Raw genomic sequence first — 86626 nt, 5'->3', positions numbered from 1 at the left:
GATCGAGAAGCCAGATGACACAAGTTGCATTCCCCAAGCTGCTGTCTTCGCAGATTGCTTTCGATATCGCCCGCACCATCCTCGACGGTTTCGACAAGCACTACCGCCTGTTCCGCCAGACCAGCCAGGTCGCCAAGCGCCATTTTGAAACCGGTTCCTGGGCCGTGGCCCAGCAGGCGGCGCGCGACCGCATCGGTTTCTACGACCAGCGCGTGCAGGAATGCGTGCAAGTGCTCGAAGACGAGTACGACAACGGCGAACTGACCGACGAAGTCTGGCGCGAACTCAAGCTGCATTACATCGGCATGCTCTCCGGCCACAAGCAGCCCGAGCTGGCGGAAACCTTTTTCAACTCGGTCTGCTGCAACATCCTGCACCGCACCTATTTCCATAACGATTTCATCTTCGTGCGCCCAGTGGTGTCCACCGAGTACATCGAAACCGACGAGCTGCTGCCGACCTACCGCGTGTACTACCCGGCCAAGGATGGCTTGCGCTTCGCGCTCAAGCGCATCGTCACGAATTTCCAGCTCAACTGCAAGTTCGCCAACCTCGACCGCGACATCGCGCTGGTCGAAGGCCGCCTCAAGCTGATCTTCGGCAGCGAAGCGCTGGAACCGAACCACCAGATCCAGGTACTGTCGAGCCTGTTTTTCCGCAACAAGGGCGCCTACATCGTCGGCAAGGGCATCAACGGCAACCGCGAATATCCCTTCATCGTGCCGATCCTGCACAACCGCCACGGCGAGCTGATCCTCGACACGGTGCTGTTCGACCACGAACAGATCACCATCCTGTTTTCGTTTACGCGCGCTTACTTCCTGGTGGACATGGAAGTGCCGTCGGCCTACGTGCAGTTCCTGCGCAGCCTGCTGCCGCGCAAACCGAGGAGCGAGATCTACACCATCCTCGGCCTGCAAAAGCAGGGCAAGACGCTGTTCTACCGCGATTACCTGCAGCACCTGAAACACACCGCCGACCGCTTCGAGATCGCACCCGGCATCAAGGGCCTGGTGATGCTGGTGTTCGCGCTGCCCTCGTTCCCGTATGTGTTCAAGGTCATCAAGGACTTCTTCCCGGCGCCCAAGGAAACCACGCGCGCCCAGATCAAGGAAAAATACCTGCTGGTCAAGAACCACGACCGCGTGGGCCGCATGGCCGATACCCTGGAATACTCGAACGTGGCGTTTCCGCTGGAACGCTTCTCGGAGGAGCTGATCGCCGAGCTGATGCATCACGCGCCGTCGCTGGTCGAATACGAAGGCGACCGCATCATCATCCGCCACCTGTACATCGAACGGCGCATGGTGCCGCTGAACATGTTCCTCAACAAAGCGGAAGTGGCCGGCAACGATGAGTTGATCGAACACGGCGTGATCGAATACGGCAATGCCATCAAGGAACTGGTGGCGGCGAATATCTTCCCCGGCGACATGCTGTACAAAAACTTCGGCGTCACCCGCCACGGCCGGGTCGTGTTCTACGATTACGACGAAATCGAATACATCACCGACTGCAATTTCCGCACTATCCCGGAACCGCGCAACGAAGAAGATGAAATGTCGGCCGAGCCGTGGTATTCGATCGGCAAGCACGATGTTTTCCCCGAGCAGTTCGGCGCATTTTTGCTGGGCAACGCGAAAATCCGCCTGTATTTCATGAAGCACCACGCCGATCTGTTGACCAAGGATTTCTGGCAGTCGCGCAAGCAGCGCATCATGGACGGCCATATCGAAGACGTGTTTCCGTATCCGCAGCAGATCCGCTTCTGTAACCAGACGTCCGCCGACAACCCGGCGGTCTATACCCCATCTTATTTGGAGAACTTACACAATGAATGATCCAGTCGTTATCGTCGGCGCCGCCCGCACACCCATGGGCGCGTTTCAGGGCGATTTTTCTTCCAAGTCCGCCAGCGACCTGGGCGCCGTGGCGATCGCCGCGGCCGTCGAGCGTTCCGGCGTCGATGCCAAGCTGGTCGAACACGTCTACTTCGGCAACTGCCTGATGGCGGGCCAGGGCCAGGCTCCGGCGCGCCAGGCGGCCATCAAGGGCGGCTTGCCGCTCTCCGCCGGCGCGGTGACGCTGTCCAAAATGTGCGGCTCGGCCATGCAGGCGGCCATCTTCGCGCATGACTCCCTGCTCGCGGGCAGCGCCGACATCGTCGTCGCCGGCGGCATGGAATCGATGACCAACGCGCCCTACATCATTCCGAAGGCGCGCGGCGGCTACCGCATCGGCCACGGACAGATGCTCGACCACATGATGTACGACGGCCTCGAAGACGCCTACTCGCGCAACGAGAAGACCGGCGAAGGCCGTTCCATGGGCACCTTTGCCGAAGAATGCGTGGCCAAGTTTTCCTTCACCCGCGAAGCGCAGGATGCGTTCGCGATTGCCTCGGTCAAGCGCGCGCAGGAAGCCAACAACGAAGGCTACTTCAAGTGGGAAATCGCGCCTGTCACCGTCACCACCCGCGCCGGCGACAGCGTGATCGACAAGGATGAAGGCCCGGCCAAGGCCAGGCTGGATAAAATCCCGGCCTTGAAGCCCGCCTTTAAAAAGGATGGCACCATTACCGCCGCCTCGTCGTCGTCGATCAACGACGGCGCCGCCGCGCTGGTGCTGATGCGCGAGTCAAAAGCGCGTGAACTGGGCCTGACCCCGATCGCCCGCATCGTCGGCCATGCCACCTTCGCGCAGGAACCGAACCTGTTCACCACGGCCCCCATCGGCGCACTGCAAAAGCTGTTCGCCAAGACCGGCTGGAAGCCGTCGGAAGTGGACTTGTACGAGATCAACGAAGCCTTTGCGGCGGTGCCGATGGCGGCGATGCACGAACTCGACATCCCGCACGACAAGGTCAACATCCACGGCGGCGCCTGTGCACTGGGCCACCCGATCGGCGCATCCGGCGCGCGCATCATCGTCACCCTGCTCGGCGCCCTGAAGAAAACCGGCGGCAAGCGCGGCGTGGCCTCGCTGTGCATCGGCGGCGGCGAAGCGACCGCGATGGCGTTCGAGATGATGTAGCCATTAAGCTCCGTCGGTTCCGCCAATGGCGGGAACGACGGCTATGAAGTTAGCGACAAGTCTGCATATACCCGCATTCCAACAAGAAACTCAATGCCAACAGCACTCATCATCGGCGCCTCGCGCGGCATCGGCCGCGAACTGGTGCGCCAGTACCTGGCCGACGGCTGGCGCGTAATCGCCACCGCCCGCAAAAGCGAAGATTGCGCCGCCCTCGGCGCCATGGGCGTGCATCCGTACCAGCTCGATGTCACCAGCGCCGACTCCATCGCCGCGCTGGGCTGGACCCTGGACGGCGAACTGCTCGACGCCGCGTTCCTGAACGCCGGCGTGTACGGCCCGCGCCACGACGGCTTTCCCACCCAGGACGACTTCGACTCCGTCATGCACACCAACGTGCTGGCCGCCCTGCGCCTGCTGCCGGTGATCGCGCCCATGGTGGCCGAGGCGCGCGGCAAGCTGGCCGTGATCTCCTCGCGCATGGCGTCGATGGGCAAGCGCAGCAGCGCGTCCGGCACCTTGTACCGCGCCAGCAAGGCGGCGTTAAATTCGGTGCTGGTCGACACCGGCATCCGCTTCGGCCCCAAGGGCGCAACCTGCGTGGCCTTCCATCCGGGCTGGGTCCGGACCGACATGGGCGGCCCAAGCGCCGACATCACGCCCGAACAAAGCGCGGCGGGCCTGCGCGCCACCCTGGCCGGCATCGATGCCAGCGCCAACGGCGCCTTCCTCAATTACGACGGCACGCCAATTCCCTGGTAAGCCCAACCTAGCGAAACCTATGATACTGACCGAAGAACACCAGATGATCCGCGACGCCCTGCGCAGCTTTTCGCAGGAGCGCCTTGCCCCCAACGCCGCGCGCTGGGACAAGGAGCACCACTTTCCCAAGGAAGAACTGAAGGAACTGGCCGCGCTGGGCGCGTTCGGCGTGGCGGTGCCCGAAGAACTGGGCGGCGCCGGCCTCGATTACGTCTCGCTGGCGCTGGTGCTCGAAGAAATCGCGGCCGGCGACGGCGGCACCTCGACCATCATCTCGGTCAACAACTGCCCGGTGTGCAGCATCGCCATGATGTATGCGAACGACGCGCAAAAAGAACAGTGGCTGCGGCCCCTCGCGCAAGGCAAGATGCTGGGCGCCTTCGCGCTGACCGAGCCGCATACCGGCAGCGACGCCTCGGCACTGCACACCACCGCCACGCGCGAGGGCGACGAGTACGTTTTGAACGGCACCAAGCAGTTCATCACCAGCGGCAAATACGCCGACGTGGCGATCGTCATGGCGGTCACCGACAAGGCGGCCGGCAAGAAGGGCATCAGCGCGTTCTGGGTGCCGACGGCGACACCAGGCTACATCGTGGCCGGGCTGGAACAGAAGATGGGCCAGCACTCGTCGGACACCGCGCAGATCCTGTTCGAGAACTGCCGCATCCCGGCGGCCAACCTGATTGGCGAAGAAGGCCAGGGCTACAAGATCGCCCTGTCGGGTCTTGAGGGTGGACGCATCGGCATCGCTTCGCAGGCGGTCGGCATGGCGCGCGCCGCGTTCGAGGCGGCGCTGGTGTATGCGCGCGACCGCGAAAGCTTCGGCAAACCCATTTTCGAGCACCAGTCGGTGCAGTTCAAACTGTCCGAGATGGCCACCCAGATCGAGGCCGCGCGCCAGCTGATCCGCCACGCCGCGTCGATGAAGGATGCCGGCCTGCCGTGCCTGAAGGAAGCCGCGATGGCCAAGCTGTTCGCCTCCGAAATGGCTGAACGGGTCTGCTCGGATGCGATCCAGGTGCACGGCGGCTACGGTTACGTGAGCGACTTCCCGGTCGAACGCATCTACCGCGACGTGCGCGTGTGCCAGATCTACGAAGGCACCAGCGACATTCAGAAAATCCTGATCGCGCGGGCGCTGTAAGCATGGCGGGCGAAGCGCTCATCCGGGCGGCGGCCAGCGAGGATCTGGACACTTTCTTCGCCTACCTGAACGACCACCTGCGTGACAACGGCAGCGGCGCCACGGCGCTGTTCATGCCGATGGCGCGCGCCGCCTCGCGCTTTGGGCCCGAGCGCGAACACGCCTTTCGCAGCGCCACCGGGACCGCCCTCGGGCAGCCCGGGTGGCGGCGTTTATGGCTGGCGTTCGACGCTCAGGGCGGCATCGCCGGCCACATCGACCTGCGTGCGCGTCCTGAAGGGGCTTGCGCGCACCGCGCGCTGCTCGGCATGGGCGTGCACCGCGACGCCCGCAAACAGGGCCTGGGGGCCCGTCTGATCGACGTGGCGGCCACCTGGGCCGCCGGCGACGCGGGGCTCGACTGGATCGACCTGGAGGTTTTGTCGGTCAACCTGCCGGCGCGCGGGCTGTATGCGCGCTGCGGTTTCGTGCAGACCGGCGAAATCGCCGACATGTTCCGCATCGACGGCGAGACACTGGCCTACACTTTTATGTCGCGCAAGGTAGGCAAGCTCTGATACGCTGGGTGGTTCGAACCCATTGCCTGCAACGAAAGAGCCCCATGCCGATTTCACCCCGCGCGTCCACCCGCGTCCTGATGCTTCCCTTGCTCCTGTCCCTGCTGCTGCCCTTGGCGGTGCGCAGCGAGGAAGCCTGCAAACTGGCCCTGCCCGACGCGGCCGCTGGCGACGACATGCGTTGGCAGGGACCGTGCAAGGACGGTTATGCGCATGGCGTGGGCGTGATCGAAAAACGCACCACCGACGTCAACACCTGGCGCTACGAAGGCATGGTCGAAGCCGGCCGGCCGCATGGCAAAGGGTACCTGATGTACTACCCGGGCCATGAATACGGGGGCGAATTCCGCGATGGCCTGCGCGACGGCACCGGCACCTCGGTCAACCAGGTCGGCGACCGTTACGACGGCCAGTGGAAGGCCGGCAAGCGCGAAGGCAAGGGCGCTATCGTCTACACCCTGGGCGGGCGCTACGACGGCGAATGGAAGAACGACCGGCCGAACGGCAATGGCGTGGCGCTGTACTCGAGCGGGCGCCGGGTCGGCGCGGTGGCGGTCAGCCAGCCGGCTGACGGCGAACAGGGCAAGGTGAGCGCAGCGGCCAAGGCGCCGCCGGAGCCGTCCAGGGAACATGATCTCAAGGCGGAAGGGCCGCGCCTGGGCACGCACATCCCGCGCAAGGTCGTCACCGGGGGCCAGGTGCCGTTCAAGGCCTCGTACGAACAACTGAGCGAGCAGGAACGGGCCGTCGTGCGCGGCTGGTATCCCTTGCTCGACCCGGCGGACGAACCGCCGTACCCGCTGCTCGGCAACGGCAACGTGCTGGGCGCGATCCAGAAGATCAATGCGCGCGACCCGGCCTTCGGCCTCTTGAGCATGGTGGTCATGATCGACAGCGAGGGCAAGGCCCAATCGGTCAATGTGTACGTGACGCCGGACCCTAAGCTGTCGGAAATGGCCGGTTTTATCGCCATGAACGAGAAATACAAACCGGCACGCTGCTCGGGCAAGCCTTGCGCGATGGCATTCCCGTACACCATGGTCTTTAGCCGCAGCTGGTTCTGACCTGTCGACGCGATGCCTGTTCCGCCAATTCGCCTCAACCCCGCTTTCATCGCCGATCCCGATGCGCTCTTTGCCGCGCTGATGAGCACAGTCACCTGGGACGAGCGTATGAAAGCGCGCAAGACGGCCAGCTTCGGCGCCAGCTACAACTATTCGCAGATCGCTTACGCGGAGTCGCCCATGCCGGCGCTGCTCGACGCGCTATGCGCGCGTCTTGAAGGCGAACTCGGTTTCCGGCCGAACAATTGCCTGCTGAACTATTACCCCGACGGCAAATCATCAATGGGTTTTCATTCTGATGAAACCGACGGCCTGAACGACGGCACCGGCGTCGCCATCGTCTCACTCGGCAGCGTGCGCGCGATCGCCTATCGCAGCAAACGGGACGCCGCGGTCCGGGTCGACTACCCCCTGCCAAATGGCTCGCTGCTGTACATGTCGGGGCAGGTGCAGCAAGACTGGGTGCACGCGATTCCAAAAGACCCGCACGCCGGCGAACGCATCAGCCTGACATTTCGCTCGATGCGCCAGTAAGCACTCAGCGCGGCGCGCCCGGCTTGGGCAAGACGCCGATGCGGAGCGGGCCGCCGTTCTTGCCTTCCTCTCCGTCCTGCGGTGCGATGAACATATCGTGCGGGTACACGAACACCCAGTCCGCATAGCGGCCCTTGTTGCGAAAGCCGCTGTCGTGCTCGTCGAAGTTATCGACCTTCATGGGCGCGCGCTGCGACAGCGAATGCACGCCCACGATGCGCCCCTCGACCTTGATCAAGCCCCACTCGGCCTTGCCGGTGATCGGGTCGGCGTACAGGCGCCGCAGGTGGCGCCTGGCGTTCGGGAAGCGCGGGTCCTTGATCAGTTCCTGCAGGGTCAATGGATACATCTGCGGCCCGCCCGCGGCGCTGTCGTGATAGCGCGCGATGGCGGCGCGAAATTCGTGGCCGATGAACAGCAGCTCGCGCTCCCTGTCGCGCCGCACCGAAGTCGAATACAGTTCGCTGGCGATGCTGCTGCCGACCCCCATGAAGGCCACCAGCAGCAGGGTCCAGATGTACGCGAACCCGCCATCGGGTCCGCTCCGAGGTCCGCGCTTACAGTTGCTCATACGGTACGCCCGCGCGCGTCTTGCCGCGCGCGCCGCTGCGGATATCGGCCACGCCCGGCTTGTCCGGATCGAGCGACGCCACCGGCTGCCACGTCACGCTCGATTCGGTGATCGGGTCGACCGGCACCGAACGAAAATACTTGTGTGTCACCAGGTCGCTCAGCGAAGCCGGATACACGCCCTTGTCGCCGTAAAATTTGTCGATCCCGAGGCGCAGCACGTTCAGGTTTTCCTGGAGCGCCACTTCCTTCGACTTGTCGACCGAACCGAAATAGCGCGGCACGGCAATCGTCAGCAAGGTCGCGATGATGGCCATCACCACCAGCAGTTCGACCAGGGTAAATCCAGTGTGTTCTCTTCTCATGTTCATCACCCTCACCACAGCTTGTGCGGCACGCCGTTCAATCCCGTCGCCGCCGAACGCGAGCTGACGTCGAACACGTCCTCGCCCTCCCTCGGGTTATCCGGTGGCGACGAATACGAACGCTTGGCCCAGGTATCGGCGGCGCGTCCCTCGTCCTGGACGGCAAACGGATCGCGCGGCAGGCGCCGCAGAAAATAGATGTTCTTCTTGGCGGGACTAAGCTGGTCGGGCACGCCCTCGACCAGCTCCTCCAGCTTTTTCGGATAGCCCGAATCGCCCACCGCGATCTTGATGCGGCCAAGGTCGGCGGCCTTCTTGTACGCTTCGAGCCCCTCGCGAATTTCGATCAGCGCGCTGCGCAGGCTGCGCTCCTTTTCACGCTGCACCGCCACCTGCGCCATCGGCACCGCCACCACCGCCAGCGTCCCCATGATCGCCAGCGTGATCATCAGCTCGATGAAGGTGAAGCCGCGCGCCTTCACTGGATCACCTTGCGCGGCGCATCGGTGCCCGGCGGCTTGCCGGTTCCGGCCGGGCTGTCGGCGGCCGGCGGCTGCGGCGCCGCTTCATCGCCGCCGGTCATGGGCGAGGGCACCGCTTCCGGCTGCGATGGCTGCGCTGGCTGCGCTTGCGGCGGCGCCTCGGGCGCCTGGACTGCCGGCTGGGCACCGGCGGCCGCCGATCCGCCGCCAGGACCCGGCCCGCGCCCGCCCACATTCGATTCGGTGCCCGAGTCGAACTGCGCGGTCATCAGGTCGGGCCGGCGCAGGCCGCGCAAGATCCGCGGCGTGATCGACAACACGATCTCGCTGCGCGAGGTATCGTCTTTCTGGCTGCCGAACAGGCGCTTGAGCACCGGCAGGTCGCCGAAGCCCGGCAGCTTGTCGGCGCTGCGCCGGTCCTCGTCGCTGATCAGGCCCGCCAGCACCTGCGTCTCGCCATCCTTCAGGCGCAGCACCGTGCCCGCCGTGCGCGCGCCGATCTGGTAAGCCTGGGTACCCAGTTTGCTGATGATTTCCTTGACCACCGTGCTCACTTCCAGATTGATCTTGATCGCCACTTCATCGTCGAGATTCACATTCGGTTCGACGTCGAGCTTCAGGCCCACGTCGAGGTAGTTCACGCTTTCCGAACTGACGCCATTGTTGGTGGTGACGGTGATCACCGGCACCCGGTCGCCGATGTGAATCTTGGCCTTTTCCTTGTTGCGCACGCGGATGCGCGGGTTGGCCAGGATATTGCCGTCGGTGTCGACCTGGTTGGCATTGATGGTGGCGCTGCCGATGGCGACGTTGATACGCCCGCGGTTAATCCCGCCCAGACTGGCGACGGTCAGCGGTGAAAGGGAGTCGCCCCCGCTGGCCAGGCTCAAGGTGGCCTTGTCGGGCCAGCGGATGCCCAGTTCCATCAGGCGCGTGCGTTTCACTTCCAGCACCTCGACTTCGAGCATCACTTCCGGGTCGGCCATGTCCTGCATGGCGATGATGCGTTCGGCCATGCGGATCATGTCGGGCGTGTCGCGCATCATGATGATGCCGAGGCGGTCGTCGGTGACGATGTCCTTGGCCTTGAGCAGGGTCTTGATCGAAAAAGAGACTGTCTTCGCGTCGGCGTTGGTCAGATAAAAGCTGCGCACCACCAGCTGCTGGTAATCCTTCACCTTCTGCACCGTGTTCGGGTAGATCGTGATGGCGCGCTCGCCGGTCACGGTCTGTTCGAGCTGGTTGGCCGATAGCAGCATGCGGATCGCTTCTTCCAGGCTGGTATTGCGTACCGAGATGGTGGTGCGCAGGGCCGGGTCGACGTCGCGGTCGAACACGAAGTTCAGCCCCGAGACCTTGCCCAGGAAGTCGAATACCGAGCGCACCGGGGCGTCGCGAAACTCCAGCGTCACCGGTTTGCGGTAGGCGGCGGCCAGCTTGCCGCTGCCCGCGCCCTTCTTCGCCTGTTCGTCGGCGATGCGGCTTTTCAGCGCCAGCGCGTCGCGCTGGTTGGGGCGCTCCTGCAGCACCACGCGCAGCGCGTCGAGGGCCTGCGCCAGGTCGGCCTCGCCGGCGCGCCGCCACGATGCCTCGGCGCCGGCCACCATCTCCTTGTGGCGCTGTTCCAGCGCGATGGCCTGCATGCCCTGCTGCGCGACCGTATTGGCGGGATCGATCGCCAGAACCTGGGCCGACAGCTTCTCGGCCTCGGCGAAATTGCCCTGCTGGCGCAGCTGCTCGGCGCGCCCGTTGAAGGCGTTGACGATGCTGGCCTTGCGGTTCAACAGGCCAATCCGGTATTCGGCGTTGCCGGGTTCCTGGCGCACGGCTTCTTCCAGCTTGGCCAGGCCCTGTTCGATATGCCCCTGTTCGAGCAGGGCCTTGCCTTCCTTGAAGGTCTGCGGGCCGGCGCAGGCGCTCAGCGCCACGGCCAGTGCAAGCATGCGCAAGGGCGTTCCCGCCAGTTTCTTCGCTAATGTGTGATTCAATTCATCTCCCCTACTGCGAGTGTTTGTTTCTTCCGGAGCGGCAGATACGTGAACGTCAGCGTGTCGTCGCCGGCGCTGTCGAAGGTGTAGCTCTCGTCGATCTTGTCGCCCACATAGGCCACCACGTTGCGTTCCTCGACCTGCAGGAAGTACGCCTGCCTGCCGTCGCCGAGGAAGCGCCCGAGCAGGCGGATCGGCAGCTCCGGCGCGCCGCCCGCGTTGCCGGGCGCGCTGGCCTGCACCGGCTTGGTGACGGCGCTGTCGGCCGGCTTGACCGGCGCGGCCTCGGTGACCTGCGCCTGCCAGCTCTGGCGCGCAAAGGCGTTGCCCAGCTCCTCGTCCTGCGTGCGCGGGCGGATTTCGAGCAGCGGCGCTTCCGCTTCCGCTTCCACCAGCGGGGCCTGCACCACCACGGCCGGCGCCGGCGCGATGGTGCGGGCCTGGGCCGGCGGGATCATGTCGGTATCGTCATCGGGCGCGAAATAGCAGGCCAGCAGCGTTGCGCCCAGCGCCACCGCCATCGTCATCTTTTTCATCGGCGTCCTCCTTTTGCCACAGCCGTCCTGACCAGCAGGTTGAAATGCACGCGCGCTTCGACCTCGCCGGTGTCGATCTGCTCGCGCTTGAATGTCACGGAATCGAGCGTCAGGGCCGGCATGTCGCGCAAGGCGCCGACGATGAACGCCTGCACCTTTGCGTAGTCGGCCTTGATCGGCAAGGTGATCTGGTAGCGCATGAACGCGGCGCCATCTTCGGCCTGCGCCTTGTAGTCGGCCTTGGCCAGCACCACGCCGTTCTTGGCGGCCACGTCGACCAGCTGCTTGAGCAGGTCGGGAATCGTGTCGTGCGCCGGCAGGTAGGCGTAGAAGGCCGCCACGCGGCGCGCGCCGTCCGGCAGCGCCACCCGCTGCTGCGCCGGTTTGGCCGTGCGCGCAGCGCTGATCTGCTGCGCCAGGTCGTGCTGGCGCGCCTGCAGGCGCTGCGACTGCCATGCGCACAGGGCGGCCAGCGCCAGCGCGCAGGCGCCGGCGGCGGCGCCCCAGCCCAGGCGCGCGCCAATGCGCCGCGCTTCCCAGCTGATCCGCGCGGCCAGCATCGACGGCGCCCGCGCCTGCTGTCCGCTGCTGGCGATCTTTAATCCTGCCATTGGGCCTCCAGTTGAAAACGGTACGGCCGGTTCGGCGCCGCGCCATTCAATTCATGCTTGACCAGGTACACGGAGGTGAACAGGGCCTGCTCGTTGAGGTAGGCGACGTAGTTCATCATGTCGCCCGCGGTTTCGGCTTCGGCCGCGATTTTCAGGCCGCCGGCGGCGCTGCCGCCGCCACCCTGCTGCGCGCCCGCCTCCGGCTTGCTGTTGAGGTCCATACCGAGCAGCGCCACGTGAATGTCGGCCGGGGCCTGCACGGTTTTGACCAGGCGCGTGACCGGCAGGTTGAGCTGGCGCACGGCGTCGCCGATGATGGCCAGCTGGCGGTCCTGGGCGCGCTGGTCGGCTTCCGACAGGCGCGCGCGCGGCGCTTCGCGCGGCTGCACCAGCGCCAGCTGCGCTTCGAGCGCGCCGGCGTGGCGCGCCTGCACCACCCAGTCGATGCCGGCCACGGCCAGCGCCAGCAGGCCGCCCGCCAGCAGCGCCAGGCGCCAACCCTTGGGCGTTTGCGCGCCCTGCACGAAATTGAGTTGGGTCAGCGCCATCTCAGCACCTCATCATCGCCACGGCGGCGTAGCCGGGCGCCGGCGCCTGCGGCAGCTTGACCGTCTCGAAGTAGTCGGGCAAGGCGTGCAGCGCCGGGCGTTCGTCGAGGCTGACCAGCGCCACCTGCGCGATTTCGCCCAGCTCGGGCGCGCGCAGGGTCCAGCGCTGCCAGGCTTGCGGCAGTTCGCTCTCCCACGGACCGCGCAGGGCTTGCGCCTGCACCGCGTGAATACGGCCGTTGGCGGCGGCGGCCAGCACCAGCCGGCCCGGCTCGACCAGCGCGAACGCCTGCGGGTGGCTCGAGGCGATGGCGCGCCAGGTGATCGACAGTACCGATTCGATCGCCACGCACGGATGGCCGCACTCGCGCGCCACGTCCTGCAAGCCTTGCAGGAAGTCGCGCTCGATGGCGCAGGCCAGGCGCGGCTGCCCGTACGGCGCGTCGTCGCACACGATGGACCAGGCGCGCGCGGCGTCGCCGTAGATGCCGACGAACTGCGCCTGCTGGAAGCGCTGCGCCGAATCCTGGTGCAGCAGCGCGTCGCTCCACGGGATCATGGCCAGCTGGCACCAGCGCGTGGTCAGCGCCACCGAGACCGGCACGCCCTTGAGGGTCACGCCGGCGGTGCGCAGGTAGGCGCCGAAGGCGGCCAGGGCGCCATCCCATTTGCCGTCGGCCTGGTCGAGGGGAATCCGTACTTCGCTGTGGGCGACGATGCGCTTGCCGCTGCGGACCACGGCGGTGAGCAGGTCGGGTGCCAGGGACACGCACACGGTGCGGCTGGAGAAGATTTCAGTAAGTGACACGGTTAAGCTCCATCAATGTGGTTTCTCCCTGGCGCACCAGGTCCAGCGCGGCTTCGCGCACCAGGCGCAAGCCGGCGCGCGACGCTTCTTCCTTCATGCGGCTGACCGGGGCGCGCGTGGTGATCATTTCGCGCATGGCGTCGTTGAGCATCAGTACTTCGGCCACCGCCTTGCGGCCCTTGTAGCCGGTGCCGCGGCAGTGGCCGCAGCCGGCGCCCGCCTTGAAGCGCCAGCCGGCTACCAGTGCGGACGTCAGCCCGCTGTCGCGCAGTTCGCCGGCATCGGGCGCCACTTCCACCGCGCAGTGTTCGCAATTGAGGCGCAGCAGGCGCTGCGCCACGATGCCGTTCAGGGCCGCGGCGAAGCTGTAGGCGTCCACGCCCATGTGCAGGAAGCGCCCGACCACGTCGAACACGTTATTCGCGTGCAGGGTGGTAAACACCAGGTGGCCGGTGAGCGCGGCCTGCACCGCGATCTGCGCGGTTTCGTCGTCGCGAATTTCGCCGATCATGATCTTGTCGGGGTCGTGCCGCAAAATCGAGCGCAGGCCGCGCGCGAAGGTCAATCCCTTCTTTTCGTTGACCGGAATTTGCAGCACGCGCGGCAGCCGGTATTCGACCGGGTCTTCGATGGTGACGATCTTGTCGCGTCCCGTGTTGATCTCGGTGATGGCCGCGTACAGGGTGGTGGTCTTGCCCGAGCCGGTCGGCCCGGTCACCAGCAGCATGCCGTGCGGCTTGGCCGCCAGGCGCCGGATCAGCACAATGGCATCGGCGTTCAGGCCCAGGCTTTCCAGGCGCAGCGACTGGGCCGCCTCGGTCAGGGCGCGCCGGTCCAGCAGGCGCAGCACCGCATCTTCGCCGAAAATATTCGGCATGATCGAGACCCGGAAATCGATCTCGGCGCCCTTCACGCGCACCTTGAAGCGGCCATCCTGCGGAATGCGGCGCTCGGCGATGTCCAGGTCCGCCATGACCTTGATGCGCGAGATGATCTGTTCGGCCATCTGCAAGCCCTGCACCTGGCCGGCCTGCACCAGCACGCCGTCGACCCGGTACTTGATAATCAGCTTGTCGCCGTCGCATTCGAGGTGGATGTCGCTGGCCTGGAACTTGAGCGCGTCGTAGATGGTGGAGTTGACCAGCTTGACCACCGGGCTGCTGTCTTCGCTGATGCGCACCAGCGAGATGTCTTCGATGCTCTGGTCCAGGCTCTCGACCTGGTCGGCGTCGCCGGCCATGCCGGCCATGGCTTGCTGCACGTTCTCCTGCTGCGCCAGGTAGGCGGTCAGCTCATCCGGATGGGTCAGCGCCACGGCAAAGCCGCCGTGCAGGGCGGCGTCGGCCCACTGCAGGGTGTCGTCGGCAAACGGGTCGCCCAGCACCAGCACCGGGACGCCGGCGGGACCTTCCATCAGCACGCACTCGCGCTGGGCGCAGTCGGTGTAGGGCATCAGGCCGAAGGCGGGGGTGCCGGCCTGCAGCGCGACGATGGTCCACAGCGGATAGGAAAACAGCGCGGCCAGCTGCGCGATGAACACCTCCGGCTCGGCGCCGGTCATCTCTTCGAGCACGGCCAGCATCGGCCGGCCCTGGGCCAGCGCGGCCAGGCGCGCCTGCTGCACCAGCGCGGCGGTGAGCGGCGCGCCCAGCACCGGCTTGTGGGGAAAATCAGGGGCGTTCATGACAGGCTCCCGGCAAGTTCGAAGATGGGCATGTACATCAGCACCACCACGCCGCCGATGACCACGCCGATAAAGGTCATCAGCAGCGGTTCGAGCAGGCGCGAAGCCCAGTCGACCCAGCGCGCGAATTCTTCATCGTGAAAACGGGCCGAGCGCTCCAGCATGTCGCCCAGGCGCCCGGTGTTTTCGCCCACTTTCAGCAGCGACTGCGCCACAGGCGTGGCCAGCTGGTTCTGTTCCAGCGCGCTGGAAAACGGCAAGCCTTCCTGCACCGCGCGGCGCGCCGCGTCGAGCTGCTGCTGCTGGCCGGGGAGCAGCATGGCCGACACCATCGCCAGCCCTTTCGACAAGGGAATACCGGCATGCAGCAGCAGGCTCAGCGCCCGGTAAAAGCGCGCCAGCCTGAATTCGGCCGCGCGCGCGGACAGTACCGGCAGGCGCAGCAGCGCGAGGATCAGGCGCTGGCGGACGGCCGGGTGGCTGAGCGAAAACACCAGGCCGCCCACCAGTGCGGCCAGCGCCCCGAGAAACAGGAAGGGATGGGCCGACATGACCTGGCCGAAGCCGAGCATCATCTTCGAGGCCCAGGGAATATCGCGTCCCGAGGTTTCGTACACCACGCTGAACTTGGGCACCACATAGCCGAGCAGGAACAGGGTGACCAGGCTGCCGACCACCAGCAGCATGACCGGATAGATGGCGGCCGACACCAGCTTCTTGCGGATCGCCTCGAATTGCAGCTGGTAGGCGACAAAACGGCCGAGGGCTTCGGGCAAGTTGCCGGAGCGCTCGGCCGCGTGGACGGTGGCGACGTAAATTTCGGGGAAGATGGCGGGAAAGTCGCCCAGGGTATCCGACAGGCTCTTGCCCTGTTGTAGGGTTTGCAAGATGGCGCCGATGGTGGCACGCGTGCCGGGCTGGGTTTCCTTGTTGTGCAAGGTGGCGATGGCTTCGGTGAGGTTGAGCCCCGCTTCCAGCAGCGCCAGGAGTTCCTGGCTGAACTGCATCAGGGGAAATGCGTGCTTGCGGCGCGGTTCGGCCGGCGCCTGCGGGCGCTCGATCGCGAGAACGCGCCAGCCCTTGCGCGCGGCAATGCGGATGGCATCGGCTTCGCTGGGGGCATCGATGGCGATGTGCTGGCGGCTGCCTGCGGCGGCAGCGGCCTGGACCTGGAGTTGAAACTGCATGGTTGACCCTTTGTACTGATTGACTCCTTGCTTCGCATTCGGCCTGGTTATCCAGGTGACATCAGGGCTCCTTAAAAGAAAAATAGCCCCGGCCGAAGCCGGAGCTGAAAAAAGAGGACGGACAGCCAGCCATCCTCTTGTGGGGTCACCCGGTTTATTGGGTAAGCAGGCTTACCTTGTCGACCACAAACGAGGTTTGCAGCGACGAGTCTTCACGCATGGCGAAGGACAGGGTCACGGTCTGGCCCTTGTACGGCAGCAGGTTGAAGGTACGCATCTGGTAACCGGCGGCCTTGTTCAGGTTGGTGTAGGTTGCCAGGGTACCGAGCACGGTGCCGCCCGCATTCTTGACCGTGACAACCAGCTTGTCGTAGACCACGTTTTCGTTTTCCGCCGTATCGATGTGCAGCGCGAAGCTCAGCGTAGCCGCGGTGGCCGCGGCCGGAATCGCGACCGACTGGGTGATCGTTTCGGTCCTGGTCACGCCATTGCCGCCCAGCCAAGCGAAGCGTGTGCCTTCATAGGCGGTCTGGCCGCTGTAGGAGCCGATGACGCCGGTGGTGCCGGCCCAGCCGTTGGTGCCCGACTCGAAGCCGCCGTTGACGATGCGCTCGGTGGTGCCGCCGCCGCCGCCGCTCACCGTCAGCGTCGCATTCGCGCTGGTGGCGGTGGTCGGGCTGGTGGCCGAATCGGTCACGCGCACGCTGAACACGGCGCCGCTGTCGGCGGTTTGCGCGGTCAGGCTGTAGGTGGCCGAGGTGGCGCCGGCAATGGCCGTGCCGTTACGCAGCCACTGGTACTTGTACGGCGCGGTGCCGCCGGTGGCGGTGACCGAGAACGTCGCGGTCGCGCCGGCTGCCACGGTGACGCTCGACGGTTGCGAGCTGATCGTGACGCCGCCGCCCGGCGTGGTGGTTTCATCGATGTCGGCGCCGACGTTGATGGCCGCGTAGGCGCGGGTCACGGCAATGGCTTCCTTGCTGCCCACGCCATACAGTTCCTGGGCCGCGGCGAGCACCTTGTTACGCGCATCGGCGTAGTTGGTCGAGGCGGTGAACTTGGTGGTGGCGGCCTTGAACCAGATGCGGAAAGCCTTGTCGGTGCCGATACCGGTCATCGCGGCCGGGCTCTTGACCAGGTACTGGCTGTAGTAGTTGGACGAGGAGGTGGCGTTCGAACCTTGCGACAGGAAGTAGAACATGCGGTTGTTCGGGCCGCTGTTGTAGTGGACGTCGAGGTTCTTGATCGTGCTGCTCCAGGCGTTCGGGCTCTTGCCGTCCAGGCTAGGCTTGTACATCCAGCGCAGCGGGTTGCCCGATTTGGCGATTTCCTTGCCCATCATCCAGTCGTTGCCGGTATTCGGAATGACCGAGCCGGTGCCGCCCGCGCGCGCATAGGCTTCCACCACTTCGCCGGTGATGTCCGAGCTCGACTCGTTCAGGCCGCCCGATTCGCCGCTGTAGGTCAGGTCGGAGGTGGCGTTGGTCACGCCGTGGCCCATTTCGTGACCGATCACGTCGATCGAACCGAGGCTGGTGAACATGCTGCCGCCGTCGCCGATGAACATGCACTTGCAGGCATCGCTGTAATAGGCGTTGTCATAGTTGCTGTTGACGTGGGCGGCGATGTAGGTCGAGGTGTTGTTGCCGTCCAGCGATTGCCAGCCGAGCACGTTTTTCAGCGTGTCGTAGGTGTTCATCAAACCCCACATGGCGTTCACGGCCGCGGTCTGGCCGTTGGCGTTGGTGGTGCTGCCGCCGTTGTACTGCAGGCCGTCGCCCCAGTCGTTGGTGGAGTTGGTGTAGACCGCGCCGGCGCTGGTGCCCTTGTTGGCGTTGGTGATCGCCATCATGCCGTGGGTGCCGCCGGTGCCGCGCGACGGATCTTTCAGCGAGTAGGTGCTGCCCGACAGGCTGGTGTTGAGCGGCACGGTGCCGTTGTACTGGCTCTTGCCGGTGCCGGCCACGGTCTGCAGCGCTTTCCATTGCTTGATCACGCGGCCGTCGGCGGCGCTGACGATGGTGTCGTAGTACACCGGATGGATTCCTTCCATCATGCGCGTCTTGACCAGGTAGGCCAGCTCGTAGTCGCTCACTTCCTCGACCAGGTCGAGGGCGTTGAGCTGGGCTTCGGACTTGTTCAGGGCGCCGGGAGCGCGCTTGGTCACGACGCTCGGATAGATGATCAGTTCGGCGCTTGGCGGCACATGGTGCACACCGTTCGGCGACACTTTTTTGACCACCATGTCGATCGCGGCGGCGCTCTGAATTTGCGGCACCACATTCAAGCCGGCGCTGCGCGCGCGCAGCGCGGCATTGCCGCCGCTACCCTGGCCCAGGCCCGAACGGCGGTCGGAAATCGACTCGCTGACGATCTCGCCGGCATCGTTGGTCACTACCACCGACTCGGACTGGAATACACGCACGCCCTTGTAGGTGTGGGCGGCGCGGCTGATGCGCGTGCCGATCACGCCAGGGTGCTGCACGGTAATGGAGAAACCGTGGTCGGCATCGAGGCCATGGGTGGCGCGGGTGGCGGCCAGCTTGGCGACCAGCGCCTGGCCCTGTTGCGGCGAATGCAGGGCGGTCGGCCCGGCCATGATCGGTGCGCTGGCGAGCGCCTGACCAACCATCATCAAGGGTAAAGCAGCAATCGACGCAGCGAGCAATGTTTTGCGGAAGTTCATTATTTCTCCATTGATAGTTCAGTGATTGAATGGGATAACTGCTGGCCACGTGTGCTGTGGCGGCCACCCGAGCGCGCCGATGAGTTGGTCCGGTGAACGCGAGAGAATGCACACTATTCCTGTTTCTTAATCCAAGTCAAAAAAATGGGTGATTTGGTCGTATGCACACCAAATGTTCAGTTTTAGACATTCTTTTCCAGAAACGTGACGGTCCTCAATGCAATTGCCTGAAGAATGTTTTGTTGACCTAAATCAATGTGAGGCATTATTCCCACATGCGCGCGAATTAGACGGCGTACTCTAAGACGTGCGGAAATGTAACAATTCGCACTGTCAACAGCTTCAATTCGATTGCGTTTTAACGGGGATGCGGTCTACACTCGTTCTCAGTTGCCGGGAAAAACTCTCAGGGGACATGGATTAAAGCGCACGGGGCACACTCCGGATAAAGCGCAATCAGTTAACGGGAAAATCATGACGTCACACTTCACCTTCGCATGGGCATGTTTGTCTCCTCCCCCGGCGCTGTTGCCCAAGCCCGATCCCCAGGGACCTCAGTCGACCTGACGATTCACCGACGGCACACCCGCAGCAGGAACTGGCAACAGGCTTAGTGCCCCAGTAGGAAAGTCCAAGAGAACCCATTCACGGTAACAAAGCGACAAACATGCACCGCAGACAGGGCTTGGTCCCGAGTACGTCGCGCGGCTGGATGGGCGGCGGCTACCCAAGTGAGGACCGGAGAGAGATGCTTTCGATCGCGACCAAAGTAGAGCAAATAGTGTCGGAATCGGCGTTCCTGACGGAAGGGATATCGCTCGGGCTGATCAATCTGTCGGAGCTGGCGCGCCAGCTGCGGCCCCAGCTCGAATCGGATCTGTGGAAGCCGGTGGGGCAGGCGGCGGTGGTGATGGCGCTGCGCCGGCTGTCCGAGCGGCTGCCGCAGGCGACGGCCTCGCCGCCGATCGTGCTCTCGCCGCGCACCAGCGAGCTGACCACGCGCACCGACCTGACCCTGGTGACTTACCGGCTGTCGGACAACAGCAACGAATGCCAGCGCGAACTGCTGGCCCTGGCCGAGCGCCATCCGGGCAGTTTCGTCTCGGTCACGCGCGGGGTGCACGAGATGCTGGTGGTGTGCAGCCGGCCGCTGATCCACATGGTGGAATCAGCCTTCGCCAGCGAGCGCCATATTGCCCGGGTGGAAAACCTGACCGCGCTGACCCTGCGCCTCAATCCCGACGCCCTGAAAACGCCCGGCATCTATCACGGCGTGCTGAAAAAATTGGCCTGGAACAAAATCAACATCGTCACCATGATGTGCACCTTTTCGGAGCTGACCGTGCTGCTGGAGCAGCCGCAGACCGGGCCGGCGTTTTCGGTGCTGTCGCAGATCGTGTCGCACTGAGCGGCTGAGCGGCCGCTCGGCTGCTCAGGAGACCGCGCTCTCGAGCAGGGTCACCGTCTGGCGCGCCGTGTCGAGCCGGGCCATCACGCCGACCGGCACGGTGAACTGGTGGCGGATATGCCCGAACGAGTACCCGCTCACGGCCGGCACCACCAAGGGTTTCAGGTGCTGGTCCAGCGTGTCGTCGAGCGTGAGCGACGGTTCTTCATCTTCCGGTACGCAATGGTCGCAAATGCCGATCATGACCGCGGCCGCATTGCCCAGGCCAACGGCCAGGTCGAGCTGGGTCAGCCAGCGGTCGATCCGGTAGGGCGCTTCATTCACCTCTTCCAGGAACAGAATCGCTTTGCGGAAGTCGGCCGCGTAGGGCGTGCCCACCAGCGCGCTGACCAGGCTCAGGTTGCCGCCGATGAGCGGGCCGGTGGCTTGCCCGCTGGTCACGGTGCGCAAGGCGAAATGCGGCTCCAGCAGGGCGCGCCGGCTGTTTTCCAGCGCCATCGGGATGGTGTAGCTTTCCTGCGGGTGCATCAGCACGGCCAGCATATGCTCGGTGGAATAATCCGATACGCCCGACGAGGCCACCGGCCCGTGGAAGGTCACCAGCCGCGCCTGCTTCAGGATGGCCAGCTGCAGCGCGCTGATGTCGGAGTAACCCAGCAAGATTGTGGGATTGGCGCGGATCAGCGCGTAATCGAGGTGCGCCAGCAAGGAGATGCAGCCCGAGCCGCCGCGGATGCACCAGATCGCCCTCACGTCGCGGTCGGCGAACATGCTGTGCAGGTCGTTGACGCGCTGCTGCACCGCGCCGGCATAGCCGCCATGCACGGCGCGCAGGTTGGCCCCCAGCCGTGCGCGAAAGCCGAGCGCTTCGATGCGCGCCACGGCATAGGCGATGCTCTCGTCGTTGGTGCGTCCGCCCGGGGCAATCAGGCCGACCACGTCGCCCGCGCGCAGGCGGGGCGGTTTGATCAGGCTTCGCGGCATGGGACGTGGCGCATGGTGGGCTCCGGCTGGCAGCATGACGGCCGCCGCCAGCGTGGCAAAGGCACGCCGGCTGATCTTGTCGCTACTGGACATGGCTGCTTTCGGGAAAAGCGGCACGGCATCGCCGGCCGCCCGCCTGGTGAATCAAAGGAACTTGTAATTGGCCATCAGGGTCAGCGAACGCCCGCGCGGATCGGCCACCCGCGGTTCCCATGAACTGCCGGCCCCGGTGTTGCCGTCGTAGGTGATCGCAAATGGCGGATCCTTGTCGAACAGGTTCTTGATCCCGGCCGTGAAGCTCAGGTTTTTCACGCCAGTGTAGCTCAGGCTGGCATGAAAGATGGCATACGCGTCGACCTTGGCGTTGTAATTGGACGGCACGATGCGCCCGCTGGCCACGCCCGGCAGCACTTGGTCGGTGTAGCCGCTGCGATACACGTTCTGGAACATGGCGCTCCAGTCGCCCCTGGCAAACGTCACGTAGGCGGTGTGCTTCCACTTCAGGCCCAGGTCGCCGGTGAAGCTGAACACGCCGACTTCATCCTTGCTGTACGGCGCGGTTTCCAGCGGCTTGCTCTTTTTCTTGAGCAAGTAGGAACCATCCACACCGGCCGCCCAGTTGCCCGCCCACAGCTTGCCATTGGTGCGGGCGCCGATTTCGATGCCGCGCGTAATTGCCGCGCCCGTGTTGAGCCAGCGCCGGTCGATCACGGCCAGGTTGCCGTCGGCATCGCGCCCGAACTGGTTTTTAAACAGTTCGTAGTTGGCCAGCATGACCGGCAGATCGACTTCCTTGATGGTGTCGAAGCGCCGCACTTCCCAGATATCCATATTTGCCGAGAAACGCGGGGTGGGCTCGAACACCACCCCGAGCGTCCCCTGTTTCGACGTTTCCGGTCCCAGGTCGGACTTGCCGCCGGTGTAGACAACCGGCGTGATCGATTCGCAGCCGGGCTTGGTGGTGTCGACCTTGCCGCTGGCGCACTTGCCCGGATCGGCCAGGTCCTTGCCGGCGTAAGTCGATTCGGTGATGCCGTTGAACAACTGGTTGAACGCGGGCGCGCGGAAACCTTCGTTGTAGGAACCGCGGAACAGCAATTGCGTGCTTGGCTGGTAGCGGAACGAGACCTTGGGATTGAGCGTGTTGCCGAAGCCCGAATAATGATCCTGGCGCGCCGCCACCGTCACGTCCAGCTCCTTGGTCAGCGGCACCAGCACTTCGGCGTAGAAGGCGCGGATGTCGCGGCTCACTTGCGGCAGCACATTGACGTCGTCGAAGGGCGCGTTGAGGATGGCGCGCCGCTCGGCCAGGTTGCGCAGGTCGCCATTGAATTTGTACTCTTCCTTGCGGATATCGGTACCCAGCGCGGCCATGATGGGGCCGCCCGGCAGGGTATACACCTCGCCCGACAGCGAGGCATCGAAGGCTGTCAGGGTGGTCTTGCCGCCGTACAGCACGACGCCGGCGGCCGAGGTGGCGCGGATCAGGTCCAGCGCCTGCTGCGACTGCTTCTCGCCGGCTTTCAGGAAGGGGTTGATCAGGCCACTGCCGAGCGCGGCCGCCAGCGGGGCGGTGTAGTTGTAGCCATTGCCGAGGGTCGATTCCGATTCGCTGGTGGCGCGCGTCAGGCCGAGCTTGTAGTCATACTTGCCGACCTGGCCGTCGGCGCCCAGTTGCAGGCGGCCGGCACGGCTTTCGGTGGCGATTTCGCGGTCGCCGCAATCCATGCAGCGCCAGCGGTAGGCGATCGGCAAGCCGCGGTTGGCCTCGATCGAAGGAAATTCGGCCACCAGGGCATTGAACACCTCGTTGTAGGCCGCGCCGGTGCTCGGATAGAACGAGCTGGCCGGGAAGGTGGCCGCGCCCGGCGAGACCTGGTTGGGCGAGAAACGCTTGGCGACCTCGGTCTTGGCGCCCACCAGCTCGGCGAAAAATTCATGTCCGCCGCGGCGCATGGTGGCGCGCGTGACGAAGTTGCTGTTTTTCACGGGCTGCTGCAGCACGGCCGCGCGTCCGGTATCCCACGCGCAACCCAGGCCGCCGGACGGCGTGTCCCACAGCTTTTCGTCGTAGGCGCCCATGCCATCGACCGAGTTGCAGCCGGCGCCGCCCGGCAAGTCCAGCAGGCTGACGCCGGAATAGGCTTGCGTGGTGCCGCGCCGCACCGGTCCGGTATTGCTGGCGCGGCTGAAAATGGTGTTGCCGAGGCTGGTCGCGAACACATTGGCGAACGGCGTGCCGCGCGTGTCGACCGAGACGCCGCGCTCGGGCTGGAAGGTGTTGACAAAGTCGCGCTGGTCGCCGCGCAAGGCCTTGTTTTCACCCGTTGACACGGCGAACAGCAGGTTGAAGCCCTGTTCCTGCAAGTCGCCGACGCCGCCCGTGAGCTGGTAGCGGGCGATATTGCCGCCGCCCGCTTCGGTGACATCGGTAAACGCCTGCGCTTCCAGCCCCTTGTAGTTTTTCTTGAGGATAAAGTTGATCACGCCGCCGATGGCGTCGGTGCCGTAGATGGCCGAGGCGCCGTCTTTCAGCACTTCAACCCGCTCGACCGCCGCGAAGGGAATCGAATTGAGGTCGACCGCCGAGCCTTTCATGCCGTGGGTGGCCACGCGCCGCCCGTTGAGCAGCACCAGCGTGCTGTCGGCGCCCTGGCCGCGCAGGTTGGCCGAAGAGGCGCCGTTGTTGCCGCGCTGCGAGCCGGAGGTGACGTCGGCATTGCTGGCCAGGTTGTCCGACCCGTTGCCGTTGATGTTCAGGGTGGCGATCAGTTGCTCGGCGTTGACGATGCCCTGGGCTTCGATCTGCTTGCGCGAAATCACTTCGACCGGCAGCGCGCCTTCCTTGGCGATGCGCTTGATGCTGCTGCCGGTGATTTCCACGCGCGCCATCGGCTGCTCCGCCGTCTGCGCCGCAGCCGAACCGGCCACGCACATCAGGGCAATCAGTTGCGCTAGCTTCTTTAACTCCACGGTTTCTCCTTGGTTTTTCTTGGCAAGACGTCATCAACCGAACGAGCGTACGCGGTCGCCGCCAGGCCAGCTAATGAAATTTCCTGAGGCAACTATAACTTCAGGGCATGGCTTGTGGCGCTATTCAGCCTGCATCAACGTGCCATTTTACTGGCGCGTTCGCGCTGTTCCGGATCGATATCGAGGTAGCGCCACGTGGTGAATTCGACAGGATGGCGCTTGTAGTTTTTTAACCACGGATGCTGCAGGTCGGCCGACAGCGGGTGGGTCAGCGGCACCCACGGGTTGTAGGCGTGGATCAACTGATTCATTTCGCCATACAGCTTCTGGCGCGCCGGCGAGTCGCCCAACTGGCGTGCCTGTTCGTAGCGCTCGTTATAGGCCGGCAAGTTGAAGCGCGCATAGTTGGCGCGGCCGCGGTTGGCGCCGTACAGCAACTGGTAGAAATTGTCGCCGTCCGGGAAATCGGCGATCCAGTTGCTCTCGAACATTTGCACCTTGCCCAGGCGCGAGGCCTTGATGATTTCGGTCTTCTTGTCGGTCCGGAATACCACGCGCAAGCCGATGGCGTTCAGGTTCTTGCGCCACAGCTCGTCGCGCAGGCGCCCGCCGACGGTCGCCTCGCTGTGCATGGTCAGGGTCAGCGGCTTGCCGTCCGCAGCGCGCCGGAACCCGTCCGGGTCGCGCTGGCGGTAGCCGAAGCGCTCCAGCAGCGCCTGCGCCAGCGCCTTGTTGTACGGCACCGGCGTGCGGTAGGCGGGGTCGTAGCCGAGCACATTCGGCGGCAGCGGCGACTCGGCGCGCAGGGCGAAGCCTTTCTTGAGCAGGCCGATATCTTCCGCGCTGTCGTAACTGAGCGCAATCGCCCGGCGCAGGGCCACCTTGCCGTTGCCGTAGCCGCCCAGCACCGGGTCCTCCATGTTCATCCACATATAATAGGTTTGCAGCACCGGGAAGCGGTTCAGCATGATGCCGCGTGCCGCCAGTTCGGGTTTCAGCTGGCCGTTGCGGATGACCATGCCGGTCAGCGATTCCGGCACCTGCTCCAGGTAATCATACTCGCCGCCCAGGAAACCGAGCATGCGGCCCTGGAATTCCTCGGCGATGCGCACCTCGACCCGGTCCAGCAGCGGCAGGCGCCGGCCGTGCCGGGTGATACCCCAGTCGTGGTTGGCCAGCAACACGATCTTGTCGCTGCGCTTCCACTCGCCCAGGCGGAACGGGCCGCTGCCGACCGGATGGTTGCCGGCCTGGCCCGGCCAGGCTTCGATCACTTCGCGCGCCACCACCCCCGAGGCCGGCGTCGCCAGGTAAAACAGGAAATTCTTGTCCGGCGCCGCCAGGGTGATGCGCAGGGTGTGGCGATCGGGCGCTTGCAGGCCGGCAATGCTTGTCGCATGGCTGAAGCCGCCCTTGAGCGCGGCGTCGCCCTTGAGCTTGCCATCGAACAGGAACAGCCAGGGCGACTTGAGGGCCGGATCGTACAGGCGCTTGAGGCTGTACACATAGTCGGCCGCCGTCACCTCGCGCCGCTGGCCGCCAAAGGCCGGATCGGCGCTAAACAGCATGCCGGGGCGCAGGCGGAAGGTGTACACCAGGCCATCGGCGCTCACTTCGGGCAGCGCGGCGGCCGCATTCGCGCGCAGGGCCACCGGACGGGCGTCGTAATCGTAGCGCAGCAGCGGGTCGAACAGGTTTTCCAGCAGGCTCAGGGTGGCGATGTCGGACGCCACCGCCGGGTCGAGCCCGGTTTCGCTGGTGGTCAGCAAGGTATGCAGGACCTTGCCGGCCGCCTGCGCCGGGCACGGGGCGGCACACAGCAGCGCGGCCGCAGCGGCGGCAAGAAGGCGGAGCATCGTCATGGCAGGTCCTGGCGGGTCTGGTGCATATCGATGCGTATGATAGGCGAGGATCGCGCCTGCACGCTTTTTACATAGGCAAGCTGCATGGTTTCATTATTTCGCGGTAACCTGCGCCTATACTCTCGCTGCAACATCGGCTCCCTAACGCGAAACGAATACGACATGGCATTAAATTACATCTGGTCCGGCTTTTTCCTGGTCGGCTTCCTGGCGGCACTGGCCCAGTGGATTTTCCTCGGCGATAACGATATCTTCAGGAAAATCATCGATGGCACCTTCGAGTCGGCACGGGCCAGCGTGATGGACATCGCCCTGCCCCTGGCCGGCATCATGACCCTGTGGCTGGGCATCATGAACATCGGCGAGAAGGCCGGCGCAGTCGGCTTCATCGCCAGGGTCATCGCGCCGTTTTTCTCGCGCATTTTCCCGGGCGTGCCGAAAGACCACCCGGCCAATGGCCACATGGTGATGAATTTTTCGGCCAACATGCTCGGGCTCGACAACGCCGCCACCCCGTTCGGCCTGAAAGCGATGGAAAGCCTGCAGTCGATCAATCCCACCAAGGACGAGGCCAGCGATGCCCAGATCATGTTCCTGGTATTGCAGACCTCGGGCCTGACCGTCATTCCCCTGTCGATCATGGCGCAGCGCGCGATCCTGGGCGCCAAGGACCCCTCCGATATCTTCATTCCCTGCCTGATCGCAACCTACGTGGCGACCCTGGTCGGCATCATTGCGGTCGCCATGAAACAGCGCATCAATTTGCTCGACAGGGTCGTCATCGGCTGGCTCGGCGGCACCACGGCGGCCATCGTCGCCCTGGTGTGCTATTTCGCGTTCTTTCTGACCAAGGCCGAGATCGAACTGGTGTCCAGGGTGGGGGCCAACCTGATCCTGTTTTCCATCATCGTGACCTTCATCGTCGCAGCCATGCGCAACAAGGTCAATGTCTACGAAGCCTTCATCGAAGGTGCCAAGGGCGGCATCCAGACCTCGATCACCATCATTCCCTACCTGGTCGGCATGCTCGTCGCCATCAGCGTGATCCGCAACTCCGGCGTGCTGGGCCTGATCGTCGGCGGCGTCAACTGGGTGCTGATCCAGTTCGGCCTCGACACCAGCTTCACCGGGGCCCTGCCGACCGCGCTGATGAAGCCGCTCTCGGGCAGCGCCTCGAAGGCGATGATGATCGACGCCATGAAAACCTATGGCGCCGATTCCTTCGTCGGCCGCCTGGCCAGCATCTTCCAGGGCGCGGCGGACACGACCTTCTATATCATCGCCCTGTATTTCGGCTCGGTGGGCATCAGGAAAACCCGCTACGCGATTTCGTACGGCCTGCTGGCCGATGTGGCCGGCATGATCGCCGCAATCTTCGTCGCTTACCTGTTCTTCGGCTGATCATGAGAGCCAAGATGCTGCGACCACTCGCCCTTGCCGTCCTGCTGGCCTTCGCCGGCGCCGCCGGCGCCCAGCTGCCCGCGCCGGTCAGCCAGTTGCTGTTTGATGCCAGCATTCCCGAAGATGCCATGAGCGCGCTGGTGCTGCGCGGCGATGCGACGCTGCTGTCGCACCTGGCCGAGCGTCCGCTCAATCCCGCCTCGACCATGAAACTGGTGACCACGATGGTCGCGCTCGACCAGCTGGGGCCGGCGTTCCGGGGACGCACCGAACTGCGCACCGGCGCCAGCGTCAGCGGCGACGTGCTGCGCGGCGACCTGGTGCTGCGCGGCGGGGCCGATGCCGACTTCAGCGGCGAGGTGCTCGAACGCATGCTGCAATCGGTGCGCAACCAGGGCATCCGCAAGATCGACGGGCGCCTGGTGCTGGACCGCCAGCTGTTCAACCCGGCCCGGCCCGACATCGGCGCGCCGCAGTTCGACGAATCGCCCGAGGCCTACACCAACGTGATTCCCGACGCGCTGATGGTCAACAAGAACATGCTCGAACTCGACCTGCGCTCGGGCTCGGGCACCGTGGCGGCGGTGGCGTATCCGCAGCTCGACGGCGTGACAATCAGCTCGGCCATGACCCTGGTCGACGCCGACTGCGGCAGCTGGGCCAATGGCTGGAAGCAACCCGACGTGCAGCGCGACCGGCTCGGCAAGATCACGGTGCTGCTCAAGGGCAGCTTTCCGAAATACTGCGCCAAAACCTACCGCGTTAACGTGCTCGACCGCCAGGATTACCTCGACCGCCTGTTCCGCGCCACCTGGAAACGCCTGGGCGGCGTGCTGATGGGCGAAACCATCGAAGCGGCCAGTCCGCCGGCCACGCGCCTGCTGGCCGAGCATGCGTCGCGCACCCTGCCCGACATCGTGCGCGACTACAACAAGAGCTCCGACAACACCCTGGCGCGCACCGTGTTCCTGACCCTGGGCAGCCTGGAAGCCGACCCGGTGGCGGGCAGCCGCGCGCTGGTCACCATCCCCGGCGAAACCACGGTGGCGCGCGCCGACCGCAGCGTGCGCGACTGGATGCGCGCGCGCGCCATCGACGATACGGGGATGGTGCTGGAAAATGGATCGGGCCTGTCGCGCATCGAGCGCATCAGTGCGGTACAGATGGCTGGCGTGCTGCAAGCGGGGCTGCGCAGCAACTGGTCGCCGGAATTCATGAGCAGCCTGCCGATCGCAGCGGTCGACGGCACCATGCGCCGGCGCCTGGCCGACAGCCCGGCGGCGCAGCGCGCGCGCCTGAAAACCGGCACCTTGCGCAACGTGGTGGCGGTGGCCGGCTACGTGCGCGATGCCACAGGTCAGCAATGCGTGGTGGTGGCCATGATCAACAGCGAGCTGATCGGCAACGGCAAGGGCCGCGCGGTGCTCGATGCGCTGGTGGATTGGGTGGCCCGCTCTGGCGCCATTAACTAGCCCAAACGAATTATCTGTAATCGCACCGATATTGGCGCAAATCGCACCGATACTCAGGAAATCGCACCGATACTTTGAATACCGCACCGATACTCCCGAATCTGCTCAAATTCGGTAGAATTGGCTCACACTACCGAGCCAATTGATGCGCTATAACGGCCGCCTGACCCGCGCAGTTCTGCTACAAGTCTTGACCGACATGGCCAAGGCTGGAAATGAGTTCGTCTCATCGTCTCAGTTGGTTGACGCTACCGGATCAAGCAAGGATGCGGTCAAGCGAATGTTGTCCAGATTGACATCAGCCGGGCAGGTCGAGGTCACGGGCAAAGCCCGTGCTACGCGATATCGCCTGCTAACAACAGTCGCTTCTGTTTCCCCTGAACAGCTGGAAACACCGTTACTTGCCACAGCAAGTCCAACCGAGATTGGCCCACGCTGGCGCGCGGAAAGCCTTCAGCTCCGGCAACAACTGACACTTCCTCTGGCTGCACGTACACCCGTCACGTATCGTCGGGAATTCGTTGACGACTACAAGCCCAACGAAACGTTCTTGCTGCCACCGGAACTCGCAGACGAACTGGTGGCGCTCGGCCGTCTTCCAGGACAACTTCCGGCGGGCACCTACGCTCGCAAGGTGCTGGAGCAATTACTCATCGACCTTTCATGGTCATCCTCTCGCCTCGAAGGCAATCGCTATACCCTTCTGGATACGGAAGAGCTGTTCAAAAGCGGCGCTGCCGCTACCGACAGCGATGCTGTCATGCTGCTCAATCACAAAGCGGCCATTGAGTTCATTGTGGATGCTGTTCCCATGCAAGGGCTCAACACCAGTCTGGTTCGCAATGTCCACGCGGTACTCATGCATGACCTGCTGGTTGATGTTGCGTCACTCGGCACGATTCGCACCAAAGTAGTCAACCTCAGCGGCAGCACCTATATTCCATCCCAAGTCCCGGCGGTGTTGGAAGAGATGTTCGAGCGCATTATCGTCAAGGCGCAGCGCATCAAGAATCCTTTGGAGGCAGCCTTTTTCCTCTGGGTAAACTTGGCGTATCTTCAGCCTTTTGAGGACGGCAACAAGCGGGTGAGCCGGCTCGCCGCCAATATTCCACTGATGCTGTACAACCAGGCACCACTGTCGTTTCTCGATGTTGACCGTGACGATTATGCGCTGGCGATGATGGGTGTCTACGAAGCTTGCGATGTCTCGATGGCGGTCGACCTCTTCGATTGGACATATCGACGCTCTCAAGCCAAATACAAGGCTGTGTCGGGATCCCTGGATTCACCAGACCCGTTCCGCGTCAAGTACCGCGAAGCACTCAGCGAAGCGGTGGGATCGGTGGTCCGACGCCGTCAATCAATGGCCGATGCAATAAATTCCCTGGAATTGCCTGCCGAGGACGCGGCAAGGTTCCAGCAATTGCTAGTCCAGGAACTGAATGTCCTTGCAGATTTTAACTGTGCGCGTTACCGGCTCGGCATGAAAGAAACGCAGGCCTGGATTGACGAGGGGCGCCCTGGCCAGTAGCTAAAGGCAATGCACCGCCTTGATTGCCGATCTGCTGAGAAGCACTTATTAGTGTTCGGTGCCGGCGTAGATCCACATTGGCTCGGTGCGGCCGGCGCGGGTGAAGCCCAGCGATTCGTAGAAGGCGATGGCGTCGCCGTCGGCCGTGAGCATCTGCTGGTGAAAGCCGGCATAGCGCGCGCACAGCGCTTGCATCATCAGGCGCCCGATGCCCTTGCGCTGGTGCGCCGGGTCCACCAAAAAATGCGGGTAGTAGACCACCAGGTGGCCGTCCGAGATCGCATTGCCGATGCCGACCAGCACGCCATTCTCGCGCGCCGTGACCAGGCTGTGCGAATTGCGCAGCGCAGCCATCAACTGTTCCGGTTTGTCGGCGGAGGACCACGCGTTGGCGCGGTACAGGGCAATGACTTCGGCGTCGCCGATCTGGTCGTCCAGGCTGATATTCATGGGCAGGGGGCGGCGTGCGCCGGGCGTTGAAAGTGCTTTATGGTAACAGTCAGCGATCCGGCGCGCTGGCGCCGCCTCACAGCACGCGCTGGAAGGTTTGCCGCACCCAGTCGCGGTCGCCGCAATCGAAGTGCCACCATTCGCTGGCAATGCCCACGAAGCCGGCCTGCGCCATCGCGTCGCGCAGCAGTTGCCGGTTTTCCACCTGCTGCGGGGTCAGTTCGCCGCGCGCCAGCAGCAGTGCCTCGCGCGCCGGGTGCGAGCGCTCGCTCATGTCGTCGAAGGCGGTGCCCATGTCGAGTTCGCGCCCGTGTTCGTCGAGCAAGGTGATGTCGAGCGCCATGCCGAAGGAGTGGATGGAACCGCGCTCCGGCGGCGCCAGGTACATGCGCAGGCCGGTGCCGTCGAGCGCCGCCCACAGCGCTTCCTGGACCCGCTGCGGGCGCAGCGCGTCGAGGATCAGCGCGCTGCAGTCGGGCCGCTGCAACGCCAGCCAGGCCACGACGCGCTCCAGTGCCGCCGCGGCATCCCGGTGCAGCCAGGCGCAGTCGAATGGCGAGTACAGGTCGCGTCCGGTGAAGTTATCGACGCCCGCGTAGCGCAAGTCGACCGTGATGCCGGCAATGCTGGACAAAGGCCGGAAGTCGGCGCACTGGCCAAGCTGTTCGATCGGCAAGCCCTCGATCATGATGGCGCCCCGTGCGACAGGCATTGCCGCGCCGCCGCACCGATGCTGGCGACCAGCTCGCGCGCGCCATGCGAGAGCGGCGCATGGCTGGCCGTGAGCAAAAACAATTGCACCGGAATGGCTGGTGCCCAGGCGCGCCGCTGCACCTTGCCGTCGTGCGCCGAGGCGGCCGTGAAGGGATCGACCACCGCCATGCCGGCGCCGGCCTCGACCAGCGAGCGGGCGATCTGGTAAGTCTGCACCACCGTATGAAACACCGGATGAACACCCTGCGCTTCGCACGCGGCCACCAGCAGCTGGCCGAGCGGATCGTTGTCGGCGTGGCCGATCAATTCGCCGCTGAGGCCATCGGCCGAGACCGGCCGGGCGCAGGCTTCCTCGCTCCAGCTGCCGGCCGGGGCGATCACCGTCATCACGCCTTCGGCAATCGCTTCGGCCACGATGCCGGGGTGGCGCGGGTCTTGCAGCGACAGGGCCAGGTCGGCTTCGCCCAGGCGCAGGGCGTGGACGATCTCGCTGGTGTGGTGGGTGGCCAGCTCGCAGCGCGTGTGCGCGAACTGCTTGCGCCACACCGTCATCGCCTGCGGCAGCACGCTGATGGCAATCGTCGGCGTGGCCACCAGGCGGATGGTTTCGACCGCGCGTCCCTTGAGGCTGGCCGCGAGGCGGCGGATGCCTTGCAGGTCGCGGTGCAGCTTGTCGGTTTCGGCGAACAGGCGGTGCGCCTCGGGCTTGGGATAGAGCTTGCCGCGCACGCGCTCGAACAACGGCATGCCCAGCTGCAGCTCGCAGTGCTGCAAGACCTTGGTCACGGCCGGCTGCGATATGTGCAGCACCTGGGCCGCGCCGCTGATGGTGCCCACCTGCATGATGGCGTGGAACACTTCGATGTGGCGCAGGCGCATGGTGCGGTTCCCGTCCTGTTATGCCGCTGGTTTTACGGCGGGGGTGGTCAGCGCATCGAGCAGGGCCGCCGTTTCGGCGTCCGGCGTGCCGTCGATGGTGGCCGGGCGGTATTTCATCTGGAAGGCGCCGATGACGTTGCGGGTCGCTTCGTCGAGCAGGCCGGTCTGCGGCAGCGCGTAGCCGAATGTGGCCAGGCGCGCCTGGAACCAGGCGACGTCGGGCAGCAGCAGGTCGTACACGGGGCGCGCCGCGGCCACCCTGGCGGCGTCGGGCCAGGCCACCAGGCCGTGCCGGGCCAGCTCGAACCACGGGAACATCGGACCCGGGTCCTGCTTGCGCTGGGGGGCGATGTCGCTGTGGCCGAGGATGTTTTCGGGCGGGATGTTGTGGCGCTTGACGATGTCTTTCAGCAGCACGATCAGGCTGTCCACCTGGGCTTGCGGGAAGGGATACCAGATGCGGCCGCTGGGGGTTTCGGTGAAGCCCGGGTTGACGATTTCGATGCCGATCGAGCTGCCGTTGAGCAGGGTGTAATTTTTCCAGTGCGATACGCCGGCGTGGTTGGACTGGCGCGTTTCATCGACCAGGCCGTAGACGATGGGGGACGTTTCGTCGGTCAGCAGGTAGTGGCTGCTGACGGTCTGCTGGGTCAGCACCTTGATCGATTGCGGCAGGTTGATGGCCGTGTAGTGCAGGATGACGAACTTGACGCGGCTGCTCTGGCCCTTGGCCGAGTAGGTGCGGTCGATGGCGGGGCCGGTGGCGCAGCCGGTGAGCAGGGCGATCAGGAGCGTGGCGAGCAGGGTTTTCATCGGCGAGTAGAAAGAGGTAAAAGTTCAAATTTCCCCGTCGCTCCCGCGCCAAGGCGGCACTCGGCGGGAGCGACGGAGGTGGCGCGAATGACGGCGCTCAGGTCCAGGTCGCGGCAATCCGCGCCGCTGCATGATGAGCGCGGGCCGTCGTCTGCGTCAAGCTTATCGCATCCGGCAAGCCGGCGCGCATCGTGTTCACAATCAGGGGATGCAGCGCGGCGGCGCGTCCCGCCAGCACCACCGGCCGCGCACCAAAACGCGCCGTCAAGGCCAGCGCCAGGCGCGCCAGCTCCCGTCCCGCTTCCGCAAGAATCGCGGCCGCCACCGGATCGGCCCCGGCACTGGCAGCCACGGCCAGCGCCAGCCGGCCCACCTCGCCGCGTTCCTGTCCGTACATGAACTGGCGCGACAGCGCCCAGTCGTCGCCGCCGATCTGCGCAAACACGGCCTGCGCCATGGGCGACGCACGCCAGCGGCCGGGCGCTTCATCCTCGTTGCGCCAGATGTGGCGCAGCGCCTCGCGCGCGATCCAGAAGCCGCCACCGCCATCGTCGAGCATCACGCCACGCCCGCCGGCACGGTGGAACACGCCATCGGCATCGATCCACGCGCCGATCGAGCCGGTTCCGGCATACACCAGGTAACCCTCGCCCGGCGCAAAGCTGGCCAGGTAAGCAATCTCGATATCGCTGCACAGCACGACCTTTTCATCCGGCAAGCCTAGCGGGCCGGCCAGCCACTGCTGCAACTGCGCGCCATCGCCACCGAAGCCGGTCAGCCCGGCGCGCACCGCCCGCGGACGGCCGTGGGCAAGCACGGTGGCCGCGAGCGCCGCGAAACTGGCTTGCACGCTGGCGCGGCCGTCCGCGCTGCCCATCTGCAAGGCGGACAAACCGCCCACGTCGCCCTCGGCCACGATGGTCCCGTCGGCCGCCGCCAGCGCCCAGCGCGTGCGGGTGCCGCCGGCATCGATGCCGAGGCCGGGTCCGCTCATGGCTTGAGCACGGAGATGCGTTCGCCCTCGTTACCCAGGCGGTCCACCGCGCTGACGAACACAGCGCTGGCCGGGCCGAGTCTGGCGTCGTCAAGCACGGTCCAGTCGGCGCGTGAAGCGGGCACGACGGCAAAGCGCCATTCGCCGCCGTGGCGCGACCAGATCGCATAGTGCGCGTTGGACTTGCCGGCCGTGAGCTTGAGGGCCACGCCGTTGCCCTCGCGCCGCGCCGCAACCGTCGGCAGGCCCGGCGCGTCGTTACCCAGCCACGGCGAGGCCGGCACCAGCGCCGGGGCGACGTAGTGGCCGGTCTTGAGCTGGTCGCTGAGGCCCTGGCGGTTTTCCATCAGCGCCACCATGCTGAAATGCACGTGGCCGCCGGCGCCCGGACGGCTGCGCGTGACGCCAATCTGCTGCACGATTTCCCTGGCCTGGAAGCCCTTGCTGGCGGCGCCGATGCGGCTGGTGAACAAACCCGGCCAGATATGGCGCCGCTTGCCGTTCTGTGCCACCCAGTAGTCGAGCAGCACGTCGTAGGCTTGCGGGGCCTGGCCGATGGCCCAGTACAGCTGGGGCGAAAGATAGTCGAGCCAGCCGTTGGCGAGCCACAGTTCGGCGTCGGCGTACAGCTTGTCGTACTGGCTGAAGCCGACGATGCCGCGCGGGCGCCGGTCCGGACGGCCGATGCCGAAGGGGCTGATGCCGAGCCGCACCCAGCTTTTCTCGCGGTGGATGCCGGTGTACATCGCCTCGATCAGCTTGTTGACGTTCTGGCGGCGCCAGTCGGCACGCGTGAGCGTGCCGCCGGAGAGCAGGTAGCGCTGCCAGGCCGGCTGGTCGGGAAAATCCAGCTCGGCCTTGGGCACGTAGGCGCCGTCGAGCGCGGCCGTTTCCGCGCCGCTGGCGCCGGGCGCCTCGATCGGATACGGATAGAAATAGTCGTCCAGGTGTACGCCGTCGATATCGTAGCGCCGCACCACGTCGAGAATCACGTCCAGGGTGTGCTTGGACGCCGATTCTTCGCCCGGGTCCATCCACAAAAAGCGCCCGTAACTCTTCACCGCCGCCGGATTGGCCTTGGAAATATGGTCGTGCGCGGGGGGCGACTTGGCCGTGGCGTGGCGCGCGCGGTAGGGGTTGAACCAGGCGTGCAGCTCCAGCCCGCGCGCATGGGCCTGGGTGACCCAGAACTTGAGCGGGTCGTACCACGGCTGCGGCGCCTGGCCCTGGGTGCCGCTCAGGTACTCGGTCCACGGTTCCAGCTTGGACGGATAGATGGCGTCGGCGCTGGGCCGCACCTGCAGCACGATGGCATTGAGGTTCATGGCCTTGGCGCGGTCGAGGATGGCGATGGCCTCGGCCTGTTGTTTTTCGGCCGGCAGGTTGGCGCGCGAGGGCCAGTCGATATTGGCCACCGTCGACACCCAGGCGGCGCGAAATTCGCGCGGCGCCACCGGCGGCACGGTCTCGCTGCCGCCCTGGATGGTGGCCGGGCTGGGCACCACGCCCACCGCCCCTCCGGTCCCCGCCACCGGCGTGGCCGTGGTACACCCTGTCATCAACCCGCCCAGCGCCATGGCGCCGGCTACCCCTGCTAGCGCGAATGCGCGTCTTGTCCTGTTCGGCTGCAAACCATTCCCCAATTTAAACTTTTACAAACCATTTCTTGCGCCACATCCACCATGCAAGCAAGAACATCGCCGCATTAAACAGCAGAGCATAAAGCAAAGAGCTGTTGACAGGCGACACGCCAAGCGCACTCACCTGTGCATACAGCCGTTGCGCCAGGCTCACACCGCCGACCTCGATAAAGCCCAGCATTTTAGACACCAGCCCGGAAAACGCGAAAATGAACAGGGCATTCATGCCGTAGATATTCAAAGGCGTGCTCCAGCGCGCCGCCGCGCTGCGCAGCGGAATGTGGGGATTGGCGTCGAGCAGCCAGTAAAAGCTGGAAAACACGATCAGCGCCCAGCCTGTCATGAAGAGGCAGAAGGACGGTGTCCACAAGCTCTTGTTGATCGGCATGAGCACGACGTCGAGCATGGCGCCGATCCACAGCAGGGCCAGGCCGGCCAGCAGCATCCAGACGGTCTGTTCGGTGCGCGAGTGGCTGGAGAGCAGCCAACGCCCCGCCAGCACGCCCAGCAGCTGGCTGCACAGGGCCGGAATCGTCGAGAGCAAGCCTTCCGGGTCCCAGGTTTTCGATTGCGGCCACAGGTGGCCGTCGAGCAGCAGGCGGTCGATGTAGGCGCCGACATCCTGGCCCGGTTCGAGCACGCCGGCGCCGATGCCGGGCACCGGTACCCACAGCATCAGCACGCTGTAGAGCGCCAGCAGGCCGGCGATCCACAGCACTTGCTGGCGCCAGCTGAAATACAGCACGATGGGCGCGGCCAGCAGGGTGCAGATGGCGATGCGCTGCAGCACGCCGGGAATGCGCACGGTGGACAGATCGAAACCGGGTATCAGGTTCAGCGCCAGGCCGATCAGGAAGATGATGGCGGCGCGCACGGCCAGCTTGCGCAGCAGGGTCGGCTTGTCGGCCCCGGCCGCGGCCAGGCGGCCCAGCGAAAACGCCATCGACATCCCGCCGATGAACAGGAAGAAGGGGAAAATCCAGTCGGTGAAGGTCCAGCCATGCCACTGGGCGTGCGCCAGCTGGGAATACAGGTGGCTCCAGTCGCCCGGATTGTTCACCAGGGTCATGGCCGCGATGGTGAAGCCGCGGAAGGCGTCCAGCGAGGCAAGGCGGGCCGGCGCCGTCATTTATCGGCCATCATTAATCAACCCGCTTGCCGAATTCCGGATCGATCTTCACCAGCGCCGCCATGATGAAGGCGGGAATGGTCATCACGCACACATAGATGAAGAAATGCTGGTAGCCCAGGTATTCCTGGATTTTCCCGCTGAACATGCCAGGCACCATCATGCCGAGCGCCATCAGCCCGGTGCAGATGGCGTAGTGGGCGGTCTTGTGTTCGCCGTCCGAGATCATGATCATGTACAGCATCATGGCGGTGAAACCGAAACCGTAGCCGAACTGTTCCAGCGCGATGCTGGAGGCGATCAGCACGAAATTCTGCGGCAAGGCGGTGGCCAGGTAGACGAACACGACATCGGGAAGGTGCACCGCGAACACCATCAGCCACAGGCAGCGCTTCAGGCCCAGGCGCGAAATCAGGAAGCCGCCCAGCAGCCCCCCCAGGGTCAGCGCGACGATGCCGATGGTGCTGTATCCCAGCCCGATCTGCGCGGTCGTCATGCCGAGGCCCCCCTTGCTGACCGGGTCCTTCATGAAGGGAATCGCCAGCTTGAGCAATTGCGACTCGCCCAGGCGGAAGGTCAGAATGAAGCCGAGGATCAGCCAGATGTCGCGCTTGCCGAAAAAAGAGGCAAAGGTGGCAAAGAATTCGGCCAGCTTGCTGTCGCCGCCAAGCACGGTCTTGTCTTCGGCCGGGCGCCCCAGCACCACGCTGTGATAGGCGAACAGCCCCACGAACAGCGCCGCCAGCACGGAGAACACGACCGTCCAGGCAAAGACGGCGTCGCCGGTACGGGTGGTCAGATGGCCGGCCAGCATGCCCATCGCGCCGCCGCCGGCAATCGTGGCCAGCCGGTAAAAGGTACTGCGCACGCCGACAAAGGCGGCTTGCTGGTATTGCTTCAGGCCCAGCATATAAAAGCCGTCGGCGGCGATGTCGTGGGTGGCGGAAAAAAAGGCCATCACCCACAGCACGCCCAGGCTGATCTGGAACCAGCCCGGCAGGTGCATGGTGAAGCCGACCGCGCCCAGACCGGCGCCGATGGCCAGCTGCATGTTGACGATCCACCAGCGCTTGGTGCGCACCATGTCCACCAGCGGCGACCAGAGCGGCTTGACGACCCACGGCAGATACAGCCAGCTGGTATAAAAGGCGATGTCGTCGTTGCCGACGCCGCGGTCCTTGTACATCAGGACCGACAGGGTCATCACCACCACGTAGGGAATGGCTTGACCGAAGTACAGGGAGGGTACCCAAAGCCAGGGGCTTTTATCTTGCGCTGTTTGCATAATTCTTTCGTGATCATGCAGGCCGGGCGGCCGCCGCCGCCGCCCCGCGCAAGACACGGAAAGACAGTCAGGCGGCCAGTGCCTGGCGCACGCTGCCGCGCGCGCTCTCAAGCAAGACCCTGGCCTGGGCGATACTGGTTTTTTTGGTCAGGGCCACGATGGCGACCTTGACATGGAAATCGCATTGTTCCAGCACCGCGCGGGCGGCGGCCTCGTCGGCACCGGTGGCAAACATCGTCAGCCGGACCGCGCGCAGCACCAGCTTGGCATTGGTTGGCTTCAAGTCTACCATCAGGTTGCCGTAGACCTTGTGTAAACGCACCATCAGGGCGCTCGAAAAGGTGTTCAGTGCAATTTTCTGGGACGTGCCGGCCTTCAGCCTGGTGCTGCCGGAAATGACTTCCGGACCGGTATCGAGGGTGATGCCGATCTGCGCTTCGCGCACCACGGGCGCGTCCGGATTGTTGGCAAAGCCGATCGTCAGGGCGCCGGCCGCGGCGGCGGCGCGCAGCGCGCCGAGCACGTAGGGCGTGGCGCCGGAGGCGGCCAGCAGCAGCACCACGTCGTCGCGCCCCGGATTGAGCGCGCGCAGGTCGGCCGCGCCCTGCGCGCTGTCATCCTCGGCGCCTTCGACGGCGACGAACATGGCGTCGATGCCGCCGGCCAGCAGCGCCAGGGCGCGTTCGTGCGGCCAGGAAAAGGTGGGATACAGTTCAACGCTGTCGAGCACGCCGAGCCGGCCCGACGTGCCGGCGCCCACGTACATCAGGCGCCCGCCGGCGTCGATACGCGGCAGCGCGGCCGTGACGGCGGCAGCGATCTGGCTCGAGGCCGCCTGCACCGCGCGCACCGCGTGGAACTGGTCGCCGATGAGGGTATCGACCAGTTCACCGGTGGGGTACAGGTCCAGGTCGGCATGCTGCCGGTCGGGGGTTTCTGTGTTCAACATGGCCGCTCCGCTGCTTCGATGCGGCTAGTGTAATGCCAAACGGGCGGCGTTCAGTATGAAAGGGACAAGAACGCCAGCATCAGGCGACGCGGCGCATCTCGGCCACGAAATCGTAATGGTCGCTGCGGCAATACGAATGGGTCAGCTCGACCGCCTGGCCCGATTCCAGATAGCCGACGCGCGTGATGTACAGCACCGCCTGGCCTTCCGGCACGCCGAGCTGGCCGGCCAGCACGGCGCCGGCATTCATGGCGCGGATATGTTGCAGTGCACGCACGGGAGTGTGGCCGGTGGTGGCCAGGTGCTCGTACAGGGAGTTGCCGACCGCTTCCGGCTTGGGCAGCACGCTGGCCGGAATCACGCTGACCTCGTACGCCATGACCACATCGTCGGCCAGGCGCAGCCGTTCAAGGCGGGCCACGCGGGCATTCGGCGACAGGCCCAGGCTCAGTTGCTCGTCGGCGGACGCGACCACCACCGAGCGGCTGAGCCATTGCGAGCCGGGGCGGTAGCCGCGCTGCTGCAGCTGCTCGGAAAAGCTCGACAGGTTCGACAGGGGCTGCTCGATGCGCGGCGCCACGTAGTTGCCCGAGCCGCGGCGGCGCACCACCAGGCCCTGCTCGACCAGCTGGTCGATGGCCTTGCGCGCGGTCACGCGCGAGACGTCGAGCTGCTCGGAGAGCAAGCGTTCGGACGGCAGCGCCTGGTCGACCTGGTAGCGCCCGTCGCGCACATCCTGGATCAGTTTGCGCGCCACTTGCATGTAGAGCGGGGAATTGTCGTTCAAATCGACCTTGAAATCGGTGTGGGTAGTGCTCATTACGGTTCCGCTCATGGTCATCGATCCTGTGCTGCCGCCATGCTGGCGTGCGCATCAGTGTAATCGTAATGCCGCCGCCGGTCAGCAGGCGCAGGCATGAAATTATCCACGGCGCGCATACCGGGACGTTATGGCGGCATTCGTCTTGCATTCTAGCCTGATTGGCCGCCCGGCTCGTGCCGACATCGAGGAAATTTTATGCCATGCTGGCAAAGGCGCCAGACTTATTAGCGCATAGACAAGACACATGAACTGCGGTTATGGGGGCCGGCGCGGGATTCATTGGCGCGCCCGGCGGCATGTGCGTAAGCTGCTGCCATGGGCCTGGCGAGAGAGGTGAAGCGGCATGCGGGAAGTCATGGTGATCGGCGGCGGGGTGGTGGGACTGGCTAGCGCCTGGTGGCTGCTGGAGGCCGGCTTCGGCGTGACCCTGCTCGAACGCGACGCCACGCTTGGCGCCGGCGCCAGTTTCCGCAATGGCGGCCAGCTCAGCTACCGCTACGTGGCCCCGTTCGCCGATGCCGGGGTGCCGCTCAAGGCGCTGCGCTGGCTGTTGCAAAAAGATGGACCGCTGCGTTTCCGGCCTGAGGCCGACCGCCGCCAGTGGCGCTGGCTGGCGCAGTTCGTGGCGCACTGCGATGCCGGCATCCATCGCCGCACGACGGCGCGCCTGCTCCAGCTTGGCGAGCTGAGCCGCAGCGCGATGGGGCAGCTGGACGGCATCCTTCCTAAAGATGAGTTCGGCTGGCGCGAGGCCGGCAAGCTGGTGGTGTACCGGTCCGGCAAGCTGTTCGACGCGGCCGCGGCACGCGCCGGTACGGGCGGCGAGGTGCTGTCGGCGGCCGCTTGCGTGGCGGCCGAACCGGCGCTGGCGGCGGCGCAAGCGGTGCTGGCGGGCGGCGTGTTCAACCGGGGCGAAGCGGTGGCCGACTGCCATGACTTTTGTACCGGGCTGGGGCAGCGCCTGCGTGCCCATCCGCGCTTTCGCGGCATCGTGCGCGGCGAGGCGCGCGGCTTCGTGCTGGAGAAGGGCAAGGTGAGCTGGCTCGACACCAGCGCCGGCATGCTGGCGGCGGACGATTATGTGCTGGCGGCGGGCATCCGCAGCCGCACACTGGCGGCCACGGCGGGCATCTACCTGCCGCTGTATCCGCTCAAGGGGTACAGCCTGAGCGCGCCGGTGCGGCCGGGCGACTGTCCGCCGCAGATCAGCGTGACCGACTTCGAGCGCAAGGTGCTGTATGCGCGCATCGGCGACCAGTTGCGCGTGGCGGCCATGGTCGATATGGTGGGGGAGGATGCCTCGCTCGATGCGGGCCGGATCGCCGGGCTGCTGCGCCAGGCGCGCGCGGTGATGCCGCGCGCGGCCGACTACGAGGCGATGACGGCGTGGGCCGGCCTGCGCCCCGCCACGCCCAGCAGCGCGCCCATCATCGGGGCGACGCCGGTGAGTAATCTGTGGCTCAACGTGGGGCACGGGCCGCTGGGTTTTACGTTTGCGTGCGGGTCGGCCAGCATCCTGGCCGCTGTAATGCGCGGCGAGGCGCCGCCGATCAGTTTGGAGGGGCTCGCTCTGCGCGGCTGACGAAGAATTGCGCTGGGTTGACGGCGACGGGCTGCGGGTCAGCCGCCACGGTTCTGTTCGAACGCGGCCGCTATGCCAGGATTTCGATGCCGATAAGGCGTCCGGCAGCGTCGAAGTCCATGTAAATATCCGCGCCTTCATAGTCGACGAGATCGGACAGACGCAGCATTTTTTTGACACAGCCAGATGTGCTCTCGCCCGGATGATCGGGAAGACTCAGGTACGCAACCGGGCTGTCTTCCTCAGGATCGCAGTCCGGATCCACTTCAAGATCCGATTCAGCAATCTTCAATTCAATTTTTCCATTGGCCATACTTATTCTCGAGCTACAAATTACCAATTCCTTACTCGCAGCCAGGTTGGCTTCCGAACTATCGCGAGGAACATTGACCGGACGACCTGCCATGTTCCAGACATGATTTGGCGGTCGTATTACTGGTCTTCGCTGTTCATCGTTCCGCTATGTTCATGATACCTAAACATAGTAAAACTATGGACAAACTTTGACGCGATGTTCAAAAAAGATAAATGGTAACGTAACGTGAACGATGGGAAAATATGAACGCCCCAGCACCGACCCGGACCGGCAAGAGCGAAAACGACCTACGCGTGCTCGATGCAGCTATCGATGCCCTTGCCAACAGCACTGCGACAGCGCCTGACTGGCCAGCACAACGTTGAAGCGGATACCCTCACTCGTCACAAACTCTACTACGGGCCGACAGCAGCGCCGTACGGGATCTCCGTCGACCTCGTTCCATTCGGCGCCCTGAGTGGAGAACGCGAGGAAATTCGCTGGCCGCCACAAATGGCAAGCCGCTGGGGTCTACGTTTCGTGAGGATCGGCCAGCATGTTGGCCGCTGCGATGCGATGCGGGGCGAGGCGCCGCCGATCAGCCTCGACGGCTGAGTCTACGGGCTTAAGCTGCGTCACTGAGGACAGGTTTGACAAACCCATCCCATGATGCTTTTCCAGCCTTCACCGCATCGATGTAATCGTAAAAAGCCTGGGCTTCCGGCGAGATTGGCCGCCCAAGCGTGGCTGCCATACGCTCAGCGATGTCGGCGTCATTAAATTCCCATTGGTGCATCATCATTTCTCTCAGGCTGACGCCCTCATTGCCGGAATTGGCGCGGGAGCGCCGCAGCTTTCTGCTGAGTTTGCGCTCTGGGGAGTTGTCAGTCAATCGAGTAGGTTGAGCGAAAAAACGATTTTTGCGCAGTGAGGTCTTTTTCATGGTGTTTGCTCCCATAGTGCAGCCGGGTTGGCATCCGAACTACAGCTGTGAACACTTGCCGGATGGCTTGCCACCGCCAGTGCGCCCAGAGATGCCCACTGCGAATCCGCGCCGGTGTCTGCGTCCATCCACGCTTTATAGTAGTTCAAAACAGGATCGTTCGCATATCGATCAAAGATCGTACCGAGCGAAATGTACCGCCCTGTTTTGAGGAAGCGATCAAGCGCCCGCTGTGTTGCCTGGGCCCGATCAAGCAACATGGCCGTCAAGTGAACCTCGTAGCCGTTTTCGATCAACAAGTGGCGTACTGATTTCAAACGACGCTCATCATTACCGACAAGTGGAATGACGACGTTCAGTTTTCTGGACATACAATATTCAAGCAGGGACGCGGCACCCGCAACCGCCATACCAAAAATGAGCAATCTCGACTCTTCATGCACCAGCGCGGCCCCTGCCAGCGCATGCGCGAATTCAGGTAGCTTGCGCTTGGCAAAATCGGAGTCAAGCACCATTGCTCTCAAACAATCCGAGATCGCGCTGACCAGCGTCGACTTGCCCGACGCCGGCAAGCCGGTCACAAGATAAGCACATGCCCCGGCGTGCGCTTCTTGTCCGTATGGTTTTGAGCCACCATGTCCAAGGCAAATATCCTCGTCAGAACCGAGCCTGTCGTAAAGAATAAGTTCTTGGACTATCTGCCGGCGCAGGCCATGACGCGCTATATTGCTGCGGTATTGCGGCACGCGGTTGCGCCGGCTCGTCATTGTCGGAGCTTCCATTGCCGCCTCCACGGCGCTCTCCGCATCGCGAACGCGTTTGCACAATTCAAGAAGATTGAGGGTGCCGCCATCGTGCAGTGTGAATTCGTGCCTGATATCAAGGCAACTGCCTAAAAACGCCTCGATGCTTTCATGATCGAGCAGGGGCCTGGCATAGTTATTGGTCATGGTTCGCCTGTCGATGCGGATGTCAATCAAAGACGTCAAACTTAACAGTCCCGCATGAGCACAGTCTGAGCGCACGCAAATGTGCGGGACGTGACATCGTGGCCGCCAATATGGCGGATAATTGCAAGATTCCGTTTTTGCAAACAATCATGCCCTTTCCCTCCACCTGCCCCTGCGGCGGCGCCACCTTCGCCATTTGCTGCGCCCCGTTCCTCGCGGGCGAGGCGGTGCCGCCGACGGCCGAAAGCCTGATGCGCTCGCGCTACACCGCCTACACCCTGGGCAATGAAGCCTACCTGCGCGCGACCTGGCACCCGAGCACCGTCCCGGCCGAACCGATCGTCGGCGAAAACGAACAAACCCGCTGGCTCGGACTGGAGATTAAATCTGCTTTACGTTTACGTAAACGTCAAGCAAACCTGCTAGAATCGCCGGACGCCGATACCGTAGAATTCGTCGCCCGCTACAAGATTGGCGGGCGCGCGCACCGCCTGCACGAAGTCAGCCGTTTCGTCCGCGAAACCAACGACGGGGTGGCGCGCTGGTACTACCTGGACGGCAGTTTCCCGGACTAAAAAAGGATCGCAATGCCCCACATCGACAGCAAACTCAATCCGCGCAGCGACGACTTCAAGGCCAACGCCGCAGCCATGCAAAGCATCGTCGACGACCTGCGCGCCAAGGTCACCGCGGCGGCCGCCGGCGGTGGCGCCGCCGCCAGCGCCAAGCATGTCGCGCGCGGCAAGCTGCTGCCGCGCGACCGCGTGCAGATGCTGCTCGATCCCGGCACGCCCTTCCTCGAATTTTCCCAGCTGGCCGCGTACGAGATGTACGACGGCGCCGCGCCCGCCGCCGGCATCATCACCGGCATCGGCCGCGTGTCCGGCCAGGAGTGCGTGATCGTCTGTAACGACGCCACCGTCAAGGGCGGCACCTACTACCCGATGACGGTCAAGAAGCACCTGCGCGCCCAGGAAATCGCCGACCAGAACAACCTGCCCTGCATTTACCTGGTCGACTCGGGCGGCGCCAACCTGCCGAACCAGGACGACGTCTTCCCCGACCGCGACCATTTCGGCCGCATCTTCTTCAACCAGGCCAACCTGTCGGCCAAGGGCATCCCGCAGATCGCCGTGGTCATGGGTTCGTGCACCGCCGGCGGCGCCTACGTGCCGGCCATGAGCGACGAATCGATCATCGTCAAGGAACAGGGCACCATCTTCCTGGGCGGCCCGCCGCTGGTGAAAGCGGCCACCGGCGAAGTGGTCACGGCCGAAGACCTGGGCGGCGGCGACGTGCACACGCGCCTGTCCGGCGTGGTCGACCACCTGGCGCAGAACGACCTGCACGCGCTGTCGCTGGCGCGCACCATCGTCTCGAACCTGAACCGCGTAAAACCGGCCCGGATGGCGCTGCGCGAGTCCGTCGAACCGACATACGCGCCCGAAGAACTGTACGGCGTGATCCCCGTCGATACCCGCAAACCGTTCGACGTGCGCGAAGTGATCGCCCGCATCGTCGACGGCAGCGACTTCGACGAATTCAAGGCGCGCTACGGCACCACCCTCATTTGCGGCTTCGCCCATATCTACGGCGTCAAGGTCGGCATCATCGCCAACAACGGCATCCTGTTCTCGGAGTCGGCCCTGAAAGGCACGCACTTCATCGAACTGTGCTGCCAGCGCAAGATCCCGCTGGTGTTCCTGCAAAATATCACCGGCTTCATGGTCGGGCGCAAATACGAAAACGAAGGCATCGCCCGCAACGGCGCCAAGATGGTCACGGCCGTCGCCACCGCGGCGGTGCCCAAGTTCACGGTCATCATCGGCGGCAGCTTCGGGGCCGGCAATTACGGCATGTGCGGCCGTGCATTCTCGCCGCGCTTCCTGTGGATGTGGCCTAACGCGCGCATCTCGGTGATGGGCGGCGACCAGGCCGCGTCGGTGCTGGCCACGGTCAAGCGCGACGGCATCGAGAACAAGGGCGGCCAGTGGTCGCCGGAAGAAGAAGCCGCCTTCAAGCAGCCGATCAAGGAACAGTACGAACACCAGGGCCACCCTTACTACGCCACCGCGCGCCTGTGGGATGATGGCGTGATCGATCCGGCCGACACCCGCATGGTGCTCGGCCTGGGTCTGTCGGCCGCCCTCAACGCGGAGATTGCCGACACGAAGTTCGGCGTCTTCCGCATGTAAAGCACCAGGTAAAGGAATCGCATGGACTATCAGACACTCGCCGTTTCAATCGCCGACCGGGTCGCCACCGTCACCCTGAACCGCCCCGACGTGCGCAACGCGTTCAACGAAATCACCATCGCCGAACTGTCGCTGGCCTTCGATGAACTGGGACGCAGCGACGACATCCGCGCCATCGTGCTCGATGCGAACGGGCCGGCCTTTTGCGCCGGCGCCGACCTGAACTGGATGAAGAAAATGGCCGTTTACTCGCATGCCGAAAACAGCGAGGACGCCGCCAAGCTGGCCGACATGCTGCGCGCGATCTACCTGTGCCCGAAACCGGTGGTCGCCAAGATCCAGGGCGACTGCTACGCCGGCGGCATGGGCCTGGTGGCCGCGTGCGACATCGCAGTGACCGTCAACAGCGCCAGCTTCTGCCTGTCCGAAGTCAAACTCGGCCTGATCCCGGCGACCATTTCGCCGTACGTGATCCGCGCCATGGGCGAAAACGCGGCGCGCCGCTACTTCCTCACGGCCGAAAAATTCAGCGCCCAGGAAGCGCACCGCATCGGCTTCGTGCACGATGTCGTGCCCGCCGACGCGCTCGACGCGCATGTGGCGGCGATCGTCAACGCGCTGGTGACCAGCAGCCCGAACGCCGTGCGCGAAGCGAAGGTGCTGGTGCGCGAGATCGCCGGCAAACCGGTCGATGCGGCGATGGTGGTCGACACCGCCGAGCGCATCGCCAATGTACGCGCGTCGGATGAAGGACGCGAAGGCGTCGCTTCCTTCCTCGAAAAACGCAAGCCTTCGTGGCTGGTGTGACGTGATGGCGGACATGCCCCAGGATTGGGTAGCGCGCAGCCTTCGCAGCGTATGGCACCCGTGCACGCAGATGCAGCACCACGAAACTGTACCGTTGATTCCGGTCAGCCACGGGCGCGGCGCGTGGCTGTACGACCATGAAGGCAAGCGCTATCTGGACGCGATCAGTTCTTGGTGGGTCAACCTGTTCGGCCACGCCAATCCGGTCATCAACGCGGCCTTGAAGGACCAGCTGGACCGGCTGGAGCACGCCATGCTGGCCGGCTTCACGCACGAACCGGTGGTGCGCCTGTCGGAACAGTTGTCCGAGATGACCGGCAAGGTGCTCGGCCACGCCTTCTACGCGTCGGACGGCGCATCCGCGGTCGAAATCGCGCTGAAAATGAGTTTTCATGCATGGCGCAATGCGGGCCTGGCCGACAAGCAGGAATTCGTCTGCCTGCAGGGCAGCTACCACGGCGAAACCATCGGCGCTCTGGCTGTGACCGATGTGGCGCTGTTCAAGGATGCGTACGGCCCGCTGCTGCGCGCCGCCCGCGTGGTGACCTCGCCCGACGCGCGCAATGCACAAGAAGGCGAAAGCGCGCAGGACGTGGCGCGCCGCGCCGCGGCCGACGTGGAAAAGCTGTTCGAGGAACGCGCCGGGCACATCGCCGCCATCATCATCGAACCGCTGGTGCAGTGCGCCACCGGCATGGCGATGCACGATCCGCTTTACCTGACGCTGGTGCGCGAGCTGTGCGACCGCTTCCAGGTGCACATGATCCTCGACGAAATCGCGGTCGGCTGCGGACGTACCGGCACCTTTTTCGCCTGCGAGCAGGCCGCCATCTGGCCCGACTTCCTGTGCCTGTCGAAGGGCATCAGCGGCGGCTATCTGCCGTTATCCCTGGTGCTCACGCGCGACGAGGTGTACCAGGCTTTCTACAGCGCCGACGTCACGCGCGGCTTTCTGCATTCGCACTCGTACACCGGCAATCCGCTGGCCTGCCGCGCCGCGCTGGCGACCTTGCAGATCTTCCAGGACGACGACGTCTTGAACCGCAACCGGGCGCGCGCCACGCGCCTGACGACCGCGCTGGCGCCCTTGGCCGAACATGAACGCGTGCGCAATTTCCGCCAGCGCGGCATGATCTGGGCATTCGATGCGGTCGAACCCGACGCCGCGCGCGCCGCCACCTTTTCGCGCCGCTTCTTTGCCAGCGCGCTGGAAAACGAACTGCTGCTGCGCCCCATCGGCCGCACCGTCTACCTGATGCCGCCGTATATCCTCTCCGACGAGGAAAGCGACGGCCTGGCCGAGCGCACCCGCGCCGTGTTCGACACCGTGATCGCGAGTTGACCGATGAAGCTGATTGATGCAATCGAGCGCCAACTGCGCCAGTTGGATGAGCAAAGCCTCACGCGCGAACGGCGCGTGATCGACACGCCCTGCAAGCCGCGCCTGATGGTGAACGGCCGCGCGCTGCTGGCCTTCGCCAGCAACGACTACCTGGGCCTGGCGGCGCACCCGCGCGTGGTCGATGCGCTGCGCGAAGGCGCGGACCTGTACGGCGCCGGCAGCGGCGCCTCGCACCTCATCTCCGGCCACAGCGTGGCGCACCAGCGGCTCGAAGACCGGCTGGCCGACTTCGTCGGCCCGCACCTGGAATCGGCACGCGCGCTGAGCTTTTGCACCGGCTACATGGCCAACCTGGCGATCCTCACCACCCTCGGCGCCGATGGCGACGCCCAGATTTTTTCGGAGTCGCTCAACCACGCCTCGCTGATCGACGGCGCCAGATTGGCGCGCGCCGCCGTCAAGGTGTATCCGCACGCGGACCTCGCGGCCCTGGGCGGGCTGCTGGCTGCCAGTAATGCGACGGCCAAGCTGGTGGTCACCGACAGCGTGTTCAGCATGGATGGCGACATCGCTCCCCTGCCCGAACTGCTGGCGCTATGCGAGGAGCATGGCGCCTGGCTGGTGATCGACGACGCCCACGGCTTCGGCGTGCTGGGCGCGCACGGACGCGGCGCGCTCGAACACTTCAAGCTGCGCTCGCCGAATATCGTCTACATGGGCACCCTGGGCAAGGCCGCCGGCGTCGGTGGCGCTTTTGTCGCGGCGCACGCCAGCGTGATCGAACTGATGATCCAGCGCGGCCGGCCCTACATCTACACCACCGCGGCGCCACCGGCGCTGGCGCATGCCCTGCTGACCAGCATCGAGATCATCGGCGGCGACGAAGGCGCCTCGCGCCGCGCGCACCTGCAGTCGCTGATCGCGGCGTTCGATGAACAGATTGACCTGAAACGCTGGCAGCGCGTGGCATCAAACACCGCCATCCAGGCGATCGTCATCGGCACCAACGAAGAAGTGCTGCGCATCGGCGCCGGCCTGCACGGGCATGGCCTGTGGGTGCCGGCGATCCGGCCTCCGACCGTGCCCGAAGGAACGGCCCGCCTGCGCGTGACCCTGTCGGCCGCGCACACGCATGAAGAAGTCGCGCAGCTCGCCGCTGTGCTCAACGACCTGGAAAGGACGTGAGATGAGCCTCAATGATCCCATCGTACCCGTGGTGACCGAACCGGCGCTGGACGCCGCTATCGATGCTGTGCTGGTTCCCGAGCCGCAGCCGTCGCTGGCGGCCGAAGGCCTGCCCTCGCGCTTTTGCTGTTTTGTTACCGGCACCGACACCGAAATCGGCAAGACGCTGGTCTCGGCCGCGATCCTGCACACGCTGGTGGCCGGCGGCGTGCGCGCCTGCGGCATGAAGCCGGTGGCCGCCGGCGCCACCATGCGCAATGGTGAGCTGCATAACGACGACGCCGACATGCTGGCCGGCGAAAGCAGCGTGCACCTGCCGGTCAACATCACCACCCCTTACATGCTGCGCGAAGCCTGCGCGCCGCACATCGCCGCCAGGCTCGATGGCGTGACCATCGAACCGGTGCCGATCATCGCCGCCTATGCCGAAATAGCGGCCGCCTCGGATGCCGTGGTGGTCGAGGGCGTGGGCGGCTTCCGGGTGCCGTTCTCGGACCATTTCGACAGCGCCCAGCTGGCCGAACAACTCAACCTGCCGGTGATCCTGGTGGTGGGTCTGCGTCTTGGCTGCATCAGCCATGCGCTGCTGACGGTCGAAGCGATTATCGCGCGCGGCCTGGTGCTGGCTGGCTGGGTCGTCAACGAGATCGATCCCGACATGCGCTTCGCCGACGAGAATGTCGAAGCGCTGGCGGAACGCATCCCGGCGCGCCTGCTGGGGCGCATCCCGTACCTGGACCAGCCGAATGCTGCCGACGCGGCCAAATTTATTGATCTCGCGGGGCTGCCTGGCTGGCCGTCCACGCGCGACTGAACCTGAAGGAACCATGATGTCCCAAACCCAAGCTGTCTCTTTCCACCCGCCCGCGGCCGCGATCACCCTGCCGGAAGCGGCCACCTGGCCGCTGGCGGACGTGCTGGCGCTGTTCGAGCTGCCGTTCAATGAACTGATGTTCCAGGCCCAGACGGTACACCGCAAGCAGTTCCCGGCGGGCGATGTCGAACTGGCCACGCTGTTGTCGATCAAGACCGGCGGCTGCGAGGAAGACTGCAGCTACTGTCCGCAGGCGGCGCGCTACGACACCGGCGTCGAAGCGAAGAAGATCCTCGGCATCGAGACGGTGCTCGACGCCGCGCGCCAGGCCAAGGCCAACGGCGCTACCCGCTTCTGCATGGGCGCCGCGTGGCGCAGCCCGAAAGAGCGCGACATGGAAAAGGTCGAAGAGATGGTGCGCGAAGTCAAGGCGCTGGGCCTGGAAACCTGCGCCACCCTCGGCATGCTCGAAGAAGGCCAGGCCGACCGCCTGAAAGAAGCGGGCCTGGACTACTACAACCACAATCTCGACACCGCGCCCGAGTTCTACAGCAACGTGATTTCGACCCGCGAATACCAGGACCGCCTGGACACCCTGGGCCGCGTGCGCAGCGCCGGCCTGAAGGTCTGCTGCGGCGGCATCGTCGGCATGGGCGAATCGCGCCTGCAGCGCGCCGGCCTGATTGCCCAATTGGCGAACCTGAATCCGTATCCGGAATCGGTGCCGGTCAATCACCTGGTGCAGGTCGAAGGCACGCCGCTGCACGGCATGGACCCGCTCGACCCGTTCGAATTCGTGCGCACCATCGCAGTGGCCCGCATCACCATGCCGCAGGCGCGCGTGCGCTTGTCGGCGGGCCGTCGCCAGATGGGCGAAGCGGTACAGGCGATGTGCTTCCTGGCAGGTGCCAATTCGATTTTCTACGGCGACAAGCTGCTCACCACCGATAACCCGGAAGCCGAAGACGACCGCACCCTGCTGGCCAAACTGGGCCTGGTGACGCGCGCATCGACCCTGGAATCGGCGCCCAAGGCCAGCTGCGGCGGCTGATCCACCTTTTAGAACAACATCGATCGAGACCCACGCATGTTCACAAAAATCCTCATCGCCAACCGTGGCGAAATCGCTTGCCGTGTAGCCGCTACCGCGCGCCGCATGGGCATCAGGACTGTCGCCGTGTACTCCGAGGCGGACGCGAACGCCAAGCATGTCGCGGTATGCGATGAAGCTGTGCTGATCGGCCCTGCCGCCGCCAAGGAAAGTTATCTGTGCGGCGACAAGATCATCGCCGTGGCGCTGGCCACCGGCGCTGAAGCGATCCACCCCGGCTACGGCTTCTTGTCCGAGAACGCGGAATTCGCCGACGCCTGCGCCGAAGTGGGCCTGGCGTTCATTGGCCCGCCGGGTTCGGCCATGCGTGCGATGGGTTCCAAGTCGGCTGCCAAGTCGCTGATGGAAAAGGCCAATGTGCCGCTGGTGCCGGGTTATCACGGTGACGAGCAGGATCCGGATTTTTTGCAGAAGCAGGGCGACCGCATCGGTTACCCGGTGCTGCTCAAGGCCAGTGCCGGTGGTGGCGGCAAGGGCATGCGCGTGATCGAAAAATCGGAAGACTTCAAGGCGGCGCTGGCCTCGTGCAAGCGCGAGGCGATCAGCTCCTTCGGCGACGACAAGGTCCTCGCCGAAAAATACCTGCTGCGTCCACGCCACATCGAGATCCAGGTATTCGCCGACACCCATGGCAATTGCGTCTACCTGCACGAGCGCGATTGCTCGGTGCAGCGGCGCCACCAGAAGGTGCTGGAAGAAGCGCCGGCGCCAGGCATGTCGCTTGAGCGCCGCGCCGCCATGGGCGAGGCCGCGGTGGCCGCAGCGCGCGCGGTGGGCTACGTGGGCGCGGGCACGGTCGAATTCATCGCCAACCAGGATGGTTCGTTCTACTTCATGGAGATGAACACGCGCCTGCAGGTCGAGCATCCGGTCACCGAAATGATCACCGGGACCGACCTGGTGGAGTGGCAGCTGCGCGTGGCCAACGGCCAGCCGCTGCCGAAAACGCAGGCCGAACTGGCCATCCATGGCCACGCGATCGAGGCGCGCATCTACGCCGAAAATCCTGAAAAGGGCTTCCTGCCGTCGATCGGCACCTTGCGCCATATGGATACGCCGGGTGCCGTGAGTTTTGAACTGGGCGGAACGCCGGGCGGTTCGCCGGCGGCGGTGCGCATCGATTCCGGCGTGCGCGAAGGCGACGCCATCTCGCCGTATTACGACCCGATGATCGCCAAGCTGATTGTCTGGGGCGCGGACCGCACGCAGGCGCTGGCGCGCATGTCGCAGGCGCTGGCCGAGTTCCAGATCGTTGGCCTGGCCACGAATATCGCTTTCCTCAAGCGCCTGGTCGAAGGCGCCGCGTTCGCGACGGCCGATCTGGACACGGGCCTGATCGAACGCAATGCCGACACCTTGTTCCCGCGGCCGAAAGCGGCGCCCGTCGGCGCGCTGGCGCTGGCCGCGGTGGCCTTGACCAGCGCCGAGAAGCAGGCGTCCATCGGCCAGTCGCCCAATCGGTCCGACCCGTGGGGCAATGCGCTCGGCTGGCGCCTGAACAGCGCCTACCAGCGCCAGCTCTCGTTCACCGACGAGTATTCGGCGGCGAAGGAAGGCAAGGGGTACAACGTCGGCCTGACGTATCGCCCGCATGGGTGGGATTTGTCGGTCAATGGCATCGACGCCGAGCTGGCGGTCACCGCGCAGGATGGCGCCGAGCTGTCGATCAAGCTTGGTGCGACCTCGATCCACGGCGCCGTGCGGGTTGACGGCGACACCTTCCACGTATTCACGGGCGGCCGGCACTTTGTGCTGGTCTATAACGATCCGATGGCGCACGCCGGCGAAGCCGAAGCCGCAGGCGGGCGCCTGACCGCGCCGATGCCGGGCAAAGTGGTGGCGGTACTCGCCACCAAAGGACAGCAAGTCAAGAAGGGCGACCCGCTCGTCATCATGGAAGCGATGAAGATGGAACATACCATCGGCGCACCAGGCGACGGGCTGGTTGAAGAAATTCTGTATCAGGTAGGAGACCAGGTCGCCGACGGCGCACCGCTGTTGGCATTCAAGGCTGCATAAAAACCAGAAAAACATAGTGGAGACAAGCATGCGCATTCTTCTACATCGAGCCGACGGCGTTACCGAGCCGTGGGTCCGCGATTTCGCCAGCGTGCTGCCCCAGGCCGAGGTGGTGCTCTGGCAGGAGGGCGTGTCCTGCGCGCCTTGCGATTACGCCGTTCTTTGGTCGCCACCGGCGGCGCTGCTCGACCACCTGGCCAAGGTCAAGGCGATTTTCCTGACCGGCGCCGGCGTGGACGCCATTCTCAAGTTCGGCGACGCGCTGCCGCCGGTGCCCATCATTCGCCTGGGTGACGCCGGCATGGCGATCCAGATGGCCGAATACGTGGCCCATGCGGTGCTGCGCTACTACCGCCGCTTCGACGAATACGAACGCCAGGCACGCCGTGGCGTGTGGGCGCCGCTGCCCCAGTTCGACAAGGCGCAGTTCACGGTCGGCGTGATGGGCATGGGGATGCTGGGGCGGCGCGTGCTCGACTCGCTGGCCCAATTCGGTTTTCCGCTGCGGGGCTGGAGCCGCAGCCAGAAGGAGATCGATGGCGTCGCCTGTTTTTCGGGCGACGACGGCCTCGATGAATTCTTGCGCGGCACGCGGGTGCTGGTGTGCATGCTGCCGCTCACCCACGACACCACCAACCTGCTGGCGCGCGCCAATCTGTCCAAGCTGCCCGAAGGCGCGTATGTGGTCAACGTGGCGCGCGGCGCGCACGTGGCCGAGCCGGATTTGCTGACCCTGATCCGTTCGGGCCACATCGCCGGCGCCACGCTCGACGTATTCCGCAACGAGCCGCTGCCCGGACCGCACCCGTTCTGGGACGAGCCGAGGATTACCATCACGCCGCATATCTCGGCGCTGACCTTGCGCAGCGAAAGCGTGGCGCAGATCGCCGGCAAGATCGGCGCACTCGAACGCGGCGAGCCGGTGGCCGACGTGGTCGACCGCGCACGCGGGTATTAACGCGCATGTATTCACATTTCGAACAAGGAACCGACATGAGCACCCTGCCGCAGAAAGTCAAGATCGTTGAAGTCGGGCCGCGCGACGGCCTGCAGAACGAGAAGGAGTCGGTCAGCGCCGCCGTCAAGATCGAGCTGGTCGACCGCCTCTCGCGCGCCGGCTTCGCCAACATCGAGGCAGCGTCGTTTGTGTCGCCCAAGTGGGTGCCGCAGATGGCCACCAGCACCGAGGTAATGGCCGGGATCACGCGCCGCGCCGGCGCCATTTATTCGGCGCTCACCCCGAATATGCAGGGCTTCGATGCCGCGCTGGCCGCGAAAGCCGATGAAGTTGTCATCTTCGGGTCGGCCTCGGAAGCGTTCTCGCAAAAGAACATCAACTGCTCGATCGCCGAATCGATCGCGCGCTTCGAGAGCGTGGCCAAGGCGGCCAAGGAGCACGGCCTGCGCCTGCGCGGGAGCATCAGCTGCGCGTTCGGCTGCCCGTACCAGGGCGAAGTGTCGCTCGACGCCGTGGGTGACGTGGTTGGCCGCATGCGCGAGCTGGGATGCGACGAGATCGACATCGCCGACACCATCGGCGTATCGACCGCGCGCAAGACGCAGGCGGTGATGCTGCGCGCGGCGCAGGAGTTTCATCTGGACCGGATCTCGGGGCATTTCCACGACACGTACGGGCAGGCGCTGGCCAATATCTACGCCAGCCTGGAAGTGGGCGTATCGATCTTTCATTCGTCGGTGTCGGGCCTGGGCGGCTGCCCGTATGCCAAGGGCGCGACCGGAAATGTGGCGACCGAGGATGTGCTGTACCTGATGCAGGGCCTTGGCATCGAAACCGGGATCGATCTCGATATGGTGGTCGATGCGGGGCAGTTCATTTCGCAGCACCTGGGACGCAAGGGTTCCAGCCGCGCGGGCAATGCGCTTGCGGCCAAGCGCGCGGGTTAAGGCCATTACATTACGCTTCGTCGTTTCCGCGCAGGAAGGCGATAAGCATCCCCACCTTGGCCGGCAGATGGCGCGTGTTCGGGTAGACCGCGTACACGCCCTGTTCGGGCAACGCATGCGCGGGCAGTAGCCTTAACAGACGTCCCGCCGCCGTCCAGGCTGGCCGCCGCCTTCGTGAACGAACCGGTCTCGACGATAGCAACGAACATCTGCAGCCGGTTCAGGTTCAGCATAAATAGGCAATCGATTGTCAATTCAATTTGACAGTGTATTACGGTTGCCGCTGTTTTTCTTCCTGTGCCGCACTCCTATAATGGCTTATCAATTATGCAAAGGAGAGCTGCATGCCCCATCCCATCATCAACCTCGATCAGCTGGCCCCGCAAGACTTGCCGCCGCAGTATGCGGCCACTGGCGCGGCCGCCGACCGCTTCGCGCCGCGCATGGCGATGATTGGCGAACTGTCCGGCGGGCGGGCAGGAGACGGCACATCACATCATCAATACGGGGGAAGGGGAGTTGCGCTACCTGGCGCTGAGTACGAACAAGTCACCGGAAGTGGTGGAATTTCCCGATTCGGGGAAGTATGCGACACTGCTGCTCGATGCAGGCGGCGGTGCAAACACCTTGCCACAACGGACAGTGGGCCACATTGGCCAATCGGTCGACTACTGGGAAGGGGAATGATGCTGCAAGAGAGAACTACGAGAGGGAGATATGACAGGCTGACGAGGTCTTTTTCGTCAGCCTGCATAAGAAATACTGGTCGGAGTACAAGGATTCGAACCTTGGACCCCCTGGTCCCAAACCAGGTGCGCTACCGGGCTGCGCCACACTCCGAGGACCAGAATCATAGCGGAGGGAATTAACTTGGTCAAGGGTCAGTATGATTTTTTCGCATTTTTCTACGATATAGATGAATTTTTACGCACCTGTACACGGTCAGAGCGTTAACGACCGGGTGTTGTTCCGGGTCGGTGCCGGCATTGCGATATCGATTGCCGTGCATGGACTGCTGCTGTTCGCGTATCGGCAGGGGCTGATGCCGTCGTGGCGGGAGGATGCCGAGGTGCCGCGCGAGGCGCTGGTGGTGAGCCTCCGTGCGCCGGAGCCGGCGCCGACGCCGACGCCCAAGGTGGTACCACAGCCGAAACCGACGCCTGCGATGAAACCCGAGCCGGCCACGACCGAACGAGCCGAGCCGACACCGAAGACGCAAACGGCGAGGGCCCGGCAAACGCCGGCGGAGAGCATCTCGGCGCCCGACGTGATCGCCTTGCCGGAGAAGGAGGCGGATGCACCGGCCGCGCCGGAGGCGTTCACGGTGGCGCCGCCATCAGGGGCGCCGCAGTTCGATCCGGACGCGGCCCGCAAGTTTGCACGCGAGATCGCCACCAAACCGGACCCGGCGCGCGCGGGGATGGCCGTGGCGCAGATTCCACCCAAGCCGTACGCGACCGAAACCAAGGCGGCGCGGCTCATCGCGGGGGCCAAGCGACGCGACTGCAAGGATGGGATTCCGGGTGGATTGCTGGCGCCACTCGTTCTGCTGCTCGATAAGAAGGATAGTGGGTGCAAGTGGTAGGCGATCGGCAGGCCTGCATTCCCACCGCCTGCGATGCTCATCGAGGCGCCGGCCGGCCCGGGTAACAGCTGGCCGGCGGAGACACCAGGCGCAGGCCTGGCCGTCACTGCTTATTTCAGACGCAGCTTCAGTTCCTGCGACGCCTGCTCGAGCGCGCTGCGGGTAGCTGGCAGGGTGGCCAGCGCGTTGAGCAGCCCGAAGTCGTGGATCATGCCGTTGTAGCGCACGCTCTTGACCTCCACCCCGGCCGCGTCGAGCTTGCGGGCATAGGCTTCGCCTTCATCGCGCAGCACGTCGAATTCGGCGGTCTGGATCAGCGTCGGCGGCAGGCCTTGCAGTTGCGCGCTGGTCGCTTGCAGGGGCGAAGCGTAGATCTCCTTGCGGGCGCCGGCGTCCCTGGTGTAGTGGTCCCAGAACCAGACCATCAGGTCGCGGGTCAAAAAGTGACCGTCGGCGAACTGCCTGTACGACGGCGTTTCGAAGTTGGCGTCGGTCACGGGCCACATCAGCAGCTGGGCACGCAGCTTGGGTGCGCCCTGATCCTTGGCCATCAGGCTGACCACGGCCGCCATGTTGCCGCCCACGCTGTTGCCGGCCACCGCCAGGCGCTTGCCGTCGACGTTGATGGCGTCGCCATTCTCGGCCACCCAGCGGGTCGCCGCATAGGCTTGCTTGAGCGCCACCCCGTAGCCCGCTTCGGGCGAGGGCGTGTAGTTGACGAATACCGCCGCCGCGCCGGAACCGGCCACCAGGTCGCGCACCAGGCGCTCGTGGGTCGGATAGTCGCCCAGCACCCAGCCGCCGCCGTGGAAGAACATGAAGGCCGGGATCTTGCCCCTGGCCCCAGCCGGGCGCACGATGGTCAGCTGGACCGGCTTGCCGTCGAGGGTGACGGTTTTTTGGCTCACATCGGCCGGTGCCAGCGCCACCTTGCTGCCCGCCTGCGCCCCGACCAGCACGGCGCGCGCTTCTTCCGGCGTCATCTGGTTGAGCGGCTTGCCGCCTTCGATCGCTTTCAAAAACTGCGCGGTGTTGCGTTCGACGCCGGGAAGGCTGGCGGCGTGGGCGGTCGACAGCGAGGCGGCGAGCAGGGTCAGGGCGAGGGTGGCGGTGGCTTTCATGATATTTCCTTTTTTAATTGATGTCTATTAAGTAGCGAGCTATATATTGGATCGGATTACTTGGCCTGGGCTGCGTCTTCGATCAGGCGGGCAACGGCAGCCGGGTTCGAGGTCATCACGACGTGCGAGGCGCCCTTGATTTCGACGGTCTTGCGCGACTTGGCGCGTTCGGCCATGAAGCCCAGGGCCGCCGCCGGGATGTTCTTGTCGCCGGTGCCATAGATGAAGTACGACGGCAGGTTCTTCCAGGCCGGGGCGCCGGACGCTTCGGTCAACGCGGCTTCGGCGATCGGGCGCTGGGCTACCGCCATCAGCTGGGCATCGGCTTTCGGCACATCGGCGGCGAATTGCTGATGAAACTTGTCTTGCTGGATGTAGAAGTCCTTGCCGCCGCCGGCGATGGCGACCGGCTCGGCCAGCGCCTGGCCCAGGGTGCCGCCGGGGAAGCGGCCGGACAGTTCGAGCGCCGTCTCGCCCTGGTCCGGAGCGAAAGCCGCTACATAAACCAGGCTTTTCACGTTCGGGTTGCCGTTGGCGGCGGTCGAGATCACCGCACCGCCGTAGGAGTGACCGACCAGCACCACCGGACCCTTGACGCTCTTGACGATATCGGACACCACGGCGGCGTCGCCCTTGACGCTGCGCAGCGGGTTGGCCGCGCCGATCACGCTGTAGCCATCGGCGCGCAGCCTGGCGGCCACGCCGTTCCAGCTGCCGGCATCGGCAAAGGCGCCGTGCACCAGGATGACGGTCGGCTTGACGGCGGCGACCGGGGCTGGCGCGGCCATGGCCGGGGTTGCTGCTGCGGCGGCGGTGATCGACAGGGCGAGGGCGATGGTGTTGATGGCTTTCATGATGGTTCCTTTTAAAAGATTAGATTAGTTAGCGATTATATAGTGCACTACATTTTGAATCGACCGGGGCAGGCGGTGACTGTCCGCCCTGGCTTGTCAGGTGCTACGTGTTCTTGTTCAGATTACTGCGCAGTACGTCGAGCTGCTGCTTCATGCTGATGACCTGGTCCAGCTCACAGCCAACGGCGCACAACAGTTGCGACGGAAACTTCTTCGCTTCTTCCCGCAGAAGGCTCCCTGCTTCGGTCAGCGAGATGATGACCTGGCGTTCATCGCTGGCGGCGCGGATGCGGGTCAGCAGTTCAGCCTGTTCCATCCGCTTGAGCAGGGGAGTCAGGGTTGCCGAGTCCAGGAACAGGCGCTCGCCAATCTCCGACACCGTCAACTCGTTCTGTTCCCACAGCACCATCAACACCAGGTACTGCGAGTACGTCAGCCCGAGCTTGCGCAGCAACTTGCGGTACAGCTTGCTCATCGCCAGGGAAGTCGAGTACAGCGAGAAGCACAACTGGCCATCGAGCCGGGGGACTTCGTTATTCGGTGTTTGTTTGTCGTCCATGTGAAGAATTATAGATAGCGCACTATCGAATAGCAAGCTATTTTTAAATCTTTTTACTTGCCGAACTTTGCTCCGCCGCCGGCACGCGCGCTGCTCCGCGCCAGCCGTCGGGCATAGTCCCCCGATACGACTTGCGCGGCGGATGGTTCGAAGCAGCCCGCGTTCCGCTTGGACCACGGCGACGGCACGAAAGTGCGATTGATCTGGATCAGTCTTGCTGACCCTTGATTTCCAGCGCGCGGTCGTACAGGGCATTCTTCTTGCGCCCGGTAATTTGCGCCGTCAGGTTGGCGGCCTGCTTGACCGAACATTCGGCCAGCAAGATGTTGAGAATGCGCTCGGCCTCGGCATCCTCGGCATCGCCCTCGGCCTGTGCGCCCTCCAACAGCACCACGTACTCGCCCTTTTCGCGGTGCGCATCGGCCTTGACCCATTCCAGCGCCTCCGACAAGGGACAGCGGTGGATTTCTTCGAACAGCTTGGTCAGCTCGCGCGCGAACACCACCTGGCGGCCCGGCTCGAACACGCCGGTCAACGCTTCCACACAATCAAGAATGCGGTGCGGCGCTTCGTAGAACACCATGGTCGCACCCACGGTCAGCAGTTTTTGCAGGGCGGTTTCGCGCTGCTTGGCCTTGGCCGGCAAGAAGCCCACAAAATAGAACTGGTCGTTGACCAAGCCGCTGGCCGACAGCGCCGTCACCGCCGCCGACGCGCCCGGCACCGGCACCACGCGCAAGCCGGCGCTGCGCACCGCGTCGACGATGCGCGCGCCCGGGTCCGACACGCCCGGCGTGCCCGCGTCCGACACCAGCGCGATGCGCTCGCCGGCCTGCAGGCGCGCGATCAGCTTGTCGGCCACTTCGCGTTCGTTGTGCTGGTGCGCGGCGATCATCGGGCGCGACAGGCCGAAGCGGGTCAGCAGGTTGCCGGTGTTGCGGGTGTCCTCGCAGGCGACCGCGTCGACCAGCGAGAGCACGTGCAAAGCGCGCACGCTGATGTCGGTCACGTTGCCGATGGGAGTAGCCACGATATACAGGGTTGCTGTAGGATAGGACTGATGCGCCGCCTCGCCGATGACGGGAAGCTGAGCGATCGGAGTGGTCTGGAATTCTGTCATTTGGGAGTGGTAATGCTGATTAAAAGTCTGAAGGGCCTGTTCGCCGTTAGCGCGCTCGCGATGCTGAGTGCCTGCAGCACGCCCTGCGACAGGCCGGGGGGATTGTGCGCGCCTATCGAGCCAAACACAAGTGTCGTACCGGCGCAGCCGCGCGCGCCCGAGATCCAGGAACCGGTCGTGCCGGAAGCCGAGGTTGAAACGATGCCGGTCGACGCGCCTCCCGGCACCATGGCCGCCAACCCGCGTGCGGCGGACTTGCCCGCCGCCGTGCCCGCCGCCGGCCCGGCCACCCGCATCGGCCTGCTGCTGCCGACCCGCTCCGATGCGCTCGGTCCGCCGGCAGGCGCCTTGCGCGCCGGTTTCATGGCCGCCTACGAACGCGACCGCAGCGGATTCGTGGTCAACCTGATCGAAACCGGCGACAGCCCGCAGGAAGTGCTGGCCGCCTACACGGAGGCGCTCGGACAGAACGATATCGTGGTCGGTCCTTTGGCGCGCTCGGCGGTGAGCGCGATCGCGGCCGCCGGCGTGGCGGTCAGCAAGCCGACCCTGGCCCTGAACCATCCGGATGGACGCGCCACCCACGCGGCCCTGCCGCACAACATGCTGGTCATGGGCCTGTCGATCGAAGACGAGGCGCGCCAGGTGGCGCAGTGGGCCGCCAGCGAGCATCCGGGCGCACGCGCCCTGGTCGTGTCCGGCGCGAATGCCTGGCAGCGCCGCATCGCCAGTGCGTTCACGGCCCAGTGGAAACAGCTGGGCAACCAGTCGCAGACGGTGGAACTGGCGGCCTCGAACGGTTATCTGAGCGAATCGGGCATTTTCCAGCTGAAAAGCCGGGTCGATGCCGACATGCCGACCCTGCTGTTTACCGCGCTCGACGCCGACCAGCTGCGCCAGGTGCGCACCTCGCTCGGCACTAACGTACCGGTCTACGGCACCTCGTCGGTCAATCCGGGCACGGAACCGGGCACCGCGCTGGCCGAACTGGACGGCGTGCGCCTGCTCGACCTGCCGTGGGAAGTGCAGCCCGACCATCCGGCGGTGATGGTCTATCCGCGCTGGAACGCCAGCCGCCGCACGCTCGACCTCGACCGCCTGTACGCGCTGGGCATCGATGCCTTCCGCGTGGCGCGCGAAATCACCCTGCACCCGGGCGCCTCGTTCACCATGGATGGGGTGACGGGCAAGCTGTCGGTCAGCTTCGGCAACGGTCCGGCGCGCTTCGAGCGGGTCCAGCCGACCGCGGTGTATCAGGGCGGCAGCTTCAAGCCGTCTGACAGCGTGAACTGACATGTGGCCGGCCCGGCTCAGCGGCAAGCAGCGCCAGGGCCAGCTGTGGGAACAGACGGCACTGGCCTATCTGCAGCGCCAGGGCTTGCGCCTGGTGGAAGCGAACTACCGCTGCCGGGGCGGCGAAATCGACCTGATCATGCGCGACGGCGAGGCGCTGGTGTTCGTCGAAGTGCGCCAGCGCGCAAGCAAGAGCCACGGCGGCGCGGCCGCCAGCATCACTGCCGCCAAAGTGCGGCGCATGGTGTGCGCCGCCCAGACCTATCTGCTGCGCTTTGCGCACCTGCCGCCATGCCGCTTCGACGTGGTGGCCATCGACGGCGAACAGCTCGACTGGCTGCGCGACGCCATCCAGTTGTAAGCAATTTTAATCGTGCTTGGCCGGGTTCCCGGGCTGCTGCACTATAATCCCCCACTATGAATACTCAACGCATCCTCGCTCACTTCCACGAAAGCGCCGAACTCAAGATTCAGGCGGCTTCTGCCCTGGCCCAACCTATCTCGCAGGCGATCGAACTGATGTTCTTCGCCTTGTCGAATGGCAACAAGATTCTTGCCTGCGGCAATGGCGGGTCGGCTGCCGACTGCCAGCACTTCGCGGCCGAGCTGGTGGGCCGCTTCGAGCGCGAGCGCTTTCCGCTGCCGGCGCTGGCGCTGACCACCGACACCTCGATCATGACGGCGGTGGGCAACGATTACAGCTACCGCGAGATTTTCTCGAAGCAGGTGCAAGCCTTCGGCCAGGCCGGCGACGTGCTGCTGGCCATTTCCACCTCGGGCAACTCGGCCAACGTGATTGCCGCGGTCGAAGCGGCGCTGGAGCGCGAAATGCGCATCGTGGCGCTGACCGGCAAGGATGGCGGCGCGCTCGGCAAGATGCTGACCGATGCCGACGTGCATATCTGCGTGCCGCACGCGCGCACCGCGCGCATCCAGGAAGTCCATCTGGTGACCATACACTGCATTTGCGACGGCATCGATGTCGCCCTGTTCGGAGGAGATGTGAATGAATGATTCCAGTCTGCGCATGATGCGCCCGCTCGCGAAAGCAGCCGTCTGCGTCGCCCTGCTGGGCAGCCTGCAAGGCTGCGTCGGCCTGTTCGTGGGCGGAGCCGTTGCCGGCGCCGTGGCCACGGCCGACCGCCGCACGCTCGGCGCCCAGGCCGACGACAAGGCGATTGCGCTCAAGGCCGAGATGCGCTTGCCGAAAATTACCGGCGAAGATGTGCACATCAATGTCAACAGCTTCAACCGCAAGGTACTGCTGACCGGTGAAGTGCGCGACGAAGCGATGAAGGCGGCGGTCGAGCGCGAAGTGAACAACGTCGATGGCGTGATGATGGTGATTAACGAACTCGAAGTCGGTTCGCCCGCCACCTACACCTCGCGTTCGAGCGACGCGCTGATCACCACCAAGGTCAAGGCCAGCCTGGTGGACATGAAGACCATTTCGGCCACCTCGTTCAAGGTCATCACCGAGCGCGGCACCGTGTTCCTGATGGGCCGCGTGACCCAGCGCGAAGGCCAGATTGGCGCCGATGTGGCGCGCGGCGTGTCGGGCGTGAAGAAAGTGGTCAAAGTGCTGGAATACATCAGCGAAGACGAGCGCAACGCGCTCTCGCCGCTCTCCTCGTCGGTCCAGCTGTAGTTGTCGCTGTAAGTACTTGCACCCGCCGGGGCGCCCAGCCCTGCGCGGGCCGTCATGCGGGCAGCGTTTCGACAGCGCGGCTATAATGACTTTCCGTCCTACTCCAGCTCACCGTCATGTCCACCCAGACCCCGCCCCGTTCCTCCTGGCTCAAACCGGCACTCATCGGCGCGGCCGTGCTGGCCATTGCCGTCGCCGGCTACGCCGCGCTGGCGCGCAGTACGCGGGCGCCGGACGTGACCTTCATCGACATCAAGGGTAACAAGATCAGCTCGCAGAGCTTGCGCGGCAAAGTGTTCATGGTCAATTTCTGGGCCACGTCGTGCGTCACCTGCGTCAAGGAAATGCCGCAGATGGTCGAGACTTACAACAAGTTCAAGGGTGAGGGCATGGAGTTCATCGCCGTGGCGGTGAAGTACGACCCGCCCAACTATGTGCTCAATTACGCCGAGACGCACCAGCTGCCGTTCACGGTGGCGCTCGACAGCGCTGGCGATATTGCCAAGGCATATGGCGACGTGACCCTGACGCCGACCACGTTCGTGATCGATAAAGAGGGCAAGATCATCAAGCGCTACGTGGGCGAACCCGATTTCCAGGCGCTGCACAAGCTGCTGCAAAAGACGATCGCGGGATAAGCCGCTGCGGAACCTTCAGCCGGAGAAGCGCAGGCCTCAAAACCCCGTCTGTACCGATAAATACGCGCCCCTCTGGCGCTTCGGATTGAACACCGTGATATCCCCCAGCACCGCATAGGCCGCCGTCACCGACACATGCTTGCTCGGGAACCAGGCCACGAACACGTCGTAGTACGCCTTTTCATTGTCCACGCCCAGGTTATGCGGCTTGCGGCGGTATTCCACGCCGGCCACCATCTGGCGGTCCACCATGTACGCGGCCGACACTTCCAGCATCGCCTTGTAGGAATCGCCCTTGTCGCCGCCGAAACCCAGCAGACCCATCTGATTAGCCCTGGTCGCGCGCACGGTGGCGTTGAGCAGCAGGCTCTGCTGCAGCAATAGCTTGGTCGCGGCCAGGTACACATCGGTGCCGCGGTCATCCTTCGCGCCCAGCTGGGTCACCTTGCTCACGCCCAGCGCCCCCAGCCCGCCCACGCCCTTGTTGCGCTTGTACAGCGCGCCGACGGCGATCTGCGGCAGAAACACATCCTGCCCGTAGACGGCGTCGCCCGCCAGTTTCACCTTCACGCCCAGGATATCCTGCCTGATGCTGAGCCGGTCCAGCGGCGCCAGGCTGCCCTTGAAGTGCTGCTGCGCCAGCGACAATTCGACCCGGTCCGCCAGCCCGACGGCAATCCCGGCCGTGTCGAGCGTGTAATCCTGGGTCCGCACGCCGGTGTAGTGCGCGTTCGCGCCCCAGCTGTCGCGGCTGCCGTAGCCGGTGATCAGGGCCCACGGCGTCAGGCCGCCGCCGCCCGCCCCTTCGAGCTGGCTGACGCCGCCCGTCGCGCTCAGCTTGCCCATGTCGGGCCGGCCCTGTCCGTAGGTCGCACCGCTGGCCAGACTTGCCACCAAGAACAAGCCACCCAAACGCGCCATCTGCATATGCTCTCCTTGAAAAAGCGGAACGAAGTAAGCCGTCTCCACGATACTGCGTACGCAAGCGGCGCCCGATTGGATTCAACTATTTTGCTGTATTTTGCAAATAAGTTTGTTGTATTCTGATATGCCTTTGCGATAACCTCACCGAGCTCTCCGCGGCACGCCGCGGCCATCCGACCCCACTTTCAAGGCGCGCTGTGTCCACCGACGTCAACCCGCTCGACCCGCAGCAACTGAGAATCTGGCTTTTGGCAGCCGGCAAGCGCGATGGCGGCGCCTTCCGTTCTCTCTACGATGCAACTTCTCCGAAACTGTTTGGCTTCGCGCTGCGTATATTGCACAAGCGCGAGCTCGCTGAAGAGGTTTTACAAGAGAGCTATGTCGCGATCTGGAACAATGCCGCCAACTACCAGAGCCATCTTGCAGCGCCGATGACCTGGATGGCGACCATTGTCCGGAACAAGGCGTTCGACCACCTCCGGCGCAGCGACGTCTCGGTTGAAATCGATGCGGAACAGTTTGATAGTGAAGTCATGAATGCTCTACAGGATCCGCAAGCGACGCCGATCGAGGCCTTGCAAATGAGTGGCGATGCGAAAGCGCTGGCGTGGTGCATGTCCGCGCTGGAAGGGATGCATCGCCAGGTCGTTGCGCTGGCCTATTACCACGACCTGTCGCACAGCGAAGTGGCCGAGCAGATGAAGCTACCAGTCGGAACCGTGAAAACCTGGATCAGGCGCAGTCTTGAAAAACTGCGCACCTGCCTCGCGAAACGGGAGCAAACATGAACATCCGACATAACATCGTCCTGCGCCAGAAACTGGCGGCGGAATACGTGCTGGGCACGCTCAGGGGCGGCGCGCGGCGCCGCTTCGAGGGCTGGCTGCACCAGGATGCGGACCTGCGCAACATCACCGCGCAGTGGCAGCAGCGCCTGGCGCCCATGGCCGAATTCGCCGGCGACGTGCAGCCGCCGAAAAGCGTATGGAGCGGCATCGAACGGCGCCTGAACCTCAAGCCGAGCGCGGCTGCGGGCTGGCGCTTCTGGCTCAATGACAACCTGGCGTTCTGGCGCAGCCTGGGCATGGTCTCGACCGCGATGGCGGCCTTGCTGCTGGTGGTGGTGCTGACCAATCGTCCGGTCGATGCGCCGGTGATTTCCTACGTGGCCACGCTGAGCGACGACAAGGCGCAAACCGCCATGGTGCTCACCGCCGACCGCAAGCACCGCGCGCTCGATGCGCGGGTGGTGGGCGGCGGCCAGGTTGCGGCGGACAAGAGCCTGCATCTGTGGGCGGTGCCCAAGTCGGGCAAGCCGCGCTCGCTGGGGGTATTGGCCGACAACAAGGGCAAGTTTGCCTTGCCGGATAACGCGATCAGCGACGATGTCGCGGTGCTGGCGGTGACGCTGGAGCCGAAGGGCGGCTCGCCGGACCCGAACGGGCCGACCGGACCGATTGTGTATAAAGGTCATTGGGTGAGCTTGTAAGCGCGGAGACATCGCGCTACCTTCCTGGCCGTCGTTTTTGCCGGTGGCAGAAACGACGGCGCGTGCCTTAACGCGATGCTGATCGCCGGGTCCGGCTCACTTCGTCACAATCTCCTTCTGCATCGGCGCCAGCCTGGCCACCAGCTTGTTCTGCACCGCCGGCGCCACGCCGTTCTTGTCCATCGCTGCCTGCAAGTCCTCGGCCAGCGCATTGAACTGCGCATTGGTGATGTTCAGGCCGTCGTGGATCTCCTTCATGTCCTTGCCCTTGTACTTGCACGGGCCGCCGGCGAGTTCGCAGAACTGCTCTTCCAGCCGCATCGACAGATTCTTCAGGTCGGTATCCCTGAACGATTCCTTGATGCGCGCATCGGCCATGATCATCGGTATGAAGGTGTCCACGATCTTCCTGATCCCGCCCTGGCCGCCCAGCCCCTGGTACATCGTGTCGTCGGTGGCCGGGCCGTGCGCGCAGCCGGTAGCCAGCGCCAGCGTGCCAATGCAAAAAAGCCGGGTCAGCGTTGTCATTCTCGTTCCGATCATGGTTGAAATGCATATCAAACTGAACAATTAATCATGCCTGGTCCGACGCCGGCGCCAGCGCCCGGTCCACCGCGGCGCTGAAGGCGTCGATGTCGATCGGCTTGGTCAGATAGGCAAAAAAGCCGGCGGCGATGCTGCGCTGGACGTCGCGCTCCATCGCATTCGCACTGAGCGCGATCACGGGAATGTGCGCCGTGCGTGGGTCGGCGCGCAACAGGCGCTGCGCCTCGTGTCCATCCATGCCGGGCAGGTTGATGTCCATCAGGATGACTTGCGGCAGGTAGCTCTGCGCCAGGGCGATGCCGAGCTCGGCACTGGGTGCGGAAATGAGCGCCAGGTCGGGCCGGAAGCCGACGATTTCTTCCACCAGCAGGAGGTTGGCGGGATTGTCTTCCACATACAGCAAGGTCGCCACCGCCGGAGCGCCTGGCGGCGCCGCCGGCGCGTGCGGCGCGGCCACGGCCACGGCCGGGCTCAGGCTGAGCTGGACGCTGGTGCTCAGGTCGAGCTCGATCCAGAACACGCTGCCGATGCCGGCCGTGCTCGACACGCCCATGGTGCCACCCATCAACTCGACCAGCCGCTTGGTCACCACCAGCCCGATGCCGGTGCCTTCCTCGCTGCCGCCTTCCTGGCCGAGCCGGTTGAACGGCTGGAACAAGGCGCTCAGCTGGTCGGGACGCAAGCCCTTGCCGGTATCCTGCACCGAAATGCGCACCCGGGTCGGGCCGATCAGGTTGGCGTTGACCACCACCACCCCTTGCTCGCGGTTGTACTTGATGGCGTTCGACAGCAGGTTCAGCATGATCTGCTTGAGCCGCGTATGGTCGGCCACCACCACCAGCGCATCGGGCTTCGGAAACACCATGCGGATGCCGCGCCGGGCGGCGCTGTCGCCGACCATCGCCTGCACTTCGTCAAGCAGGCCGGAGAGAATCACCGCTTCGAGCGAGACGCTCAGGGAACCCGATTCGATCTTGGCCAGGTCGAGGATTTCGTTAATCAGGGTCAGCAGGTGTTCGCCGGCCGTGAGGATGTTGCGCACGAAATTGCGTTTTTGCTGGGCGGTCGAGGGCAGCGACTCGTTGGCCAGCAATTGGGTGAAGCCGAGAATGGCGTTGAGCGGGGTGCGCAGCTCGTGCGACATGCTGGTCAGAAACAAGTCCTTGGCCTGGTTGGCGCGTTCGAGTTCGACCTTCTTGTCGTTCAGGGCGCGCTCGATGCGCTTGCGGTCGGTAATGTCGCGGATCGCCGACGACACCAGCACCCCCTCCTCGGTTTCCAGCGGCGACAGGCTGATCTCGACCGGAAACTCGGTGCCGTCGCGGCGCAAGCCGTACAGTTCCAGTCCGGCGCCCATCGAGCGCGGGCGCGGGCCGGCCGAAAAGCTGGTGCGGAAATGCGGATGCTGTTCGGCAAAACGCTGCGGGATCAGGATCTCGACCTTCTTGCCGAGCAGCTCGGCGCGCGGATAGCCGAACAGTTTTTCGGTCTGGGAATTGACCAGCACGATCTCGCCATCGCGGTTGACGATCACGATCGCGTCGGGCGCCGATTCGAGCAGGCCGCGGAATTTCTGCTCGGCCTTCTTGCGCTCGCTGACATCGCGGATCGCGCTGATGACAAAGGCGCCGGCGTCGGTGCTGATCGGCGACAGGCTGATTTCGACCGGGAACTCGACCTGGTCCTTGCGCACGCCGTACAGCTCCAGCCCGGCGCCCATGGTACGGGTGCGCGACTGCTCGAAGTAGCGCGAGCGGTGGGCCACGTGACCGTGCTGGAAGCGGGCCGGCAGCAGCACTTCGATCAGCTTGCCGTTCAGTTCCCCCGGCGCATAGCCGAACAGGCGTTCGGCCTGGGCATTGGCCAGCACGATGGTGCCGGTCGGGTTGGCCATGATGATGCTGTCCGGCGTCGATTCGAGCAGGTCGCGGAACTTCGCTTCGATCAGCAGGGTGTCGCGCGCCGCCTTGGCCTGGGTCATGTCGCGCTGGCTCGAGAGGATGTAGGCAACCTTGCCGTGTTCGTCGTGGATGGCCTTGTCGGAGGCGTCGACGTAGATCAGCGCGCCATCCTTGCGGCGCCGCAGCGTTTCGTAGTCGAACACCCCGCGCGCCGCGATCTGGCGCTCCGCTTCGCCGTCCAGATCCTGCTTGCCGGGCAGCGCGATCAGCTCGCGCAGGTCGCGCCCCAGCGCTTCGTCGCTGGTGTAGCCGAAGATGCGTTCGGCGCCGTTGGTCCAGCGCAGCACGGTGTGGTCCGGCGTGATGACAATCACCCCGCCAGGGGCCTCGGTGAGTATGAGCTGATCGAAGTCGATGGGCATCCGGCGTTCTCTGGCTGGTGGACAGTGGTGCCGGAAGGGGGTCGACCCGCCGCCCCGGCGTCAGGCCATGATGCGCTTTTTCAGGTAATTGTCAAACGGAAGTTAATAGATGTAAAACTTCCAGTAGCAATGACGCAAACCCTTGCCGCGCTTAGGTCGGATACAAAATCATCTGGGTGCAGCGGAACAGGGCGATGGTCTTGCCGTTGGCTTCATTGGTGACCACCACATCCCACACCTGGGTGGTTTTGCCGAGATGGGCCGCCTTGGCCACGCACGCAATCGCCCCGTCGCGCGCGGTGCCCAGGTGGTTCGACTTGATTTCGATGGTGGTGAAGCTGTTCGCCCCTTGCGGCAGGTTGGCCACGCAGGCATAGCCGGCGGCGGTGTCGGCCAGGGTGATGACGGTGCCGGCATGCAGGAAACCGTTGGGCGCGAGCAAGTGCGGCTTGACTTCCAGGCGCGCCGCGACTTCGCCACCGCCGACCCGGGTGATTTCCACGCCCAGGTAACCGGGAAGCGTGCCGGCGCCGAAACTGTTCATCGATTCAGGAGTAAACTGCTGCTGCGTGCTCATGGCGTTTCCGTTCGTGATTGAAATAAGCACGATTGTACGTTTTTCTTCCCCGCCCGGTTAACAGAGGTCCGATCTTGAAAAAATGTGTTTTAACACTGCGGTATCTGCCCGTGCTGCTGCCCGTGCTGCTGAGCATCCCGCTGCCCGCCTCGGCGCAGAACGCCACGCCGGTGCGCCTGGTCGACGCGGCGCGCGCCCAGATCGGCGTGACCACCCAATACAACGGGCGCTACGAGCGCATCGCCTATCCCGGCGGCGACGTGCCGCTCGAGCGCGGCGTGTGCACGGACGTGGTGATCCGCGCCTACCGCAAGATCGGCGCGGACTTGCAGGAACTGGTGCACAAGGACATGAAGAAAGCCTGGGATGCCTATCCGCACCTGTGGCAACTCAAGCGCCCCGATCCGAATATCGACCATCGCCGCGTGCCCAACCTGGCCACCTATTTCAAGCGCCACGGCAAGGCCATGACGCCCTCGCGCGATGGCGCCGCCTACCAGGCGGGCGACATCGTCACCTGGATGCTGCCGGGTAACCTGCCGCACATCGGCATCGTGGCCGGCCAGCGCAGCGGCGCCGGGGTGCCGCTGGTGATCCACAACATCGGCAACGGCACCCAGATCGAGGACCGCCTGTTCGCCTGGCCTCTCACCGGGCACTACCGCTGGAACCCGGACGCCAAGCCGGCGCTCAGCGCAGCCCGGTAACCGATCCTTCCTTCGGATAGTCGATGCGGTACTCGACCTGGAACCTGGCGGTCGCGCCCGCAGCGAGCGTCTTTTTCCAGGCGACCACGCCGCGCCGCTGTTCCCAGGTGTCGGTGAACGGTTTCGGATCGAACACCGCCTCGACCTTGACTTCCTCGGCCGTGCTGACGGGCGAGGAATCGAACACCAGCAGCTCGACCGGCGTCTTGTGGCGGTTGACCAGGGTGAACACATCGGCGCGCACGCTGGTGGCGCGGCCGCCGAACATCCCCTTGCTGCCGGTCTTGCCGGCGACCGGATCGAGCGATACCTTGACCAGGTCGTCGCGCCCGAACGAGAACAGGGCCCGTTCGCCCTCCTGCAGGTTCCACTGGGTGGCGCCGATGTAGCCGCCATCGCGGAACAGCTGCATGCTGCCGGCCGGCCACACGCCCTCCGGACGGGCCGCTTCGGCCATGACGATGGCAAATTTTTCCAGGCGCGGCGTCACGCGCAGGTGCTGGGTGACCGGCAGCGCCAGGGTCGACAGCACCACCGAGGTGGCGCGTCCGTCGGCGGCCAGGTTGACCCGGCCCGGCACCTCGAATTCGGTGGCGAACACGCCCTGCATCTCGGCGACCTCGACATCGTCGCGCTTGATGGAGCTGGCGGTGATCCGCACCTTTTCCCTCTTGTCCATTGCCATCATCGGCGCTGGCGCCGGCGCATAGGCCCGCACGCTCTCGGGCGGTTGCGGCGGACGGTAGCCCAGCAGCCACGGCTGCGGTTCGCGCCCCGTGGGCGACAGGCGCGGCTGGCTGGTCGAGAGGGTCAGCTTGACGTTGCTCCAGTCTTCCCCGGTGGTCTGCGAGATCGTCGCGAGCCGCTCCAGGTCGACCCGGGAAGCGGCCGAGTCGAGGCTGGCGCGGTAGCCCGGCTTCCAGCCGGCATTGTCGCGCTGGTAGCTGACGGTCAGGGTGCCGGCCCTGGCCGCGGACAGGCGCACCACCAGGCTGCGCACATCCTTGTTCTCCGACTGCAAGCCCGCCAAGTCGCGCTCCATGGCCTCGATTTTCTTGTCGAGTTCGCGCTGCTGCACGGCCAGCTTCTGGATCTTGATCAGCGCCTCGCTGGCGCCGCGTCCCAGGGTATCGATCACGCCGGCCAGCGCCTTGCCATTGTCCGGCCCCTGGGCCTTGGCGCCCTCGGGAGCGCCGCCGTTATAGCGCTCCAGGTAGCCCTTGACGATCGCGGCCGACTTGGCTTCGGCTTCGAGCATGGCGCGCTGGTCCTTGAGGCGCTCGATGCTGCCTTGCAGCTGGGCTCCGGCCGGGTTGACCGCTTCGCTGCCGGCATTGACGCGCGAGACCACGTCGGCCACGCGGATGCCGGAAGCGGCTTGCACGCGCACGGTTTCCACATTGAAATTGGCGGGCAAGCCGTCGATGACGACTTCGGTGGCGCCAGCGGCGACCTGGGCGGTGCGCACCACGGTGGCGCTGCCGGGATACAGGGTGACGGCCGTGACCGGCGCGTTGGTGGCCATGCAGGCGGGACTGAGCAAGGCGAGGGCGGCAAGGACGGGGTAGCGCATGGTATGCCTTTCAAACAGGGATAAGGAAGATGGTTGCAAGATGAAACGGATGGCGGCGGCAAACAGGGTTAAACCGCCCCGTGCAATGTACGAGTATCATATTTACAACATGATAGCTCAGCGCAACGTACGACTTGCAACGCGTGCAAGCCTCGGTTAGGCTGTCGGCGACATTTTCATCGAGAAATAAACATTGCAGCTAACCCCACAAAACGGTCATGCGCTGGGCGATCCCTTGGCCGGTGCTGCATTCACTCCCCTACAACAAGGAAGTTTCATGACTGCGGTTTTTCGCCTCCCCTCCCTCGTCGTCGTCGCCGCCCTGGCCGTGCAACTGGCCGGCTGCGTGCAGTTCAGCATGGCCGTGCCGGCGGCTACGCGGGGCAATACCGTGAAACTGTACAATGCCAATTTTGACAAGGTCGCCGTCGGCAGCTTCACCTTCGACGCCAGCAAGGATCCCGCCCTCGACAAGAGCCACAGCGTCCGCCTCGGCGTGCTGTCGGCGCCAGGGGGCTCGTTCGCGCAATACCTGGGCAACACGCTCAAAGCCGACCTGCTGGCGGCCAGCCTGCTCGACGCCAACGCCCCGACGGTCATCACCGGCACCCTGACGCTGAACGGCGTGGATGTCCCGGTCGGTACCGGCAAGGGCGTGCTCGCCGCGCGCTTTGTCGTCACCCGTGCCGGCGCGGTGCGCTACGACCACGAACTCAAGGTCGAGTCGAGCTGGAATTCGCCGATCGCGGCTGCGAACGCGATCCCGCGCGCCACCCGCGAGTACGAACTGCTGTACAGCGACCTCATCGGCGAGCTGCTCGATGACGACAAATTCCGTGCAGCCATCTCCAAGTAAGCCTGCCGCAGCGCCGTAAGAGGTAGTCAAAACGCCTGCGTCCGCAGGCGTTTGCGCATTCAGGCAACACTGCGTTCGTGCGCGGCCAGCGCCCTTTCCCAGTATGGTGGCGTGCCCACATGGTCGCGCAGGTAAGCGATGAACAGTTGCGCCTTGACCGGATGCGAGCGCCCCGGCAAGCGCACCGCGTGGATGCCGTCGGTCACCCTTTCCTCCCCCTGGCTCGCCGGGCCGAACAGCGGCACCAGCTGCCCGGCGACCAGCGCCTCGCTGGCCAGCCAGCTCGGCAGATGGGCGACGCCGGCGCCGCCGATGGCCGCGTCGAGCATGAAGTCGACATCGTCGCTGCGCAGGGAGCCGCTTACCGGCAAGGGTTTGTCGCGGTTGACGCCATCGAAGCTCCACCAGCAAGCCAGCGCGCTGCGGCTGACATAGCTCATGCAATTGTGATCGAGCAAATCCAGCGGCGTGGCCGGCGTGCCGCGGCGCGCCAGGTAGGTGGGACTGGCGCAGGCAATGCGGCGGCGCGGCGCCAGGTACGTCGCCAGCAGGTCGCTGTCGGGCAGGGGGCCGAGGCGGATCGCCACATCGACGCGCTGGGCCGACAGGTCGACCACGTCGTCGTTCAGTTGCAGCTCCAGTTCCATCAGCGGATAGCGGTGCAGGAACTCGCCCACGGCCGGGGCGATATGACGCCGCCCGAAGGCGCGCGGGGCGGTGACGGTAAGCACGCCGCGCGGCTCGGGATCGACCGCGGTGACGGCCGCCTTCGCTTCAGCCAGCTCGGCCACCAGATGGCGTGCGCACGGCAGGAAGCGCTCGCCGGCATCGGTCAGCAGCACCAGGCGCGAACTGCGCACGAACAGCCGGGCGCCGACTTCCTCTTCCAGCCAGTCGATCCGGCGCGACACCGACGAGACCGCCAGCTGCAAGGTCTTGGCGGCGCGCGACAGATTGCCGGTATCGACCACGGTCAGGAAACAGTGCAGGGCATCGAACATGGGCAGGGCTCCGTTGGGTTTGCGCACGACGCAAAGATAGTTTGCACATTGCCATATTGTTCCGCGTTGCGCAACGCTGCATACTGCTGCTTAGCATTTTCCCATCACCCTGACCCGAAAGACGCCATGACCACACTCTTCCGCACCCCGCGCACCCTGATCCTGGCAGCCGCCCTTGGCGTTGCCGCCTTCGCCGCCAGCCCTGTCCACGCCGCCGCGCCGATGGCCAAGGTATCGGCGCCCGGCTATTTCCGCATGATGCTGGGCGACTTCGAAGTGACCGCGCTGTCCGACGGCACCACCGAACTGCCGGTCAACAAACTGCTCAAGACCGCACCGGCCAAGGTCGACAAGGCGCTGGCGAAGGTGTTCCTGGCCAGCCCGCTGGAAACCTCGTTCAACGCTTACCTGATCAATACCGGCGGCAAGCTGGTGCTGGTCGACAGCGGCGCGGGCGGCCTGTTCGGTCCCAATCTGGGCAAGCTGGTGGCGAACCTGAAGGCCTCCGGCTACCAGCCGGAGCAGGTCGATGAAATCTACATCACCCACTTGCATCCGGACCACGTGGGCGGCATCGCGAAAGACGGCGCGGCAGCGTTTGCGAATGCCGTGGTGCGGGCCGACAAGCGCGATGCCGATTTCTGGCTGAGCCAGGCCAACATGGAGAAAGCGCCGGCCGATGCCAAGGGGTTCTTCCAGGGTGCGGTCGCCTCGCTCAAGCCCTACATCGACGCCAAGCGCTTCCAGCCGTTCGAGGGAGATGCGGAACTGGTGCCGGGCGTGAAATCGACCTCCACCTATGGCCATACGGCTGGCCACACCAGTTATGTGGTCGAGAGCCGCGGCCAGAAGCTGGTCCTGGTCGGCGACCTGATCCACGTCGGCGCGGTGCAGTTCGACGATCCGACGGTCACGATTGCCTTCGATTCGGACGAGAAAGCCGCCCTGGCCCAGCGCCTGAAAACCTTCAGCGCCGCGGCCAAGGACGGCACCTGGGTGGGCGCTTCGCACCTGCAGTTCCCGGGCATTGGTCACGTGCGCAGCGCCGGTAAATCGTATCAGTGGGTGCCGGTCAATTACACGCAGGTGCGCTGAGAACGGAGCATGGCGTGGTCTGCGGGGCTGACCACGCATGAAAAAGCACGACGCGCTTCTGGAAAATCAGTCGGCACTCCCGGTTTTTTTCACAAGTTCAAATTCGTGCGCCTGCAAATACAGGCCACTACACGCCCATTGCCCCGGCCCCTCTTCCCACCAGTTGGTGACGCTGGCTTTGTCGTCCTCCGGGAAATCCTCGATAGGGTACTCGTTGTTCAACATCGCCAGCGTATGCGGCAACTCGTCGACGGGAAGCGTATCGAGAAGGCCCTGATAGATTTCAAGGACGCGCACAATATCGCCAATCGCAACCTCGTTACCGTGCCGGTCTTTCATTGTGTTCTTTCCGCAGCCAGCGCGGCCACAAAACTGTTGATCGTCGTTGCCGCTTGGCCGGGAACGCTTTGCAGCAGCAGATGCGGCCCCCGCAGCGCCACCAGGCGCCAGTCCGGGCACAGCGATGCCAGCAGGCGGGCGGCGGCTGCTGGAACGATCCAGTCGCGTGTCGCTTGCAAGTACAGCACCGGAACGTCGATGGAGCGCACGCGCGCGGTGTAATCGACCGCCATCACTTCCTTCAAACGCAGGCGCAGGCGCGCTTGCGGCACCTGGTCGAGCGCCGTGCGCAGGGCCCGGCGCAGCGCCAGGGGCGCGCCAAAGCCGAGCAGGAAGGGGGCGATCAGGGGAGTGAGCGTGGACGATATGGGCAGCACGCTGACCAGTATTCTTAACGGTGTCAGGAGCGGGCGCGGATTGCGCGCAAAGGTGCAGCACAGCACCAGCCCGATCAGTCCCGGAGGCTGCGAGGCAGCCAGCGCAATGGCGACCGGTCCGGAAAAAGACTCACCGACCAGCACGAAAGGACGGTCGAGCGGCAATTGCGCGCGCGCATGCTCGGTCAGTCCGGCATAACCGAGCGCCAGCGCGGGAGGATACGACACGACAATAGTTTCAAACTGGTCCCCGAACGCGGCAATGAAGCCGGCGAACAGGTCGCCGCTTCCGTCCATTCCCGGAAGCAGCACCAACGTCACCACTGGCAGGACTTACGCGCTGATCGCCACTGTGAACAGTTAGAAGATAACGAGACAGTTTGCACGTTTTGCCGTATATTCGACCAGAAGTTAGTGAGACAAGAATCAGAAGTTATTGAGACAATTCTCGTCGAGCAATTTCGCGCTGAAGTATTCACCTCCGTGTCATCATCGGAGGCGAAGGACTTTCAGTTTCATGGTCGCATACCATCTGCCGTATGTCAAAAATCGAAGCGGAAGTTTTACAATTACGTGCGGAGAATTTAGTGCTGAAAGCACTGCTCTCTACGCATGGCATTGCTCTGCCACAGCAGGCGTCCGAGCAAGCAACCCAATACACGGTCCCACCGTCGAAGGCTGGCGCCTTGCCTCCAGGCGCAAAGGTCAAACTCTTCCGAAAACTCTTTCACGGCAGGGACGACGTCTATCCTATACGTTGGGAGGGGCAGCAAAGCGGCAAGGCCGGATATTCCCCAGTTTGCGCCAACGAATGGCGTAGAGGCGTTTGCGAAAAGCCGAGAATCAAGTGCAGCGATTGCAGCCATAGCCTTTACGTGCCCGTAACAGACCATGTTATCGAGAGGCACCTGAGGGGTAACATCACTGCCGGCGTCTATCCGCTACTTGTGGATGATCGGTGCCATTTTCTCGCCATCGATTTTGACGACGACGATTGGCGCGAAGACGCGCGAGCGGTTTTGCAGACATGCATACTCAACGAGCTGCCTGCTGCGCTAGAAATCTCGCGGTCTGGTAACGGCGCCCACTTGTGGCTGTTCTTTTCGAATCCGACCCCGGCGCGTGACGCTCGCCGGCTCGGCACCGCCTTGATTAGTGCAACTTGTGCGCGAACCAGGCAATTGAAGCTGTCGTCTTACGATCGCCTATTTCCGAACCAGGACACGATGCCAAAAGGCGGGTTCGGCAATTTGATCGCGTTGCCACTACAAAAACACCCTCGTGAACTTGGGCGCAGCGTCTTCGTCGACTCGAACCTGCAACCCGTACCCGACCAATGGGTATTCCTAGAAAGCATCGTGCCGCTGCCACAAGCGCGTATCGAGGCGGCCCTTACCAAGCTTGTAGGCGACCGGCATCCTCTCGACATCGCCTATGCAGACGTGCCGGACGAAAATGCGGATACGCCGTGGGTGCGCGCCGCCAAGCCGGATGTCAAGCTCTCGGACACGATGCCAAAAGCGGTATGCGCGACGCTCGGCAATCAGCTGTTTATTGAAAAGGCAGGGCTGCCACAATCACTGATGAACCGTCTTATCAGGTTGGCCGCATTCCAAAATCCGGAATTCTACAAAGCGCAGGCGATGCGCATGTCAACGTGGAATATCGCCCGGATCATTGGGCGAGCTGAAGACCGCCAGAAGCACTTGGCTTTGCCACGAGGTTGCCTGGGCGATGTCAGATCACTTCTTTCCGTTAACAAAATCGAGTTGAGGTTGGATGACGTCCGCTCGATAGGCCAACCTTTGCATGCGCCGTTTTCTGGCAAGCTACGACCGGATCAACAGGAAGCGCTGGCCGCGATGATGAAGCATGACTTCGGTATGTTGGTTGCCCCGACGGCGTTCGGCAAGACCGTAACGGCTGCGGCCGCTATCGCTCACAGAAAGGTCAGCACCCTCGTGCTGGTGCACCGAGCCGAATTGATGCGTCAATGGCAGGAACGACTAGGAAGCTTTCTGGAATTGAAGGGACAGAAGATCGGCTTGATCGGTGCCGGCAAGAAGAAGCCGACCGGCATGCTCGATATCGCTGTGATCCAAAGTCTGGCACGACGCGACGATTTGCCAGAGCTGCTTAGCCAGTACGGTCAGATCATCATTGACGAGGCACACCACCTATCGGCGCAGTCATTTGAAGCGGTCCTGAATGAAGCCAATTCGCGCTATGTACTTGGGCTGAGCGCCACGCCGGTTCGTAGCAACGGTCACCACCCAATAATTTTCATGCAATGCGGGCCAATACGGCATGTAGCCAAGCGTCCGACCCATGTACCAAAAGAGCTGGTCGTTCACGTTGGCCACCTTCCGACGCCGCCGATCCCGCCACATGCGAGCATCCAAGAAGTGATCCGGCTGCTAGCGGAAGACAGCGGACGCAACGCTCGGATCGTCGCAGATGCGATCAAGGCGCTGAACGCCGGCCGCAAGGTACTCTTGCTGACCAAGCGCACCGAGCATCTTGATCTCCTCTACGAGCTTTTGAAAGATATCCCCCAACCACGCTTCTTGCTGCACGGCCGCATGAAACCGAAGGAGCGCCAAGTGGTCATTGAGGCCCTGGCCAATTTGCAAGACGATGCACCCCACATTCTGCTGGCGAGCGCGCAACTGGTCGGAGAGGGCTTCGACCATGCTCCACTCGACACCTTGATTTTGACGCTGCCGATTTCGTGGGAAGGCACGTTGCAGCAATATGCGGGTCGTCTACATCGCGAGCACTCCAGCAAGACGGAAATACTAATCCACGACTACGTCGAGCTGGACAACCCGCAGCTTTCGCGCATGTGGGAAAAACGGCAACGCGGGTATCGGGCAATGGGATATCGCGTCGAGACGAATCAATTTCAACCTGCCTTTGGCAGACAAACCGAATTGTTGGGAATGCCAAAATAATCGGATCGATTGAGTTCATTTTTGGGAATCGCTTTCCATGCCAGTACGCAAAATACCAAAAAACCACCTGTGCGTGACCGGCAAGTTCGCCAGCCGAAAAAACGGACAGATGGGCGGCTTCGAGTCTCTCCTCGAAAAGGAATACATGCTACTCATGGACTTCGACGATATGGTCGAAGGATTCGAGGAGCAGCCGGTCAACATCCCCCTTCCGGGCGTGGCGAAAGGCTACACGCCCGACCTCTTGGTGCGCTTTCGGCCCGACCCCACCACCGGTTGCGTGCGCCCCCCGCTCCTGACCGAGGTAAAGCACTCGGACGATCTGAAAAAATACGCTGAAAAATATGCCCCGAAATTTGCAGCGGCTACGCTGTACGTGCTAGAGCGCGGTTGGGACTTCGGCATCACGACCGAGAAGGAGATTCGGACTCCCCGCCTGGCAAACATCAAATTTTTGAGGGAGTACCGCAACATCAATCCAGCAGATGATGATTGCGCCCGAATCATTGCAGTGACGCGCGCCACCGGTGGGACCGTATCGCTGCCGAACCTGCTGGCGGAACTAGCGCTCACCGACGAGGATCAACTCTACTGGATGCCAGCCGTCTGGAATATGGTACTGACGAAAAGACTGATCGTCGATCTCGAATGCGCGATTAGCGACGGCGTCATCCTCAATCTGCCGGAAGGTTTGTCATGAGCGAGAAAGAGCGGACCCAGCTATGGATAACAGAGGGCGCTACCATCACCAACGACGGTCGCGAGTACATCGTTGTGGCCATACCCGATGTCAACATCGTCCTTGCCAAAGAGGTCGGTTCCGACCAAAAAGTACTGATGAAAATGGGCGATATTGGCCCGCCGAAGGTCATCGGCACGACGACCACGACACCGACGGCCAAATTGGAGCTGTGGGAAACTTCACAGGACGATTGGAAGGTTGCCGAAGAACGGCGGCGCCACATCGAACCACTTTTGAATACGCCTGCCCGCCAGTGGGCCAATGCGCTGGCCGACAAGATCGCCGTGGAAGCCGGCGTCAGCCGCGCCACTTTGTATCGCTGGGTGGCAACGTTCAAGCAGGCCAAGTTGTTGTCCTCCCTATTGCCGAACTATCGGGCCAGGGGCGGCGCAGGAAACACCAGGCTGTCGCCGGAAGTCGACGCCATCATTGTAGACTGCCTTGAAAATTTTCACGACACCGAACAGAAAACGTCGGTCGCCGCCACCGTCGAAGAAATCAGACGGCGGTGCTCAAATGCGAACCTGCGCCTACCGGCGCACAACACCATCAAGGCGCGCATCGAGAAATCTAAGGGCCGCGAGCGAACCGCCAGCAGAAAAGGCGAAGCCGCCGCGCATGATCAACACGATCCCATAAAAGGCGTTATCGGCGACGCCGACTGGCCCCTCGCCCTCGTGCAAATCGATCACACTTTGCTCCCCGTGATCATCGTTGATGACGTGCACCGTAAGTCAATTCGGCGGGCGTGGATCACACTTGCGATTGACGTCAACAGTCGGGTTTGCCTTGGCATGTATCTCACGTTGGATGCGCCGTCCGCCATGTCGGCCGGCATGTGCATCTCTCACGCGATCATGCCTAAGGAAAAATGGATGTCGCGGCTCGGTGTCACCTCGACGGACTGGCCATGCTGGGGCGTCATGGGCATCCTGCATATGGATAACGCCCGTGAGTTTCGAGGAGACATGCTTCAGGTGGCATGTAACGAATATGACGTCGACCTTCATCTGCGCCCGGTCAAGAAGCCGCGTTACGGCGCCCACATCGAGCGGCTCATGGGCACCGTGTCGGAGGGACTAAAGGCCGTCAAGGGCGCCACATTCTCTGGTCCGGACGAGAAGGGCACCTACGATTCCGAGGGCAATGCCTGCATGACATTCGGCGAACTGGAAAAATGGTTGGTTCTTTTTTTCGCCCGCTACCACCGCAAAGTTCACGCGGGGATCGGTACCACGCCACTGACAAAATGGCGCGATGGTTTGCTCGGCACCAAGGGTAAGCCTGGACGCGGGCTCCCGGCGCGACGACTTGACGAAGAAAAACTTCGCATCGATTTCATGCCGTTCATCGAACGTACGATTCAGAACTACGGCGTTCTGATTGATGACGTGCACTACTATCATGACGTTCTGCGCCCATGGATCAACACGCCCCACCCGGAATTTTCGCGGCACCGGCGCAAGTTCCGGTTCCACCGGGATCCGCGCGATATCAGTCAGCTGTATTTTTTCGACGAGATCGCCAAGCGCCACTTCGCTATACCCTATCGCGATGTCAGCCTGCCGCCGGTCAGCATATGGGAGCTACGCGAGGCACATCGGCGAGCCGACCAAAAGGGCATTCCACACGAGAACGAGAAGGCCGTCTTCGCGCTACTCAACGAACAACGTGAGCTCGAAGCCGATGCCGCCGAGAAGACAAAATCGGCACGGCGAGCCCAACAGCGGCGGGTCGAGCACGATCGAGCCCGCAAGGACAAAGTCGATAGCCTGCCGCAAGTATCCAACCCAATACCATCGGCCATGCCCTCAGCTGTGCGCGGCTATAACCCTGATGCCATTGAGCCGCTAGAAGATGAGTAATCAATCCTTGCCACCTGAAAATGCATACACGCACCTCAACGAGCGTGCGCGCGCCCTGGCAGTCAAGTCAGACGATGCGAGGATCTACGCTATTCGCGAAGGCGCCTGGCTGGGGTACAAAGATGCCAAGCGCATCATCGGGCGCATGGAAGAGCTCTTGGCGTACCCACGCATCACGCGCATGCCGAACCTGCTTCTGGTTGCACCTTCGTTCAATGGAAAAACATCAATTCTGCGACGCTTTGTGTCCGAGCATCTTCCTGATCTCGATCCTGCAGGCGAAGTCACAATTTGTCCGGTGGTCATGGTGGAGTCGCCGCCGAAGCCGGACATTTCTGATTTCTACACGCGCATACTGGACGCGCTGATGACGCCGTACAAACCCACAGCGTCGGTTCAGGAAAAGTACTCGCAAATAAAGCGCCTGTTCCGGCAGATGGACGTGCGCATGCTGATCGTCGATGAAATCCACCACCTTATCGCCGGCAGCCTGAATCGGCAGCAGGAATTTCGCAATGCGCTAAAGAGCCTGGGCAATGAAACAATGGTGTGTATAGTCGCGGCCGGCATCGAGGATGCTTACAATGCGTTTAATACGGATCCTCAGATGTCCAGCCGCTTCACGCCGGAAGAGCTTCCACTATGGAAGCCGAATAACGAATTTGGTGCGCTGCTCGCGACGCTCGAATTGCGCATGCCGCTAAGGTCGTCGTCGAACCTAAAAGATCCAGCGACGATGCTGGCGATCCATACGCGCAGCGAGGGCACGCTCGGCGATATGTGCGATTTGGTGAAGGAACTTGCTGTTGATGCGATCCGCAGCAAGGCAGAGCGAATCACGCTGGCGCAAATTGGTAGCCTATCATGGGTCCCTCCGTCAAAACGCAAACAGCACAAACGCCACTAAGCTCCGGGAGGTGGCCGGCCACCCAGCTTTGGCCCATCCGGTATAAGCCCTTGCCGGACGAATTGCTTTCATGCTGGCTTGTCCGCCTGGCTCGCGGCCATGGCCTCAAGGTTCAGACGTTTTGCAATGCAATTTTTGGCGAACATCTGCAAGTCTGGAATCGCGATATCGATCGGTTGGCTCCACCGTGGCTATTGACTGAGCTAAGCATTCGGACTGGCACTCCCTATTTGGTTGTTGCAGGCACGACGTTGCGAACCTATGAAAGCGTGCTCTACCGCAAATTCAGGCCGGCAGGTCCACTTCATTGGATATTGCTCCTGAAGATGTACCATCGAAAACGCTTGGGATTCGGTCTCCAGTACTGCCCCACGTGCTTGGCAGAGGGCGATGTGCCTTACTTCAGGAAGCGATGGCGCGTTGCACTAAGCACCGTTTGTAGCATCCACAAGACCATGCTCCTGGATCGTTGTCCGAGTTGTGAAGCAGCGGTCGCTGCTCATCGGATCGACTTCAACCGACTTGATCCATTGGACGAAGTACCGATTTCGTTCTGCCATCGCTGCGATTTCGACTTGCGCACAGCGCCGGCCGCCGAGCCGATTTCCTATGACGGATATTCATTCGGAGTCCTATTGGCGGCCGGCAATTGCATCGACGGCAATGCGGCCGAAGGATGGACATTTGATCGATATGCCGTGCTGCACCAACTATGCAGACTTATGACTGCGCGCTATAAGCATGTTGGGCTGCGGGGCTTCGTTTTGGAGCAAATCGGCGCTCGGGATATTTCCCTTACACAGGGGTACGTTTCCTTCGAAATGCGACCGCTTGCCGAGCGCCACCATTTGCTTCTACTGACAGCTTGGCTGATGACTGACTTGGAGCCCCGGCTTCACGCTGCGTGGCAGCAAGGATGTGTGCGATATAGCGTTTTGACGAAAGATTTTCCAGGAAGTCCAGAGTGGTATAGGCGAATCGTTGCAAACTTTGAAAACTGGAGGAACCGTTTCCTATGATCAAAGATCAACAAACTACACGGATACCGTGGTGACGGACGGGCTGATTGTTCTAGCGTATCTGGTCAGCTTGCGGGAGGGACTTACGCCTTCAAGTGTATGCCCATGCTGGGCGCACCCAACAAAAACGGCCCGCATCTGCGGGCCGTTTTTATAGATGGGGAGGAGAATATTGCGGGACGAACCCAGACCAGATAAGCCCAAACCCCTTTGATCGGTCGTTACTTATACAGTAACTAAGGTCGTATAATACTCTCTTTTACGACGCAAGGCAACCAAGCACATGCGATTCGACCCGAAGATAGACGCCGAGCTCAACCTAGCGCCCCGTCAACTACTGTTTGCGGAAGTATGGTTTAACCAGGTGCACGAGTATTCTTTGGACGCATTTCGTGTGCGGGCAATGAACCCGGTCAATTCCGTTCGTGAACTTTTACGAGGGCTGGAGCCAGGATCCCCCGTGAATGACAGCGACCGGCGACGTATTTGGGGCGAATTGCTGTCCATACTGGAGTCGGCCTCCCTGCTGCAGGACGATCGCTTTCAGCCGGCGGGGCACGAGTTATGCCTTCTGGTGAAGGATTTCCTTGGCAAGGATAAAAAGGATAACGCAACGAGCTCCTTCGCACTGATTGAAGCATTCGCCAGGGAGCTCGAAGTCGCCCTCAGTGAGCATTTTATACCCACATGCATCTCATGGCTGACTCGGACACTGATGGAGGCCCCTCCGTCAGGGACCGATCCCGAACACGCGGCCGTCAACGCGATCACCGGACAACTGCTAAGTTGTCTCGTCGGCGACGGATGGAGCCTCGAATCATTGTTCACACTGTATCGGTCGACGTTTGCCGTAGATGTTGTTCACACTACAGCCGGTCAACCGTACAGCTTCTCGCGCGCCTCAAACTGGATGTTTGCGCGATTGCAGCGGGCACCCAAGCCGTATACCGTGACGTTTGTGATAAATCAGGTAACCGACGTCGGCGCGTTCCCACCACAGGTGGGCGATATCGGCTTCTCCACAGTGCCGCCGGCGATCACGGGGAATTCCTCAAGAATGGTCAATCGCCTGGCGACTGCAGGTGGCTCGCGCGTATTTGCCACCATGACAGTGCTGGCGAGGGATGGTCGCATCGCCGGTATGCGCGCGGCGCAACATATCGAGCAGGTGCTGGACGTCGTGCGCTATGATTTTGAACGAAGCAATTTCACCCTCTCGGAGAAATTCCTGGTACAGAAGGCCGATGGCCATAAGGTACTGGAGGTTGCGCGCATGGTCCCCAATCAGACCAGGGATATCTCGCAGAGCGCGCTTCACCAATTCATGCAACGTCTTGGCGACCTGGTGTCCAGCGGTACCTTACAGGACGATTCGAAGGATCGGATCTATTCGGCGTTTCGGCTCTACCGCACAGGTGCCGAGGCCGGAAACCTGGAGAATAAGCTCGTCAATTGGTGGACGGCATTAGAGTTTCTTGTCAAAGCGGGCGGCAGCGGCGGTATAGGCGACGCCGTGGAAAATGCTCTCTATCCCACCGTGACCTTGGCCTATCTCTCGAAACATTTGGAGGCGATACGTGCGGCTCTGCATGCGCTGCGCGTCACTGTTGTTTGCCCAGCGACAGGGGAACCGCTCGACACCGCTGCCATGTCGCTTCATGAACTCTATACCCTCTGTTTGGACGGGACCTTCCGGACCAGGACCCTAGCCGCTGTCGCGGGGCATCCCTATGCCGTCCTGCAGATGAATGAGTTCTTCCTCAAGATCGCGACCCCGAGGGATTTGGCGGAAACGCTGAAGCACCATGAGCGCTCGGTACGCTGGCAAATTCAACGAATCTATCGCGCTCGCTGCGACATCGTTCACAGCGCCGGCCGCGTGGCACAGGCCACACTGTTGTGCGCAAACCTCGAGTCCTATCTGAAGATATTGCTCGACAATTTTCTCCAGTCTTTGCATCGACACGCGACACTTCGGACACCCAAGGAGTTCTTCGATCGACAGCGCCACACATTTGATCGTGTGTCTGGGCAGCTGGCCAAGAACGACAACGCGTTTTTGATCAGTCTGCTTTCTCGTGATTTCACGGGCTAGACGAGACATTTTTTTACTGGCTTGCGTTCGGCTTGACACATTGATCAAGCTCAATGCCTGCAATTTAATGCGCGCACGAGGTCGAAACCATGTCGTTATACATAAGTCAGCCGAGCCCATCACGCAGCGCGCGCAGCGTCTCGGCGGCAGCAAACACTTGATCGAGACCGCGCCAGATTGTTTTGGCTCCCGGTTCGCCATCGCTCTTGCGGCCGAGGAAGCCTCCTACCTGCGCAATCATACGCACAACTTCATTTAGCGTCGGTGGTGTTGCAGGCATCTTCTTCTTGGTCAGCAGGTGGGCACCGCGAATCTCGTCAGGGTCGAAGAATAGCGATGCGGCCAAATCCGGGCAGGTTCGTCCCTTGCGCATCAAATACGTAATGCGCCAGGCGACGACCATGAACAGCGCCAATGCGCGCTCAAGCCGCTCCATGCTCGACAGCTGGAGGGCCTCGACTTCACAGCCGTTTTTTAACACATGGAAATAGATTTCAATTTCCCAGCGCGCCCGATACCAGTCGATCAGTTCGACTGCGTGCTCTTGCGTGGCGACGCTACGGTTGGTCAACAAGCGCCATTCGATGGGTTTGACGCCTGCGGCGGCGCCCACTTCACGCGCCACGACGCAGGTGACGGTGATCCGCCCCTTCGCCCCATCCTTGATCTCGACCTGTGATGCCCACAGTTGCTGGCGGACGGTACGCCCTTTCTGATTTTCACGCGAGCCGATGGCGAAAGTGATCTCGCCCAGCGGTGCCACGCTGGTCGTCGCTTCCCACAATTTAGCGCCATCTTCGTCAGGCAGGCAGCGGTTATGTTTGGCCCGCACCAGCCAGTCGGCCGGCGTGCCCAGATCGCGCGCGCAGCGCATCATTTCCACCATGTCCGCTTCGCGGTCGGCAACATACACCAGTCGCGTATCCGGCATGAGCGCCGCCATTTCCGCCACGCGCTGGTAGCCTTCGACCCAGCGCTTGCTCTCGATCAGGCCAGGTCTGACGCCGTCGGCTCCCCGTTTCTCGCGCGCCCACATCCACGCGTCAAGTACACCAAGCGGCTCACGCCCGGTCGTCACCGCGTAGGTCGGATGCAGGTACATGCCGCGCCGGACTTCATAATTGAGCGGCCCCAGGCCATCGATCTCCTGGCCGTTGAAATCAAGCTCGGTGGTGTCCTGGATGCACAGCACGACCGACTGCGCGCGCATCCGTTCCTCGGTACGCGACCAGTGCGGGGCAAGGATGGCTTCCCATTCCACTTCGTCATTGCCCAGGAAACGGTAGGCCGCGCACGTCTCGCTCCAGCTGTCGCACGCATCCGGGATACTGGCCGTCGGATTGGCCGAAAATCGTTCCATCATTCGCTTCGCCCTTTTGTTGAGGCGAGCATCGCCAAGATC

At 63.8% G+C, this 86626-nt stretch carries 81 protein-coding genes and 1 tRNA gene; 41 read left to right on the top strand and 41 right to left on the bottom strand.

Annotation, left to right across the window (positions count from 1 at the left end):
* The first annotated feature begins 14 nt into the window (after positions 1-14).
* From aceK to RBA41_RS27680, 7 genes are all read left to right on the top strand, one after another.
* Positions 15-1841 (top strand): bifunctional isocitrate dehydrogenase kinase/phosphatase, encoded by a 1827-nt coding sequence (gene aceK, locus RBA41_RS27710; protein ID WP_306627610.1) that lies wholly within the window; start codon positions 15-17, stop codon positions 1839-1841.
* Positions 1834-3033: an acetyl-CoA C-acyltransferase gene (locus tag RBA41_RS27705; RefSeq protein WP_306627607.1), complete on the top strand. Its 1200-nt coding sequence runs from the start codon at positions 1834-1836 to the stop codon at positions 3031-3033. Before aceK ends, RBA41_RS27705 begins: the two co-directional genes overlap by 8 nt.
* Before the next feature lie 93 nt (positions 3034-3126).
* Positions 3127-3795, top strand: a complete 669-nt coding sequence (locus tag RBA41_RS27700; protein WP_306627606.1) for an SDR family oxidoreductase — start codon at positions 3127-3129, stop codon at positions 3793-3795.
* A gap of 19 nt (positions 3796-3814) precedes the next feature.
* Positions 3815-4942, top strand: a complete 1128-nt coding sequence (locus RBA41_RS27695; protein WP_306627605.1) for an acyl-CoA dehydrogenase family protein — start codon at positions 3815-3817, stop codon at positions 4940-4942.
* A 2-nt stretch (positions 4943-4944) separates the two neighbouring features.
* A complete protein-coding gene (locus RBA41_RS27690) occupies positions 4945-5499 on the top strand; it encodes a GNAT family N-acetyltransferase (RefSeq protein WP_306627604.1) in 555 nt (184 codons plus the stop codon).
* Positions 5500-5543: 44 nt separating this feature from the next.
* On the top strand, positions 5544-6563 hold the full coding sequence (locus tag RBA41_RS27685; RefSeq protein WP_306627603.1) for an MORN repeat-containing protein: 1020 nt from the start codon (positions 5544-5546) through the stop codon (positions 6561-6563).
* Positions 6564-6644: 81 nt separating this feature from the next.
* A complete protein-coding gene (locus tag RBA41_RS27680; protein ID WP_306627602.1) occupies positions 6645-7097 on the top strand; it encodes an alpha-ketoglutarate-dependent dioxygenase AlkB in 453 nt (150 codons plus the stop codon).
* A 4-nt stretch (positions 7098-7101) separates the two neighbouring features.
* On the opposite strand, the gene RBA41_RS27675 is transcribed toward RBA41_RS27680, so the two are convergent.
* The 11 genes from RBA41_RS27675 to RBA41_RS27625 form a co-directional block, all read right to left on the bottom strand.
* Positions 7102-7668, bottom strand: coding sequence for a type II secretion system protein (locus tag RBA41_RS27675; RefSeq protein WP_306627601.1), 567 nt, complete (start codon positions 7666-7668; stop codon positions 7102-7104).
* A complete protein-coding gene (locus RBA41_RS27670; RefSeq protein ID WP_306627600.1) occupies positions 7655-8038 on the bottom strand; it encodes a type IV pilin protein in 384 nt (127 codons plus the stop codon). The genes RBA41_RS27675 and RBA41_RS27670 overlap by 14 nt, the downstream gene beginning before the upstream one ends.
* Positions 8039-8043: 5 nt before the next feature.
* Entirely contained in the window at positions 8044-8514 is a 471-nt protein-coding gene (locus RBA41_RS27665) for a type IV pilin protein (RefSeq protein ID WP_267876226.1), read from the bottom strand.
* Entirely contained in the window at positions 8511-10502 is a 1992-nt protein-coding gene (locus tag RBA41_RS27660) for a secretin GspD/PilQ domain-containing protein (RefSeq protein WP_306627599.1), read from the bottom strand. The genes RBA41_RS27665 and RBA41_RS27660 overlap by 4 nt, the downstream gene beginning before the upstream one ends.
* The gene (locus RBA41_RS27655; RefSeq protein ID WP_306627598.1) at positions 10499-11038 is read right to left on the bottom strand and encodes a hypothetical protein; all 540 of its coding nucleotides are present in this window, start codon (positions 11036-11038) and stop codon (positions 10499-10501) included. The genes RBA41_RS27660 and RBA41_RS27655 overlap by 4 nt, the downstream gene beginning before the upstream one ends.
* Positions 11035-11649, bottom strand: coding sequence for a type 4a pilus biogenesis protein PilO (locus tag RBA41_RS27650; RefSeq protein WP_306627597.1), 615 nt, complete (start codon positions 11647-11649; stop codon positions 11035-11037). The genes RBA41_RS27655 and RBA41_RS27650 overlap by 4 nt, the downstream gene beginning before the upstream one ends.
* Positions 11637-12197, bottom strand: coding sequence for a hypothetical protein (locus tag RBA41_RS27645; RefSeq protein WP_306627596.1), 561 nt, complete (start codon positions 12195-12197; stop codon positions 11637-11639). Before RBA41_RS27645 ends, RBA41_RS27650 begins: the two co-directional genes overlap by 13 nt.
* A gap of 1 nt (position 12198) precedes the next feature.
* Complete coding sequence (locus RBA41_RS27640) at positions 12199-13005, bottom strand: hypothetical protein (RefSeq protein ID WP_306627595.1); 807 nt, start codon at positions 13003-13005, stop codon at positions 12199-12201.
* Complete coding sequence (locus RBA41_RS27635; RefSeq protein ID WP_306627594.1) at positions 12992-14689, bottom strand: GspE/PulE family protein; 1698 nt, start codon at positions 14687-14689, stop codon at positions 12992-12994. Before RBA41_RS27635 ends, RBA41_RS27640 begins: the two co-directional genes overlap by 14 nt.
* Entirely contained in the window at positions 14686-15876 is a 1191-nt protein-coding gene (locus tag RBA41_RS27630) for a type II secretion system F family protein (protein ID WP_306627593.1), read from the bottom strand. Before RBA41_RS27630 ends, RBA41_RS27635 begins: the two co-directional genes overlap by 4 nt.
* Before the next feature lie 154 nt (positions 15877-16030).
* Positions 16031-18562 (bottom strand): M4 family metallopeptidase, encoded by a 2532-nt coding sequence (locus tag RBA41_RS27625; RefSeq protein ID WP_306627592.1) that lies wholly within the window; start codon positions 18560-18562, stop codon positions 16031-16033.
* A gap of 748 nt (positions 18563-19310) precedes the next feature.
* Here RBA41_RS27625 and RBA41_RS27620 point away from each other — a divergent pair.
* The gene (locus tag RBA41_RS27620; protein ID WP_306627591.1) at positions 19311-19970 is read left to right on the top strand and encodes a hypothetical protein; all 660 of its coding nucleotides are present in this window, start codon (positions 19311-19313) and stop codon (positions 19968-19970) included.
* Positions 19971-19994: 24 nt separating this feature from the next.
* Here RBA41_RS27620 and RBA41_RS27615 read toward each other — a convergent pair whose 3' ends face one another.
* The 3 genes from RBA41_RS27615 to RBA41_RS27605 form a co-directional block, all read right to left on the bottom strand.
* Positions 19995-21047, bottom strand: coding sequence for a S66 peptidase family protein (locus tag RBA41_RS27615; RefSeq protein ID WP_306627590.1), 1053 nt, complete (start codon positions 21045-21047; stop codon positions 19995-19997).
* Positions 21048-21098: 51 nt separating this feature from the next.
* Positions 21099-23927, bottom strand: a complete 2829-nt coding sequence (locus RBA41_RS27610) for a TonB-dependent receptor domain-containing protein (RefSeq protein WP_306627589.1) — start codon at positions 23925-23927, stop codon at positions 21099-21101.
* A gap of 134 nt (positions 23928-24061) precedes the next feature.
* Entirely contained in the window at positions 24062-25789 is a 1728-nt protein-coding gene (locus tag RBA41_RS27605) for an ABC transporter substrate-binding protein (RefSeq protein WP_306627588.1), read from the bottom strand.
* Positions 25790-25951: 162 nt separating this feature from the next.
* Between RBA41_RS27605 and RBA41_RS27600 the strand changes: the two genes are divergently transcribed.
* The 3 genes from RBA41_RS27600 (at position 25952) to RBA41_RS27590 (ending at position 30193) form a co-directional block, all read left to right on the top strand.
* A complete protein-coding gene (locus RBA41_RS27600) occupies positions 25952-27190 on the top strand; it encodes a spore maturation protein (protein ID WP_306627587.1) in 1239 nt (412 codons plus the stop codon).
* A gap of 14 nt (positions 27191-27204) precedes the next feature.
* On the top strand, positions 27205-28662 hold the full coding sequence (gene dacB, locus RBA41_RS27595) for a D-alanyl-D-alanine carboxypeptidase/D-alanyl-D-alanine endopeptidase (RefSeq protein WP_306627586.1): 1458 nt from the start codon (positions 27205-27207) through the stop codon (positions 28660-28662).
* A gap of 145 nt (positions 28663-28807) precedes the next feature.
* Positions 28808-30193, top strand: a complete 1386-nt coding sequence (locus RBA41_RS27590) for a Fic family protein (protein ID WP_306627585.1) — start codon at positions 28808-28810, stop codon at positions 30191-30193.
* Between the two features lie 48 nt (positions 30194-30241).
* Here the strand turns inward: RBA41_RS27590 and RBA41_RS27585 are convergent, their stop codons facing one another.
* The 10 genes from RBA41_RS27585 to RBA41_RS27540 all read right to left on the bottom strand — a co-directional run bounded on the left by RBA41_RS27585 (position 30242) and on the right by RBA41_RS27540 (position 39866).
* Positions 30242-30643: a GNAT family N-acetyltransferase gene (locus tag RBA41_RS27585; RefSeq protein ID WP_306627584.1), complete on the bottom strand. Its 402-nt coding sequence runs from the start codon at positions 30641-30643 to the stop codon at positions 30242-30244.
* Positions 30644-30719: 76 nt separating this feature from the next.
* The gene (locus RBA41_RS27580) at positions 30720-31355 is read right to left on the bottom strand and encodes a M15 family metallopeptidase (RefSeq protein WP_306627583.1); all 636 of its coding nucleotides are present in this window, start codon (positions 31353-31355) and stop codon (positions 30720-30722) included.
* Positions 31328-32236 carry a LysR family transcriptional regulator gene (locus tag RBA41_RS27575; RefSeq protein ID WP_306627582.1) on the bottom strand — a complete coding sequence of 303 codons (909 nt, stop codon included), beginning with the start codon at positions 32234-32236 and terminating at the stop codon, positions 31328-31330. The genes RBA41_RS27580 and RBA41_RS27575 overlap by 28 nt, the downstream gene beginning before the upstream one ends.
* Positions 32237-32254: 18 nt before the next feature.
* Positions 32255-33049 (bottom strand): N-acetylmuramoyl-L-alanine amidase, encoded by a 795-nt coding sequence (locus RBA41_RS27570; protein ID WP_306627581.1) that lies wholly within the window; start codon positions 33047-33049, stop codon positions 32255-32257.
* A gap of 97 nt (positions 33050-33146) precedes the next feature.
* Positions 33147-34043 (bottom strand): N-acetylglucosamine kinase, encoded by an 897-nt coding sequence (locus RBA41_RS27565; protein ID WP_306627580.1) that lies wholly within the window; start codon positions 34041-34043, stop codon positions 33147-33149.
* The gene (locus RBA41_RS27560; protein WP_306627579.1) at positions 34040-35602 is read right to left on the bottom strand and encodes a glycoside hydrolase family 10-like protein; all 1563 of its coding nucleotides are present in this window, start codon (positions 35600-35602) and stop codon (positions 34040-34042) included. Before RBA41_RS27560 ends, RBA41_RS27565 begins: the two co-directional genes overlap by 4 nt.
* An 85-nt stretch (positions 35603-35687) precedes the next feature.
* Positions 35688-36812, bottom strand: a complete 1125-nt coding sequence (locus RBA41_RS27555; RefSeq protein WP_306627578.1) for an acyltransferase family protein — start codon at positions 36810-36812, stop codon at positions 35688-35690.
* Positions 36813-36825: 13 nt separating this feature from the next.
* On the bottom strand, positions 36826-38097 hold the full coding sequence (locus RBA41_RS27550) for an MFS transporter (protein ID WP_306627577.1): 1272 nt from the start codon (positions 38095-38097) through the stop codon (positions 36826-36828).
* A 67-nt stretch (positions 38098-38164) separates the two neighbouring features.
* The gene (locus RBA41_RS27545) at positions 38165-39046 is read right to left on the bottom strand and encodes an N-acetylmuramic acid 6-phosphate etherase (protein WP_306627576.1); all 882 of its coding nucleotides are present in this window, start codon (positions 39044-39046) and stop codon (positions 38165-38167) included.
* A gap of 79 nt (positions 39047-39125) precedes the next feature.
* Positions 39126-39866 carry a GntR family transcriptional regulator gene (locus tag RBA41_RS27540; RefSeq protein ID WP_099873080.1) on the bottom strand — a complete coding sequence of 247 codons (741 nt, stop codon included), beginning with the start codon at positions 39864-39866 and terminating at the stop codon, positions 39126-39128.
* Positions 39867-40212: 346 nt separating this feature from the next.
* Here RBA41_RS27540 and RBA41_RS27535 point away from each other — a divergent pair, with 346 nt between their 5' ends.
* Positions 40213-41451, top strand: coding sequence for a D-amino acid dehydrogenase (locus tag RBA41_RS27535; RefSeq protein WP_306627575.1), 1239 nt, complete (start codon positions 40213-40215; stop codon positions 41449-41451).
* Positions 41452-41521: 70 nt separating this feature from the next.
* On the opposite strand, the gene RBA41_RS27530 is transcribed toward RBA41_RS27535, so the two are convergent.
* The gene (locus RBA41_RS27530) at positions 41522-41764 is read right to left on the bottom strand and encodes a DUF2283 domain-containing protein (protein WP_306627574.1); all 243 of its coding nucleotides are present in this window, start codon (positions 41762-41764) and stop codon (positions 41522-41524) included.
* 303 nt (positions 41765-42067) lie between these two features.
* On the opposite strand from RBA41_RS27530, the gene RBA41_RS27525 reads away from it, so the two are divergent.
* Positions 42068-42361 (top strand): hypothetical protein, encoded by a 294-nt coding sequence (locus RBA41_RS27525; RefSeq protein ID WP_306627573.1) that lies wholly within the window; start codon positions 42068-42070, stop codon positions 42359-42361.
* A gap of 10 nt (positions 42362-42371) precedes the next feature.
* Here the strand turns inward: RBA41_RS27525 and RBA41_RS27520 are convergent, their stop codons facing one another.
* On the bottom strand, positions 42372-42689 hold the full coding sequence (locus RBA41_RS27520; protein ID WP_306627572.1) for a hypothetical protein: 318 nt from the start codon (positions 42687-42689) through the stop codon (positions 42372-42374).
* Positions 42686-43639 (bottom strand): zeta toxin family protein, encoded by a 954-nt coding sequence (locus tag RBA41_RS27515; RefSeq protein WP_306627571.1) that lies wholly within the window; start codon positions 43637-43639, stop codon positions 42686-42688. The genes RBA41_RS27520 and RBA41_RS27515 overlap by 4 nt, the downstream gene beginning before the upstream one ends.
* 149 nt (positions 43640-43788) lie before the next feature.
* Between RBA41_RS27515 and RBA41_RS27510 the strand changes: the two genes are divergently transcribed.
* The 11 genes from RBA41_RS27510 (at position 43789) to RBA41_RS27460 (ending at position 55704) form a co-directional block, all read left to right on the top strand.
* Positions 43789-44214: a YchJ family protein gene (locus RBA41_RS27510; protein WP_306627609.1), complete on the top strand. Its 426-nt coding sequence runs from the start codon at positions 43789-43791 to the stop codon at positions 44212-44214.
* Positions 44215-44226: 12 nt separating this feature from the next.
* Positions 44227-45834 carry a carboxyl transferase domain-containing protein gene (locus tag RBA41_RS27505; protein ID WP_306627570.1) on the top strand — a complete coding sequence of 536 codons (1608 nt, stop codon included), beginning with the start codon at positions 44227-44229 and terminating at the stop codon, positions 45832-45834.
* A 21-nt stretch (positions 45835-45855) separates the two neighbouring features.
* Complete coding sequence (locus RBA41_RS27500) at positions 45856-46641, top strand: enoyl-CoA hydratase/isomerase family protein (RefSeq protein ID WP_306627569.1); 786 nt, start codon at positions 45856-45858, stop codon at positions 46639-46641.
* A 4-nt stretch (positions 46642-46645) separates the two neighbouring features.
* A complete protein-coding gene (gene bioA / locus RBA41_RS27495) occupies positions 46646-47983 on the top strand; it encodes an adenosylmethionine--8-amino-7-oxononanoate transaminase (protein WP_306627568.1) in 1338 nt (445 codons plus the stop codon).
* 3 nt (positions 47984-47986) lie between these two features.
* The gene (gene bioF, locus RBA41_RS27490; RefSeq protein ID WP_306627567.1) at positions 47987-49168 is read left to right on the top strand and encodes an 8-amino-7-oxononanoate synthase; all 1182 of its coding nucleotides are present in this window, start codon (positions 47987-47989) and stop codon (positions 49166-49168) included.
* 1 nt (position 49169) lies between these two features.
* Positions 49170-49982: a dethiobiotin synthase gene (gene bioD, locus RBA41_RS27485; RefSeq protein ID WP_306627566.1), complete on the top strand. Its 813-nt coding sequence runs from the start codon at positions 49170-49172 to the stop codon at positions 49980-49982.
* A gap of 16 nt (positions 49983-49998) precedes the next feature.
* Positions 49999-51033, top strand: coding sequence for a biotin synthase BioB (bioB, locus tag RBA41_RS27480; protein WP_306627565.1), 1035 nt, complete (start codon positions 49999-50001; stop codon positions 51031-51033).
* A gap of 36 nt (positions 51034-51069) precedes the next feature.
* Positions 51070-53112 carry an acetyl/propionyl/methylcrotonyl-CoA carboxylase subunit alpha gene (locus RBA41_RS27475; RefSeq protein ID WP_306627564.1) on the top strand — a complete coding sequence of 681 codons (2043 nt, stop codon included), beginning with the start codon at positions 51070-51072 and terminating at the stop codon, positions 53110-53112.
* Positions 53113-53140: 28 nt separating this feature from the next.
* Positions 53141-54070 (top strand): 2-hydroxyacid dehydrogenase, encoded by a 930-nt coding sequence (locus RBA41_RS27470; RefSeq protein WP_306627563.1) that lies wholly within the window; start codon positions 53141-53143, stop codon positions 54068-54070.
* A gap of 35 nt (positions 54071-54105) precedes the next feature.
* Positions 54106-55017 carry a hydroxymethylglutaryl-CoA lyase gene (locus RBA41_RS27465; protein ID WP_306627561.1) on the top strand — a complete coding sequence of 304 codons (912 nt, stop codon included), beginning with the start codon at positions 54106-54108 and terminating at the stop codon, positions 55015-55017.
* Positions 55018-55470: 453 nt separating this feature from the next.
* Positions 55471-55704 carry a cupin domain-containing protein gene (locus tag RBA41_RS27460; protein WP_306627560.1) on the top strand — a complete coding sequence of 78 codons (234 nt, stop codon included), beginning with the start codon at positions 55471-55473 and terminating at the stop codon, positions 55702-55704.
* Between the two features lie 76 nt (positions 55705-55780).
* Here the strand turns inward: RBA41_RS27460 and RBA41_RS27455 are convergent.
* Positions 55781-55857 (bottom strand) — tRNA-Pro (locus RBA41_RS27455).
* A 76-nt stretch (positions 55858-55933) separates the two neighbouring features.
* Here RBA41_RS27455 and RBA41_RS27450 point away from each other — a divergent pair.
* Positions 55934-56602, top strand: a complete 669-nt coding sequence (locus tag RBA41_RS27450; RefSeq protein WP_306627559.1) for a hypothetical protein — start codon at positions 55934-55936, stop codon at positions 56600-56602.
* 110 nt (positions 56603-56712) lie between these two features.
* Here the strand turns inward: RBA41_RS27450 and RBA41_RS27445 are convergent, their stop codons facing one another.
* From RBA41_RS27445 to rsmI, 4 genes are all read right to left on the bottom strand, one after another.
* Positions 56713-57723, bottom strand: coding sequence for an alpha/beta hydrolase (locus tag RBA41_RS27445; protein WP_306627558.1), 1011 nt, complete (start codon positions 57721-57723; stop codon positions 56713-56715).
* Between the two features lie 56 nt (positions 57724-57779).
* Entirely contained in the window at positions 57780-58577 is a 798-nt protein-coding gene (locus RBA41_RS27440; protein ID WP_306627557.1) for an alpha/beta fold hydrolase, read from the bottom strand.
* A gap of 103 nt (positions 58578-58680) precedes the next feature.
* Entirely contained in the window at positions 58681-59136 is a 456-nt protein-coding gene (locus tag RBA41_RS27435; protein ID WP_306627556.1) for a MarR family winged helix-turn-helix transcriptional regulator, read from the bottom strand.
* 208 nt (positions 59137-59344) lie between these two features.
* Positions 59345-60256 carry a 16S rRNA (cytidine(1402)-2'-O)-methyltransferase gene (gene rsmI, locus RBA41_RS27430; protein ID WP_306627555.1) on the bottom strand — a complete coding sequence of 304 codons (912 nt, stop codon included), beginning with the start codon at positions 60254-60256 and terminating at the stop codon, positions 59345-59347.
* Between the two features lie 12 nt (positions 60257-60268).
* Between rsmI and RBA41_RS27425 the strand changes: the two genes are divergently transcribed.
* The 5 genes from RBA41_RS27425 (at position 60269) to RBA41_RS27405 (ending at position 63835) form a co-directional block, all read left to right on the top strand.
* Positions 60269-61549, top strand: coding sequence for a penicillin-binding protein activator (locus RBA41_RS27425; RefSeq protein ID WP_306627554.1), 1281 nt, complete (start codon positions 60269-60271; stop codon positions 61547-61549).
* A gap of 1 nt (position 61550) precedes the next feature.
* On the top strand, positions 61551-61910 hold the full coding sequence (locus tag RBA41_RS27420; protein ID WP_306627553.1) for a YraN family protein: 360 nt from the start codon (positions 61551-61553) through the stop codon (positions 61908-61910).
* Positions 61911-61966: 56 nt separating this feature from the next.
* A complete protein-coding gene (locus RBA41_RS27415; RefSeq protein WP_054265336.1) occupies positions 61967-62563 on the top strand; it encodes a phosphoheptose isomerase in 597 nt (198 codons plus the stop codon).
* The gene (locus RBA41_RS27410) at positions 62556-63197 is read left to right on the top strand and encodes a BON domain-containing protein (RefSeq protein WP_306627552.1); all 642 of its coding nucleotides are present in this window, start codon (positions 62556-62558) and stop codon (positions 63195-63197) included. The genes RBA41_RS27415 and RBA41_RS27410 overlap by 8 nt, the downstream gene beginning before the upstream one ends.
* A 116-nt stretch (positions 63198-63313) precedes the next feature.
* On the top strand, positions 63314-63835 hold the full coding sequence (locus tag RBA41_RS27405; protein WP_306627551.1) for a peroxiredoxin family protein: 522 nt from the start codon (positions 63314-63316) through the stop codon (positions 63833-63835).
* 36 nt (positions 63836-63871) lie between these two features.
* Here the strand turns inward: RBA41_RS27405 and RBA41_RS27400 are convergent, their stop codons facing one another.
* Positions 63872-64756 (bottom strand): DUF3034 family protein, encoded by an 885-nt coding sequence (locus RBA41_RS27400; RefSeq protein ID WP_374709613.1) that lies wholly within the window; start codon positions 64754-64756, stop codon positions 63872-63874.
* 200 nt (positions 64757-64956) lie between these two features.
* Here RBA41_RS27400 and RBA41_RS27395 point away from each other — a divergent pair, with 200 nt between their 5' ends.
* Positions 64957-65547, top strand: coding sequence for a sigma-70 family RNA polymerase sigma factor (locus RBA41_RS27395; protein WP_099873129.1), 591 nt, complete (start codon positions 64957-64959; stop codon positions 65545-65547).
* Positions 65544-66248 (top strand): anti-sigma factor, encoded by a 705-nt coding sequence (locus tag RBA41_RS27390; RefSeq protein ID WP_306627550.1) that lies wholly within the window; start codon positions 65544-65546, stop codon positions 66246-66248. Before RBA41_RS27395 ends, RBA41_RS27390 begins: the two co-directional genes overlap by 4 nt.
* Positions 66249-66344: 96 nt before the next feature.
* Here RBA41_RS27390 and RBA41_RS27385 read toward each other — a convergent pair whose 3' ends face one another.
* The 3 genes from RBA41_RS27385 to RBA41_RS27375 all read right to left on the bottom strand — a co-directional run bounded on the left by RBA41_RS27385 (position 66345) and on the right by RBA41_RS27375 (position 69694).
* Positions 66345-66776, bottom strand: a complete 432-nt coding sequence (locus tag RBA41_RS27385) for a group I truncated hemoglobin (RefSeq protein WP_306627549.1) — start codon at positions 66774-66776, stop codon at positions 66345-66347.
* A 46-nt stretch (positions 66777-66822) separates the two neighbouring features.
* Positions 66823-69117 (bottom strand): PAS domain S-box protein, encoded by a 2295-nt coding sequence (locus RBA41_RS27380; RefSeq protein ID WP_306627548.1) that lies wholly within the window; start codon positions 69115-69117, stop codon positions 66823-66825.
* A 151-nt stretch (positions 69118-69268) separates the two neighbouring features.
* Positions 69269-69694 (bottom strand): PaaI family thioesterase, encoded by a 426-nt coding sequence (locus RBA41_RS27375; RefSeq protein WP_306627547.1) that lies wholly within the window; start codon positions 69692-69694, stop codon positions 69269-69271.
* Between the two features lie 110 nt (positions 69695-69804).
* Here RBA41_RS27375 and RBA41_RS27370 point away from each other — a divergent pair, with 110 nt between their 5' ends.
* Entirely contained in the window at positions 69805-70401 is a 597-nt protein-coding gene (locus tag RBA41_RS27370) for a DUF1287 domain-containing protein (protein ID WP_306627546.1), read from the top strand.
* On the opposite strand, the gene RBA41_RS27365 is transcribed toward RBA41_RS27370, so the two are convergent.
* A complete protein-coding gene (locus tag RBA41_RS27365; RefSeq protein WP_306627545.1) occupies positions 70385-71974 on the bottom strand; it encodes a mucoidy inhibitor MuiA family protein in 1590 nt (529 codons plus the stop codon). The genes RBA41_RS27370 and RBA41_RS27365 overlap by 17 nt on opposite strands.
* Before the next feature lie 277 nt (positions 71975-72251).
* Between RBA41_RS27365 and RBA41_RS27360 the strand changes: the two genes are divergently transcribed.
* Positions 72252-72830, top strand: a complete 579-nt coding sequence (locus tag RBA41_RS27360; RefSeq protein WP_306627544.1) for a hypothetical protein — start codon at positions 72252-72254, stop codon at positions 72828-72830.
* 59 nt (positions 72831-72889) lie between these two features.
* Here RBA41_RS27360 and RBA41_RS27355 read toward each other — a convergent pair whose 3' ends face one another.
* Positions 72890-73831 carry a LysR family transcriptional regulator gene (locus RBA41_RS27355; RefSeq protein ID WP_306627543.1) on the bottom strand — a complete coding sequence of 314 codons (942 nt, stop codon included), beginning with the start codon at positions 73829-73831 and terminating at the stop codon, positions 72890-72892.
* A gap of 126 nt (positions 73832-73957) precedes the next feature.
* Between RBA41_RS27355 and RBA41_RS27350 the strand changes: the two genes are divergently transcribed.
* The gene (locus tag RBA41_RS27350) at positions 73958-74926 is read left to right on the top strand and encodes an MBL fold metallo-hydrolase (protein WP_306627542.1); all 969 of its coding nucleotides are present in this window, start codon (positions 73958-73960) and stop codon (positions 74924-74926) included.
* A gap of 66 nt (positions 74927-74992) precedes the next feature.
* Here the strand turns inward: RBA41_RS27350 and RBA41_RS27345 are convergent, their stop codons facing one another.
* Both RBA41_RS27345 and RBA41_RS27340 read right to left on the bottom strand, forming a co-directional pair.
* Positions 74993-75265: a hypothetical protein gene (locus RBA41_RS27345; RefSeq protein ID WP_306627541.1), complete on the bottom strand. Its 273-nt coding sequence runs from the start codon at positions 75263-75265 to the stop codon at positions 74993-74995.
* Positions 75262-75954, bottom strand: a complete 693-nt coding sequence (locus tag RBA41_RS27340) for an alpha/beta fold hydrolase (protein WP_306627540.1) — start codon at positions 75952-75954, stop codon at positions 75262-75264. Before RBA41_RS27340 ends, RBA41_RS27345 begins: the two co-directional genes overlap by 4 nt.
* Positions 75955-76181: 227 nt before the next feature.
* Between RBA41_RS27340 and RBA41_RS27335 the strand changes: the two genes are divergently transcribed.
* The 6 genes from RBA41_RS27335 to RBA41_RS27315 all read left to right on the top strand — a co-directional run bounded on the left by RBA41_RS27335 (position 76182) and on the right by RBA41_RS27315 (position 85224).
* Entirely contained in the window at positions 76182-78596 is a 2415-nt protein-coding gene (locus RBA41_RS27335) for a TOTE conflict system archaeo-eukaryotic primase domain-containing protein (protein WP_306627539.1), read from the top strand.
* 37 nt (positions 78597-78633) lie between these two features.
* Entirely contained in the window at positions 78634-79296 is a 663-nt protein-coding gene (locus RBA41_RS27330; protein WP_306627538.1) for a TnsA endonuclease N-terminal domain-containing protein, read from the top strand.
* Entirely contained in the window at positions 79293-81203 is a 1911-nt protein-coding gene (locus tag RBA41_RS27325; RefSeq protein ID WP_306627537.1) for a TnsB C-terminal domain-containing protein, read from the top strand. The genes RBA41_RS27330 and RBA41_RS27325 overlap by 4 nt, the downstream gene beginning before the upstream one ends.
* Positions 81196-82110 (top strand): TniB family NTP-binding protein, encoded by a 915-nt coding sequence (locus RBA41_RS27320; RefSeq protein ID WP_306627536.1) that lies wholly within the window; start codon positions 81196-81198, stop codon positions 82108-82110. The genes RBA41_RS27325 and RBA41_RS27320 overlap by 8 nt, the downstream gene beginning before the upstream one ends.
* A complete protein-coding gene (locus RBA41_RS33515) occupies positions 82068-83129 on the top strand; it encodes a TniQ family protein (RefSeq protein WP_374709612.1) in 1062 nt (353 codons plus the stop codon). The genes RBA41_RS27320 and RBA41_RS33515 overlap by 43 nt, the downstream gene beginning before the upstream one ends.
* Before the next feature lie 460 nt (positions 83130-83589).
* Positions 83590-85224 carry a hypothetical protein gene (locus tag RBA41_RS27315; protein ID WP_306627535.1) on the top strand — a complete coding sequence of 545 codons (1635 nt, stop codon included), beginning with the start codon at positions 83590-83592 and terminating at the stop codon, positions 85222-85224.
* 106 nt (positions 85225-85330) lie between these two features.
* Here the strand turns inward: RBA41_RS27315 and RBA41_RS27310 are convergent.
* Positions 85331-86626: IS4 family transposase (locus RBA41_RS27310; RefSeq protein ID WP_306627534.1), on the bottom strand; the 1296-nt coding region annotated here is incomplete at its 5' end.

It is taken from the genome of Massilia scottii (assembly GCF_030846495.1).
Taxonomy (GTDB): Bacteria; Pseudomonadota; Gammaproteobacteria; order Burkholderiales; family Burkholderiaceae_D; genus Telluria_A; species Telluria_A violaceinigra.
The sequence above is the reverse complement of the archived record's forward strand: the minus strand, read 5'-3'. Positions and strand labels throughout refer to the sequence as shown.

Bases quoted from the DNA above. Each gene is read 5' to 3' on its own strand.
- aceK (WP_306627610.1), top strand. From the start codon at position 15: ATGACACAAGTTGCATTCCCCAAGCTGCTGTCTTCGCAGATTGCTTTC.
- RBA41_RS27705 (WP_306627607.1), top strand. From the start codon at position 1,834: ATGAATGATCCAGTCGTTATCGTCGGCGCCGCCCGCACACCCATGGGC.
- RBA41_RS27700 (WP_306627606.1), top strand. From the start codon at position 3,127: ATGCCAACAGCACTCATCATCGGCGCCTCGCGCGGCATCGGCCGCGAA.
- RBA41_RS27695 (WP_306627605.1), top strand. From the start codon at position 3,815: ATGATACTGACCGAAGAACACCAGATGATCCGCGACGCCCTGCGCAGC.
- RBA41_RS27690 (WP_306627604.1), top strand. From the start codon at position 4,945: ATGGCGGGCGAAGCGCTCATCCGGGCGGCGGCCAGCGAGGATCTGGAC.
- RBA41_RS27685 (WP_306627603.1), top strand. From the start codon at position 5,544: ATGCCGATTTCACCCCGCGCGTCCACCCGCGTCCTGATGCTTCCCTTG.
- RBA41_RS27680 (WP_306627602.1), top strand. From the start codon at position 6,645: ATGAGCACAGTCACCTGGGACGAGCGTATGAAAGCGCGCAAGACGGCC.
- RBA41_RS27675 (WP_306627601.1), bottom strand. From the start codon at position 7,668: ATGAGCAACTGTAAGCGCGGACCTCGGAGCGGACCCGATGGCGGGTTC.
- RBA41_RS27670 (WP_306627600.1), bottom strand. From the start codon at position 8,038: ATGAACATGAGAAGAGAACACACTGGATTTACCCTGGTCGAACTGCTG.
- RBA41_RS27655 (WP_306627598.1), bottom strand. From the start codon at position 11,038: ATGAAAAAGATGACGATGGCGGTGGCGCTGGGCGCAACGCTGCTGGCC.
- RBA41_RS27650 (WP_306627597.1), bottom strand. From the start codon at position 11,649: ATGGCAGGATTAAAGATCGCCAGCAGCGGACAGCAGGCGCGGGCGCCG.
- RBA41_RS27645 (WP_306627596.1), bottom strand. From the start codon at position 12,197: ATGGCGCTGACCCAACTCAATTTCGTGCAGGGCGCGCAAACGCCCAAG.
- RBA41_RS27635 (WP_306627594.1), bottom strand. From the start codon at position 14,689: ATGAACGCCCCTGATTTTCCCCACAAGCCGGTGCTGGGCGCGCCGCTC.
- RBA41_RS27630 (WP_306627593.1), bottom strand. From the start codon at position 15,876: ATGCAGTTTCAACTCCAGGTCCAGGCCGCTGCCGCCGCAGGCAGCCGC.
- RBA41_RS27625 (WP_306627592.1), bottom strand. From the start codon at position 18,562: ATGAACTTCCGCAAAACATTGCTCGCTGCGTCGATTGCTGCTTTACCC.
- RBA41_RS27620 (WP_306627591.1), top strand. From the start codon at position 19,311: ATGCTTTCGATCGCGACCAAAGTAGAGCAAATAGTGTCGGAATCGGCG.
- RBA41_RS27615 (WP_306627590.1), bottom strand. From the start codon at position 21,047: ATGTCCAGTAGCGACAAGATCAGCCGGCGTGCCTTTGCCACGCTGGCG.
- RBA41_RS27605 (WP_306627588.1), bottom strand. From the start codon at position 25,789: ATGACGATGCTCCGCCTTCTTGCCGCCGCTGCGGCCGCGCTGCTGTGT.
- RBA41_RS27600 (WP_306627587.1), top strand. From the start codon at position 25,952: ATGGCATTAAATTACATCTGGTCCGGCTTTTTCCTGGTCGGCTTCCTG.
- dacB (WP_306627586.1), top strand. From the start codon at position 27,205: ATGCTGCGACCACTCGCCCTTGCCGTCCTGCTGGCCTTCGCCGGCGCC.
- RBA41_RS27590 (WP_306627585.1), top strand. From the start codon at position 28,808: ATGCGCTATAACGGCCGCCTGACCCGCGCAGTTCTGCTACAAGTCTTG.
- RBA41_RS27585 (WP_306627584.1), bottom strand. From the start codon at position 30,643: ATGAATATCAGCCTGGACGACCAGATCGGCGACGCCGAAGTCATTGCC.
- RBA41_RS27580 (WP_306627583.1), bottom strand. From the start codon at position 31,355: ATGCCTGTCGCACGGGGCGCCATCATGATCGAGGGCTTGCCGATCGAA.
- RBA41_RS27575 (WP_306627582.1), bottom strand. From the start codon at position 32,236: ATGCGCCTGCGCCACATCGAAGTGTTCCACGCCATCATGCAGGTGGGC.
- RBA41_RS27570 (WP_306627581.1), bottom strand. From the start codon at position 33,049: ATGAAAACCCTGCTCGCCACGCTCCTGATCGCCCTGCTCACCGGCTGC.
- RBA41_RS27565 (WP_306627580.1), bottom strand. From the start codon at position 34,043: ATGAGCGGACCCGGCCTCGGCATCGATGCCGGCGGCACCCGCACGCGC.
- RBA41_RS27560 (WP_306627579.1), bottom strand. From the start codon at position 35,602: ATGACAGGGTGTACCACGGCCACGCCGGTGGCGGGGACCGGAGGGGCG.
- RBA41_RS27555 (WP_306627578.1), bottom strand. From the start codon at position 36,812: ATGACGGCGCCGGCCCGCCTTGCCTCGCTGGACGCCTTCCGCGGCTTC.
- RBA41_RS27550 (WP_306627577.1), bottom strand. From the start codon at position 38,097: ATGCAAACAGCGCAAGATAAAAGCCCCTGGCTTTGGGTACCCTCCCTG.
- RBA41_RS27545 (WP_306627576.1), bottom strand. From the start codon at position 39,046: ATGTTGAACACAGAAACCCCCGACCGGCAGCATGCCGACCTGGACCTG.
- RBA41_RS27540 (WP_099873080.1), bottom strand. From the start codon at position 39,866: ATGAGCACTACCCACACCGATTTCAAGGTCGATTTGAACGACAATTCC.
- RBA41_RS27535 (WP_306627575.1), top strand. From the start codon at position 40,213: ATGCGGGAAGTCATGGTGATCGGCGGCGGGGTGGTGGGACTGGCTAGC.
- RBA41_RS27530 (WP_306627574.1), bottom strand. From the start codon at position 41,764: ATGGCCAATGGAAAAATTGAATTGAAGATTGCTGAATCGGATCTTGAA.
- RBA41_RS27525 (WP_306627573.1), top strand. From the start codon at position 42,068: ATGCAGCTATCGATGCCCTTGCCAACAGCACTGCGACAGCGCCTGACT.
- RBA41_RS27520 (WP_306627572.1), bottom strand. From the start codon at position 42,689: ATGAAAAAGACCTCACTGCGCAAAAATCGTTTTTTCGCTCAACCTACT.
- RBA41_RS27515 (WP_306627571.1), bottom strand. From the start codon at position 43,639: ATGACCAATAACTATGCCAGGCCCCTGCTCGATCATGAAAGCATCGAG.
- RBA41_RS27510 (WP_306627609.1), top strand. From the start codon at position 43,789: ATGCCCTTTCCCTCCACCTGCCCCTGCGGCGGCGCCACCTTCGCCATT.
- RBA41_RS27505 (WP_306627570.1), top strand. From the start codon at position 44,227: ATGCCCCACATCGACAGCAAACTCAATCCGCGCAGCGACGACTTCAAG.
- RBA41_RS27500 (WP_306627569.1), top strand. From the start codon at position 45,856: ATGGACTATCAGACACTCGCCGTTTCAATCGCCGACCGGGTCGCCACC.
- bioA (WP_306627568.1), top strand. From the start codon at position 46,646: ATGGCGGACATGCCCCAGGATTGGGTAGCGCGCAGCCTTCGCAGCGTA.
- bioF (WP_306627567.1), top strand. From the start codon at position 47,987: ATGAAGCTGATTGATGCAATCGAGCGCCAACTGCGCCAGTTGGATGAG.
- bioD (WP_306627566.1), top strand. From the start codon at position 49,170: ATGAGCCTCAATGATCCCATCGTACCCGTGGTGACCGAACCGGCGCTG.
- bioB (WP_306627565.1), top strand. From the start codon at position 49,999: ATGTCCCAAACCCAAGCTGTCTCTTTCCACCCGCCCGCGGCCGCGATC.
- RBA41_RS27475 (WP_306627564.1), top strand. From the start codon at position 51,070: ATGTTCACAAAAATCCTCATCGCCAACCGTGGCGAAATCGCTTGCCGT.
- RBA41_RS27470 (WP_306627563.1), top strand. From the start codon at position 53,141: ATGCGCATTCTTCTACATCGAGCCGACGGCGTTACCGAGCCGTGGGTC.
- RBA41_RS27465 (WP_306627561.1), top strand. From the start codon at position 54,106: ATGAGCACCCTGCCGCAGAAAGTCAAGATCGTTGAAGTCGGGCCGCGC.
- RBA41_RS27450 (WP_306627559.1), top strand. From the start codon at position 55,934: ATGAATTTTTACGCACCTGTACACGGTCAGAGCGTTAACGACCGGGTG.
- RBA41_RS27445 (WP_306627558.1), bottom strand. From the start codon at position 57,723: ATGAAAGCCACCGCCACCCTCGCCCTGACCCTGCTCGCCGCCTCGCTG.
- RBA41_RS27440 (WP_306627557.1), bottom strand. From the start codon at position 58,577: ATGAAAGCCATCAACACCATCGCCCTCGCCCTGTCGATCACCGCCGCC.
- RBA41_RS27435 (WP_306627556.1), bottom strand. From the start codon at position 59,136: ATGGACGACAAACAAACACCGAATAACGAAGTCCCCCGGCTCGATGGC.
- rsmI (WP_306627555.1), bottom strand. From the start codon at position 60,256: ATGACAGAATTCCAGACCACTCCGATCGCTCAGCTTCCCGTCATCGGC.
- RBA41_RS27425 (WP_306627554.1), top strand. From the start codon at position 60,269: ATGCTGATTAAAAGTCTGAAGGGCCTGTTCGCCGTTAGCGCGCTCGCG.
- RBA41_RS27420 (WP_306627553.1), top strand. From the start codon at position 61,551: ATGTGGCCGGCCCGGCTCAGCGGCAAGCAGCGCCAGGGCCAGCTGTGG.
- RBA41_RS27415 (WP_054265336.1), top strand. From the start codon at position 61,967: ATGAATACTCAACGCATCCTCGCTCACTTCCACGAAAGCGCCGAACTC.
- RBA41_RS27410 (WP_306627552.1), top strand. From the start codon at position 62,556: ATGAATGATTCCAGTCTGCGCATGATGCGCCCGCTCGCGAAAGCAGCC.
- RBA41_RS27405 (WP_306627551.1), top strand. From the start codon at position 63,314: ATGTCCACCCAGACCCCGCCCCGTTCCTCCTGGCTCAAACCGGCACTC.
- RBA41_RS27400 (WP_374709613.1), bottom strand. From the start codon at position 64,756: ATGGCGCGTTTGGGTGGCTTGTTCTTGGTGGCAAGTCTGGCCAGCGGT.
- RBA41_RS27390 (WP_306627550.1), top strand. From the start codon at position 65,544: ATGAACATCCGACATAACATCGTCCTGCGCCAGAAACTGGCGGCGGAA.
- RBA41_RS27385 (WP_306627549.1), bottom strand. From the start codon at position 66,776: ATGACAACGCTGACCCGGCTTTTTTGCATTGGCACGCTGGCGCTGGCT.
- RBA41_RS27380 (WP_306627548.1), bottom strand. From the start codon at position 69,117: ATGCCCATCGACTTCGATCAGCTCATACTCACCGAGGCCCCTGGCGGG.
- RBA41_RS27375 (WP_306627547.1), bottom strand. From the start codon at position 69,694: ATGAGCACGCAGCAGCAGTTTACTCCTGAATCGATGAACAGTTTCGGC.
- RBA41_RS27365 (WP_306627545.1), bottom strand. From the start codon at position 71,974: ATGCGCTACCCCGTCCTTGCCGCCCTCGCCTTGCTCAGTCCCGCCTGC.
- RBA41_RS27360 (WP_306627544.1), top strand. From the start codon at position 72,252: ATGACTGCGGTTTTTCGCCTCCCCTCCCTCGTCGTCGTCGCCGCCCTG.
- RBA41_RS27355 (WP_306627543.1), bottom strand. From the start codon at position 73,831: ATGTTCGATGCCCTGCACTGTTTCCTGACCGTGGTCGATACCGGCAAT.
- RBA41_RS27350 (WP_306627542.1), top strand. From the start codon at position 73,958: ATGACCACACTCTTCCGCACCCCGCGCACCCTGATCCTGGCAGCCGCC.
- RBA41_RS27345 (WP_306627541.1), bottom strand. From the start codon at position 75,265: ATGAAAGACCGGCACGGTAACGAGGTTGCGATTGGCGATATTGTGCGC.
- RBA41_RS27335 (WP_306627539.1), top strand. From the start codon at position 76,182: ATGTCAAAAATCGAAGCGGAAGTTTTACAATTACGTGCGGAGAATTTA.
- RBA41_RS27330 (WP_306627538.1), top strand. From the start codon at position 78,634: ATGCCAGTACGCAAAATACCAAAAAACCACCTGTGCGTGACCGGCAAG.
- RBA41_RS27325 (WP_306627537.1), top strand. From the start codon at position 79,293: ATGAGCGAGAAAGAGCGGACCCAGCTATGGATAACAGAGGGCGCTACC.
- RBA41_RS27320 (WP_306627536.1), top strand. From the start codon at position 81,196: ATGAGTAATCAATCCTTGCCACCTGAAAATGCATACACGCACCTCAAC.
- RBA41_RS33515 (WP_374709612.1), top strand. From the start codon at position 82,068: ATGGGTCCCTCCGTCAAAACGCAAACAGCACAAACGCCACTAAGCTCC.